Origin of the sequence: Paraburkholderia sp. C35 (assembly GCF_003121405.1) — a bacterium.
GTDB lineage: Bacteria > Pseudomonadota > Gammaproteobacteria > Burkholderiales > Burkholderiaceae > Paraburkholderia.
Map to the genome: position 1 here is coordinate 1 of NZ_QBUY01000028.1, position 83,431 is coordinate 83,431.

An 83,431-nucleotide genomic window follows, 5' to 3' on the forward strand; every position below is an offset into this window, starting at 1 on the left:
CGGACGGCAGCGGGTCGGGCTCCGGCACGGGCACGGGTACGGGCAGCGGATCGGGAGGCGGCAACAGCAGCGCAGGCAACGGCTCCGGCGGCGGTACGGGCGATGGCGGCGGCAATAACGGCGGCGGCGGCTCGACGCCCATCACCAAGACGGCGAATCAGGTCGGCACGGTCGCGGCAGGCGCCGGCGGTCTGGTGACGGATGTCGGCTCGACGGTATCGGGCGTCGGCAGCGTGATCGGCTCGCAGACGCTGCCCGGCGTCAGCAGCAGCACCACGCAGGCAGCGGGCGGCGTCGTGTCGAATCTCGGCGCGGCCGTATCGACGCTCGGCAACGGCGTGTCGCAAGGGCTTGGGCAACTGGGCGCGACCGACAACCCGGTCGGCACCACGGTGGCTAGCACAGGCGGCGTGGTGAGCAACGTCGGCAACGCCGTGACCAGCGCGGGTGCGCTGGTGCAGAGCGTCGGCAGCGGGCCGCTTGCACCGCTCGCAGCCGTCACGACGCCGCTTGGCGGTGTCGTCCAGACGGTCGGCGGCGCGGTGACGAACGGCGGCAATGCGCTGACTTCGGCGCTGTCGCCGGGCCCTGTCCAGCAGGTCACGCAGCAGCTGAGCACGGCCATCACGCCGATCACGTCGATGGTCGCCGCGACCACGCAGACGGTCGGTAACACCACAGGCCTCGGCGCTCCCGTCAACGGACTGCTGACGACGCTCGGCAGCCAGCTCGTGAAGGCAGGCGGCCTGGTCGGCTCGACGGGCGGCAGCAATCCCGTTTCGGCAGGTCTGGGCAACGTGGTCGCCGATGCCGGCAAGACCACGATCGCGGCAGGCGGACTGCTGACAGGCGGCTCGGGCGCCAACCCGCTCGCGCCGCTGACGGGCGTGCTCGGCGGCCTGACAGGCGGCGCCGGCGGCACGGGCGGCAGCAACCCGCTGAGCGCCATCACGGGCACGCTGGGCAGCGTGACGGCAACCGTCACGGGCGGCGTCTCGGTCGGCGTGACGGGCACGTCGGGCAGCGGCAGCGCCGCGGGCAGCAACCCGCTGGGCGGCCTTACCAGCACCGTCACGGGCGTGGTCTCGACGGTGACGGGCGCACTGTCGACGGCATCGTCGGCTGCCTCGCACGCCACGTCGACGACCTCGTCGACGCCCGGCCTCTCGCTCACGTCGAATAGCGGCGGCACCACCAGCAGCCCGTCGAATCCCCTTTCCGCGATCACGTCGCTCGTGGGCGGCGTGCTCGGCGGCGGCACGAAGAAGTAACACCGGTTGAGCAGGCACGCGCCCAACCCAGCGCGCGCCCGCTCGTTTCCCGACTTGAACAGAGACGGCGAGCGCGCGGCACATCCCGCGTGCGAGCGTCCCACGACGTCCCCCGACTCCGAGGAGCACCCCATGCACACGCAACGTTTTTCCGTTTCCGACGCCGCACGCGCCACCCTTCCCGCGCTGCGCGCCCCGCTCTCCGTCCTCGCGCTCGCCTGCCTGCTGGCGGCGTGCGGCGGCCACAGCGTCACGGCAGCGTCGCCATCGACGCCTTCGAACAGCACGGGCGGCGGCACGCCCAACAACGGCACCACGGCCAGCACGGGCACGACGGGCACGGTGTCGACCGTGGCCAAGACTGTCGATGATCTCGGCAGCACGATCGGCTCGGTCTCGCTGCCGGGCGTTTCGCCGCAGGTCACACAAGGTCTCGGCAGCACGGTGACGGGCGCAGGCGGCACCGTCAACGCACTCGCCGATGCCGTCAGCAACGGACTCGGCCAGATCGGCACGACCTCCGATCCCGTCGGCACGACGGTGTCGGGACTGGGCAATGTGGTCAGTTCTTCGAGCGGCGTCGTGCAAGGGCTCGCGACCACCGTCAACGGACTGGGCACGGGCAACCTCTCGGCGCTGTCGCCTGTCACGACACCCGTCGCCAGCACGCTCAGCGGCGTCGCCAGCGCGCTCAACTCGGGCGGCGCGACGCTTGGCAGCACGCTGGCATCCGGACCGGTGCAGCAGGTCACGCAACCGCTCAGCACGGCCATCACGCCGCTCGTGATCACGCTCGGCCAGGTGACGCAAACGGTCGGCACCACCACGGGCCTCGGCGTCCCCGTCTCCGGCGTGCTCGCGAAGGTCGGTGGCGCGCTGCAGAGCGCGGGCGGCACGGTGGGCGGTGCAACCACCAACCCGCTCGGCGGCGATGTCGGCACGCTGGTCGGCTCGCTCGGCAACACCGTCACGAATGCGGGCGGCCTCGTCAATCCGAATGGCCCGAACGGCTATGCGCCGATTCCTGGGCTGATTGTGAGTCTGGTGGGCGGCTCGACGGCGCTGGTGCGTCCTGGCCCGCCGGCAGCAGGTGGCCTGCTCAGCCCGTTGACGGGTCTGCTGTCGGGCACGGGTCTCGGCAGCAGCGGGCTGGGCTCGGTGACTTCGCTGCTCGGCAGCACGCCGCTCTCGACGGGTGGTTCGGGCAATCCGCTGTCCGCCGTCACGGGCGCGCTCGGCGGCGCGACGGGCGGCAGCGGCGCGAGCAATCCGCTCGCGCCCGTGACGGGTCTCGTCACCACGCTGACCAGCACGCTCGGTTCGGCGACGGGCGGCTCGACGCCGCTGGCGGGCGGGCTGCTGCCAGTCACGAAGAAATAACGCGCCTACGCGAGCCGCGGCACGCGTGCTTCACAACGGATGAAGCACGCGGCGCGGCCCGCGTATCGCAGCGATCGAAGCACCCCTGCATCACCCGCTTGAACAAACACGACATACGCTGACGCGACGCCCGGCCAGGCGCACGTCCGCAAAAGAACAACAGGCCTTCCGAGGACACACCGATGAAATTCGGGACCAGGCAATGGACACTCCTGCTCGCGGCATTCGCTGCGGGCGCGGTTCAGGCGCAGACGCGCCCGGCTGCTGTCAGCGGCAATCCGCTCGACGCCCTTCCGCAAATCAAGGCGCCCGAAAAAGGCCCGAACGCGACGGCGCAGATCCAGCCGCAGGCACCGCAACTGCAGGAATTGCTCGCGCGGCATCTCACGCCGACGAAGATTCAGGTCGAAGGCGTCAAGTCGATTCCCTTCAACGACGTCGCGCAGCGCTTCACGCCGCTGGTCGGCAAGGACATCACGATCGGGCAACTGATCGAAGAAGCGAACGGCGTCACGCGGCTCTATCAGGAGCGCGGCTTTGCGCTGTCGTTCGCGTTCGTGCCGGCACAGACTTTCGAGAACGGCGTGGTGCGCGTGACGATCGTCGAAGGCTATGTCTCCGACGTGAAGGTGACGGGCAAGCCCGGCAAGACAGAAGACAAGATCCGCGCGATCGCCGCGCACATCACGGCAGACCGGCCGCTGCGCCGCGCGACCTTCGAGCGCTACATCAACGCGATGGGATTGCTGCCTGGCGTGAAAGTCGCGGCGAACGTGCCGCCGCCGCAGAACACCGACGGCGCGACCACGCTCGAACTGAACGTCGATCGCAAACCGTTCGACGTCAGCACGGGTATCGACTTCAATCACCCCGGTGTGCAAGGACTCCTGACGGCTACGGAGAACGGGCTGACGTCGCTGGGCGAGCAGTTGAGCGTGTCGGCGCTGCTGCCGAAGGGCCGCGACAACGTCACCTATCTCGCGGCGCATGGCGCCCTGCCCATCGGCACGGAAGGCATGACGGCGAAGATCGATGCGTCGCACTATCGCGGCAATCCGAAGGACAACCCAGGGTTGCCCTCGTATGTCGAACGGACGGTGATCAACGACAAGGTGGGCGGCTCGCTGTCGTATCCGTTCATCCTGAGCAACGCGCGCACGCTGACGGGCACGGCGTCGGCCTATGCCTCGCACGATGAAGACCGCTTCAACAACACCATTACGGGCGCCGCAATCGGCTTGCGCTCGCAGGTGCGCGTGCTGCAACTGCAGGCCGATTACGCGGAAGCGTCGACGGGCCAGGTGCGCAAGGCCAGCATCAACGTCGCGAAGGCTTTCGACATTCTCGGCGCAGGCAAGGCCGGCGACTCGAACGTCCCAGGCACGACGACGATTAACCCCGCTTCCATCACCTTCGTGCGCACGGGCGCGAGCGTGTCGCAAAGCAACGAATGGCCGCTCGGCATCGGTACGGCCTTCGCGGCGACGGGACAATACAGCCCCGATACGCTGCCCACGTCCGAGCAGATCTCGTTCGGCGCGCAACGCTTCGCGCAGGGTTATCAGCCGGGCGAGACGTCGGGCGATTCGGGCTGGGGCGCGTCGTTCGAAGTCCATCGCGCCGTCGCGCTCGGCTTCACGTATCTGCGCACGATCACGCCGTATGTCTCGTTCGATATGGCGCGCGTCTATCTGCATGCAGGTACGCCGCAGCCGAAGAAACTGTCGTCCGTGGCGCTCGGCTTTCGGATTTCTGACGCGAAGTACTACAGCCTGGATCTGTCGGTTGCGAAGGCAGTCGGCGATGCGCCTGTCGAAAGCGCGTCGCGCAGTCCGCGTATCAACGCGACGTTTTCGTATCAGTTGAACTAGGCTGGAAACGCAATGAAGCGAAGCCTCCGATTAGAGGCTTCACTATCAAACGACACCGGCACTTTCACGTATTCTGCCCATTCCAGGCTGTCATGAAACAGGTCTGCAGCAGGCATGGCGCCGCCTTGCATCGACATCTACACGGCGCCGCGCGAGATCCATCGCGACGATTTTCAACAAGGAGGACGACAATGATTCAATTCACCCAGCGTGCGCGCTTTGCGTTCGGCACAACGTTGAAACATGCGGCTGTTGCGGGCGTGCTGCTCGCCAGCGCCGTCACGGCGTTCGCGCAAGCCGATACGCCCGTCGGCACATGGCAGACCATCGACGACCACACCGGCCAGCCCAAGGCGCTCGTGCAGATCTCGCAGGACGCGGGCGGCACGCTGAGCGGCAAGGTGATCAAGGGACTCGGCCCGAACGATCAACCCGATCGCCGCTGCACCGCGTGCACGGACGCGCGCAAGGATCAGCCGATTCTCGGCATGACGATCATCAGCGATATGAAAAAGGAAGGTGAAGGCTGGGACGGCGGACAGATTCTCGACCCGGAAAACGGCAAGCTCTACAAGTGCAAGATGCACGTCGAGGACGGCGGTCAGAAGCTGGTGGTGCGTGGCTATATTGGCGTGGCGCTGCTCGGACGTTCGCAGACGTGGGTGCGCCAGAACTGATGTCGATGCGCCGCGCCCGATGCGTGGCGAGCGACTCGACGAGATGAAAAAAAGCCGGCCTGGCGTTCAGATTCGCCAGGCCGGCTTTTTATTGTCGCTTGCGCTCAATTCGTTCGATCCGTCATGCCGCGTTCTTGAATGGGCTGGTGTAGTTGAAGACCAGCGGCGTGACAGGCGTCGTTGACGGCTGCGGAAACAGTGGCGTGGCGGGCACGGACGGCTGGATCTGCGGGACATCGTTGGCGGCTGCATTCGGCGCGTGGATACGCATGCGGGCTTCCATCGTGCTGCACAGTTCGTCGCCGGCTTCGCCGAACAACTGGTCCATCACGCGCTGCAGCACACCAGCCTGATGCCACGCCTTGAAGCGGCGATGACAGGTTTGATACGACGGGTATTTACGCGGCATTGCGGACCAGGTAGCGCCGCTACGTCGGGCGCGGGTTACAGCGCCCCGCGCCCTCCTCTATCACCCAGAGCATTCGCCGACGAAAGGTCATGCAATCGGTCTCTGTACCAAATCTGTACCAATTGGAGATCGCATGGCAACCATTACGAAACGCGAAGACAAGCGGCCTGACCGCCGCTGGCAGGCAAGAGTGCGGCGCACCGGCTTCCCGACTCAGACCCGCTCATTCCCGACGAAGACTGAAGCGGAAGCATGGGCACGCGAGGTGGAGGCCGAGTACGACAAGGGCCACGCCATCGACCAGCGAGACGCCCGCGAGATGTCACTAGGTGATGCACTGCGCCGCTACGTCGAGGAAGTCACGCCGCTGCACAAAGGCGCTGAGGCGGAAGTCTTCCGCATACGGCAGATGCTAGGGCACTCCATCTGCGACTACTCGCTGGCGAATCTCACCCGCGTAGCTGTCACCGGCTATCGAGACGAGAGACTGCGTTCCGTAAGTGGATCGACAGCCAGAAAGGAGATGCAGCTACTGGCGCTCGTGATCGACCATGCCTGCCGCGACTGGGGCGTGTATCTTGCGGAAAACCCTGTGCGCAAGGTGCGCTTGCCGAAGGAGAACGCGGCCCGCGAGCGCCGCCTGCTACCCGGCGAGGAAGCACTGCTGCTAGCCGAGTGTCGGGCTGCTCGTGCGCCCTATCTGGAACATGCCGTCATCATCGCTATTGAGACTGGCATGCGGCAGTCTGAGATGCTCGCACTAACCTGGGATCGCATTGACTTGCAAAAGCGCGTGGCCCGACTCACAGACACGAAGAACGGTGAAGGTCGCGGCGTACCACTTTCTCGCCGCGCTGCCGCCGCGCTGGAAGCCATGAGGCAGGTTCGACTGTACGAGTGGACGAAGCACAATACAAACGGCCCGTTCAGTTGGGTTCGCCCAACCGTGATACGGCATGCATTCATGCGGGCCAGAGACAAGGCAGGCATGCACAATTTACGGTTCCATGATCTGCGCCATGAGGCAACATCGCGGCTATTCGAAAAAGGATTGAATACGATGGAAGTGGCGTCCATCACAGGCCACAAGACGCTCACTATGCTTCGCCGGTACTCCCATCTCTCGATGGACCACCTGCTCGCGAAGCTCGAATGACGATCACAGGTTGGCGGAACTTCGCATATACGGGCCGCCGACCTGACCGCTGTCAACTCCTCTCGCAAATAGGTTAAGCTGCCCGTAGCTGATCGGGTCGCCCTTGCTGTTTGGGCGGGTCGTGCACATACCTACACTCAAGACCAATAATTGCGCTGATTCGACATGGGTATCTTCATTCAAGATTGTCCTCACTGCCCTGCTGCTCACGCCGCGTTCAACGTGGTATTCGCACAACAACAACCGAACAAACCTCAGTATTGGAACGCGCTCTGCGTGTGCCCTGCGTGCGGAGAGTCGCTGGCCCTCTTGGTATTTGCTGCCCAATCCGGGGTCAATCCGCAGGCGGCCGTTGGCGACATAAGCAAGCATACACACCTTCGAGTCTTGAGCATGTATCCAGCACCCGATACTTCGCCAACGCCAGAGCACGTGCCGTCTGCTGCCGGAAGAGCATACGAGCAAGGTGTAAGGTGTTTAAGCAGGAGCGACTACACACCCGCCGCCGCAATGTTCCGCCGCTGCCTTGAAATTGCACTGAAGGCGCACAGCCCGGAGATAGAAGCGTGGAAGCTCGAACAGAGAATCGACAAGTTGGCGGCAGAACGCAAGATCACACCGGACATGCAGACATGGGCGCACCGAGTTCGACTTGACGGGAACGATGCCCTACATGAGGAGGAAGATTTCACGAAGGAATCCGCGACTGAGCTGATGGAGTTCACTCGCCTCCTGCTGACGTACATGTACACGTTGCCAGAGAAAGTAAAGCAACGCATCGAACCCTCCGAACCCAAGCCGTGACATACTGCCTTCGCTGAGAGACGGCGGCATGACCGCCCAAACCTGCACCCACTAATTAATGGAGTCAGGTATGGGCACTATTCAGAAGCGTCCGAACGGTTCGTACACAGCCCGCATCCGCCGTCATGGGCAGCCCACGCAATCGCGCACATTCCCTACCAAAAAAGACGCCCGGCGCTGGGTGGCGGATACCGAGTCCGCGATTTCTCGCGAGTGCTTCATGGATACGAAAGCCGCACGCCAGACATTGTTGAGCGACGTACTGGCGCGGTATGCGGAAGAGGTTTCCCCTATGCATCGGGGATCGGCTGAGGAGGTGATCCGTTTGAACGCGATGCGGCGCGACCCGCTCGCTGGTTATTCACTCGCAACCGTCAAAACGCCAATAGTCGCGGAGTACTGCCGAAGACGCCTGCTGAAGGTCAGCGGCTCAACGGTCAACCGCGAGTTGAATCTGCTGCATACCGTGTTTGAGGTCGCGAGGAAGGACTGGGGCATAGCGATGCCAAGCAATCCGGTTGCCGACGTTCGCCGGCCACGATCTAACCCGCCTCGCGAACGGAGGCTAACTATTGCCGAGCAGTCGCTTCTGCTTCACGCGTGCAAGCAGGCTCGATCTTGGTGGCTCGCGCCCATCGTAGAACTCGCTATCCACACAGGCATGCGTCAATCGGAGGTGCGGGCGCTACAGTGGCAGAACGTCAACACAGAAGAATGTGTTGTAACCCTACCGGCTGCTGCGACGAAGACGCTCACCACGCGCACCGTACCGTTGAATAAGCGCTGTATGACCGTTATCCAGTCGATACGCGGGACTCGCGTCGGCCCGTTACAGGGTCCGGTGTTCCCTGATGTTACGCGCAACGCGCTTAAGCTTGCCTTCAAAAGAGCGCGGATACGCTCAGGGCTTGAAGACTTGCACTTTCACGACACACGCCACGAGGCTACGTCGCGATTGTTTGAGCTAGGACTCAGTGATTCCGAAGTGGCGCTCGTAACAGGACACAAAACGCGTGCGATGCTTGCCCGGTACACGCATCTGCGTGCGAAGGATTTGGTGCATCGTCTGGATGCGCAGCCGCCGAAGTCCAACGATCCTGCTGTACAGAAGATTCTGGACGAACTACGCCGTCTGATGAGCGGGCAACCCGCACCATCAGCAGATGACTAAGTGCTGGTGAGGAAGCGGCTTCACACGAGGCCGCTTCCGCACTGCGCTTAGTAGCCCCAGCCGAATGCGTTCTTGTCAGGCATCCCCTGAGGAGCCTTCGAACCACTCGCGCCGTAGCTGTGCGACTGCACCGCCGAGACGATGCGCTTGCCGAACTCATCCGAGTTCATGGTGACGTTGAGGTACGCGCCGTCTCCCTTGGACAGGTACAGGTTCATCAGGCCGTTACCGAGGTACTGGCCGTACTGCACCTTGTAGTCATCGGGCTTGAAGTTTGACATGTCCGCATTCGTGCCCTTGAGACGGTCGGTCGCGAGGTCGTTGATGTACGAGCGCATCGTGTCCTGATACAGCGCCGAGTTCTGGCTCGCCACTGCACCGGGCACCTTGCTGACGTAATCCATCCAGCCTTGGCCCTTGCCCCACTTGCCCTTGTCTTCCGGTACGATTGCACCGGGCACTAGGTCAGCGTTGCCCATCACCTGCGTGTACGCCGCACGTGCTGCGTCATCCTGTGACAGACCGAAGGCGTGCATCTTCTGCGCCATCAGTGGTGCCACCTGCTGCGCGAGGTTCGACTTGGCACCGTCGCTGATGTCCCATCCAGACAGGTCGCCCCTGCGGAACGGGTTCCACCACGCAACGTCCTGCCGCGAGACGTAATCCAGCGCGTCCTTCTTGTCCTGTGCATTCGCCGTGGCGAGCTTGCCTCGTGCCCATTGCGTGCGGATCATGTCGAACTGCTGCGGGTCTGATAGCGTCGCGCCGCTGTCGAGGATCGCGAGCATCGCCTCTGCGTGATCTCCGAAGTACGACTTAACAGCATCGACTCCACCGGGACCACTGCGCAGCTTCTGCGCCATATCCACCACTGACATCTGCTGCGGCGTGGCAGGACCAGCGCCGTCGAAGAAGTTGCCGAGCGTGGACTTGATGTAACCGTCAAGCATCGGCGGGTGCATCTGCGGATCACGGGAGTTGGCTGATGCGTGCTGCCAGAAGGTCTGTGCCTGCGGACTATCCGGGCCTGCCTGCACAGCGTCCGTGTAGATCGCGTTAAGCTGCGTCACCTGTGCGCCTTCGGGAATGGGGATGCCCTTTAGGTCTTCAGGACGATCGGCCGCCCACTTCGTCGCCACCATCGTAGCGGCTTCGTTGTAGTTCAACTGCTTCTGTTGCGCTTTGAGGGCCGCAAGGTACTGTCGCTGGTTGTTCGCGTCCATCTGCTCCAACACCTGCTTCTGCTTCGCGGGAGGGAACGGCACCGTGGCGTCGCCCCATTGCTGACGGTACGCCGCGTTGATGTCCTCCATCTTCTGCATAGCAGCCGCGTGGCCTGCCGGTGTCGTCGGGAACGTGCCGCCACCCTTCGTCATCGCAAACTCCAGCGTGGCTGCATTGTCGAGCGACTGTGCGTTCGCCGGGTTCTTCGCCGCTGCCTGCGCTTCGAGTAGCGGAATCTTGTCGTCTAGGTCGGCGCGAATAGCCGGGTCCATCTGAGCGTACGCATCGGATTGCTTGATCGCACGCACAGCCTGCCAGTTACCCATCGACGCATTCGAGATGGTGATGTCCTTGATCGCCCGATGGTACGCATCGGTCGTCATGTTGTCGGGCTTGAGCAGGTTCGCGTTGTAATTCGCGTACGCCTTAGACACGTCGTCATCCGAGTTCGTGGGGTTGGCGGACAGCGTGGCCTGCATCGACCGCGCCGCGCTCGTGCCCATGTTCGTGAAGCCGAGGTAGTTCTGCTCTTGCGTGTACTGCACGTACTGCTGCATGTGATGGTCGAGCATCTGCGGGAGTTGCTCCGCGAGCTTCTGCTGCACCATCGCGTCCGTGTACTGGTCGCCCGTGCCCTGTACCTGTGACATCTTGTCCACTAGGTATGCCCGAACCTGATCCGGCGACTTCTCACGAAGCTGCGGCATCGCCTGCATGAAGCTGGTCTGCGCATCGTTCATCGCCGCATTGACGTTGAACATCTGCGCGCCCTGCACCGTGGCGTCCGGGCCGTAAATCTTCGTGTACCACGGCTGGTCGTTCTCGATCTCGATAAGCGACTTGCCCTGCGCGGCCTGTGCCATGCCGTTCGCGTACTGCTCCTTCTTCGCCTTGTCGATGTACGGCTGGATCATGCCCTGCGTCAGCTTGTTAAAGCTGTTGATGTCGATGCCCGACCCGAAGACGCCCTGCGCCCGCTCTGCGTTCGCGAAGGCGTTGATGTCGGTGCCGCCCTGCGCGGGACTGCCGCTCGCCTGCGAGCCTCCGCTCACACCGCCGTTGAAGGTGGTGGAGCTTCCGCCCGCGCTCGTGCCTTGCTGGACGACTACACCGCCATCCGAGTTGAGACTGAAACTGATACTCATGGTGCTATTCCTGTTGTCTGTTGGTTAAGCGGACCATCCCGCCTGCCGTAGGAGGTTCACAAGGTCCGGGTGCTGGTTGCCGAGTTCAAAGATGCGCTGCCACGGTAGGGAGCCTAAGTCCGGGTTGTCGATGTGGTGCGCAAGGCATCGCACGCTGAGGCGTCCGGTAGGGTATTGCCGCGCTACCCAGTCGCCGCTGCGGTATTCGATGTAGTCCCCGGTCGCCTCACGCTTACGTTCATCGTTGCGTGCCAGATAACCGTCACGGGATAGCTTTGTGGGTGGAAGAGCGACACACCGACCCTTTGCATCTGTCTGGAAGCCACGCCCTAGCTGTTGGCAGTCGTAGCAGCCCACGTTGTACACGCGCCGCCGCGTGCTGCCACACTTCGCGCATTCACGACCGTCGAACCATGTTCGACCGGCAACCAACGCATCCACACGCTGCGGGTAGATGGTCTGCTCGCGAAGCGCCTGTGCGAACGCGGTGTCAGCGCGTGCCGCATCGCGATGTGCCCGCGTCAACTTCGACGTGTAGGGCGCGACTTGCCACAGCCCGCGTGACCGCGTGTTCTTACTGCCGTGCGGCTTCATGTGCATACCTCTCGCGCCGCCGCTGAATCATGACGATTGCGCGCTCAAGAAACATGCCGCACCTGCTACCGTCGCTTCAACGCGAGCGTGAATCAGCGCGCCACCTGCCATTTATCGTACTCCTTATTGAATAGAATGTGATTGCCGCTGAATGCGACGTTGCTATGCTCGAAGGCGCATAGCGGGCCTGAGATTCGTACGCACTTGTCGTGTGCGCTTTTCCGTCGGTCAGTTAGCCGATTCCGCAGCCCGCCTTACAGACTCTTTCTCGCGTGCTCGCTGCTTACGTGCTGCCCATGTCGGCAAACTGCCGTGACATTGTTCGACTACTTCGCGCCAGATGCATACCCCGCCGCGTGAAGCTCGCTTCGTGAGCGATTCATAATAGGCCCGCGCTTCGGCGTGGTTCTCCAATGGATGTGCAATGTTCTTCATGTTGTACTCCGTAGGACACCGCTGGGGCGTCAGTGGATTAGATGGTCCAGATCAAGTGAAGCTTCGGCTTCGCGTGTCTCTCGGATACGTCTCATGTACTGCGGATAGCGATGCATTGCGGTTGCGCATCCGCGCCGCTGCTTCGCGTCGTTCCACACGCGGTCAAGCTCCGCTTGCTGGCGGGCAAGCATCACCGCGTTAGGCTCCCGTTTCTGTCGGTGGTCGCGACTCATGCGGGCCGCCGATGCGTGAGTCTCTGGATTGTTTCGTCCGACAGACGCTGAGGCGCTACGATGCCGCGCCGTTGGAAAAGCTTCGTCGTACGTTCTCTATTCGAGAGAGTGACGTGCTTAGGTTGTGTGCTCATGTTGTGTCCTTCGCCGTGTAGCGGCAGTTCTGCGTAAGTGATTAGAGTTCGCGCCAGCCTGTTGCGCGTTCGTTCTCGTCGCGCTGCTGCGATAGCGCGGATTGTTCTGATGCTGTGTTTTGCGCTTCGGCGTTCGCAATCCAACGGAGCACGGTGGCCTCGCTCACATTGAATGGTTTTGCGGCGAGTGCTTTCACTACGTTGATGTTCTCGCGCCCCTTCGCTGTTGACACCATGCATCGAATGGTGTCGCGGTCCTTGCGCCACTTCACGATGCTGCCGAACCAGTTGATGCGATTACCGGGCATGAACTCGACGCGGCCCGCACCGCTGAACGTCTTACCGCAAGATGCGGCCCGGTTGGTGGGCTGCTGCTTACCGATGCCGTGCTCAACGATGCGACGGTATAGCTTGGCTAACGTGTCCAGCTTCTCCGTAGGCTTGCCGTGCGCATCCGTCTTTACCATTGCGTTCTGCGTCAGCATCCGGTCTGCCACCGCTTGTGTGTTAGCGCCAAACTTCGAGTACCAGATCGAATCAGGCAGAGTTCCGACGTAGCCTGAATTGCGTTCAGCCTCCCGCATGTACGCGGTGCGCAGCTTGGCGTAGTCCAGCTTCGCGGTGCGTTCGTCTTCGAACAGAGCCAGCAGCACGTTCCTACGTGCTTGCCAATAAGCCTTGCCCGGATTCGGACGGACTTCGAGCTTCGACAGGATCAGAGGTGCTCCGAAGTCTGGATACCTCGCGCCGATACGCGCAAGCCTCTCTTCCAGCGCCCGGTAGTCAGTCATGACCTCGCGAATCTCGGCGGCGTAGCGTTCCTGCTCGATGTTGTACGTCCATCGGCGGGCTTCGCTAGCGGCATCGGCATTCGAGATCAAGCCCGAATCCAGCCGTGCGAGCGTATCGTCCAGTTCTGCCCGAGCGTCCACGCGAGCGGGTGTTTCTTTGTCTTCCATTGCTTCAGTCCCTATTAGTTGGTGGGCGCGATGCCCGGTGGGTAGCTCTGCGGTCGCAGTGACCACGGCTAGGGTGCGTGCAGACTGCACGCGCTTGAGCACGCAGTCTGAATGTCTGCATTCTGGTTAATTCATTGATGTATAAAGGAAAACATCACCGGACGCGTGCGCTAGCGCGTGTAATTTCCGCTAATACTTAAGGTGTGTGCAGTTAATAGCGAAAGCGTGCAGCGGTCCGCACGCAAAGGCTCAGGAGCAGACGCCGCAGGTAAGCCCGCAACAAGGCCATGCAGCAGCTTGCCGAGCGCTTAATGACCTGCGGGTGTGGGTCGCCTGGGCACGCTCCTGCGTCGGCGTTCGAATCGCCTAGCAACGCGTGCCAGTGGAAGGTGCGGCTCTGTTCCTTTCAAGTCATCCATAATCGGACTCCCACTTATAGGCCGCGTTCCGTCCTACGTCAGGGTGGCTGTGTAGTGGCTGTAGAGTCGTCCAAAATGGGACTCACTGCGTCTGCTCCGGTTCCAACGTGACCGGAAGCACGCGCAGTGGCGGGCCTCGTTCGGTGTGCAGCACCCATGTCGGCGGTCAGTGTGAGTATGTCGTGGCCCCGCCCCGGTCGTCTGAGAGCCGCTGCCCCGCCACATCAGCACGGATCAGTGCCGCCTCAGCTTGATAACGGTCGCCTGCTGACCCGCTGACGGCCGCCAGTGCCTGCCACCGTGTCGCGCCTGCCCACGCAGCCCGAACCGAGCGGACAACCTTCTCTGCGTCGCTGGCGCGTGCCTTCCACGGCCCCGACTGGAGAAGCCAGCCATCGGTAGCAGCCACGGTTCCGGCCTCGGCAAGCGCCTCGTATCCTGCCTCGCCGTCGTCGGCAAGCTCTGTCGCCATATCCTCGTAGCCGAGGTAGAACGAGATGCGTGCGTGTTCGTTGTTCCATTCCGGGCATACGGTCCCGGAGATGAAAGCCCACGCCATAGACAGATGCTCTGCCATGCTCGCAGGGCGGTCCGCCGCATCTTCCTTCAATGCCCACTGCCAATCTGTGCTGGCGAAGAACACGCCCTCCGCGTACGCCTCATCGTCAATCTCGAAGTCGTCGCCAGTCGCGATAGCCACGCCGCTGCTGTCTTCGGCGTTCAGTGCGATGTTGGTCTGGTTCATAGTCTGCTTTTGCGGTAATGTGCAGGCGCGCTGGCCCGCGTGGTGATTAGATGCCCGGTCGATCCGCCAAGACTGTCCGGGTTGCTACGGTATGCGGTGCCAGCGCCTAATCTGCTGCGTCCTCCTTCGCCACCTTCAGGATGGTGTTCGGCGCTACGCCGTACTGCTTCGCAAGCGCTCTAGCGCTCGTGTCGCCACCCGCGAGCGCGGCCCGAATCTCTGCCTTCTGATCGCCCGTCAAGGCATCTGGCCTGCCGCCTACCCGTCCCTCGGCACGTGCCCGTGCCAGTCCCGCATGCGTCCGCTCAATCAACAGATCGCGTTCGAACTGCGCGACAGCAGCGAGCACAGTCATGTGCAACTTTCCCGCCGCGCTGGTCAGGTCCACACCCTCCAGCGCGAGACAATGCAGGCGCACACCCATTGCCGCCAGTCTCTCGACCGTCGCGAGCACGTCGCTCGTATTGCGCCCCAGTCGGTCGAGCTTCGTCACAATCAGCGTGTCGCCTTCATCCAGCTTGTGCTCTACCAGTGCCTTGAACTTCGGGCGCTCCATCGCCGCGACGCTGCCGCTGATGGTTTCCTCAACCGTGCGCTTGGCGTCCACCGTGAAGCCCTTGGCCTTCGCCTCGTGAAGCTGGTTGGTCGTGGTCTGCTCGCCCGTCGATACGCGGGCGTATAGGAAGGTGCGGCTCATGTTCGCGTCCTGTTCAACAAAGGTGTTCATATATTGCGCGTGTGCAACAACCCTGTCAACATAGTTTTTGCACACCATGATCGCAGGTGTTGCGCGTGTGCATCATTCGGTCGTTTATTGAACGGATCGGCTGGCGCTTACCTGTTACTCGTGCGGTGCCAGCGCCAGACGCGGAGCCGCTTGCTACACAGGCGCACCATGCGACCGGGCACCATGTAGCCCTCGGACGGCAGCGAGATGCGCAGGCGCACGCATACGGGGGGTGTGCGAGATGCGTGGGCGGCGTAAGTGCCTGCGAATAGGTGCAGCGAAATTGGGTTCGATGCAATCTCTCTACAACACAAGTGCGGGTTGCAGAGCGTGATGCGGACGCGCAACGGAAGGTATGTTCGCGAATCGTTTGCGTATTGAAAGTAGTCTGGCACATGCATTATTCTTTCGTGCCGCATGCACAAAGCATTGTGGCACCTATCAAAGCAAATAATGGAAGACCTTCAATGAAACGGGGAACGTTGCTGGTGGGGACCGCTATCGCTTTAGTGCTGGCAGGTTGTGCGCATCCAATGGTTTGGAATAAGTACGGTGCTACTCAGACGGACTATCAACAAGACTCGTATGTCTGCGAGAAGGATGCGCGACAAAGCGGATACTTCGGAACAGGGATCGCAGGCGCGATCAACATGCGGGACTTTTTCAAGCACTGCATGGTCGCGCATGGCTGGACGCTTCAGAGTTGAGGTCAGTCGGCATGGTCCCTGATCGGGGTAGCCATGCCGACCGCGCTGAGTTAGCACCGCTGCGAGTTTATAGTCGTTGAATACAACAGGTCGGGAGCGCAGGATGGATTGGGTTAGACCACTTTACAGTCGTGAACAGGTTAATGCGGCAGGCAGGGAGTTGGTGCGATGGGACGCGCTCGGGGAAGTGTCGCTGGACGACGTGGAGCAGTGGACAGACGCGATGGGCATAGTCAATAACTGGCGGGCTTCGCATCACTTCCCACTAAACACCTTCCAAGTTACTCTCCGCGATAGGGCGCGACGTATTGATCCACGTGCCGTAGTGACTCAGCGCCTCAAGCGCGTCCCATCGGTCACCAAAAAGTTGCAGCGATTTAAGTCAATGAGCCTTGCACGAATGCAAGACATCGGCGGTTGTCGGGCCATCGTTGGGACGCCGGCACAAGTTCTTGCGCTTCGGGACGTCTATCTAAACAGCAGCGCACGACACATCCAGACGAACATTAAGGATTACATCGACAGTCCGCAGGACACAGGCTATCGTGGGATTCATCTCGTCTACCGTTACACAAGTGATCGGGCAACGACATACAACAACCATCTGATCGAGGTACAACTGCGATCAAAGCTTCAGCACGCTTGGGCTACTGGCGTGGAGACGGTTGGGATGATGCTTGGTCAGGCGTTGAAGTCGAATGAGGGTGAGCAGGACGTGCTGGCGTTTTTCAAACTTGCAAGCTGGGCTTTCGCTTATCGCGAAGGAACGCCCGTGCCGGAAGGAACAGCGCCTCAAGAGGAGTTGCTTGAACAGCTATGCGATATGGAAGACCGCCTTCACGTGTTACGCCGGCTTGATCACTATCGGCACGCCATAGCGTACGTTGATGAAGGTGCGCTCGCAGAGGCCCGTTACTACTACTATTTGATGGTGTTTTCGCCAGACAAGAATCAAATCCAGATCACGGGGTATGCGAAAGACGCGTTCGATAGGGCGACCTCCGATTATGCGGAGCAAGAGAAACGGCTGAAATCAGAAAAGCTTGACGCTGTCCTAGTGGCCGCTGAGTCGATGGCGACGCTCCGCACCGCGTATCCCAACTACTTTGGCGATACGGAACACTTCATCAAGCAGATGCGGAAAGTGCTCGCCCGGCAATAACATGCTCGGTGGAGCTTCCCTACCGCAAACAGGTCCAGCAAGATAAGTCAGAGTATCATTCCGCATCTTAGTGCCGCGATAACACAAATGAGACGCGTCGAAAAGGTCCAACAACACGAGCTACGCTTTTGCCGGGTTTATAAAGAAGAGCTTCAAGAGGTTATCGACCTGATGACCGTCAATGGCGAGAAGCCTACGCTCGAAAGCGGTGATTACGAATTTGACTCCGTCGAAGAGCTATTTAGCTACCTAGGTGAGGACGGCAACGACAAGATCGACATCAGTAGACGGCAACCTGCGATAGATCTGACGAGCAGTGGCTACAAATCGGCCACGATCCGTTGCCTCGGTTCAGATGATGTCAGCCTTGCGCTGTTTCAACGCGTCGTCAACGCCCTGCGCCACTGCGAACGTCGAACTCCGCTGCGTGCGCAACCTTGGTCAGTTGGGGTGACAACGGCGCTTACATTTGTAGGGATATACAACGCGCAGCACCATCTGGGAAGCTGGATTGCTGCCCCTTATGTTGGCCTAGCCGTTATCTCGGCTGGCTTGACAGTGTGGTTGTTCAAGGTGCAAGGGCGCCGGGACACGCTTTTCTTTGGCGTGAGTCGAAGCGCTCAAAAGTCCTTCTGGCAGCGTAAACGCGACGACATCCTTGTCGCGGTCATTTCTGCGTTTCTTGGTGGCATTTTGGGCGTGATCGGCACTCTTTTGACGCAAGCTCTCAGCAAGTAACGAGTCTACTGTCGTACGATGGCCGAGGCAGACCCGTCGAACCGTCTCTGAGCGAAGAAGCACTGGTACGCGGCGAAGCCGTGCTTCACTGAATCGCACATTAGCTTAGGTATACGTGAAAGATCGGAAGGACGCTCAGAGCTTCGTTGATGCGCTGATGGCTACGAAGGCTGTTTCGCCATTAGGCTAGCAGACCGCTTCCGAATGGTTTCAGTTCCCTAGCTTACGCCATCGGTCTTAAGCAAATTCGACTTAAACGTTGTTTGCTATGATTCCGCACACACCTTTTCGCGTTTGGAATTTACTCGGATGAGCGACACTCCACAATCACCAAGTACGCCGATTTCCGCGAGTTCGTCAGCGCCACTCGCGGCCATACCGCCAATGCCGGTTCGCCTCCGCACCTCTGGCAAGGACATCATAGCCTCCGGAACCGCTATTACCTTCCACAACGACAACCTAGAAGTACACATCGCTCAATTCGTCTTCATCTTCAACTTCATCAATGAGGGTACGGAGCAAAAGATCAACTTCCGGAGTGAAGGCCCAACAAGGCTCGTGATCGAATTGTTCAACTTTAATAGCTCACTAGGTACAGGCTCATCGTCACCCGTTAAACTAGGTACGCTGGTCAACCGCGAACTCTTTCTTACCTTCGTGGTTACGTCCTTTTCCCCAAGTGCCAGCAAAGTTGTTCATTACACGTTCATGCTCGGAGAGCCTGCATGATCGAAGGAAACATTGCGCCGCCTGTGGCAGACGAAACGGCAAATCGCCACGTCAAGGCAGATAAACTTGAACCGGTCGCCGGAGAACTAACAAAGCTGATCGGGTCAGGCGAGAATGCCCAGAACTCCATCGTTTATCGCACGGTCGGATGGAGCTTTTCGGCTGCAACATTCTTCAGCGTTTTAGCGTTCGGCTACGCCGCCTACAAGGGGACCGGCGACGCAGTGGAAACGGTGAAAACTGTATGGGCTGTTTTTATCCCGATCATTACTCTATCGCTCGGCTACGTATTTGGTCGAGCTTCGGGCTGACGGCTAGGCGAGCTGAAGACATTGTTAGCGGAACCGCGCAGCGTACCAATTCTGTACCAACGCGGGTCGATAATGCACCTTTCATCACCCGCAAGGCCCTGCTGTACAATGGCCAAACCGATTGCAGTCGCCTTGAAGCGGCGATGACAGGTTTGATACGACGGATATTTGCGCGGCATCGCGGACCAGGTGGCGCCGCTATAAATCACCCAGAGCACGCCGTTGAGCACGGAGCGGGTATTGGCAAGCGGACGGCCACGCAATTCGGAACGTGGACGCAGTTCCGGCAACAGCGGCGCGACGCGCTGCCATTCTTCGTCGGTAATATCGCGATAGGGGGTCATGGGATCTCCATTCATCAAAGGTAACTTCGACGATATAGAGTCCCTCCACTACCGAATATCAGACCAGTCCGAATCTTGAAAATGCACTGCTGGCCGCTGCCGTAAGGGTCGGAGCGCAATGCCCTATCCCAAACCAGCACGCGCACAAGCAGAAAGTTGTTCAGGTCAGCGATGTATCGACGATACGTCGCGGTGTATCCAGATATTCCTGCGACTGCATTTCGACGATACGCGACACCGTACGCGTGAACTCGTTGGCCATCGGCCCTTCCGTGTAGAGTTCCTCGGGCGGCACGGCGGCCGACATCAGCAGCTTGACCTTGTGATCGTAGAACACGTCGATCAACCACGTGAAACGCCGCGCTTCGGACTGCATACGAGGCGTCATCTGCGGGATGCCGGAAAGAATCACCGCGTGGAAGCGGCTCGCCAGTTCGAGATAATCGTTCTGCGAGCGCGGGCCGCCGCATAGCGTCGCGAAGTCGAACCAGACTACACCGTCGGCGCGGCGCAGCGCCTTCAGTTCGCGCTTCTCGATACGCAGCAGCGGGCTTTCGTCGGGCACGGCGGCGAGCCTGCCGAATGCGTCGCGCAACGCCTTGTCCGAAGCCGCGCCGAGCGGTGTGTGATACACCTCGACCTGCGACAGCGTACGGCGACGATAATCGATACCCGCATCGACGTTGATCACGTCGAGCTTGCTCTTGATCAGTTCGATGGCGGGCAGCAGACGGTCGCGATGCAAACCATCGGGATACAGCAGATCGGGATCGTAGTTGGACGTCATCACGAACTGCACGCCGTTTGAAAACAGCCGGTCGAGCAAGCGATACAGAATCATCGCGTCCGCGATATCGGACACGTGAAATTCGTCGAAACAGATCAGCCGGTAACGTTTCGCGATGCGCCGCGCGAGTTCGTCGAGCGGATCGGCCTGCCCTTTCAGTTCTTCGAGTTCGCGATGCACTTCCCGCATGAACTCGTGGAAATGCAGACGCGTCTTACGCACCAGCGGCACGACTGCGTAAAAGCTGTCCATCAGGAAGCTCTTTCCGCGCCCCACGCCGCCCCACATATAGACGCCCTTAGGCAGATCCGGATGCATGATCAGCTTCATAAAGGCGTTCGGACGACGCGCCTTGTACGCAGCCCATTCTTCATAGCACCGCTGCAGACGATCGACGGCCGCGCGTTGCGCCGGATCGGATTGATATCCCCGTGTCTGCAGTTCCTGTTCGTAGTATTCGGTGACGTTAATTTCGTGAGGCAGCAATGAAGAAGGCGGGAGGGATTCAACCCACCCGCCTTCGTCGTGTTTCGCGTTCAGCCCGAATCAGATTCGGGCAGATGCGTCTTACATGTTCAGCGCGCGCTTGTCGACGGCGAGCGCCGCTTCACGCATCACTTCAGACAGCGACGGGTGCGGATGGCAGATACGGCCGAGGTCTTCCGACGCAGCCTTGAACTCCATCGCGACAACCGCTTCGGCGATCAGATCCGACGCATTCGCCGAGATGATGTGCACGCCGAGCAGTTCGTCCGTCTTCGCGTCGGCGATCATCTTGACGAAACCGTCCGCCTTGTTGATGCCGAGCGCGCGACCGTTGGCCATGAACGGGAACTGGCCCGTCTTGACTTCGCGGCCTTCCGCCTTGAGTTGCTGTTCCGTCTTGCCGACCCACGCGATTTCCGGTTCCGTGTAGATCACCCACGGCACGCAGTTGTAATCGATGTGCGGCTTCTGGCCGTCGATCACTTCCGCGACCAGCACGCCTTCGTCTTCCGCCTTGTGCGCGAGCATCGGGCCACGCACCACGTCGCCGATTGCGTACACGTTCGGCACCGACGTCGCGCAGTGGTCGTCGACGTCGATGAAACCGCGCTCGTTCGCCTTCAGGCCGATGGCTTCGAGGCCGAGGTTATCCGTGTTCGGCACGCGGCCGATCGACACGATCAGGCGGTCGGCGTCGAGCGTCTGCGCGTTGCCGTCCTTGTCCGTGTACGAGATCGACACGCTGTTGTCGGTCGTCTTGACTTCGCCGACCTTCACGCCGACGTGAATGTCGAGGCCCTGCTTCTTGAACTGCTTGGCGGCTTCCTTCGCGAGCGCCTGGTCAGCGGCACCGAGGAATTCGGGCAGCGCTTCCAGCACCGTCACTTCGGCACCCAGACGGCGCCACACCGAGCCGAGTTCCAGGCCGATCACGCCGGCGCCGATCACGGCGAGCTTCTTCGGCACTTCGGTGAACGACAGCGCGCCTTCGTTGTCCGCAACGATCTTGTTGTCGACAGGAACGTTCGGCAGGTGACGTGCCTTCGAGCCCGTCGCGATGATCACGTTCTTCGCCGGGACCACTTCCGTTTCGCCTTCGCCCGAGACTTCGATCTGCACGCCGGCGTCCGTCTTGCCCGTGAACTTGCCGTGGCCCTTGAGCCACGTGATCTTGTTCTTGCGGAACAGGAACACGATGCCCTTCGTCATTTTCTCGACGATGCCTTCCTTGCGGGCCAGCATCTTCGCGATATCGACCTGCACGTTTTCCACGCTGATGCCGTGGTCTGCGAGGTGATGTTGCGCGTTCTCGAACTCTTCCGACGATGCGAGCAGCGCCTTCGAAGGAATGCAACCGACGTTCAGGCAGGTGCCGCCGAGCTTCAGCGCGCCGGCCGGGTTCTTCCACTTTTCGATACAGGCAACCGTCTTGCCGAGCTGCGCAGCGCGAATGGCCGCGATATAGCCGCCGGGACCGGCACCGATCACGACGACGTCAAATTCTTTGGACATGACTATCCTTTTTGGCTAGCCGACGCGGCCGCGCTTCGCGGCGCACGTGGCTTCAGATACTGCGGAAATGCGAGAAACACCCGATGCATATATCGCGACCGCGGCTTGAACTTTCAAGCCGCCGTGCGGGATGCATTACAGGTCGAGCAGCAGACGGGCCGGATCTTCCAGCGCGTCCTTCATCGCGACCAGCGACAGCACCGCTTCGCGGCCGTCGATGATACGGTGGTCGTACGACAGCGCCAGATAGTTCATCGGGCGGATCACGATCTGGCCGTTTTCGACCACAGCGCGTTCCTTCGTGGCGTGCACGCCGAGAATGGCCGACTGCGGCGGGTTGATGATCGGCGTCGACAGCATCGAGCCGAACACACCACCGTTCGAGATCGAGAACGTACCGCCCGTCATGTCTTCGATCGACAGCTTGCCGTCCTTCGCCTTCTGGCCGAATTCAGCAATCTTCTTTTCGATGTCCGCAAGGCTCATCTGGTCGGCGTTGCGCAGGATCGGCACCACCAGACCGCGCGGCGAGCCGACAGCGATACCGATGTCGAAGTAGCCGTGATAGACGATGTCGTTACCGTCGATCGACGCGTTCACCAGCGGGAACTTCTTCAGCGCGTGCACAGCCGCCTTGACGAAGAACGACATGAAGCCGAGCTTCACGCCATGTTCCTTCTCGAACCGGTCCTTGTACTTGTTGCGCAGATCCATGACCGGCGCCATGTTCACTTCGTTGAACGTCGTGAGGATGGCGTTGGTTTGCTGCGACTCGAGCAGACGCTCGGCGATACGCGCACGCAGACGCGACATCGGCACGCGTTGTTCCGGACGGTCCTTCAGCCATTGATCAGCCGATGCCGGTGCGCTCACTTGCGGCAGCGACGGCTTGGCAGCCTTCGGTGCAGCCGCAGGCGCGGCAGCCGGAGCCTTGGCAGCCGGTGCGCCAGCAGCAACTGCGTCCTGCTTCGTCACGCGGCCATCGCGGCCCGTGCCGGCGACGTCGCCAGCAGCGACGCCCTTTTCTGCCAGAATCTTCGTTGCAGCGGGCGAAGCAACGGTGCTTGCACCTGCCACAGCGGCGGCTTGCGCCGGCGCGGCTGCGGCTGCCGGCTCAGCTTGCGGAGCGGGCTTGACTTCGGCTTCGACAGCCGCTGCACCCGGCTTGCCTTCCGTGTCGATCTTGGCGATCACTTCGTCGGCGACGACGATGTCACCGTCGTTCTTGATGACTTGCGCGAGCACGCCAGCCGACGGTGCCGGCACTTCGAGCACGACCTTGTCGGTTTCGATTTCGATCAGGATTTCGTCTTGAGCGACAGCCTCACCGGGCTTCTTCTTCCACTGCAGCATGGTCGCTTCCGAAACCGACTCGGACAGCTGGGGGACCTTGACTTCTACAATAGCCATTTGATTTCTCTGAATACGTATCGGATGACAACGAACCTTGTGCGAGCCGCGTCCGATATTTGCGCGTTGAAACGCGCTTACATGGGATGGTTCAGACGCGGGGCGGGAAAGCGCTCAGCGCTTTCCCGGTTCGCTCTCTGTGGTTATTTAACGATGGACGCGCCTTTCAGACGGCCAAACGCGCCTTCGATCAGCGCCTTCTGCTGCTCGTAGTGCTTCGCGTAGTAGCCGACAGCGGGCGATGCCGAAGCCGGACGGCCGCTGTATGCCAGCTTCTGTCCTTCCTTCATGCCTTCGCGCAGGTGATGTTCGATGTAGAACCACGGGCCCTGATTCTGCGGCTCGTCCTGCACCCACACCCCTTCGGTTGCGTTGTCGTACTTCTTCAGTTCGGCTTCGAACTGCTTGTGCGCGAACGGATAGAGCTGTTCGATACGCACGATCGCGACGTCCTGCGCCTTCGCTTCGCGGCGATGCGCGACGATGTCGTAATACACGCGGCCCGAGCAGACGATCACGCGCTTGACCTTCTTCGCGTCGATCGCATCGTCCACTTCGCCGATGACCGGCTGGAACGAGCCCTTCGCGAGTTCCGACAGATCCGACACGGCTTCCTTGTGACGCAGCAGCGACTTCGGCGTGAAGACGACGAGCGGCTTGCGGAACAGGCGGATCATCTGGCGGCGCAGCAGGTGGAAAATCTGCGCCGGCGTGGTCGGCTGAACGACCTGCATGTTGTGGTCAGCACACAGCTGCAGGAAGCGCTCGATACGTGCCGACGAGTGCTCCGGACCTTGACCTTCGTAGCCGTGCGGCAGCAGCATCGTCAGGCCCGACACGCGGCCCCACTTCACTTCGCCCGACGAGATGAACTGGTCGATCACGACCTGCGCGCCGTTCACGAAGTCGCCGAACTGCGCTTCCCACGCGACGAACGTGTTCGGCTCTGCCGTCGAGTAACCGTATTCGAAACCGAGCACGGCTTCTTCCGACAGCACCGAGTCGATCACCGTGAACTTCGCCTGACCTTCAGCGATGTTCTGCAGCGGCACGTACGTGCCGTCGTTCCAGCGTTCGCGGTTCTGATCGTGCAGCACAGCGTGACGGTGCGTGAACGTGCCACGGCCCGAGTCCTGACCCGTCAGACGCACGGCGTAGCCCGAAGCCACCAGCGATGCGAATGCCAGGTGCTCGCCCATGCCCCAGTCGAGCGGCGCTTCGCCACGGCCCATTGCACGGCGGTCGTTGATCACGCGCTCGACGAGCGGGTGAACCTTGAAGCCTTCGGGAACCGTCGTGACGCGCTCGGCCAGACGCTTGAGTTCGGCGAGCGGCACTGCCGTGTCAGCCGAATCCGTCCACTTGCGGTTCAGGAACGGAACCCAGTCGACTGCGTACTTGCTCTTGTAGTTCGACAGAACCGGGTCGACCGTGTGGTGACCTTCGTCCATCGCCTTGCGGAACGCCTTGATGAATTCGTCGCCTTCTTCGGCCGTGATGACGCCTTGCTGCACCAGCTTTTCAGCGTACAGCGCGCGCGTGCCCGGGTGCTTGGCGATCGTCTTGTACATCAGCGGCTGCGTGACAGCCGGCGTGTCCTGCTCGTTGTGACCCAGCTTGCGGAAGCAGATGATGTCGATCACGACATCCTTGTGGAACTGCATGCGGAAGTCGATGGCCATTTGCGTAGCCAGCACGACCGCTTCCGGATCGTCACCATTCACGTGCAGCACAGGCGCTTCGATCATCTTCACCACGTCCGAGCAGTACAGCGTCGAGCGCGCATCGCGCGGGTCCGACGTCGTGAAGCCGATCTGGTTGTTGATGACGATGTGCAGCGTGCCGTGCGTGCCGTAACCACGCGTTTGCGCGAGGTTCAGCGTTTCCATCACGACGCCCTGGCCTGCGAAGGCGGCATCGCCGTGGATCTGCACCGGCAGCACTTGCAAGCCGTTCTCGTCGCCGCGACGGTCCATACGGGCCTTCGCCGAACCTTCGACCACCGGGTTGACGATTTCGAGGTGCGACGGGTTGAACGCGAGCGACAGGTGAACCGGGCCGCCTTCCGTCGCGACATCCGACGAGAAGCCCTTGTGATACTTGACGTCGCCTGCGGGCAGATCGTCGACGTGCTTGCCTTCGAATTCGGCGAACAGGTCAGCGGGCATCTTGCCCAGCGTGTTGACCAGCACGTTCAGACGGCCGCGGTGCGCCATGCCGATGACGATTTCCTGCACGCCGCTCTTGCCTGCGTGGTGCACGACTTCGTCCATCGACGCGATAAAGCTTTCGCCGCCTTCCAGCGAGAAACGCTTCTGACCGACGTACTTGGTGTGCAGGAAGCGCTCGAGGCCTTCTGCTGCCGTCAGACGGTTCAGGATGTGCTTCTTCTTGTCGTTCGAGAAGTTCGGCGTCGAACGGATCGATTCGAGTTTCTCTTTCCACCAGCGCTTCTGTTCCGGATCGCTGAGGTACATGTACTCGGCGCCGATGGTGCCGCAGTACGTGTCGCGCAACGCCTTGACGATATCCCGCAGCGAAGCCTGTTCGAAACCGAAGTACAGGTTGTTCGTGTTGAACGTCTGGTCCATGTCGGCTTCGGTGAAGTCGTAGAACGCAGGTTCAAGTTCGGGGATAGCGGGACGTTCGCGGCGCTTCAGGGGATCGAGGTTGGCCCATTGCGAGCCGAGGAAGCGATATGCGCCGATGAGGGACTGCACATAAACCTGCTTGCGCGCGGTGGTGAGATCTTCACCGCCTGCGCCCGAACGCGGCAGGAAGGCATTGGCCTTTGCGCGTTGAGCAAACGATTCGACGATCGGGCCGTGAGCCACGTCGTTGGCAGCGGTGCCATCCGATGCAGGGACGTTCTGCAGTGCGTCGAAATAGTTGCGCCAGGTCTCGGGCACTGACGCCGGATTGTCGAGATATGCTTCGTACAACTCTTCTACGTACGGAGCATTGCCGCCGAACAGATACGAGTTCGACTGGAATTGCTTCATCATTTTACGCTCACCTTTCTTCGAGCTTCTCGAGAAATAGCGGGTTACTGAACCTTCCGCGACACGGCCTGACCGTTTAGCGGATTGCGATAATCAAGTCTTGCTTGGAAGGACCTAAAACTTGCACTCGCGGGAGCATATCACATAACCCATAGTTGACATAGGACAGTTCCCTATTGCAAACCCCGTGGTACGGGGCTTTGCGGCAAGTTTTATGCTTGCCGCAACAGTGTTTGCGGCACCGTGGACGATTACTTTAGGCGCTTATCGGGCGCCTTGCAGCGAAGCGCGCAAAAACGTCGTGAAACGGCAATGACGCAATGCAAAAAGCCGCCCGAGGGCGGCTTTTTGTTGAGACTCTCGCAAGACATCGCGCGATCAGTCGACAGCGGCTTCGCGGCTTGCGCGGCGACGCTCGTGTTCCTTCAGATAGCGCTTGCGCAGACGGATGCTTTGCGGCGTGACTTCGACCAGTTCGTCGTCGTCGATGAATTCGACTGCGTATTCGAGCGACATCTGGACGGGCGGAACCAGACGCACGGCTTCATCCGTACCCGATGCACGCACGTTGGTCAGCTGCTTGCCCTTGATCGGGTTCACGACGAGGTCGTTGTCACGGCTGTGAATGCCGATGATCATGCCTTCATACAGCGCGTCGCCCGGCTTCACGAACATGCGACCGCGATCCTGCAGCTTCCACAGTGCGTAGGCAACGGCCGCGCCGTCGTCCTGCGAGATCAGCACGCCATTGCGGCGCTCACCGAGCGAACCTTCCTTGAGCGGCAAGTATTCGTCGAACACGTGGCTCATCAGACCCGTGCCGCGCGTGAGCGTCATGAACTCGCCCTGGAAGCCGATCAGGCCACGCGCGGGAATGCGGTACTCAAGACGCGTACGGCCACGGCCGTCCGACGCCATGTCGAGCATTTCGCCCTTGCGGCGACCGAGTTCTTCCATCACGCCGCCCTGGTGACCGTCTTCGACGTCGACCGTCAGCAGTTCGTACGGCTCGTGCTTCACGCCGTCGACTTCGTGCAGCACCACGCGCGGACGCGACACGGCCAGCTCGTAGCCTTCACGACGCATGTTCTCAACAAGAATGGTCAGGTGCAGTTCGCCGCGGCCCGACACTTCGAACACGGTTTCGTCGCCGGTGTCTTTCACGCGCAGCGCGACGTTGTGGTTCAGCTCCTTCATCAGACGGTCGCGGATCTGGCGGCTCGTCACGAACTTGCCTTCCTTGCCAGCCAGCGGCGACGAGTTGACGAGGAAGTTCATCGTCAGCGTCGGTTCGTCGACGGTGATCATCGGCAGCGCTTCGGGCGCTTCCGGCGCGCAGATCGTCGCGCCGATACCGACTTCTTCGATACCGTTGATCAGCACGATGTCGCCGGCTTCAGCTTCGGCAACCTGCACGCGCTCCCGACCTTCGAACGACAGCACCTGGTTGATCTTGCGGTTCAGGGTTTCACCATCCGGACCGAACCGCAGCACAACCGGCTGACCCGGCTTGATACGGCCACGCGTGATACGGCCTACGCCGATACGACCAACGTACGTCGAATAGTCGAGCGACGTGATCTGCAGCTGCAGCGGACCGTCCGGATCAGCCGGACGAACCGGCACGTGTTCCAGAATCGCTTCGAACAGCGGACGCATGTCGCCTTCGCGCACGCTCGGATCGAGACCGGCGTAGCCGTTCAGGCCCGATGCGTAGACGATCGGGAAATCGAGCTGGTCTTCCGTTGCGCCGAGCTTGTCGAACAGGTCGAACGTCTGGTTGATCACCCAGTCGATACGCGCGCCCGGACGGTCGATCTTGTTGACCACGACGATCGGCTTCAGACCCAGCGCGAGCGCCTTCTTCGTCACGAAGCGGGTTTGCGGCATCGGGCCTTCGACGGCGTCGACCAGCAGCAGCACGGAGTCGACCATCGACAGCACGCGCTCTACTTCACCGCCGAAGTCGGCGTGGCCCGGGGTGTCGACGATGTTGATGTGCGTGCCTTCATACTGCACGGCGCAGTTCTTGGCGAGAATGGTAATGCCACGCTCTTTTTCGATGTCGTTCGAGTCCATCACGCGTTCAGCGACCTGCTGGTTTTCGCGGAAGGTGCCGGACTGGCGGAGCAGCTGGTCGACGAGCGTGGTCTTGCCGTGGTCGACGTGAGCGATGATGGCGATGTTGCGGAGAGCGCGGGACATAGGAACCTGGAGACGCTGGGATACATGTGGAGTGCGCCACCTGCCCAGCTACCTTCGCCAAGCCCAAAGCGCACTTTTGGGAACCAATAAGTATAGCACGGACGGGTGACGCTTTTCTGGTATTCCCTGATACCGTGCTTCACCGTCTCGATAAAACGACGCTCGCACCTCGTCCACCCCCCTTCCAGCCGCCCCTACCGGCACTTTCTTACCGTGCAAGATAGATCGTTGCCTAAGCTGTAATAACGCTTGCCGAGTCAATTAATCGACTCTACAATCGTGCATAGTCAATCATTGCATTCGCATGAGAATCATGTCCGAACCCACCCAAACGCCATCGCCCGAGGTTAGCGAATACCAGTTGGGCGAGAGCGTCGGCTATCTGATTTCGCGCGTGAAGTCGACCATGTCGCACCTCGTGACGCAGCGCACCATGGCCGAGCTCGGCATCACCAGCCAGCAGGCCAGCGTCCTGTTCATGGTCGCCAGCGGCAAATGCCTGCTGGCCGCCGAACTGGCCCGCGAATACGGCAGCGACGCCAGCGCCGTCACGCGCCTGATCGCCCGGCTCGAGAAGCGCGGCCTGCTCACGCGGGTGCGCAGCGCCGAAGACCGGCGCGCCGTACGGCTCGCGCTCACGGCCGAAGGCCACGCCATTGCCGCGCGCATGCCGGCTGTTTTCACCAGCGTGACCGACAGATTGCTATCCGGTTTTTCGCCTGAGGAAACGGGGTTCCTCAAGAGTCTTCTGAGACGCGTGCTCGCCAATAGCTGCGAAGCGATGGGCGAAACCCGTGACTCGGCAAGCAATACCGATAGTAAATCGTAAGAAATTAGTTGCAGTGTCCATTAAAGAACAATGTCATTACACGCAAAGAGTCGAGCGATGAAATTCCTTTCCAGGCCCGCGCCAGCCTCATCGCGCCGGGCGGCCGTGGCCGCGGCCGTGGCGGCGTTCGCCCTCGCCGGCTGCGCGAACTACTTCGATCTCAAGGACGACAAGCAGATTGCGCAAGTCTCGCAGTTCGACGCGTCGCAAAGCCTGCCCGCCCAGGGCGGCCAGTGGCCGACGCTCGACTGGTCCAGCCAGTTCGGCGACCCGCAGTTGCCCAAGCTGATCGCCGAGGCGCTCGAAGGCAGCCCGTCGATCGCGCAGGCGCAGGCGCGTATCGCCAAGGCGTCGTCCTATATCGAATCGTCGAAATCGGCGCTGTATCCGAAGGTCGAAGGCAGCTATTCCTGGACGCGTGAACTGTATTCCGCCAACGCCCTGTTCCCGCCGCCGTACGGTGGCACGTGGTACAGCGAGAACAATGTGCTCGCCAGTGCATCGTGGGATCTCGATCTGTGGGGTAAGAACCGTCAACGGCTCGGCCAGGCTGTGTCGCAGGAAAAAGCGGCCGAAGCGGACATGCAGCAGGCGCGCGTGACGCTGGCTACATCCGTGGCGCGCACCTACAACACGCTCGCGCAGCTTTACGCGCTGCGTGACATTGCCGATCGCGAAATCAAGAACCGCCAGACCGTCGGCGTGATCACGAACGACCGCGTGCGAGCCGGCCTCGACACCAACGTCGAGCGTCAGACCTCCAACGGCAACATCGCGACGAGCCAGTCGAACCTCACGGAACTCGACGGCCAGATCATGACCACGCGCTACGAACTCGCCGCGCTGCTCGGCAAGGGGCCGGACCGCGGCGTGCAGATTGCCAAGCCGGTGTTCAATCCGGGCGGCGCCGTGTCGCTGCCCGACAACGTGCCCGCCGATCTCGTCTCGCGCCGCCCCGACATCGTCGCCGCGCGCTGGCAGGTCGAAGCCGCGATGCACGACGTGAAGGAAGCCAAGGCCGAGTTCTTCCCCGACGTGAACCTCGCCGCCGGCTTCGGCTTCGCTGCGTTCGGCTGGGGCAAATTCCTGACCTCGTCGAGCCGCCAGATCCAGTTCGGTCCGGCCATCCACCTGCCCATCTTCGACGCCGGCGCGCTGCGCTCGCAGTTGAAGGGCCGCTACGCGGACTTCGATCTTTACGTCGCGAACTACAACCAGACGCTGATCAACGCGCTGTCGGACGTCGCCACGCAGATCACGTCGATCCGCTCGCTCGACAACCAGTCGGGCGATGCGCAACGCGCGCTCGACGCGTCGACGAAAGCGTACGAGCTTGCTGTGATCCGCTACAAGGCGGGCCTGTCGCCGCAGTTGCAGGTGCTGACAGCCGACCAGAACCGCCTTGCCGCCGAACAGACCGTGACCAATCTGAAGATGCGCCGGCGCGATCTGCAATTCGCGCTGATCAAGGCGCTCGGCGGCGGTTTCGACGCGACGCAAACGGGCCTCATCGTGCCGACGGATGCACCTGCATCGTCGGCAGCGGCAGCGCACGCGGCGAACTGAACGCGCAAAAACACACGCACACCCGATTGCGATCCGAATAAACGATACAGACTGACAGAATCCGGAGCATATCCATGAGCACGCCCCAACAACCCGCGAACGCGCAGCCGGCCAGCAACGGCAAACGCAAGCGCATGATGACGCTGCTGGTCATCGTGATCCTGATTGCCGCGATTGCTTACGGCCTCTACTACTTCCTGGTGGCGCGCTTCCACGAAGAAACCGACGACGCCTATGTGAACGGCAACGTCGTGCAGATCACGCCGCAGGTCACGGGCACCGTGGTCGCCGTGAACGCGGACGACACGCAGACCGTCAAGATGGGCGATCCGCTCGTCCTGCTCGATCCTGCCGATTCGCGCATCGCGCTGCAATCGGCGGAAGCGAATCTCGGCCAGGTCGTGCGCCAGGTGCGCGGCCTTTACGCCGACGACAGCCAGTATCAGGCACAAGTCGCCGTGCGTCAGGCCGATCTGTCGCGCGCGCAGGACGATCTGAAGCGCCGCATGCTGGTCGCGCAGACGGGTGCCGTGTCGCAGGAAGAAATCTCGCACGCACGCGACGCAGTGAAGAGCGCGCAAGCCGCCGTCGATGCGGCCCAGCAGCAACTCGCATCGAACCGTGCGCTGACGGCCAACACCACGATTGCCAGTCATCCGAACGTGCAGGCAGCCGCCGCCAAGGTTCGCGACGCCTACCTGAACAACGCGCGCAACACGCTGCCCGCGCCTGTCACGGGTTATGTCGCGAAGCGCTCGGTGCAGGTCGGCCAGCGGGTCGCGCCGGGCAATCCGCTGATGGCGATCGTGCCGCTGAATGGCGTGTGGGTCGACGCGAACTTCAAGGAAGTGCAGCTGAAGCATATGCGCATCGGCCAGCCGGTCGAACTGACGGCCGACGTGTACGGTTCGTCGGTGAAGTATCAGGGCAAGGTGGTCGGCTTCTCAGCGGGCACGGGTTCGGCGTTCTCGCTGCTGCCCGCGCAGAACGCGACGGGTAACTGGATCAAGGTCGTGCAGCGTCTGCCCGTGCGTATCGCGCTCGATCCGCAGGAACTGGAAAAGCATCCGCTGCGTATCGGCCTGTCGATGCAGGTCAACGTGACGATCAAGGACGATACGGGCGGCGAGCTCGGCAGTGCTGTCAACACCGTCTATCAGACCAACGTGTTCGACAAGTACGGCGACGAGGCCGACGCGGAAATCGCCCGCATCATCGCTGAAAATGCTGGCCCGAACGCAGGTCAGCCGCAGAAGGCGGCGTCCGGCTCGAAGGCTGCAGCCAGCTGATGTAAGCGGCTTCTTTCTGCTACGCATCGGCATCAGACAAGGTTCGAACAATAGATGGCTCAGTCTCAGGTGCAAGCCCCTCACCCGCCGCTCGAGGGCGCGCAACTGGTGATCGGCACCATCGCGGTGTCGCTCGCCGTTTTTATGAACGTGCTCGACACGTCGATTGCGAACGTGTCGATCCCGTCGATCTCCGGCGACCTCGGCGTATCGTCCGATCAGGGCACGTGGGTGATCACCTCGTTCGCGGTCGCGAACGCAATTTCGGTTCCTCTCACCGGCTGGCTCACGGATCGCATCGGTCAGGTGCGGCTGTTCATGGCGTCGATCGTGCTGTTCGTGATCTCGTCGTGGATGTGCGGCTTGTCGCCGAATCTGCCGTTCCTGCTCGCGTCGCGCGTGTTGCAGGGCGCGGTGGCCGGTCCGATGATTCCGCTGTCTCAGCCGCTGCTGCTCGCGAGTTATCCACGCGCGAAGGCGCCGATGGCGCTATCGATGTGGGCGATGACCACGCTGATTGCGCCCGTCGCCGGTCCGATTCTGGGCGGCTGGATCTCGGACAACATTTCGTGGCCGTGGATCTTCTACGTGAATATCCCGGTCGGGATTGTCGCGGCGCTTGCGACGTGGGCGATTTTCCGCAATCGCGATTCCGTCATCAAGAAGGCGCCGATCGATATGGTCGGTCTCGTGCTGCTGATCACGTGGGTCGGTTCGCTGCAGGTGATGCTCGACAAGGGCAAGGATCTCGACTGGTTTTCATCGACGACGATCATCGTATTGGCGCTCGTCGCCGTCATTGCGCTTGCGTTCTTTATCGTGTGGGAGCTGACGGACAAGCATCCCGTCGTGGATCTGTCGCTGTTCAAGCTGCGTAACTTCACGGGCGGCACGGTGGCGCTCGCGATCGGCTATGGGCTGTACTTCGGCAATCTGGTGTTGCTGCCGCTGTGGCTGCAAACCGACATCGGCTACACGGCAACGGATGCTGGTCTCGTCCTGGCGCCCGTGGGTGTGTTCGCGGTTATCTTGTCCCCGTTGACGGGCAAGATCCTGCCGCGCACGGATCCGCGCTACATCTCGACGGCGTCGTTTCTCGTGTTCGCGCTGGTGGTCTGGATGCGCTCGCGTTACACGACGGGCGTCGATACCTACTCGCTGATGCTGCCGACGTTGATTCAGGGCATCGGCATGGCCGGGTTCTTTATTCCGCTCGTGTCGATTACGTTGTCAGGATTGCCGAGCAATCGCATTCCGGCTGCGTCCGGTTTGTCGAACTTCGTGCGGATCATGTGCGGCGGCATCGGCACGTCGATCTTCGAAACTGCATGGGATCATCGATCGATTCTTCATCACGCGCAGCTGGTCGAGCATGCCAACGCGTACAACCCTGTGTTCGATCAATCGGTTACGCAGTTGGGGCAGCTTGGCTTGAATCAGTCGCAGGCGTATGGGCTCTTCAATTCGATGTCGACACAGCAGGCGGCGCAGCTTGGCGTGAACGATCTGTTCTATGTGTCGGCGGGGATTTTTGTCGCGCTGATCGCGTTGATCTGGATTACGCGGCCCGAGCGCGCCGGGAGTGGCGATTCGGCGGCGGCTGCGTCGGCGGCGCATTGAGGTTGTGGTGTGTGCCGCTGGCGGCTTCTCTGGCTAGCCAGCGTTAGCGTTTTTGCGCTGGCATTTGCGGCGAATCTTTGAAGCAGACTTTCGTTTCACGCGTTGCCCCTTTTGCTGGAGGCGACGCGTGAAGCACGAAAGCAAAGCGCGGCGGCCGCGCAAGATTGAAACACCGAGCAAACAGCGTTGCTCGCGCCAACCTCAACTCACGATCAAGCGCTCAGGCGCCAGCACACCCTCACCGACTCGGGCCACGCCAAGCAACTTGCCTTCGGCCGCATAAACCCGCGTGCGCTCAGCGCTCAGAACACTTTCATCGACGGAAAGATCAGCCAGCTTCAAGCGCTGTCCGTGCAAAAACCGCCGCGTAGCCTCGGCATCTAGCCGAACCAACGGAAACGTCGACAGCAACGCGTCTACAGGCTGAAGCCACGCGTCCCGCTCGCTTTCCGCCGCGTCCGACAACGCATCGAGCGTCACGGAATTGTCGAGCGTCAGCGCACCGACGCCAGTACGCCGCAGCATCACGAGATGCGCCCCGCAGCCGAGCGACTCGCCGATATCCTCGGCAAGCGTGCGCACATAGGTGCCCTTACTGCACGTGACGCGGAACGTCACATCCGGCAATTCACACGCAATCATCTCGAGCGCATGAATCGTGACGCGGCGCCCTTCGCGCTCGACTGTCTGACCGGCGCGCGCGTATTCGTACAACGGCTTGCCGTCACGCTTGAGCGCCGAATACATGGGCGGCACCTGCACGATCTCGCCGCGAAACCCGGCCAGCGCGCGTTCGACGGCGCCCTGATCGCAGGTCACATCGCGAGTTTCCAGCGCTTCGCCTTCGGCATCGCCCGTTGTCGTGCGAATACCCAAACGCATCGTCGCTTCGTAGGTCTTATCCGCTTCGAGCAGATCCTGCGAAAACTTCGTCGCTTCGCCAAAGCAGAGCGGCAAAAGTCCAGAAGCAAGCGGATCGAGCGTGCCTGTATGACCCGCTTTCTTCGCGAGATACAGCCGCTTGGCGCGAATCAGCGCGTCGTTACTGGACAGGCCAACCGGCTTATCCAGCAGCAACACACCATCCAGCGCGCGGCGCGGCACCTTGGGACGTTGATTCTGATTCATATGTGCGCGAGCCTCGACTGGCAATCAGTCGTCTTTCGCGCGCGAGGCGTTCGCCTCATCGATCAGGCGCGACATTTCTACCGCGCGCTCGATCGTCTTGTCGTAATGGAAATGCAGCGTCGGCACGGTATGGATGTGCAAACGCTTGAACAGCAGATTGTGCAGATGGCCCGCCGCGTGATTGAGGGCATCCTGCGTCTGCAGTGGATCGCCCGTCAGCGTCGTGAAATAGATCTTCGCGTGCGCGTAGTCAGGCGTCAGTTCGACGCTCTGAAACGTCACGATACCGATACGCGGGTCTTTGACCTCGCGGATCAATTCGGACAGATCGCGCTGAATCTGATCGGCGATCTGCACATTGCGATTGGGAGAAGTACGTTTCTTAGGCATGGTGAATCCGTGATCCAAACTACCGAATAGGCAAAGTGTTCGCGCATTCGGCGGCAGCGAGCCACGGACTCCAACGCAAACACCACAAACAATCGATGCAAAAAACAAAGGGGCGGGACCGGGCTTCAGCGCCCTGCCCCGCCCCTCATGCGCACAACGCCTGAATTACAGCGTACGCGCGACTTCCGTCACTTCGAAGACTTCGAACTGATCGCCTTCGACGATATCGTTGAAGTTCTTGACCGACATACCGCACTCGAAGCCCTGACGGACTTCCTTGACGTCATCCTTGAAGCGCTTGAGCGAATCGAGCTCGCCCGTGTGGATGACGACGTTGTTGCGCAGCACGCGCACCGACGACGACCGCTTGACCACACCGTCCGTGACCATACAGCCCGCCACCGAGCCGACCTTCGGCACCTTGAAGACCTGGCGCACTTCGACCATACCCGTGACGACTTCGCGCTTCTCCGGCGCCAGCATGCCCGACATCGCCGCCTTCACCTCATCCACTGCGTCATAGATGATGTTGTAGTAACGGATGTCGATGCCGTTCGTTTCTGCCAGCTTGCGCGCCTGTGCGTCAGCACGCGTGTTGAAGCCGATGATGACCGCCTTCGATGCCGTTGCCAGATTGACGTCCGACTCGCTGATGCCACCGACCGCGCTGTGCACGATCTGCACGCGCACTTCGTCGTTCGACAGCTTGAGCAGCGACTGCACCAGCGCTTCCTGCGAACCTTGCACGTCGGCCTTGACGATAAGCGGCAGGTACTGCACTTCGCCTTCGCCCATCTGCTCGAGCATGTTTTCCAGCTTCGCGGCTTGCTGCTTGGCCAGCTTGACGTCGCGGAACTTGCCCTGACGGAACAGTGCGACTTCACGCGCCTTGCGGTCGTCCGGCATGACGATGACTTCTTCGCCCGCCGCCGGCACTTCCGACAGACCCTGGATTTCGACCGGGATCGACGGTCCTGCCGACTTGGTCGGCTTGCCCGTTTCGTCGAGCATTGCACGCACGCGACCGTAGGCGCTGCCTGCCAGCACGACGTCGCCGCGATTCAGCGTACCCGACTGGACGAGGATCGTTGCAACCGGACCCTTACCCTTGTCGAGCTTCGCTTCGATCACGAGACCCTTGGCCGGCGCTTCGACAGGTGCCTTCAGTTCCAGCACTTCCGCCTGCAGCAGCACGTTTTCGAGCAGATCGTCGATACCCGCGCCCGTTTTGGCCGACACCGACACGAACGGCGAATCGCCACCGTATTCTTCCGGCACGACGCCTTCCGCGACGAGTTCCTGCTTCACGCGATCGGGATTGGCGTCCGGCTTGTCGATCTTGTTGATCGCGACGACGAGCGGCACGCCGCCAGCCTTGGCGTGCGAGATCGCTTCCTTCGTCTGCGGCATCACACCGTCATCCGCTGCGACGACCAGAATCACGATGTCGGTTGCCTTCGCACCGCGTGCACGCATCGCCGTGAACGCTTCGTGACCCGGCGTATCGAGGAACGTGATGACGCCGCGCGGCGTTTCGACGTGATACGCGCCGATGTGCTGCGTAATGCCGCCTGCTTCGCCCGCCGCAACCTTCGCGCGACGGATGTAGTCCAGCAGCGAGGTCTTGCCGTGGTCGACGTGACCCATGACCGTGACAACCGGCGGACGCGGCAGCAGCGGCGCGTCGGAGACTTCGCCTTCGACCAGCATCGCTTCCGGATCGTCCAGCTTCGCTGCAACGGCGTGATGGCCCAGCTCTTCGACGACGATCATCGCCGTTTCCTGGTCCAGCATCTGGTTAATCGTGACCATCTGGCCGAGCTTCATCATCACCTTGATGACTTCCGAAGCCTTCACCGCCATCTTGTGCGCGAGATCAGCCACCGTGATGGTTTCCGGCACGTGCACTTCACGCACGATCGGTTCGGTCGGTGCCTGGAAGGTCGTGGCGTCCTGATGCTTGCCACGGCCCTTCGGACCGCCGCGCCAGCCGCGATCGACGCCGCCGCTCGAGTCGCCGCGCGTCTTGATGCCGCGGCGCTTCGCTGCGTCGTCTTGCCAGCCGCCCTTGCCGCCAGCCTTCTTCTTGTCGGCACCCGGGCCCGACGGCTGTGCCGTCGCTGCCGGTTGCGCGGACGTTGCGGGTGCAGGCTTCTTCGCTGCCGGACGTGCCGATGTTTCGCCAGCCGGACGCGCCGGCTTGTGCAGCGTGCCCTTCGCTTCCGCGGGCTTCGGCGCTTCGACAGGCTTCGGTGCCGGTTCCGGCGCCTTGACCTGCGCCTTGCGCGGCGTATTCATCATTTCGCGGATCGCGCGTGCTTCGGCTTCTGCCTTAGCGCGGCGCTTCGCGATTTCTTCCTGTTCGAGGCGAGCCTTTTCGGCCTGCTCGCGAGCAGCGTCTTCAGCCTTCTTCGCTGCTTCACGTTGTGCAGCACGTTCCGCTGCCGCCTTCTCTTCGTCCTGCGATGCGCGCTCCTGCTGAGCCTGCTCGCGAGCCGCTGCTTCAGCCACCGCTGCTTCGCGCTTCTTCGCGGCTTCCTCTTCGGCGCGGCGACGCTCTGCTTCGGCGGCCTGCTCGCGTGCCTGACGCTCGGCTTCCTCAGCTGCGAGGCGCTCCTGGCGCTCCTTCAGCTCCAGAGCCTGCTTTTCAAGCAGTTCGGCTTCGTGACGCGCTTCTTCCTCGCGACGCTGAAGTTCGAGATCTTCCGCTGCGACCACATTGTTCGATGCTTCCGCGCCTTGCTCGACGGCTTCGTCACGGCGGACGAAGGTGCGCTTCTTGCGCACCTCGACCTGAATGGTGCGAGCCTTACCCGTCGCGTCGGACTGCTTGATTTCCGACGTATGCCGCTTGGTCAGCGTGATCTTGCGCTTGTCGGCATCGTTCGAGCCGTGTGACTTGCGCAAGTGGTCAAGCAGACGCGCCTTGTCCGTCTCGGACAGGGCATCGTCCTCACTCGCTTTCTGGACACCCGCTGCGTGCAGCTGCTCAAGCAGCACGCCGGCAGGCATCTTAAGTTCCGCGGCAAATTGGGCTACGTTGTTACTCGCCATTCATTCCTCTTAATGCAAGGACCAGTTCCTTGCGGTTAGCATCGGGTCATGCAGCCTCACGGCCGCGATCAGGTCAGTGGTTCATGGTCTTGGATCTCATTGAAACCAGTGTTCACGGGCCTTCATAATCAACGCCTTGGCGGCGTCTTCGTTCATGCCGGTCATTTCGACCAGCTCGTCGACAGCCAGCTCCGCCAGCTCGTCGCGCGTATGGATCTGATGTTCAGCCAGCTTCGCGAACAGCTCGTCGTCCATACCGTCGAGGCTCTTCAGGTCGAGTGCAACACCTTCGACCTTCTCCTCGTTTGCAATCGCCATCGTCAGCAGTGCGTCACGCGCGCGGTTACGCAGCTCGTGAACCGTGTCTTCGTCGAATGCTTCGATTTCGAGCATCTCGTTGAGCGGCACGTAAGCGATCTCTTCGAGACTCGTGAAACCTTCGTCGATCAGGATGTCGGCGACTTCTTCGTCGACATCGAGACGCGCCATGAACAGGTCGCGCAGGACACTACGTTCCTGGTTCTGCTTTTGCGCAGACTCGTCCGGCGTCATGATGTTGATCTGCCAGCCGGTCAGTTCGCTGGCAAGACGCACATTCTGGCCGCTGCGGCCGATAGCGACGGCCAGTTCGTTTTCGTCGACGACGACGTCCATCGAATGCTTTTCTTCATCGACGACGATCGACTGGACGGCTGCCGGCGCGAGCGCGCCGATCACAAACTGGGCGGGATCTTCCGACCATAGCACGATGTCGACGTTTTCGCCACCGAGCTCGTTGCGCACAGCCTGCACGCGCGAACCGCGAATGCCGACGCAGGTGCCGATCGGGTCGATGCGCTTGTCGTATGCGACCACGCCGATCTTCGCGCGCACGCCGGGGTCGCGTGCGGCTGCCTTGATTTCCAGCAGGCCCTGTTCGATTTCGGGCACTTCCATCTCGAACAGCTTCATCAGGAACTCGGGCGCAGTGCGCGACAGTTCGATCTGCGGACCGCGCGCGGTGCGATCGACCTTGCCGATATAGGCGCGCACACGGTCGCCGACGCGCAGGTTTTCCTTCGGAATCAGCTGGTCGCGGCGCAGCAGCGCTTCGACACGGCCTGATTCGACGATGAAGTTGCCCTTGTCGAGACGCTTGACGGTACCCGTCATGATGCTTTCGCCGCGTTCGAGGAAGTCGTTCAGGATCTGCTCGCGTTCCGCGTCGCGCACCTTCTGCAGGATCACCTGCTTGGCAGCCTGCGCGCCGATACGGCCGAATTCGATGGACGGAACGGGTTCTTCCAGGAAGTCGTCGATCTGCGCGTCAGCCTTCTGCTCACGCGCTTCGAACAGCAGGATCTCCTGATCCGGCTCCTGCAGCCCTGCTTCGTCCGGCACGACCTTCCAGCGGCGGAAGGTTTCGTGCTCGCCGCTTTCACGGTCGATATGGACGCGGATGTCCGCGTCTTCGTCGAAGAGTTTCTTGGATGCAGACGCGAGCGCTGCCTCGAGCGCGGCAAAAACCACGTCCTTGTCGACATTTTTCTCGCGTGCCAGCGCATCCACCAGCATCAACACTTCGCGACTCATTGTTTGCGGCTCCTAAAGTCAACTTTCGGAACGAGGCGTGCCTTGTCGATATCCGCGAGCGTGAAATCCAGCATCGCGGCGCCTTCCTTCCCTTCAAATTCCAGACCGATCGTTTCGCCCTCGGGAGCATGCAGGATGCCCCGGTACGATTTCCGTCCGTCCAATGGCTTTTTCAATGTGATGACCGCCTCGCTGCCCGCGAAGCGTTCGAAGTCCGCCAGTTTCTTCAGCGGGCGGTCGAGACCGGGCGACGATACTTCGAGCCGCTCGTAATCGATATTTTCGACCGTCAGTACGTGCTGGAGCTGACGGGTAACTTTTTCGCAGTCTTCGATGCCGATGCCGGCGGGCTGGTCGATATACACGCACAGCATGCCGCGCCCGGTGCGCTCGAGATCGACGAGCTCGTAGCCGAGGCCCACGACCGTGGTTTCAATCAGTTCCGTCAGTTGCACAGTGCTGCCCTCTAAGATGTTCGCGCTGCAAGCCTTTGCGAAACACCCGCGGGCTGCGCGCCAAGCCGGCGCACGTTCGTGCTACCCGAGATGCCGACCCACCAAAAACTAAGCGGCAAAAAAAAATGGGCGAAACGCCCATCATCTTATTGCCGGTGGTCGCACCTGAGCCGCACATGAAACCGCACGCCCAGTGACTTCGTGATTGTAGCCATTTTTCGCGATGAACGCAAACAGCCGACCGGCCGTCCACGCCCATTTGCGGGTGATTTCGCCACAATCAAGGCATGAAAACAGAGGTTTCCGGGCATTTCCGTCGACTGCCCGACGAGGGCTAAATCACGCGAGAGCTCCCTCAACGCAAACCGGAAAACAAACCGGGGCGCGAACGCCCCGGTCATTTCGATCACGCAATCGCTATGGGCGCATCAGCATCCCACGGCGATGTAGCGATCAGCGTCCGCGTGAACGGTTGCGCTGCGCGCCACCGCTGCGATTGCCGCCACCAGCGTTCGGATTGCCGCTCGCGCGATTGCCGTTACCCGCACGGTGGCCATTCGGCGCGCCGCCCGGCGAACGACCGCCGCTGCCGCTGCGCTTCGCATTGCTGCCGCCCGCTGCCGCACGGTTACCCGTGGGTGCGCGATTGCCGTCGGCATCGCGACCGCCGCGGCCGCCACGCGCTTCACCGCGATTGCCGTTGGTATTGCCGAAACCGCCACCAAGGCCCGAGTTCAGCGCGCCGAACGCGCCCGCACCCTTGCCGCCGCTGCGCCGGCCCTGACCGTTGTTGCCACGCGGTTGCTGCTGATCGAAACGGCCATGCGACATCAGCACCGGTTCGCGATTAATGAAGCCCATCGACGTCTGCATCGGATCCGGCTGACGACGCTCCGGCTCATTGCGCCGGCTACCCTTCTCTTCCGTCGGCGCCTTCAGGCCCACGGACGCCATCAGGCTGCGCACCTGATTGTCTTCGAGTTCTTCCCAACGGCCCCGCTTGAGGCCGCGCGGCAGCGTAATCGGGCCGTGGCGCGTGCGAATCAGGCGGCTCACCATCAGGCCAGCCGCTTCGAACATGCGGCGCACTTCGCGATTACGCCCTTCGGCGAGCGCGACGTGATACCAGTGATTCGTGCCTTCGCCGCCGCCATCGCGGATACGCAGGAAATTCGCCGGACCGTCATCCAGCTCGACGCCGTGCAGCAGCTTTTGCCGGTTGCCTTCCGTCAGCTCACCGACCACGCGCACCGCGTATTCACGCTCGACGCTGTAACGCGGATGCATGAAGCGGTTCGCCAGATCGCCGGACGTGGTCAGCATCAGCAGACCTTCCGTATTGAAGTCGAGACGGCCGACGGCGAGCCACTTGGCCGTCTTCATCGGCGGCAGCTTGTCGAATACGGACGGACGGCCTTCCGGATCGGCGTGACTGACGATTTCGCCTGTCGGCTTGTGATAGAGCAGCACGCGCGGCGGCTTGTTCTGCAGCTTGCGCTTGACGGGCTTGCCGTTGATGCGCACCAGATCGGTCGGCATGATGCGCTGGCCGATGTGAGCCGGCTCGCCGTTGACCGACACACGGCCCGCGATGATCAGTTCTTCCATGTCGCGGCGCGAGCCCATGCCCGCGTCGGCGAGTACCTTATGCAGCTTGGGCGCGTCATCGTCAGGCGACAGCACGCGCTTCGGTGCGGCGGGACGGCCGCCACGGCGCAGCATCGGGGCACGCACGCCGCCCGTTGCGGAGTTGTCGGCATCGAATGCGGGCGATGTCACCCACGCGAACAACTCATCCTGCTTGTCGCCTTCGACGGCGGCTGCAGGCGCTGCTGCTGCATCGGCGGCTGCGTTGCCGCGACCCTTGCGCTGATTACCCTGATTGCTCTGACGCGGAGCCTGCTGGCCCTGCTGGCCGCCCTGCTTCCCATTGGCGCGACGGCCGCCTTGGCCGTTTTGTCCTTTAACTGCCGCGTCCTTGCGCGGCATACGCACCTGCGCGACGACTTCGCCGTCGGGCGGTGCTTCCGTCACGACGGGCGCCGGCTGCGTGGCAGCGGCATCGGCCGCCTTCGCCTTCGTCCCTGCGCGGCGTCGCGCGATCAGGCTGCGCGGGCCACGGCGCAGGCCGCGGCGCGGACGCTCGTCGCCCTCGCCTTCGGGCGCTTGCGCATTGCGCTCGCTGTCGCCCGCCGACGCTTGCGCGTTGCGCGTATCGTCGGGGCGCGCAGCAGCGACGGCGCGCTCGGATTCGGACGAATCGGTGTCGTGGATGTCTGTCAAAACAACCTCAAAATGTCAGGTCGCGCGCCCATTGCGGGCGCGTCAAAAAATACGGTTACGTCAGGCGCTGCGCGACTCGGCTTCGTCGTCGGAGAATTCGCCCGCGTCCTGGGCGGCGTCGCGGCGATCGGGATGATCGCCATGCACCGCTTGACTCTGGTCTGGTTCGGCCGGGTTGGTGCGATCCGCGTCCCCGGTCTCGTTATCTGTATCGCGCCCGCCTTCGACTGCGTCTTCCGGCTGCGCGGTGGAATCGGCTTCATCAGCCGCTTCCGGTTCGTGCGTCGCCTCGTCGGCGATGCGGTGTTCGGTGTGTGCCGACGTATCGGCGTGTTCGCCGTTGGCTTCGGCAGCTTCGTCTGCCGACGTCGCTGCTGCACTTGCCTCAGCATGCACCTGCGATTCGTCACCCGCGCTCACGGATTCAGCCACCGCATCCAGCGCTTCGGCGCTTTCCTGCCCAGCATCCGCCATGCCATCGGCGAAGGACACGGTCGCTTCGCCTTCGGTGAACTCGATTGCGTGCTGCGCGAGCAGATCAATATTCGACTGCGCCGACGGATCGTCGAGCGGCGGCAATTCTTCGAGCGACTTCAAACCGAGGTCGTCGAGGAAAGAACGTGTGGTCGCGTAAAGCGCCGGGCGGCCCGGCACGTCGCGATGCCCAATCACTTCGATCCAGCCGCGGTCTTCGAGCTGCTTCACCACCTGCGTATTCACCGTCACGCCGCGAATCTCTTCGATATCCCCACGCGTCACCGGCTGTCGGTACGCAATGATCGCGAGCGTCTCGAGCACCGCGCGCGAATATTTCGGGGGCTTCTCGGGATGCAGACGATCGAGATACGTGCGCATCGCGGGCGTGCTCTGAAACCGCCAGCCGGACGCAAGTCCGACGAGTTCTACACCACGTCCGGACCAATCCTGCTTCAGATCTTCAAGCAACGTGCGGACTGTATCTGCCGACACGCCGTCAGCAAACAGCTTACGCAAATCACCGAGCTTCAACGGCTCCTGCGCGCAGATCAAGGCAGTCTCGAGGACGATCTTCGCCTCTTGGGTATTCATGCAGCTAGGTCAGACCCTGTGGTCAAAGAACCGGATCAAACAGACGATGTGGAACTGAAGACGCGCTCGCCCGATTCTGATCGGTCATATTGATGGGAGCACGCACCGGGGGGAGGCGAAAAAGGCATCGAGCCAAACCCAGCCGGACGACGGAGCAGCGAAATTCCGCGAGGGAACCGCGTGACTGGCTGCCATATTACGCAAAAACAATCGGTGCGTAAAGACGAAATCCAAACTGCACCTTAATCGACATGTCCGGCGATGCATAACGGATCGGCGCGCCGCGTATTGCGGGCGCGCCGCCGTTCAAGGGCGTTATCAGCGCGCGGCGCCGTTCTGTTCGAGATAAGCCTTCAGACGCTCGACGCCCGCATCGAGCCGCGCCGTATCGCATGCGTAGCACCAGCGCACGAAGCCTTCGCCTTCCGGTCCGAACGCGCTACCCGGCGCCAGCCCGAGCCGCGCGTCGCGCACCAGCGCCTTGCACAGATCGAGACTGCGATCGGCACCCGGCAACGAGAAGAACACATACATCGCGCCCGGCGGCGCCTTCACATCGACGCCCGGCACCGTCGACAGCGCCCGCACCAGATGATCACGCGAAGCCTGCAGATCGGCGACCAGATCGCGCGTGAACTGCGCGCCCTGCTCAATCGCCGCGATGCCCGCCTGCTGCACGAAGGCCGGCGAACACGACGTGTTGTATTCGACCAGTTTGCCGAGATCATCCATCAGCGAGGCGGGCGCGACGATCCAGCCGAGCCGCCAGCCCGTCATCAGCCACGCCTTCGAGAACGAATTCACGCAGATCACCCGTTCGTCGCGCGCGGCGAGATCGAGGAACGACGGCGCGCTTTCGCCCGCTTCGCCGGCGTAATAGAGACGCTCGTAGACTTCGTCGGCGACGATCCAGATGCCGTGGCGCCGGCAATGCGCGAGCACGGCACGCTGCTCGTCGCGGCTCATCACCCAGCCGGTCGGATTGTTCGGCGAGTTCAGCATCAGCAGCTTCGTGTCGGGCGTCAGCGCGGCGAGCAACCGTTCCAGATCGAGCTGCCAGCCGTTTGCACCATAAACGAGCGAGACGGTCTCAACGTGTGCGCCGAGGATCTTCGGAATCTCGACGAGGTTCGGCCACAGCGGTGTCACGGCCACCACGCGATCGCCCGCGCCGACCACCAGCTGCGCCGCCAGCATCAGCGCGTTGACGCCCGCGCTCGTCACGGCGACATGGTCGGCCGACGTCGGGCCGTGCAGCGCGCTCACGTAACGGGCGAGCGTCTCGCGCAACGGTGCGATGCCGAGGTTATGCGTATAGAAGGTCGCCCCGGAAGCCAGTGCCGCGCTTGCCGCATCGCGGATAAACGGCGGCGTCACGCGGTCGGATTCGCCGAACCAGAACGGCAACACGTCCGGCAGGCCGAAGCCCGCGTTCGCCACCTCGCGGATCTGCGACGGGCGCAGTGCACGCACGGCCGCCCGGGCGTCGGGTTTCGCAGGGAGCGCCGCTTCCGGGATCCGGGAGGTCTGTGACTGGGGCAAGTCCGATTCGCGCATCGAGAATTCCAGCGGGTCTGTCGAAAACCGCGAGTGTAACGTGTCCCGAAATACGGACGGCGCGAATCCGGCAAGACAACTGGATGTTCAAGACGGAGTCAGCGCAGATCTTCCGTCCGGCGCGGCACCTGATGAATCAGATGCCAGACGGCATCGGCGGCGGGCGATAGCGAGCGGTCGCGCCGCCGCACCAGTTCGACCGTCCGCTCCGCGCGCGGCACCAGCGGCCGCGCTTCCAGCGACGAGCCCGCCGGCAACGGCAACGCCAGCCACGGCAGCACGCTCACGCCGACGCCCGCCTGCACAAGCCCGAACACCGTCGATGGATGGCCGAGTTCCTGCACGATATTGGCGCTTACGCTGTGCGCTTCTAGTGCAGCGTCGATGATCGGCCGGCTGCCCGACGCGTGATCGAGCATCACGAGGCGTTCGCCGTCCAGGTCATGCCACGCGATCTCGGCGTGCGACGCGAGCGGATGGTCGTCCCGGGAAACGAGACAGAACGAGTCTGTCATCAGCGGCTCGGTGAACAGATCGTCGGCGGTGAGCGGGCCGATCACCACGCCGAAATCCACCTCACCCGACTTCACCTTGCGCACCACGTCGCTTTGCACGTCGTCGCGCAGGCCGAGCGTGATGTACGGAAACTGCGTGCCGCACGCGGCGACGATCGTCGGCATCAACCGGCACGCGATGGTCGGACTGGCCGCGACCATCACGCGGCCGCGCCGCTGCTCGCCGATTTCGCGGATCTCGCGCAGCGCGTCGTCGAGATCGGTCAGCAGGCGCGACACGCTCGCGACCAGATTGCCGCCGACATCCGTCAGCTGCACTTCACGCGTGGTTCGGTCGATCAGTTTCAGCCCGATCTCCGCCTCCAGTTCGCGCACGCAGCGGCTGACAGCGGACTGCGTCAGCCCGATTTCGCTCCCCGCGCGACTGAAACTCTGAAGTCGCGCAACTTCGATGAAGACGCGCAGTTGGCGCAGCGTCACATTCATCCTTTCCCCTCATGAATGATGTCGTTTGATGCAGATTTTATGTCGTGTGACGCGCCCGCGCATCATTTCACCTGCTTCGCTGCAATGCAGCAAAAAGGCGCGAACGCACGCGGGACGGGCCTGATTGCACAAGATTGGTGATTGTCCCGATTTGCGCGATGACTTTTTTGGATTCTCATACGGGCCAGGCTAACGCCCGTAACGGCTTGATGTGGCGGGGCTTCGAGGCGATTAGGTGAAAGGTGGCACGCTTCGTGCATTTACCCTTGCACAAGAGTCGGCGCCGATTCGGACTGGTGAAAAAACGGTTCGCTAGGCATAGGCCGGCTCTCCGCCGGCGCCCGATATGGAATCGGGCGCATGAAGAGTGCGCAGCGCGGGGCAGCGCACCGGAGTTAGCTTCGCTGAGGTGAAACATGATGGTGTTCGACGATTTGAGAGACAACGAGTGGGCGCTGGTAGAGGCGTTGTTCTGTGCGGAGCCGGCACGGAGCGAACGCCGTGGTCGACCACGCGTCGAAGCTCGCGCGGTAGTCAACGCCGTGTTGTGGGTGCTGTCCACGGGCGAAGGCTGGTCCACGTTGCCGGGCCGTTATCCGTCGCCGCCGCCGTGCCGTCGCCGTTTCGACGAATGGCAGGCCGATGGCACGCTGGCGGAAATCGGGAAGCGGCTGGGCACGAGCGGCCGTGAGATTTCGCTGCGCGGACGCATTGGTGCAACGGCTGCGAAGCCGCCCGCACCGCCGAGCCGCGACCGCCTGCGCGGCGCGTTCTGGACCAATCCGGAATCGTGGCGCGCGCCCGTCAAGATGGCCTGATCCAGCTTTTCACGCTTCCGGGCGCCGATGGGCGCCCGGCGCGTTTCTGCGCTGGCGCTGTCCGGCACGCTCCCTTTTCGAACTGAAGTTGCGTCGACGCGGCGTCGATTCCACTCGCGGGATCGAATGCGTTCGGGTGTTCGACAACGGAGTGTTACGCCGCGTATCGACGGTGACGTTACCCGTCTGTACCCGGCTGAGGATTTTTCCGCCGGTTACAGCGCTGGTGCGCCCTGCTTCGTCAGGTACGAATTCCTTTGCTAGAGGCGCGCCGTCTCGTACGACGCACATCGCCTGCCGGCTGCCGCGCCGGCTCCGCCGACGCCTCTTCCGCACGCACACGCTCTCGCTCACCCGATACGCATATCGCAGGTGATGAGACGAAACATCCATTTACTTTTATTTACAGCACGCTTTCGCGGTGCGGCATACCGTACGAGTATGCAAACAAGTGCGTCCCGGCCGGATTGCCGGGAATCGATCATGAGGCCAATGTCACTGCGCGTCTGCGGCCTGGTCATCGCCATGCTGGCCGCGACGGCATCTGCGCAGCAGCGCTCGCAAGGCTGGAACTGGCGGCCGGAGCAACCGGCTACGTTGCAGGCCTGGCAGCAGGCTGACGCGCGCAATCAGAACTTCACGCCGCCGACGCCGCGCGGCGATTTGCGCGGCGATATCGCCAGCAATGTGCGCGCGCGTCCCGATGGTCAGCGAGAGGAAGGACAGCCTCGACGCGGGCCGGCCGCGCATTGAGACGGAAAGGGAGACCTCCTCATCTGTGCGTGCATTGATCTGCGCACTGACGTGATCAGGCAACGCTTTGGGCTGGTAGTCCGTCTGCCGCAGGCAGAGTCGGCAACGCCGTCATACGAAGATGTGCGAAATCGGGAACCACCTGAGATGTCGCCAGTCTCACCAATGCCATTAAGCACAGCGTGGCAGAAGTAATTCCGGTATGCCCGTATCCTCGTGATACGGGCTTTTTTTTGGAAGTAGCTGAGTTGATCAGGTGATGGTCCGCAAAAGCGTAACCCAAAGACTGACGGAACAAAGCCAGGGAATCAGCGGCGACATGCCCTCGACGCGCCATGAGGCGCGCTTCCGACGCGCTGACGCTGTTCTCGCGTGCGCGTGTCCTGCATCCTGCAAAGCGCCGCCGCCTAGACGGCAGCCGCCCTCTCTCCGGCGACTGCGCCGGCAAAAACGTATTCACGCATACGGCGCGCGTCCCAATCGAGTGAACGCTCGTCGCGTGCAAGCCGCGCAAACTCAGCGCGGCCGCGTTCGGTCAGCACCGCAATGTCCACAGGAGCATGGAAACCCGGCGCGGGAGCCACCGTCCGTTGCCGAACGGTGTCCATCATGCCAAGCGAACGCAGATATTGGAAAACGCCAGGGCGCTTTGCCCACGGCACCTGACGGTATTGCGCCCGTCGCAGCGCCTCGAGTACTGCTTCGTTGGAATAAGCGGTCATCTCACTTCTTTCTTAAAGTGCAGCCATGACTTATTTGTTCGCGACACAATGGCGCGTCAGCTGACGCGCGCACGACGAAAAGCGGCGCTATTACGCCCGATCCGCCAATGCGGCCATTGGCCGCCGTTTATTTCGGCCCCCGTGCGAACGCTGTGCTAGCGTTCTGCTTCCTGCTCGCGGCGATGCGACCAAGTCGGTGCGATGGTCCGCGCGCGGAAATGTCCGAATACCATACGTTACCCCAATAAAATTGATTCTCTTCACTTTATTGCTGCTTTTTTTTGCAGCTTTTATGCTGCTGCGCAGCGCCCGCACGCTGATCGGCGCAACGGCCATCGTGGTTTTCTGGGCGCTCGGCGCGGGCTGGCTCGCCCAACCTCTGCTCGATCTCGCCCAACGCGGTGCGCCGCCCGCGGGCCAGACGGTTGCTCCCGCAACGTACGCCCCGCACACGGCCATCGTGATGCTCGGCACGGGCACGATTCATCGCGACGGCAAGCTGGTGCCGCCCAAAGACGCGATCGCACGCATCGTCAAGAGCGCCGATCTGTATGCGCGCTGCAAGGCCGTCAGCCCGGTGTGCCACGTGATCGTCAGCGGCGGCAATCCACAAGACCACGAGGCGACGGAAGCCGACACCTACCTGCCCTATCTGCTGCGCGAAAGCGTGCCGCGCGACGACATCATCCTCGAGAACAGCAGCCTCACGACGTACCAGAATGCCCGCAACGTCGCGACCATTCTGCCCGACGGATATTACGGTTCGTTGATGCTCGTCACATCGGCCTATCAGATGCCGCGGGCGCTGCTCAACTTTCACCGCTTTGGCATGCAGCCCTTGCCCATCGTGTCGAATACGCGCGAGGCAAGGCGCGGACTGCTGCCCCGCCGCGAAAATTTCTTCGACGCCGAGATCTCGCTGCATGAACTGATCGGCATCATGCAATTTCATGTCTATCGCCAGATCGGCTGGTTCTGATCCATACGACGCACTTCGCAAGTTGCTTAGCTATCCGATGAATTGTGATGAATTGCGATTGGTTCAGAGCCGCTTGCTGACAGGTGCACGTCATATACGCGCGGGAAAATCTGACTTGTCGGGTCCGACGCCGCGAATTATCGCGGTATGAATCCGATGCGCGACGGCTTCTACGGTGCGGCTTCGCGCCCGCCATCCACGGATGTAACCAGACGTAACTGTCTGTGAAATGTGTTACAGAAGCGCCGCTGGACTGAACATTGCTGGCTAGAATGCACTGTCGTTCCACTGGACAGGCCATACTCGGGTCCATAACCACTCTCTACGGAGGCAACGATGAAGAAAGTGTCCCTGGCAATCCTGGTTTCCCTCTCGGCACTGACGGGCGCGGCTTACGCGCAGCAGGACCAAGGCATTCAGATGAGCACCGATCCCGCCAAGGCCGCCGATGTCGAACAGCGCGCGCAGGATTTGCAAAACCGCCAGCAGGCCATGGAAAGCGCGCCTGCCGCGCCGATGAAGCATCACGGCAAGGGCATGCATCACAAGAAAGCGGCGCCTGCGCAGTAAGCACGCCACGCGCCGGGCAGACTTGCATCACGCGCGCCGCTGCAGGCGTGACGTGCCGCGAAGCTGCAGATTGCAAAAAAGCCGAAGCCGTTTCACACGGCCTCGGCTTTTTTGTTGCGCGTGAACTGCGCAGAGCCACTCACACCACTACATTGGTGGCCTCACTCCGACGAATAGTCTGCGAATAGCCCGCGACCGCGCCGCCACGAAGCGCGTATCGACGTTATGCTAAAGTCGCGCACCGAAGAATCGACACGATTGACTAACCCGCGTGCGCCCCTGGTGCGGAGGACAGAATGAGCAACATCCAGCTGGACATCGAATGGACTGAAGCAGCATCCCGCAAGATCGAAAAACTCATGCCGCGCGGCGGTCAGGAGGCGTACCTCGCGTTGCCGCCCGTCGAATGTCTGCCGATGGAAGGCGATGTGCTGTTCCTCGGGCCAGCCGGCAAGCAACAGCCGTTCATCGTCGCCGAGCGCCAGTATCACCACGACGGCGACGCCGACTGGACCATCATCCTGATCCTCGACGTGCCGCAGTCGACGCACTGACCCACCGCCGCGTCGAACAGACGCCGGAGTCCGGCACAAGCGTCACGACACACAAGCCCGACAGCCTCGCTGCCGGGCTTTGTTTTTTCGCTCTCGCCCGCCGGTGGTGCACGGCTTTACACGATCTTCGACACGACGCGCAGCTCCGACGATTCGATCAGGTCGGCCGATGCCTTTTTCAAGGCTGCGATATGCGCGGACTTCGCATGAATGGCGAGCGCTTCCTCACTTTCCCAACGCTCGAAAAACACAAAGCGGCGCGGCTCGTGCAGATCACGATGCAGGTCGTACTGCAACGCGCCCTGCTCCTGACGGGTCGGCCCGACGACCGCTTCGAGCGCCGCGCGCAATGCTTCTTCGTGTCCCGGCTTCGCCACCGAGATCGCCACTACCGCGATTTCCGACATGCTTCACTCCACTTTTGACAAACCCGCAGCATAGCGCCGCTGCCATAAACACGCCGGCAATCTGCGCCAACTTAGAGACATCGGCGCGCAGACTCTTGTGCCCGTCTGTGATTACCCGAACATTCGAATAGCATATGAACTGCTAGACTGATTTCGACGAATTGAGCTGCACAACTGAGCGGAGTCGCGTGTGAACGGCATCGATCCGATCGCCCTCAGACATGACCTCCATTGCGCCGATGTTGCGCATGCCTGCCGCCGGCATGTCGCTGCACACCGGCGAGCGCCGCACGCTGCATAGGACAATCTGCCGTCATGACCAACGTCGACGATACGACGCTCACTGGCCTTCTGCAGCACATGGTGCAGGACGAGGCGGGATGGTCTGCGCCCTGGCGAACCATCACGTTGCGCAGCGTCTTCCAGCCGGTCGTCTCCGTGACGCATCAGCGCATCGTCGGCTACGAAGCGCTGCTGCGCGCGTTCGACCCCGTCGGTCACCCAATCTCGCCTGCCGTGCTGTTTTCGGGCACCCGCTCGACGGCCGACGCGCGCGCGCTCGACCGTCTCGCGCGCTGCCTGCACGTCGCGAATTTCATGTCGCAAGGTATCGACACCGGCTGGCTGTTCCTGAACACGCGTCCGCAGGTATTCGAAACGGGCTGGCCGCAACGTCCGTTCATCGATGAATTGTCGGATCACTTCGGACTGCCGCAGGAGCGCATCGTGTTCGAAGTGCTGGAGCAGCCGGCCGATGACGAATCGGCCGTCGCCAGCATGCTGGCCGCATCGCAGCCGCGCGAATTCCTGATCGCCATCGACGACTTCGGCACCGGCTTTTCGAACTTCGATCGCGTGTGGCGCTTCCGGCCCGACATCGTCAAGCTCGACCGGTCACTGGTGGCGCGCGCGGGCCGCCAGGACAACGACAATTCGCTGATCGGGCATCTGATCAACATGCTGCATCAGTCGGGCACGCTGGTGCTGGCCGAAGGCGTCGAAACGGAAGACGAACTGATGACGCTGATGCAGGCCGATGTCGATTTCATCCAGGGTTACTGGTTCGGTCAGCCGAAAGGCTCGATCCAGACCGCGAGCGCGCGTGTGCCGGAATTGATCGAACAGATGTGGCAGCGATTCGAGAGCTATGAGCGCACGCATTCGCGCTATCAGCGGCCTGGCTTCGAGGGCTTCACGGAAGCCGTGCTCGCGGGCGCCTCGCTTTACATGCAGACAGGCAACCTCGCCGAAGCGGCAAAACCCGTGTTCCTGTTGCCCGATGCACGCCGCGTGTTCGTGCTGAGCGATCGCGGTGAGCAACTGGAGCCTTCCATCACCGCCAGCGGCATGCCGTCGCCGCCCGCGCGGCTCGCGCCGCTGTTCCCCGACACCCGCAACAACTGGTCGCGGCGCGCGTACTTCAAGCATGCGCTGGCCGCGCCCGGACGCGTCGCGATGATGGGACCGCACTGTTCGCTGATGGATGGCCAGGATTGCTATACGGCTGCCGTCACCGTGCAGCGCGAGGGCGCGACGCATGTGTTCTGCGTCGATTTCCTGCCGGAAGTGCGCAATCCGAGTCCCGTCTGAGCGGCACGGTTTCGGCGTGCACGCGGCTCGCCTAATCGTGCGACACGGTCCGCCTTCCCGACTTCACATCGCTGCGCTTTGCCTTGCTTTCGAGCCGCCGTTCTTTCGACGCGCGCGTCGGCCGCGTCGCGACCCGCGCCTTGCGCGTCACGCTGACGCTGTCGATCAACGCGTCCAGCCGCGCTAGCGCCGCCGCGCGGTTCATGTCCTGAGTCCGGTATTCCTGTGCCTTGATGATCACGACGCCATCGCGCGTGACGCGGTGATCGCTCATGGCGAGCAGGCGCATCTTCAGCACCTCGGGCAGCGACGACGCACGCACGTCGAAGCGCAGATGAATCGCGCTCGACACCTTGTTAACGTTCTGCCCGCCCGCGCCCTGGGCGCGCACGGCCGTCAATTCGATTTCGTTGGGCGGGATCGGATAGCGTGAAGTCATGTCAAAGAATCGGGCGAGGAACGGCAAGTGTAACCGGCTATGCAACACAGCATGCGCGGTACGCGAATTGCGTGCACCGCATACGGACTTTGCCGCGAGACGGCATCCTGAACGGGCACTGTGCATTTGCCCGCATTTGCGGCCATTTGCCGTCAGGCGCCGATCTCGCCGATACTGACACTTTCAGACCGAGGGCCAATCATCGTGATGAAAATGCGCGCAGCGCAGGTGCTCGAACTGGTGGTCAATCTCGTCCTGCCGTGGGTGGCGTACCGCCTCACCCAGCCGTACTGGGGCGACACGGGCGGCCTGATCGCGTCCGCGGTGCCGCCTGTCGCGTGGAGCATCGTCGAACTCGTGCGCTTCCGGCGCGCCGATGCGCTCAGTCTGACGGTGGTGCTCGGCATCGTGCTGTCGATTGGCGCGATGGCCATCGGCGGCGACCCGCGCATGCTGCTATTCCGCGAATCGCTGGTGTCGGGCGCGATCGGCGTGGGCTTTCTGCTGTCGCTGCTGCTGCGCCGCCCCGCCGTGTTCTATCTGACGCGCGCGTTCGTGGCCCGCGAAATGTCCAACGGCGCCGCCCATATCGACATGCTGTGGCGCGAACGCCCCGCCTTCGCGCGTGGCATTCGCGTGCTCACGGCCACGTGGGGACTCGGCCTCACGGGGGAAACCGCGCTGCGCGGCTGGATGGCCTGGCACTGGCCGATCGAGCGCGTGCTGGTGGTGTCGCCCTTCGTCGGCTATGGCATTTTCGGCGCGCTGATGATCTGGACGCTCTGGTATCGCCGCACGCTGCGCGACCTTGCGCAACGTCAAACGGACTCCGAAACCGAACCGCCGCGCGGCACGGCGCCGAACTGATCGACGCTTTGCCAGACCGGCTGCCTTTGTGGCTGATCGATACAGTGCCCGACTATCTCCGCATCGAACTCATCCGCGCGTTCATCGCGCATGAACGCCTCCGCGACATCGAGATAGCTGCGCAAGCGCGACAGGATAGCGAACGTGTCAGGCGGTGCGAACCAGGCCATTCGGCCGATGGTCCGGGCATGGTCAAATCAGTTAGACTCGACGGCAGTTCGAGCCTGTCACCGGCCCGCTGGCCGAGGCCTTGCGGCTCGACCCGATGGCTCCAGCCCATCAGCTTCATCACCATGACGATAACGAGACATCAGGCGGTCGATGCGCTATTCAGTCGAAATCAAGAAGTTTCTGTATAGCCAATACTTTTATGGCGGCTTGCGCATTGCAGTGGGCGTGTCGCTTCCCGCCGTCCTTTGCCTGATCGTGTTTCACAACCGCGATCTCGGCTTCACGATCGCGACGGGCGCACTCGGCGCATGTGCCGTCGACATGCCCGGCCCGCTCAAGTACAAGCACAACGAAATGCTCGCGTGCAGCGTGATCGGCTTTCTGGCTGCGCTCGCCACCGGGCTTGCCACCGTCAACCCGATCGCGCTGTGGTGCACCGTCGTGCCGCTCACCTTCGTGCTGTCGCTGATCGTCGTGTACGGCAACCGCTGGCCGCAGATCAGCTTCGCGACGCTCTTCATGATGGTCGTCACGCTCGAAGAGCATTTCACGCCCATCCAGGCGCTGATCAACGCGTCGTGGATTCTGGTGGGCGGGTTGTGGTTCACGTACTGGTCGACCTTCGTGAGCCGCTGGATGATGTACCGCATCGAGCAGCAGGCGCTTGCCGAAAGCGTGTTCGCGCTCGCCGACTATCTGCTCGCGCGCTCCGACTTCTACGATCTCGACAACGACCTCGACGAGTGTTATCGCAATCTCGTCGCGAAGCAGATCGCGGCCGTCGCCATGCAGGACGCCGCGCGCGACATCGTGCTGCGCAATCTGCCGAAGATGAAAAGCGGCAGGCTGGAGCCGCGCCGCGCGATGCTCTTCAATCTGTTCATTCACATTGTCGATCTGCATGAGCAGTTCGTCGGCGCGCACACCGATTACCCGCTGGTGCGCAACACGTTCGGCGCGTCGGACATGCTGATCTTCTATCGCGACCTGATCCGCAAGGCGGCTGCCGATCTCGAAGACATCGGCCTCGCCGTACTGCAGAACGAGCCGCCCCGCGCGCGTATCAACGTGAAGGCGGAGTTGCGTGCCATCGAGTACGAAATCGAACTGATGCGCAAGCAGGACATGCCGAAGAAGAACCCCGAGGCGTACTCGGCTATCTCGGCTACCTTCCGGCGCATCTGGAGCGCGACGCGTCTGATCGACAAGATGCGCAAGAACCTCGCGAGCGAGGAGAACACCAAGGAAACGGAACTGCGCCTCGATCAGGCGCTCACGCGTTTCGTGTCGAGCCGGCGCGTGCCGTTCGGCTCGATCTTCTCGAATCTGACGATGGCGTCGCCGAGCTTCCGGCACGCGCTGCGCGTGACAATCGCGGTTGCGATCGGTTTCTGGCTCGGGCGTCTGCTGCCGCTCACCAACGCCTACTGGATCGTGATGACGACCGTCATCATTCTGAAACCCGGCTACTCGCTGACCAAGCAGCGCAACGGGCAGCGTATCGTCGGCACGCTGATCGGCTGCGCGGCGAGCATCGCGCTGATCATGAGCGTGAAAGAGCCGCATATCCTGATCATCGTGATGTTCGCGTGCATGGTGATGAGCTACAGCCTGCTGCTCTTCAACTACACGGCGAGTGTGGTGTTCACGTCCGCGTATGTGCTGCTGATGTTTCATCTGCTGGCACCGGGCAGCCTGCATATCATCGGCGAGCGCGCCATCGATACCGTCGTCGGCTGCGCGATCGCCATTGCCGCGAGCCATCTGTTCCCCTACTGGGAATACCGGCTGATGGGCAAGCTCGTCAACGACATGATCGCCGCGATGCGCAACTATCTGGAGGCGAGCTGGTGGTGGGGAGGCAAACCGGGTGCGCCAGCATCGGCGGTGGCGTCGCCTGCGGCGCTGACCGAGGCGGCGGCGCTTGCGCCTGCTGTCGCGAGGGCGGAAGTGGTAGCAAGCGGGGCGGGCGCTATGGGTGGCCGCGCGGTTGAGGCGGCTGCTGCTGCCGCTGTATCGGGTGCATCGGGTGTATCGCCTGCATCAACGGCGGCAGCGGCCAGGACATCCGCGCCGACGCCCGCCGCTGCGGCGGCCGCCAGCGCGCTCGATCGCGACTACCGCTACCGGCTTGCGCGCAAGAATGTGCATGTGGCGTTCGCCAACCTCGGACAGGCCTTCCAACGGATGAGGCTGGAACCGAAGTCCGCGCAGAAGTTCGTGCCGGAACTCAACGATCTGCTGGTGCGCTCTCATGTGCTCGCCTCGCAGATTTCGGCTGCAGCGCCCTTGCTGCGCACAGCGTCCCAGCAGATGAGCGGCCCGTCGCATCAGCCGCTGCAGCGCGCGCTGACGGCTATCCGCGACAATCTCACACAAGCGGAAGAAGGCAACCCGCCGCCTGCCGATCAGGTGGACATCTCGAAGCAGTTGACGCGCGAGCTCGACACGATGGTCGTCGAGGCGGAACGTTCGCCCGACTATTCGCCCGATGCCGTGCACGAACTGAAACTGCTCGCGCATCAGTGCAAGCAGATGCTCGCGGCGTCGTTCCAGATCCGGAAAGATGCGGGCGTGATCCGTTTGCCGGAGAACTGAACACAAGCGTGCGACACGCCGGTTGCGTACCGCCTATTGCGACGCGCCCTTCGCGGCGTTCACAGCCGCTGCAGCAGCCGATGCCGCAGGCGCCGTCGTATCGACGCCATTGTCGCGTTCGTACTCGCGTTTTTCGGTGATCGCGTTATAGAGAATCGTCGCGATCACCAGCAACACGACCACGACGATAAGCACGGCGACACCAAGCGTTGGATTTTTCTTCTTGCGCGGATCGTTCATGAGTCAGGCTCGGCTGGCGGGTGGATGCGGCAAAGCGGGCATTCTACGCTGCGACACCTTGCGTGCGGCTTGCAACGGCAAAGCGATGCGAACGCGATAGCACACGCAGCCGCTCAGCGGCTCTCGGCCACTACGGAAGCCCGCACCGGCAGGGCCGTCGAATACTTGATCTGCTCCATCGCGAAACTGGAACTGACGTCGTAGAGCGGCACGGCGCGGATCAGTTGCTTGTAGACGCGATCGTAGTCGTCGATGTCCGATACGACGACGCGCAGCAGATAGTCGGTCTCACCGCTCATCCGGTAGACCTCGACCACCTCGGGAATGTCCTGCACGGCGCGCGTAAAGTCCTGCGCCCACGCCTCCGTATGCTGGTTCGTGCGCACGGCGACGAACACCGTCGTGCCGACACCGAGCTTGCGCGGATCGCACAGTGCGACCTGCGCGCGGATCACGCCCGCTTCCTTGAGCCGCTGCACCCGCTTCCAGCATGGCGTCTGCGACAGGTTTACGCGGGCCGCGAGTTCCGCAATCGGCATGGTGGCGTCTTCCTGGAGAAGCTCCAGCAGCCGCCGGTCAATGATGTCCATTCCCATCTTCCCACCCAGATAGAAAATTATTCTATTTCTCGTCAAGACGAGGGAATTATATGAAAACTCTTTCTCCGCGCAAATCGGTATAAATGAGGGCAGTCTTTCTCTCAAAAAATACCGCCCGCGGAGCCTTTCATGAACCCGTCAACCGGCCTGATCACACGCGAAACTTCACTGGCCGACGCCGCTGCCATGGCCTGCGCGCTGCCTGCCGCAAACGCCGTCGAGCGGCTGTGTGCAGCGCTCGACGCAGCCTTCGACGCCTGCGCCGGCACCGATGATCCGTCACGGCACGCCGCCTTCGCGCGCGGAGTGCGCGCAGCACTCGCCGAAGCCGCCGCCGATGCCTCGCTGCTCACCGATGCCCAGCGCGAAGGCGCGGCAAGCTGCTATCGCCGCCATCTGCTCGCGGCCGATCCTCAAGGGCGCTACGCGATCGCCGCCCTCGTCTGGATGCCCGGCCAGGCCAGCCCCGTTCACGCGCATCACACGTGGTGCGGCTATGCCGTCATCGACGGCGTATTGACGGAAACGGTCTACGACTGGAATGCGGATAGCGACTGCGCGACAGCCGTGCGCGATCAGCCGCGTGAAGCAGGCGCCGTGTCGTTCACGCGCTCTGGCCGAACAGGCATTCATCCGCTCGGCAACGGCAGCGACGGCGCGGCAGTCTCGCTTCACGTCTACGGCGTGTCGGGCGAACAGATCACCACGCATGTGAACGACATCGTGCAGGTCGCCGAGAACACGCAAGCCGTTTCCGCCTGAAAACATCTCACGAAGCACCAAACGAAAGGCGTCATGCATTGCTGCATGACGCCTTTTCTTCATCCACGCTCAACGCGCTTTACGTCTTGCCGCCGTCGCCCGCTGTCGGAATCTGCGGCGGCACGGATGCCGTTTGCCCCGTCGATGGCGGCGCCGGACGCGGCTCGTGCGACACGTCGCGCGCGGGCGGCATTGCGCTGCCGGTCTTCGGCCGGAAAGGCGTCGTCGTCCCCGTTGCCGATTCCCGCGCGTGACTTTCATGCTGCGCGAGTTCTTCGTCCAGTACCTCGCCTACTTCATCGCCACGCGACGTGTGCACGCGCATCTGCGGCACGGGAATCTCGATACCCGCTTCATCCATCTTGCGCTTCAGGCGCAGATTGAACGCACGCGCCACGCTCCACTGCTGCAACGGACGCGTCTTGATCTGTCCTTTGACGACCATCCAGTTCGGATCGAAGCGGTCTAGTCCCCACACTTCGACAGGGCCGAGCATCTCGCGCCGGTAACGAAAATCGGCCATCAGGTCGGCGCCGACGGCGCGGATCAGTTGCGTCACTTCGTCGACATCGGCGGAAAACGGCACGCGCACTTCGAACACCGCATACGCGAAATCGCGCGACAGGTTCTTGACGATCTTGATCTGCGAAAACGGAATGGCGTGGATCGCGCCCTGCCCGTCGCGCAGGCGCACGGTGCGGATCGACAGATATTCGACCGTGCCCGCGTGGCCACCATCGATATCTATCCAGTCGCCCACCGAGATCGTGTCCTCGATGATGATGAAGAGGCCCGTGATCAGATCGCTCACCAGCGACTGCGCGCCGAAACCGATCGCCAGACCGATCACGCCCGCGCCCGCCAGCAGCGGCGTCACGTTAATGCCGAGATTGGCCGCCGTGACGATGCCCGCGATGGTCAGAATGGTCACCATCAGCACGTTGCGCACGAGCGGCAGCATCGTGCGCGCGCGCATGCTCGGGTTCTTCGACTTGTTGCGCGGACTGCTCGGATTGACGGCTTCCTGGATCGCCGTGTCGATCAGAATCCAGATCAGCCATGAGACGAACACGGTGATCAGGATCGCCGTCAGCGCGTGCGCAATACCGCGCGCCGTCACGCTTTCTTCGACGATCTCCGCAAGCGACACATCCCACAGTCGCGACGCGAATTCGAAGTACGCGAGCCAGATGAACAGCGTCGTCAACGTGCCGACGCAGCGCAACAGCCGCGTCAGATACGGCGAACGGCGCCGGCGGCGTACGTTGCGCGGACGCGTCACGCGCAGCACGATGGCGGACAGGAAAAACGCCAGCACCAGCAGCAGCGCCGTCACGACGGAAATCTGCAAGACGTTCTCACCGCTGCCGATCCCGCCGATCGTCGCGATCACGGAAGCCGTCGCGAGCACCAGCATCGGCACGTGCCAGAGCGACGCGAGCACTTCGAAGCCGTCGGTGGCGGCCTTGTGGTCGTGGCGCTGCTCGTACGCGCGGTTGCGGAGCAGATGCGCGACGGGACGGCGGAACGCGAGCGCGAAATACGCCGTCAGCACGGCAGCCGTCATGTTCGATACCGTCGATACCAGCGCGGCGAGGTTCGTACCGAGTTCGTGCGCGACATCGTAGTTGGTGGCGGCGTCGCCGAGCGCACTCGCAATGCCGATCGCGAACAGCGGCCTGCGCGCCTGCTCGATCAGCGCCCGCACCGCCGCGCGCCGATGGCCCGAGCCGAACAGCGAGAACATGATCAGGCAGATCGCCGAAAACACGGCACCCGCGACGATCGCGTACGCAATCACCATCGCGATGGTGCGGCCGAGCGAATCGGGCATCGAGCGCACGAACATCAGCGCCGCGACGAAGGCGACGATCCACGGTCCGACGCGGCGCAGCGCGAAGATCAGCAACTCGCGCGTGGTCGGATTCGGATCGAGCCGCACGACGATGCCAAAGCGTGCGTGAATCCTGCGCTGCAGATAGATCAGCGCGCCCGCGCACGCGCCCCAGCCGGCGAGCACGGCGATCATGTTGAGCAGCACGCGGCCGAAGTGCTCGCGTCCCTGGCTCGTGACGATCGTATAGATTTCGTTGCCCGCCGCATTGAAGCGGCCCGACCAGTAATTGAGCGGCGAGCGGCCCTGCTGCACGTCGTTTTCGAACGAAGCGATGCCCGCTGCAATGGCGCCGAGCAGGCCCGCGCTGGGCGCAGCCGCCGACGACGCCGACACCGGCGGCCCAACGGTCTTGGTGGCATCGCGCAGCTTCTTCAGCTGCGAGACGAGCGCGGAGCGCTGGCGGTCGTTGTCGAGCGTGGTGATCACGCTATCGAGCGATTTCTCCAGCTCGGCCTGACTGGCAGGCGACGGCGCGGACGCGGCATCGGCCGCCGACGCACCCGACGCCGCAGACGCAGGCGCCGCCGTCGACACCGTGGCGCTGTTGATCAGGCTCTGCAGCGCAGGGATCATCGGCGCACCCGGCGTCGCGCCCGCGGCGTGAGCGCTGCCCGGCAAGCCCAAAGCGGCCGCCAGCGCGATGCACAGGCAAAGCGCGTAAGCGGGCGCGCCCGCGCGGCGCAATCGTCCGGCGTGCGAAAAAAAGTGAAAAACAACACGAAAAACGGCGTCAATCGCCCGAAGCCCGCCGGTTGACGGCGCGGCCCGCGATTCACGCCGCGCAAGGCATGACTTCATGGCAATCCGTGACTAGATGCGCGTGACTAGATGCAAGCAACTTGCATGGGAACGGGAGACGCCAAGTTTAGCGGGTGTCGTCGAGGTAAAACGCCCCGATGCGTAACCGAATGTTAGTGCACTTGCGCGGCTGCGGGTCAGTCGCTCAGGCGCGCCGCGCGGTGGATGCGCGGCGCATAACGCGATTTCGTCCCGCTCAGTAGGCGCCCGTCGCCAGCTGATGATCGAAACGGCCCTGCTCCAGTGCGTCGACGAAGGCGCTCGCGTAGTCTTCCGCCGAAATGCTGCTGTTGCCCTGCGCATCGACGATCAGCGCGTTCGCGCCCGTACGGAACGTGCCCTTGCGCTCGCCCGGCGCGATCAGCGCTGCCGGCGCGAAGAAGGTCCAGTCGAGATCGCCGGCGGCACGAAAACGCGGCAGCACGTCGCGATGTGCGAGCGCGATCGGCTTGTACGCATCGGGGAAGCCTTCCGTGTCGACCAGTTGCTTGCCCGGTGCAACTTCGAGCGAACCCGCGCCGCCCACCACCACCAGCCGCTTGACGCCCGCGGCGCGCGTGCCTTCGATCAGCGCGCGCGTGGCCTTGCCGATTACCGCGACATCGTCCATCGGCGGCGCATAGGCGCTCGCGACCACATCATGACCGCGCGCGCCTGCTGCGACGCTCGCCGCATCTGTCACATCGGCCTGGACCGCTGTGAGGTTCGCGATGTCGGTCGGGACGCGCTCGGGGTTGCGCGTCAGTGCCGTCACCTGATGCCCGCGGCGCGCCGCTTCCGCCGCGATGCGCGAACCGATCATGCCCGTTGCGCCAAACAGCGCGATCTTCAGTGCCTTGCTCATATCCGTGTTCCTTTCACTTAAATGTAACTACATCGATTACATATCTTGTTAATAAAAAACGGGGCAAGCCCCGCACGGCGTATCGCCACTACGTTCAACCATCCGCCACCTTGCGTTTGCGTTCTCGCGCACGCTCCGCACGTACGACGTCGGCCGTTGTGTCAGCCAGTGTACGCGACGCAAGCGACGCTTCGAGCGCCTGTTGCGCATCGCCGATGATGCACGTCAACACCGTCTGGATGTTGCGCCCGACCATGCAGGCAGGATTGGGCGTCTCACGATGCATGGCGAACAGTTGCGCGTCGTCGACAGCGCGGTAGACGTCGAGCAGCGTGATGTCCCCAGGCTCGCGCGCCAGCAGCGCGCCGCCGCCCGAGCCTAGCTGCGAAGTGGTGAGACCCGCTTGCGCGAGCATCGCCAGCAACCTGCGGATCAGCACGGGGTTCGTGTTCACGCTGCCGGCGATCATCTCCGACGACAGCGGCACACCTTCCTGCTGCGACAGCAAGGCGAGAACATGAACCGCGAAGGCAAACCGGCTACTCGTATTCACAACGCTGGATCATCCGATGCGCATGCAACGCGCGAGACGTCACGCCGCCGATACAGCGGCGATGTGTAATCATGATAGTTACAGATAACACGCCGGTCAAGCGCGGGATTATTTGTCCATCTGCTTCTGGGCGTCGCTGTTATCGGACGATGACGGCTGCGAATTCGCCGATGCATCGCTCGACCACTTCTGCAGCTTCTGCCCCGCCGATTCGAGACCCGCGCCCGTCGAACTCACCGCCTTGTTGACGGCCGCGTTGGTGGCGCTCGCGGCGTTGTCGAAGTTGGCGCGCGCCTGCGAGGCGAGCGCATTCGGATCGAGATTGATCGTGGGCATGGATGCAGCCGAATCCAGATTCTGCTGCGCGGTGGCCTTGGCGGCGTCCACCTGCTGGCCGACGTAGCTCGCCGCCTGGTCGAGTTTCTGGCCGGCCTGCTGCGAAAGATCGTCGAGCTTGGCCTGGCCCGCCGATGCATCGTTCTTCTGGCAGGCAGCGAGGCCTGCGAGCAGCATGGCGGCGAAGACCGTGGTACGGACGAGCGGATGGCGTGAGATGAATTTCATACTTGTGGTAGAGCCGCTGCGAGCGGCTTCGTCATGCGAAAACGCCTCAATGATACGCCGTTGCGCGTGACGGACTCCTCCATCTCAACCGCGAAGCCGGCGCGCTCGAATGCTCGCCTTGCGCTGATACTGACGTCTGCCGTCAACTCAAGCGCCCCCGCAGCGCGCGCCTGCGCTTCGAGACGCGCGAGCAGCACTGCCGCAAGCCCTTGCCCCATAAAGGCCGGCCCGACATAGAGCATCTCGATGTGATGGGTGGGATGCAGTTGCCCGAAACCGGCAGGCAGATCACCACGCATGGCGACGAGCGTCACGCCGCGTGCAAGGCGAGCGCCGAATGCGTCGGCATCGTCGGCGGCGGCCGCCCATGCCGTGCGCGCAGATGTGTCATAACCGGCTGCGGCCCGCACCGCATCGCGAAACAGCGTGGCGAGCGGCACGGCATCCGCGTCCTGAAACGGGCGGATCACGAAAGAAGCGGAATCGGTCATGCGTTCTCGATGTTGTCAACGACCCTGAGGTAGACTGGCCGACGTTCGACGTGTTCCCTCAACAACCGGAGGCATGCGATGGCAGCAAAGAAGATTCTGTTCCTGACGGGCGACTTCGCCGAGGATTACGAAACGATGGTGCCGTTCCAGGCACTCCAGGCAGTCGGCCATACCGTCGATGCCGTCTGTCCCGGCAAGCGTGCCGGCGAACGCATCAAGACGGCGATCCACGATTTCGAAGGCGATCAGACCTACACCGAAAAGCCTGGCCACCAGTTCACACTGAACGCGACCTTCGACGACATCGATCCGTCGCAATACGACGCGCTGGCAATCGCAGGCGGACGCGCGCCGGAGTATCTGCGTCTCAACGCAAAAGTGATTGACGTGGTGCGCTCGTTCGCCGAAAGCAAAAAACCGGTTGCCGCGATCTGCCACGCCGCACAGTTGCTCGCCGCCGCCGACGTGATTCGCGGCAAGCGCATTTCCGCGTATCCCGCGTGCGCGCCGGAAGTGAAACTGGCAGGCGGCGACTACGCCGACATTCCTGTCGATGCCGCCGTCACCGACGGCAATTTCGTCACGGCGCCCGCGTGGCCCGCGCATCCGGAATGGCTGCGGCAGTTCCTTGTCGTGCTCGGCACGCGCATCGAACTTTGATCTGTCTCAAGGCCGGCGCTGCAACCGGCCTGTCAATCCGACACCACTCACCCAGTTTAAGAGTTTTCTGATTTGTCGGACCGGTACTGCCTTCTACAGTCGCGGGTTGACTTCGGAAGGCTCTACTATGGATCTCACTAACTGGGTGATCATTCTTGCCGTCGCGCTGATTTCGCTGACCTTCTTCTGCTCGCGCGCACCCGCAAACTGGTCGATTGAAAACCGCGCCCGACGTTTCACGGGCACCCGCCTGCTCGTGCAAGCCGTGCTGTCGTTCTGGGCCGCCCTGCTCATCATCGCGCACGGTCTCTTCGAACTGGATTTCCGGGCCGCTCACCTGTCTCCCACGATGCTCCTCGCCGGCGCGCTGGTTCTGATCGTCGCCAGCGGCTACTGGGCGGTCCGCGGCCGCGAACTGCTCAAGCCGCGCCGCCGCTTCTCCGCCTCCTGAACGCCTTGCATGCGCTGAGGGCCGCTCACGCGCTAGCGCGCGTCCGCCCGCAGCGCCTGCGCATCGCCTGCCGTGGCCACGTCGCGTTCTTCCTCGCGTGAAGGCGCAGCGACATCGGGCAGCGACAGATAAAACGTCGTGCCCACATCTTCCGTCGATTCCGCCCACACCCGCCCGCCGTGCCGCTCGACCATGCGGCGCACCAGCGCAAGCCCGATACCCTCGCCCGCGGCCACGTTGCCGTGCAGCCGCTGGAACGCGCTGAACAGACGCGGCATCGCAATGGCGGGGATGCCCAATCCGTTGTCCTTCACGTAGAAGATCCGCAGCGTTTGCACGCCGGGCGGCGCCGGCGCCGTGCCGATCTCGACGATGCCCGCGCGCTCCGGACTCAGATAGTTGATCGCGTTGCCGATCAGGTTGGCGAAGATCTGTTCGAGTGCGGTCGGGTCGCCCCACACCGGCGGCAGCGCCTGCACGATCCCGCGCGCGCGGCGATCGCGGATCGTGGCCTGCATCGCGTCGATCACGCGTTGCACGATGTCGCGTACCTCCACCTGCTGACGCCGGTACTCGACGCGCCCCACCCGCGACAGCCGCAGCAACGCGTCGATGATGTGCGACGCGCGCAGCACGGCCGTCTGCAGAAAATGCAGCGCTTCGCCGATGTCCTCGCTGATCAGCCGTTCGACATGCTCGCGTTGCTGCGCGGTCAGCGAAGACTGACGCACGGCTTCGCGCAGATCGTCGCAGGCATGCGTGAGCTCCTTCGAGAAGCCCTGCAGGTTCACGAGTGGCGCACGCAGATCGTGCGACACGCTGTAGATAAAGGTCTCGTTTTCCTGAGTCTGCTGACGCAGCGTTTCGTTGGTCTGCGCCAACTCGGCCGCGTGCCGGCCGAGATCGGATTGGAAACGCGCCTGCTGCCGCTCCGCTTCGAGCAGCCGCCGGCTGGTCACATGCAAGGTGAGATCGAGGCGTGCGATTTCGTCGTTGCCGGGCGTGAGCGGCGCAAGCGGCTCATTGCTGGCAAGCCGGCTGGCATTGTCCGATAGCAGCGCAAGCCGGCCGCGCACGCCGCGCGCGAAGATCCAGAACGCAATCGCGACGAACACCAGCGAGCCGATCACCGCCGCGACGATCAACGATTGCTGCCGCTCGCGCGCCTCCGCGGCTTCGGCCGAGCGCACCGAGTCGAGCCGCCGCTCTTCCGCCTGAAACGCGGCGATCTGTGCGCGAAAGCTGTCGAGCACATCCGTCGCGGCGAGATCGTTGAAACGCTGCAGCACGTCTCGCCGGCGCCCGGAACGCATCAGATCCTGCACGCGGTCCGCCCATTGGCGGTACGCCTGCACTGACTGGCGAATCTGCGCGGCGCGCTCGACCTGAGTGGGATTGTCGGACACCAGCTCGGCGAGCCGGTCGATGCGGCGATCGACGTCCATCCAGAACATCACGGGCGTCGACGTATCACGCGTGCCGCTGACGACGGCGCCGCGCAGCCGCACCGATTCCAGCAGCACGGGCGCGCGAATGCTGGCCGTCTGGCGCAGCACGTCCTCGCTATGCATGCTCCAGTGCTCGGCCTGCTCGGCATCCGACTGCGCCTTCATCAACCCCGACAGCAACGCCAGTTCGAACACGGCGGGTATCGCAATCAGCAGCAGGCCTTTGGTCGTCAGTCTCATGCGGGCGCCGGGAGAGTCGGAAACCGGCGGGTCGCGCCGGGGACGGCACATTATGTCGGCGATTGGCGCCAATGACAAAGACGGGCGCGAACGGACGGGCGTCAATCTGGTGCAGCGCGCAGTGACGCGGATCGCGCACGATAACATCAGCTGGCGGAGCGATTGCTGCGGGCTTTCTTCAGGCGTCGCTCGTTATTATTTCGTAGGACAACATTAAGGAAATCATAGGAATATGCCCGTTTTTGGGATACCCGCGTGCCCCATTTCCGTTCTATTGCACGTTAATAGTGCGATACGGGTCACGATGCAGATCGCAAACGGGCTTCCCAAGCGCTATTAGACACATCACCAGCCCATTCCAGTGCAGGATCGCACCGACTGCACGCGTTTTCGCCTCCATTTGGCCCACTTCTTGCGTTCGATGCCCGCTTTTTGCGCATCGCAGGATTCCAACGGATGGACAGTCTGAAAACCGGCACCGATACCCTCTTCCTTCTGCTCGGCGCGGCCATGGTGCTCGCGATGCACGCAGGCTTCGCGTTCCTCGAACTCGGTACGGTCCGCAAAAAGAACCAGGTCAACGCGCTAGTGAAAATCCTCGTCGACTTTTCGGTATCGACGATCGCCTATTTCTTCATCGGCTACACGATCGCTTATGGCGTGCAGTTCTACGGCAGCGCCGAGACACTGGCCCAGCACAACGGCTACGCACTCGTGCGCTTTTTCTTCCTGCTGACTTTCGCCGCCGCGATTCCCGCGATCGTCTCGGGCGGTATCGCCGAGCGCTCGAAGTTCAACCCGCAGCTGTTCGCGACCTTCGTGCTGGTCGGCTTCATCTATCCGTTTTTCGAAGGCATCGTGTGGAATGGTCACTACGGCATCCAGACGTGGCTGACCAACGCGCTCGGCGCGCCGTTCCATGATTTCGCCGGTTCCGTGGTGGTGCACGCGTTCGGCGGCTGGGTCGCGCTGCCCGCCGTGATGCTGCTCGGCGCGCGCCATGGCCGCTATACGCGCGACGGACGCATCGCCGCGCATCCGCCGTCGAACATTCCGTTTCTCGCGCTCGGCGCGTGGGTGCTGGCCGTCGGCTGGTTCGGCTTCAACGTGATGAGCGCCCAGACCATCGACAAGATCAGCGGCCTCGTCGCCGTCAACTCGCTGATGGCGATGGTCGGCGGCACGCTGACAGCGTGGCTCGCGGGCCGCAACGACCCAGGCTTCACCTACAACGGGCCGCTTGCCGGACTGGTCGCCGTGTGCGCCGGCTCGGATGTGATGCATCCGCTCGGCGCGCTGATGACGGGCGCCGTCGCGGGCGTGCTGTTCGTCTATATGTTCACCATCGTGCAAAACCGCTGGCGCATCGACGACGTGCTCGGCGTATGGCCGCTGCACGGCCTGTGCGGCGCCTGGGGCGGCATCGCCGCGGGCATTTTCGGCCTGCACGCGCTCGGCGGACTGGGCGGCGTGTCGTTCGCGGCGCAGGTGATCGGCACGCTCGGCGGCGTGGTGTTCGCAACGCTCGGCGGCACCGTCGTTTACGGCGCGATCCGCCTGACCGTCGGCTTGCGCATCGACCAGGAAAACGAATACAACGGCGCGGATCTGTCGATCCACAAGATCACCTCGACGCCGGAGCGCGAAACGGTCGGCTGAACGACGCGGGGGGTACGGTCGCGGTGCGGGCATCATCGTTCCGGCATGCACGCGCGCCAATGTTAGACTGGCGCGCGCCGGAGACGGCATTCTCTGAACCCGCGCTCGCGGCCGATGATGCCTGCTTCGCCCGGAACTGCGGATCTTGCAGCGTCACGCCTTGCCGCAGTCCGGTTCGTCGATGTTCGGCTTTCCAGACTCGCTCATGTATCTGTCCATTCTTGCCGTCGGTATTGGTGGCGCACTCGGTGCGCTGCTCCGCTGGGTGCGCGGTCTGCGTCTGAACGCCGTGTTTCCGGCGCTGCCGCTCGGCACACTCGCGTCGAACGTGATCGCGGGCTATGTGATCGGCGTGGCCGTCGCGTACTTCGGACGCAATCCGCAGATCGCACCCGAATGGCGCCTGTTCATCATCACGGGCCTGATGGGCGGGCTGTCGACCTTCTCCACCTTCTCGGCCGAAGTGGTCCAGCAGCTGCAGGAAGGCAGGCTCAACTGGGCAGCCGGCGAAATCGCGATTCATGTGACAGCATCCGTCATCGCGACGGTGCTCGGCATCGCCACGGTCGCCCTGGCCACGCGCTAGATGTGCGCTGGATACGCGCCGCCGGGCAGCGCAGACAGTGATGACTGACACCTGCCGTTCATCAAAAGATCATGACCGAACGCTGCCGCGCGGCTGGTGCGTGGCTGTATCATCGTCGTCATATGTGGCGGGCATCGTGATGGTCATCCGGTCATGCGTGCACCGCCGCCGACCGCGCGGCGAGCATCGCATCGCCGCAACACAGGCTTGTGCCGGGCGGCGCGCAGCGCCCGTTCCGTGCGCGGGCCTTGCAAGCCAGCCGGGGACCGCTTGAAGTACAGATATCTTTCGCGTCGTTCATTCCAGCCGCTGCGGCGCAGCGCTGAGGAACTGTCGTTTGCGTTTTCGGAATTGCTCGCCCAGCCGCTCAGCCGGCCGGAGGCCGCCATGCGCTTCGAAACGCTGTGGAACGAAGTCAATGATGCTGCGCAGTCGTGCGTCGACAGCGACGCCGCCTTTACCTACATCGCGTTGCTGCACAGCATGGATCAGCGCTGGCGGTTTCTGCGATCGATGAACTAGCGGGCCGGGCGAACGTGTCTTCCGATCCGTCCCGCGAACCGCCAGCCGATGCGCCAGCACGGCCGCCCCGCTCCGCCGACGAGATCGAAAAGGACTTTCTGGATCTGATGATGTCGGGCATTCCGCCCGAGATCGCGCACGACAAGTTCGAACGCCTCTGGGACGAGACGAACGCGCTGGCGGCCGCGGCGATGATGACGTCGCAGGCGCTTCCCTATATCGCGCTGCTCAAGCGCATGCACGTGGCCTTCGCCGGGCGTTATCCGCGCCGCAGCGTGTGAGCGGCGGCGAGCGACACAATGCGGCGACATCGCGCCGCCGCATTGCGCTTACGACTTCGCGGGACGTCCCGTCTTCACTGCTTCGAGTTCCTGCACGGCGGCGAGCAAGCGCTTGGCGGGCGAAACCGCGAGCAGATTCAGGCCGGCGCGCAGCAATTCGCTCTTCTTCACGGAGAGGCCCGCGTCGAGACAACGCTGCTTCAACTCGGCGATCTTCGCGTAGTCGGACTTCGGCATCGTGAAGCTGTCGCGGACGACCTTCTCCTTCTCTTTTTCCTTCTTCACGCGCGGCTTCTTTTCCGCAACAACAGCGGGTGCAGCGGCTGTGCTCGCAGCCTTTGCCGTCCTGGCGGGCTTCGCTTCCTTGACGTCCTTTACTTCCTTTACATCCTTCACCACCTTCGGTGCCTTCACTGCTTTCGCAGGCTTCGCATCCGCCGGGGCGGCCGCCTTGCTCGCAGGCTTGGCTGCCTTCACCTGCTTGACGGCCTTTGCCGTTTTTGCCGGTTTTGCGGTCTTCGCTGCTTTTGCACTGCGAGCCGTCCGCGGCGCCTTCGGCGCTGCCGCTGCTGCTTCTGGCGTGCTTGCGGGTGCTTCAGCCGTCACTTCTTTCTTGTCAGCCGATGCTGCACGTGCCGTTTTCGCCGACGGCTTCTTCACCTCGGCAGCCGGCTCTTTCGCGCTCTTCGGAAAATGGAAGGCTTTTTTTGTGGGTTCCTTGATTCGTGGCGTGCTCATCTCGATTCCTCGGTAACGGTATTAAAACGGTATAAACAGTATATACGGTTTTAGGCGTATTACTTCTCACCGCGAAACCAGCACTCGCCCTATGCTTCGTGCAATAGCTGCACGGCTTCGCGCCGCCGCTGCTTGCGCTGTTCTTTCAGATAGACGAGCGCCGTATGCGCATCGGATTGATCGGCAAACAGACCGACGTTGTCGCGCAACAGCGCGACACTCGCGCTCGCGTCGTTGAGTTCGCCGAAGCACTGCTGCATCTTCTTGAGTCGCTTCAACAGATGTTCGTGGCTGGCGTCGTCGAGCACGGGGCCGAAGAACTCGATCAGATAGCGGACCTTCTTCCCCGCCTTGCGCACGTCGTGCAGCATGTCGTAATCGGCGCGCTTCGCACGCGATGCCTTGCGCATGCGTTTTCGCAGCGACTTCTCGGCAGCGCGCACGCGCTTGCCTGCAAACTTCTGCAATGCGTGCCGCTCGGGTGCGGTGTTCAATTCCTTCGCCGTGCTTGCAAGCGCGCTGTGCAGCACATCACGGATGTCCGCGTTGACGAGCGTTTCGCGGCTCGTCGCGAGCGCCCGCTCGCGTGCTTCGCGCAGGCTCGCGGACGCGGCATCGGACACGTCGTGAGTCGCATCGGCGGGATTGTCGGCATGACGGGCGGCGAGCAGTTCGAGCAGGATGTCCCAGTCGCGTGTGCGGCCGGCGGCATCGGCGAGAAAGCGATACAGCGCGCGTTGGCGGGTGTTTTCCGGTTTGTCGAGCAGAGGCCGGTACGCCCACCACAACGAACGCAGACGCCGCAGCGCGACGCGCAACTGATGCAGTGATTCGGGTGAAGCGTCGCTGTGAATCGACGCGTTGTGCGAGAGCGCCGCTTCGACCAGCGGCGCAGCGAGCGCGGCAAACGTCGATTCTGCCTGCGGCTCGTCGCCAGATGCGGCGACGGCGGGCGTGCGATCGTCGTGTTTCATGGGGCCTCGTATCGGGAGCGACGGCGAGTTGCCTTTGCCGGAGATGTCTGAGATGCCTTGCGATGCATCGATCGATGCAATCGACATCATACGCTTTCGGCACCACGCCAGAACCGCAGAACCGGCGCTGCGCCTATTTGCCCTGCGGCAGATTGTGCGCAGCGAAGGTCGGCAGATCCATCGCGAGACAGAAGCCATCGCCCGCCGCGAGCACGCAGTCGCCGGGCAGCATGACGCCCTCGTCGCGCGGCGGCTTGCGGCGCAACGCGGCGACGCCCTGAATCCAGCGCCGGAACGCCGGCAACGGCCAGCCGCGCAGCGCGACATCGGCGGCGTCGACTTCGATGTCGTCTTCCTGCAGCCAGCCGCCGATATAGTTACGCGCGCGCAACTGAAAAGGCTCCATCTGCGAAACGTTCGCAAGATCGTCGCGCTCGCTGCCGTTCGCGACGCTCTCGCCCGCGACCAGGTAAATGAAATAGTGCGGCGCGAGGATCGGCATGGTCGCGCCGATGTCGATCACGCCGCCTTCGATGCGCCGCTCGGGCAACGCCAGCTCGTGCGCGTCGGGCGCCGTGTGCGCACACAGATCTGTCAGCTTGACGCGTAGTGCTTGAAGTTTTTGCCTGCATGCATTCGTCCAGCGCTGCTCGGCGTCGTCGAGATCGAGTTCGAGCGTGGCCGCTTCGTTCAGATGCACGGCCTTCGCATCGGCGAGCGCGCGCCGCGCCTCGATGATCGCCTTCGGCGCGCTCAGCGAGATATAGCGCGACAACTCGCGGCTGACGTCGTTGTCGTCGATACGGTATTCGAGCAGGCACCAGCGCAACGACGGATCGTGCATGGCCGCGTCGGTGCGTGCGACACGCAGGCCGAGCGCCGTCGTCGCGTACAGATATTCGACCGTCTTGCGCGTGACGGGCGCGAGCGGTTGCAGTGCTGCCGGATCAGGCTGGCGGAGATTCAGGGTGTCCATGTTCGCTCCCGTGTCGGGTGTTCACGTTGCCGCGTGGCGCTCGTCAGCGCCGTTGCCATAGCTGGCAAAACAGCTGGCAAATCTGGCGAGCGACACGCAGCGATACCCCTGCACAGCTAAAACTACGCCATCTGCATAACAGTCTTCATTTCACCTCCGGAAATGCACCACGTAAATCGACGGGCACGCGGGATGCGCGATGCATCCCGTGGACTTCCAAAGGAGGAAATCATGACCACACTTGACCCGAAAATGAACCCCGCACGAGGCGGCGCAGGCATCGTCGGCGGTGGCGTGGGCGAGGGTCCGGGGCCGGAAGTGATGGCCGCGGCAACCCTGGATGGCAACAAGGTCATCTCGGCGGACGGCGAACACGTCGGCAAGATCTCGGACATCATGCTCGACGTGCGCAGCGGACGCATCGCGTATGCGGTGCTATCGGAAGGCGGTTTCCTCGGCATGGGCAGCAACCTGCACGCGATTCCATGGAGCGCGCTGACACTCGATACCGACGAAAAAGTGTTTCTCGTCGACATCAGCGCACAGCGGATCAAGGATGAGCCAGGGTTCGACAAGGATCACTGGCCGTCGATGGCCGACGAAACCTGGGGCACGCAAATGCACCAGTACTACAACCGCGATCCGTACTGGACGGCGACCTCGATCGATCCGGCCGTGGATCCCGCTGTGGATCCCGTCACGTTGCGCGATCGCGGGCTGTGATCGTCGCGCTCGAACGCCACGGCGGTTCGTGCCGCTGATGGATTCCTGAAACGACGTTTCGGCGGCTGTCCTCGCGGACAGCCGCCGCTTGATCTGGTCGACTCAGGCATGGCGTTGGATCGAACACGGCAGATCAACGCGAAGTTATGCCAGATGGTTTGTGCGAACCCAACATTAGCGTAATCAGTATTACGCGCAAAACGATTCGCGCTGCCCGCTGACGCCCGTCCTGTCAAGCTGTGCAGGTCACGGGAGCGCTGTCGGCATGGTCATTGCAATGGATGGCTACGCCAGACAGGAGACTGACATGCTGCACCACTTTCCGGATGCAACCGCGCCGAAATCGTTCCGCACGACCACTATCGCTTCTATTGCCGCGCTCGCACTGGCCATTGTGTGCGGCATCGGCATTGCCGCGTTCACCGGACTTCTGCCCCAATCGGAGGAAGTCGCCGTGAAGATGACCACGACGCCACTGATCGACATCTGGCGCAGCGACGACACGCTTTCCGGCGCCCGCTCTGAACGCGAGACTTCCGTCCTGCCTGACTAGCGCGTCGTATCGACTGACACGCCTCGACACTCCGACACTCTGCCGTCGCGGGCGCGCTTTTTCAGCGCGCCCCGCCCATCTTTCAGTGGAATTCACACAACGCACCCGTCGACCGTACAAAATACGGGCATAAAAAAAAGGCGCCATGTTTCCATGGCGCCTTCAAAAAGTTCTAGCCATTCCGAGGGCCGTGCTAGAACCTGAGAGACGGTACTGCGATACGCTCCGAAAGCGGCATACTTGCTGCGGGTTTACACGCGCGATTAATGCGGGCTTTCGAAATATAGTTCCATTTTTTATGGTAATGCTGACTAAGTCAAGCAAAATTTAATCTGCGTGGAAGGTCTAAAAATTACCGCCGTATACAATGAATCATCGTAGGAAAAACGGAACTTGGGCCCTGCTGAGAGGGGGTCCGAGGCGCGTCCGGCAGGTATACCTGCCGGGGCGTGTTCCACAAATCTGAAATAACGTTTCATAAAAACCACATGAACCAGTCAACGACGCGTCCGGCCACCCCAGATTCCATGAAGGAAAAAGAGGGTTCCGGCGACGAGGTCACCGCACTCGCACGCGGCCTGACAGTGCTCCGGCGAATCGCGGCCGCCGACGCCCCGCTGTCCAATCGCGAGCTGACCGAACTGACGGGGATTCCAAAACCGACCGTGTCGCGCATTACCGCGACCCTCGTGAGCGCCGGCTTCCTGTTCCGTCTGCCCGACAGCGAGCGCTTCGTGCTCACATCGTCGGTGCTGGAACTGAGCAACGGCTTCCTGCGCAACTTCGACATCCGCGCCCGCTCGCGGCCGTTCCTGATCGAACTGGCCGAGCGCACTTCCCTCTCCGTGCATCTCGCCGTGCGCGACCGGCTCGACATGGTCGTCATCGACGCGATCAAGCCGCGCTCCGCCGTGCTGGTGTCGCGCCTCGACGTCGGCTCGCGCATGGACCTGAGCCGCACCGCCGTGGGTCGCGCCTACCTGTCGGCCCTGGCCGAGAGCGACCGGCAAAACCTGCTGATCGGCCTGCAGGCGGCGGCCGGCGACGACTGGGGCAACATCAGCGCCCGGCTCGACGCGGCACTGCGCGAAACCGACGCGCAGGGCTTCGCGATCGCGACGGGCGAATGGCACGAGGGCCTCAACGCCGTCGCGGCGGGCTTCATCGGGCCGTCGGGCGAGCGTTACGCCGTCACCTGCGGCGGCTCCGCGCATCAATGTCCGCGCGACTGGCGGGGGGCGCGCGCGGCGCCCGCCCTGCTCGAGACCATCGACCGGATCGTGCGCGAGATCGGCGGCACGCCGGGACGCCGGCTCGAAGACTGAGCATCGCGCGAAAAAAACACCACTGCGCGCCGCGCGGTGAACCCTCCCGCCGATCCGACATCTGACTGACACACGGCTTTCGAATTGACGAAATCCGTGTAACAGTCGTAATCCGCCGAAAAATACGCCGCTGGACTGTAACTCGGCGCGGGACGTAGCATCATGCTTTCCCGCGCGCCCGGGGACGCTGCGACCTTGCAGTCTGTGCCTCTCAGGCGCAAGCGCGCCGACAGCGACATGGAAGGCGGGACGGGAGCGACGAGCGTCAGCACGGCCAACAGGGAGGAGCCGTCAATCACGCCGACCACGCACCTGCCGCTTCGCGCGGCCGCCGTCACGTCACGGTCATCGCGGTGAATCACGCATCAATTAGTATCGCGCGGCATGCGCGACCGACAGGAATCAACAGGATCCGGCGCGCTGCGGAACACTGCCGCGCACGCATCGCACGTTTGCATCATTAAGCCAGCCACCTGATCGAACCGATGGACGAACAAAAAAAACAGCCTGAACATTCACGCAACGCCGCGCCCGCCACCCCGCCTTCTGGTGGCGAACCCGGTCCCGGCGCCGTCAAACGGCATCGCGGCCGCACGATCGCGGTGATCGTCGCCGTCGTGCTGGTCGCGGGCATCGTGCTGGTGCGCTGGCACCCGTGGAACAAGAATGCGGCAGGCGCCAGCGCAGCAGCGGGCGCCAGCGGCGCGCAGGCAGGACGCGCAGGCGGCGGCCGCCGCGGCGGTGGCGCCGGCGGCATGAACCAGCCGCAACCCGTCCACGTCGCCACCGTCAAGCAGGGCGAAATGCCCGTGGTGCTGAACGCGCTCGGCACGGTCACGCCGCTCGCGAACGTCACCGTGCGCACGCAGCTGACTGGCACGCTGCAGACGGTCGCGTTCCAGGAAGGCCAGATGGTCAAGAAAGGCGACCTGCTCGCGCAGGTCGATCCGCGTCCGTACGAGATCAACCTGGCCAATGCCCAGGGCACGCTCGCCAAAGACACGGCGCTGCTGCAAACGGCGCGTCTCGATCTGAAGCGCTATCAGACGCTGCTCGCGCAAGACTCGATCGCGAGCCAGCAGGTCGATACGCAGGCGTCGCTGGTCAAGCAGTACGAAGGCCAGGTGAAGTCCGATCAGGCCAACATCGACACCTACAAGCTCGACCTCACCTACGCGCGCATCACGGCGCCCGTCTCCGGCCGCGTCGGCCTGCGTCAGGTCGATGCCGGCAACTACGTGACGCCCGGCGACACCAACGGCGTGGTCGTGATCACGCAACTGCAGCCGATCAGCGTGATCTTCACCACGTCCGAAGACAACCTGCCCGCCATTCTCAAAGGCATGCGCTCGAACCAGAAGATGTCGGTGACGGCGTACGACCGCAGCAACACCACGTCGCTCGAAGCGGGCTATCTGGAAACCATCGACAACCAGATCGACACCACCACGGGCACGGTGAAGCTGCGCGCGACCTTCCAGAACAACGGCGGCATGCTGTTCCCGAACCAGTTCGTCAACACGCGCCTGCTGGTGGATGTCGTGAAGGACGCCGTGATCGTGCCGACCTCGGCCGTGCTGAACGGCTCGATGGGCGCGTTCGTCTACGTCGCGAAGCCGGACAACACGGTCACCGTGCGCGCGGTCAAGGTCGGCCCGGTCGACGGCGAGCGCACCAGCATCGCGTCGGGTCTCGAGGTTGGCGAGCGTGTCGTGATCGACGGCTCGGCCCGCCTGAAGGAAGGCGCGAAGATCACCATTCCGGCTGACCGTCCGCGTGGCGCGTCGGGTGCATCGGGCGCGCGCGCCGCGGCGGGCGCTTCGGGTGCATGGGCGGCGTCGGGAACGCATCGGCATAAGCACGCGTCGCAGACGGCGGCAGAATAAGGCACGGCTGATACCGCATGAATCCATCCCGCGCCTTTATCCTGCGCCCGGTCGGCACCGCCCTTCTGATGGCGGCGATCATGCTGGTCGGGCTCGTCGCACTGCGTTTCCTGCCGCTTTCGGCACTGCCTGAAGTCGATTACCCGACCATCCAGGTACAGACCTTCTATCCGGGCGCGAGCCCCGATGTGATGACGTCCTCCGTGACGGCACCGCTCGAACGCCAGTTCGGGCAGATGCCGTCGCTGAACCAGATGTCGTCGCAAAGCTCGGCCGGTTCGTCGATCATCACGCTGCAGTTCAGCCTCGATCTGCCGCTCGATGTCGCCGAACAGGAAGTCCAGGCGGCCATCAACGCGGCGGGCAACCTGCTGCCGTCCGATCTGCCTGCACCGCCGATCTACGCCAAGGTCAATCCCGCCGACGCGCCGATTCTCACGCTCGCGATCACGTCGAAGACACTGCCGCTCACGCAGATTCAGGACATCGCAGATACGCGCCTCGCGCAGAAGATTTCGCAGGTGGCGGGCGTCGGTCTCGTGAGTCTGTCGGGCGGCCAGCGCCCTGCCGTGCGCATTCAGGCCAATCCGCGCGCGCTCGCGTCGTACGGGCTGAATCTCGACGATCTGCGCACCACCATTTCGAACCTGAACGTCAATACGCCGAAGGGCAATTTCGACGGCCCGTCGCGCGCGTACACCATCAACGCGAACGACCAGCTGACGGACGCCGACGCGTACAAGACGGCTGTCGTCGCGTACAAGAACGGCCGCCCGGTGATGCTGACCGACGTCGCGACCATCGTGTCGGGCGCGGAGAACACGAAGCTCGGCGCGTGGGTGAACAACACGCCCGCCATCATCCTGAACGTGCAGCGCCAGCCGGGCGCGAACGTGATCCAGGTGGTCGACAGCATCAAGAAGCTGCTGCCTTCGCTGCAGCAGTCGCTGCCTGCCGCGCTCGACGTGGAGGTCGTCACCGACCGCACCACCACGATCCGCGCATCCGTGCGCGACGTGCAGTTCGAACTGCTGATGTCGGTCGTGCTGGTCGTGCTGGTGATGTATCTGTTCCTCGCGAACATCTACGCGACCATCATTCCGAGTCTGTCCGTGCCGCTCTCGCTGATCGGCACGCTGGCCGTGATGTATCTGTGCGGCTTCTCGCTCGACAATCTCTCGCTGATGGCCTTGACCATCGCGACCGGCTTCGTGGTCGACGATGCCATCGTGATGATCGAGAACATCGCGCGCTATGTCGAGGAAGGCGAATCGCCTTTGGAGGCCGCGCTGAAAGGCTCGAAGCAGATCGGCTTCACGATCATCTCGCTGACGGTGTCGCTGATCGCCGTGCTGATCCCGCTGCTCTTCATGGGCGACGTGGTCGGCCGGCTGTTCCACGAGTTCGCGATCACGCTCGCGGTGACCATCGTGATTTCGGCCGTGGTGTCGCTCACGCTGGTGCCGATGATGTGCGCGAAGCTGCTGCGCCACACGCCGCCGAAGGAAAGCCACCGTTTCGAGGCGCGCGCGCACGCGGCGATCGACTGGGTGATCGCGCGCTATGCCGTCGCGCTCGAATGGGTGCTCGACCGGCAACGTTCGACGCTGGTGGTCGCCCTGCTGACGCTGGTGCTGACGGGCGTGCTGTACGTGTACATTCCGAAGGGCTTTTTCCCGACTCAGGACACGGGCGTGATCCAGGCGATCACGCAGGCGCCGCAGTCGGTGTCGTATGCGTCGATGGCCGAACGCCAGCAACTGCTTGCCACCGAGATCCTGAAGAATCCGAACGTCGAAAGCCTGACCTCGTTCATTGGTGTAGACGGCAGCAACATCACGCTGAACAGCGGCCGCATGCTGATCAACCTGAAGCCGCGCGACGACCGCGACGCGACGGCGAGCGACGTGATCCGCCAGTTGCAGCGCGACACGTCGCACATTCCGGGCGCGACGCTCTACATGCAGCCGGTGCAGGATCTGACCATCGATTCCACGGTCAGTCCGACGCAGTACCAGTTCATGCTGACCGATCCGAATATCGACGAGTTTTCGACGTGGGTGCCGAAGCTGATGGACCGGCTCGCACAGTCGCCGGAAATCGTCGACGTCGCGACCGATCTGCAGAACAACGGGCAATCCGTGTATGTGGAAATCGACCGGGCTTCGGCGGCGCGCTACGGCATCACGCCCGCCACGGTCGATAACGCGCTCTATGACGCGTTCGGCCAGCGCATCATCTCGACGATCTTCACGCAGTCGAACCAGTACCGCGTGATTCTCGAAGCGCAGCCGACCATGCAGCATTACACCGAGTCGCTGAATTCGATCTATCTGCCGTCGTCGACATCGTCGGGCGGACAGGTACCGCTCAATTCGATTGCGAGCTTCCATGAACAGCCGGCGCCGCTGCTGGTCACGCACCTGAGCCAGTTCCCGGCCACGACGGTGTCGTTCAACCTCGCGCCGGGCGCGTCGCTCGGCGAGGCCGTGAAGGCAATCGAACAGGCGGAAAAGGACATCGGCCTGCCCGCTTCGTTCCAGACGCGCTTCCAGGGCGCGGCGCTCGCGTTCCAGGCGTCGCTATCGAACGAACTGTTCCTGATCCTCGCCGCCATCGTCACGATGTATATCGTGCTCGGCGTGCTGTATGAGAGCTTCGTGCATCCCATCACGATTCTTTCGACACTGCCGTCGGCGGGCGTCGGCGCCCTGCTCGCGTTGCTCATCACGGGCCACGATCTCGACATCATCGGCATTATCGGTATCGTGCTGCTGATCGGTATCGTGAAGAAGAACGCGATCATGATGATCGACTTTGCGCTCGAAGCGGAGCGTGAGCACGGCAAGCCGCCGCGCGAAGCGATCTATCAGGCGTGTCTGCTGCGCTTCCGCCCGATCCTGATGACGACCATGGCGGCACTGCTCGGCGCGCTGCCGCTGATGCTCGGCACGGGCGCGGGTTCGGAACTGCGCCGGCCGCTCGGTATCGCGATTGCGGGCGGTCTGATCGTCAGCCAGTTGCTGACGCTCTTCACGACGCCCGTGATCTATCTCGGCTTCGATTCGATTGCGCGGCGTTTGCGTGCGCGTTTTCATCGTGACAGCGGCGACGGACAAACCCGCCCGCCCGTCACCGATGCCGACGTCTGAATGAAGAGGCCGAACCGATGAATCTGTCGCGCCCCTTCATCCAGCGCCCGGTTGCCACCACGCTGCTTGCCATCGGCATTGCGCTGGCGGGCCTGTTTGCGTTTTCGAAGCTGCCGGTGGCGCCATTGCCGCAGGTGGACTTCCCGACGATCTCGATTCAGGCGAGCCTGCCGGGCGCGAGTCCGGAAACGGTCGCGACCAGTGTGGCGAGTCCGCTCGAACGGCATCTCGGCACCATCGCCGACGTTACCGAGATGACCTCGTCGAGTTCGGTCGGCTCGGCGCGCATCACGATGCAGTTCGGCCTGAACCGCAATATCGACGGCGCAGCCCGCGATGTGCAGGCGGCCATCAACGCGGCGCGCGCCGACCTGCCCGCGAGCCTGCGCTCGAACCCGACGTATCACAAGGTCAACCCCGCCGACGCGCCGATCCTGATTCTCGCGCTCACGTCGAAGACGATGACGGCGGGCCAGCTGTACGACTCGGCGGCCACCGTGCTGCAGCAGTCGCTGTCGCAGGTGGACGGCATCGGCGAAGTGGACGTGAGCGGTTCGGCGAATCCGGCCGTGCGCGTCGAACTGGAGCCGCAGGCGCTCTTCCACTACGGCATCGGTCTCGAAGACGTGCGCGCGGCGCTGGCTTCGGCGAATGCGAACAGCCCCAAAGGTTCGATCGAATTCGGGCCGAACCGCGTGCAGCTTTACACCAACGACCAGGCGAAGAAAGCATCGCAATACAAGGATCTCGTCATCGCGTATCGCAACGGTGCCGCCGTGCATCTGTCCGATGTGTCCGAAGTGGTCGATTCCGTCGAAGACTTGCGCAACCTCGGCCTGATCAACAACCAGCGCTCGGTGCTCGTGATCCTGTACCGGCAGCCGGGCGCGAACATCATCGAAACCGTCGACCGCGTGAAGGCGATGATTCCGCAGCTGAAGGCGTCGCTGCCCGCCGCCGTCGAAGTCATCCCGACCGCCGACCGCTCCACCACGATTCGCGCGTCGCTGCAGGACACGCAGTACACGCTGATGATCGCCGTCGCGCTGGTCGTGATGGTAGTGTTCCTGTTCCTGCGCAACTGGCGCGCGACGCTGATACCGAGCGTGGCCGTGCCGATCTCGATCATCGGCACGTTCGCGGCGATGTACCTGCTCGGCTTTTCGATCGACAACCTGTCGCTGATGGCGCTGACCATTGCGACGGGCTTCGTGGTGGACGACGCCATTGTCGTGCTGGAGAACATCGAGCGGCACATCGAGAACGGCATGCCGCGCATGAAGGCGGCCTTTGTCGGCGCGCGCGAAGTCGGCTTCACGGTGATGTCGATCAGCATTTCGCTGGTCGCGGTGTTTCTGCCCATTCTGCTGATGGGCGGCATCGTCGGGCGGCTGTTCCGCGAGTTCGCGCTGACATTGTCGCTGGCCATTGGCGTGTCGCTGATCGTGTCGCTGACGCTCACGCCGATGATGTGTTCGCGCCTGCTGTTCGAGCCACACGAAAAGAAGGAAGAAGGCCGCTTTGCGCAGTGGCTCGAACGCGGCTTCGACTGGATGCAGCGCGGCTATGCGCGCACGCTCAGCTGGTCGCTGTTGCATCCGCGGTTGATCCTGCTCGTGCTGATCGCGACGATCGGGCTGAACGTGTACCTGTACATCATCGTGCCGAAGGGCTTTTTCCCGCAGCAGGACACCGGGCGCCTCGTGGGCGGCATACAGGCCGATCAGTCCACCTCCTTCCAGGCGATGAAGTTCAAGTTCTCCGAGATGATGAAGATCGTCCAGGCGAACCCTGCCGTCGATAGCGTGGTCGGCTTCACGGGCGGACGGCAGACCAACTCGGGCTTCATGTTCGTGTCGCTCAAGCCGAAGAGCGAGCGCAGGATCTCGGCCGATCAGGTGATCCAGCAGTTGCGCGGGCCGCTATCGGAAGTCGCGGGCGCGCGCACGTTCCTGCAGGCGGTGCAGGACATTCGCGTCGGCGGGCGGCAATCGAATGCGCAGTATCAGTTCACGCTGCTCTCCGACACCACGGCCGATCTGTACAAATGGGCGCCGCTCCTGACGGAAGCGCTGCAGAAACGTCCCGAACTCGCAGACGTCAATTCCGACCAGCAGCAAGGCGGTCTCGAAGCGATGGTGACGATCGACCGCGCGACGGCGGCGCGTCTGAATATCAAGCCCGCGCAGATCGACAACACGCTCTACGACGCATTTGGCCAGCGGCAGGTATCGACCATTTACAACCCGCTGAACCAGTATCACGTCGTGATGGAAGTGGCGCCGAAATACTGGCAAAGCCCGGACATGCTCAAGCAGGTGTGGGTGAGCACATCGGGCGGCAGCGCAAGCGGTTCGCAGTCGACCAACGCGACGGCGGGCACGGTGACTTCGGCGGCGACGTCGAGCGCTTCGACGGGCGGCACGGGCGCCACCAGCGCGACGAGTGCGGCGGCCGTTGCGGGCGATGCTGCGCGCAATCTGGCGAACAACTCGATCGCGGCGAGCGGCAAGTCGAGCGCATCGACGGGAGCGGCTGTATCGACGTCGAAGGAAACGATGATTCCGCTGTCGGCGATCGCGAGCTTCGGGCCTGGCAATACGCCGCTCGCGGTGAATCACCAGAGCCAGTTCGTGGCATCGACGATCTCGTTCAACCTGCCGCCGGGCGTGTCGCTATCGCAGGCGACGGACATCATCTACCAGACCATGGGCGAGATCGGCATGCCGGGGACCATTCACGGCAGTTTCCAGGGCACGGCGCAGGCGTTCCAGCAGTCGATGTCGGATCAGCCGATCCTGATTCTCGCGGCGTTGGCGGCGGTGTATATCGTGCTGGGGATTCTCTACGAGAGTTATATCCATCCGTTGACGATTCTGTCGACGTTGCCTTCTGCTGGTGTCGGTGCGCTGCTTGCTTTGCTGCTGTTCAATACCGAGTTCAGCATCATTGCGTTGATTGCCGTGATCCTGCTGATCGGTATCGTGAAGAAGAACGCGATCATGATGGTGGATTTTGCGATCGATGCTTCACGGCAGGGGCGGTCTTCGCGTGATGCGATCGAGCAGGCGTGTTTGCTGCGGTTTCGGCCGATCATGATGACGACTTGTGCAGCGCTACTTGGGGCGTTGCCGCTGGCGTTTGGGCGCGGTGAAGGGGCGGAGCTGCGGGCGCCACTTGGGCTTGCTATCGTCGGCGGGTTGATCGTTAGTCAGATGCTTACGCTCTATACCACGCCGGTTGTCTATCTTTATATGGATCGGTTTCGGGTGCGGTGGGAAGGTCGGCGGAGCAAGGGTGCTCAGGGGGTTGTTGGGTAAGTGGGGTTTTTTTGTTGTCTGCGACGCTGGTATTCGGTTTTTTGTTTTTTGCTGGCGTCCGCGGTTTGTTAGTGGTGCTTCAGGCGTTGCCCCTGTGCGGGGCGGCACCTACTTTTCTTTGCCGCCGCAAAGAAAAGTAGGCAAAAGAAAGCGGGCTAACAC

72 protein-coding genes and 1 pseudogene are annotated in these 83,431 nt (G+C 62.6%); 37 read left to right on the top strand and 36 right to left on the bottom strand.

The window, feature by feature from the left end; all coding sequences use genetic code 11:
• From DK391_RS18570 to DK391_RS18585, 4 genes are all read left to right on the top strand, one after another.
• On the top strand, positions 1 to 1,271 hold a 1,271-nt coding region (locus DK391_RS18570), incomplete at its 5' end, for a collagen-like triple helix repeat-containing protein (protein WP_239482877.1).
• A gap of 132 nt (positions 1,272 to 1,403) precedes the next feature.
• Positions 1,404 to 2,651, top strand: coding sequence for a collagen-like triple helix repeat-containing protein (locus tag DK391_RS18575; RefSeq protein ID WP_109479437.1), 1,248 nt, complete (start codon positions 1,404 to 1,406; stop codon positions 2,649 to 2,651).
• A 182-nt stretch (positions 2,652 to 2,833) separates the two neighbouring features.
• Positions 2,834 to 4,522 (top strand): POTRA domain-containing protein, encoded by a 1,689-nt coding sequence (locus DK391_RS18580; protein ID WP_109479438.1) that lies wholly within the window; start codon positions 2,834 to 2,836, stop codon positions 4,520 to 4,522.
• A 191-nt stretch (positions 4,523 to 4,713) separates the two neighbouring features.
• Positions 4,714 to 5,199 carry a DUF2147 domain-containing protein gene (locus tag DK391_RS18585; protein WP_109479439.1) on the top strand — a complete coding sequence of 162 codons (486 nt, stop codon included), beginning with the start codon at positions 4,714 to 4,716 and terminating at the stop codon, positions 5,197 to 5,199.
• Between the two features lie 121 nt (positions 5,200 to 5,320).
• On the opposite strand, the pseudogene DK391_RS18590 reads toward DK391_RS18585, so the two are convergent.
• Positions 5,321 to 5,638, bottom strand: a pseudogene (locus DK391_RS18590) (transposase); the annotation flags it as partial.
• A gap of 103 nt (positions 5,639 to 5,741) precedes the next feature.
• Here DK391_RS18590 and DK391_RS18595 point away from each other — a divergent pair.
• The 3 genes from DK391_RS18595 (at position 5,742) to DK391_RS18610 (ending at position 8,739) form a co-directional block, all read left to right on the top strand.
• Positions 5,742 to 6,764: a site-specific integrase gene (locus tag DK391_RS18595; protein WP_109479441.1), complete on the top strand. Its 1,023-nt coding sequence runs from the start codon at positions 5,742 to 5,744 to the stop codon at positions 6,762 to 6,764.
• 165 nt (positions 6,765 to 6,929) lie between these two features.
• Positions 6,930 to 7,568 (top strand): DUF4145 domain-containing protein, encoded by a 639-nt coding sequence (locus DK391_RS45325; protein WP_239482878.1) that lies wholly within the window; start codon positions 6,930 to 6,932, stop codon positions 7,566 to 7,568.
• A gap of 70 nt (positions 7,569 to 7,638) precedes the next feature.
• Positions 7,639 to 8,739: a site-specific integrase gene (locus tag DK391_RS18610; protein WP_109479444.1), complete on the top strand. Its 1,101-nt coding sequence runs from the start codon at positions 7,639 to 7,641 to the stop codon at positions 8,737 to 8,739.
• Positions 8,740 to 8,786: 47 nt separating this feature from the next.
• Here DK391_RS18610 and DK391_RS18615 read toward each other — a convergent pair whose 3' ends face one another.
• From DK391_RS18615 to DK391_RS18635, 5 genes are all read right to left on the bottom strand, one after another.
• Entirely contained in the window at positions 8,787 to 11,108 is a 2,322-nt protein-coding gene (locus DK391_RS18615; RefSeq protein ID WP_109479445.1) for a hypothetical protein, read from the bottom strand.
• A gap of 24 nt (positions 11,109 to 11,132) precedes the next feature.
• Positions 11,133 to 11,702 (bottom strand): hypothetical protein, encoded by a 570-nt coding sequence (locus tag DK391_RS18620; RefSeq protein ID WP_162600851.1) that lies wholly within the window; start codon positions 11,700 to 11,702, stop codon positions 11,133 to 11,135.
• A gap of 843 nt (positions 11,703 to 12,545) precedes the next feature.
• The gene (locus tag DK391_RS18625) at positions 12,546 to 13,463 is read right to left on the bottom strand and encodes a hypothetical protein (RefSeq protein WP_109479447.1); all 918 of its coding nucleotides are present in this window, start codon (positions 13,461 to 13,463) and stop codon (positions 12,546 to 12,548) included.
• Between the two features lie 585 nt (positions 13,464 to 14,048).
• Positions 14,049 to 14,627 (bottom strand): hypothetical protein, encoded by a 579-nt coding sequence (locus tag DK391_RS18630; RefSeq protein ID WP_109479448.1) that lies wholly within the window; start codon positions 14,625 to 14,627, stop codon positions 14,049 to 14,051.
• A 106-nt stretch (positions 14,628 to 14,733) separates the two neighbouring features.
• The gene (locus DK391_RS18635) at positions 14,734 to 15,324 is read right to left on the bottom strand and encodes a recombinase family protein (RefSeq protein ID WP_109479502.1); all 591 of its coding nucleotides are present in this window, start codon (positions 15,322 to 15,324) and stop codon (positions 14,734 to 14,736) included.
• 425 nt (positions 15,325 to 15,749) lie between these two features.
• On the opposite strand from DK391_RS18635, the gene DK391_RS18640 reads away from it, so the two are divergent.
• The 5 genes from DK391_RS18640 (at position 15,750) to DK391_RS18660 (ending at position 19,001) form a co-directional block, all read left to right on the top strand.
• Positions 15,750 to 16,061: a hypothetical protein gene (locus DK391_RS18640; protein ID WP_162600852.1), complete on the top strand. Its 312-nt coding sequence runs from the start codon at positions 15,750 to 15,752 to the stop codon at positions 16,059 to 16,061.
• A gap of 103 nt (positions 16,062 to 16,164) precedes the next feature.
• Entirely contained in the window at positions 16,165 to 17,223 is a 1,059-nt protein-coding gene (locus DK391_RS18645) for a RelA/SpoT domain-containing protein (RefSeq protein ID WP_109479450.1), read from the top strand.
• Positions 17,224 to 17,310: 87 nt separating this feature from the next.
• Entirely contained in the window at positions 17,311 to 17,961 is a 651-nt protein-coding gene (locus tag DK391_RS18650) for a hypothetical protein (RefSeq protein WP_109479451.1), read from the top strand.
• Positions 17,962 to 18,270: 309 nt separating this feature from the next.
• Positions 18,271 to 18,690, top strand: a complete 420-nt coding sequence (locus tag DK391_RS18655; RefSeq protein ID WP_162600853.1) for a DUF6864 domain-containing function — start codon at positions 18,271 to 18,273, stop codon at positions 18,688 to 18,690.
• Entirely contained in the window at positions 18,687 to 19,001 is a 315-nt protein-coding gene (locus DK391_RS18660; protein ID WP_109479453.1) for a hypothetical protein, read from the top strand. The genes DK391_RS18655 and DK391_RS18660 overlap by 4 nt, the downstream gene beginning before the upstream one ends.
• Here the strand turns inward: DK391_RS18660 and DK391_RS18665 are convergent.
• From DK391_RS18665 to typA, 6 genes are all read right to left on the bottom strand, one after another.
• A complete protein-coding gene (locus DK391_RS18665) occupies positions 18,974 to 19,345 on the bottom strand; it encodes a transposase (RefSeq protein WP_162600854.1) in 372 nt (123 codons plus the stop codon). The two genes, DK391_RS18660 and DK391_RS18665, sit on opposite strands and share 28 nt — an antisense overlap.
• A gap of 160 nt (positions 19,346 to 19,505) precedes the next feature.
• Positions 19,506 to 20,603: a cell division protein ZapE gene (gene zapE, locus DK391_RS18670; protein ID WP_109479503.1), complete on the bottom strand. Its 1,098-nt coding sequence runs from the start codon at positions 20,601 to 20,603 to the stop codon at positions 19,506 to 19,508.
• A gap of 96 nt (positions 20,604 to 20,699) precedes the next feature.
• Positions 20,700 to 22,130, bottom strand: coding sequence for a dihydrolipoyl dehydrogenase (gene lpdA / locus DK391_RS18675; RefSeq protein ID WP_109479455.1), 1,431 nt, complete (start codon positions 22,128 to 22,130; stop codon positions 20,700 to 20,702).
• A 135-nt stretch (positions 22,131 to 22,265) separates the two neighbouring features.
• Positions 22,266 to 23,540, bottom strand: a complete 1,275-nt coding sequence (gene odhB, locus DK391_RS18680) for a 2-oxoglutarate dehydrogenase complex dihydrolipoyllysine-residue succinyltransferase (RefSeq protein ID WP_109479456.1) — start codon at positions 23,538 to 23,540, stop codon at positions 22,266 to 22,268.
• Between the two features lie 143 nt (positions 23,541 to 23,683).
• On the bottom strand, positions 23,684 to 26,545 hold the full coding sequence (locus DK391_RS18685; protein WP_109479457.1) for a 2-oxoglutarate dehydrogenase E1 component: 2,862 nt from the start codon (positions 26,543 to 26,545) through the stop codon (positions 23,684 to 23,686).
• 375 nt (positions 26,546 to 26,920) lie between these two features.
• Positions 26,921 to 28,747: a translational GTPase TypA gene (gene typA / locus DK391_RS18690; protein WP_109479458.1), complete on the bottom strand. Its 1,827-nt coding sequence runs from the start codon at positions 28,745 to 28,747 to the stop codon at positions 26,921 to 26,923.
• A gap of 313 nt (positions 28,748 to 29,060) precedes the next feature.
• Here typA and DK391_RS18695 point away from each other — a divergent pair, with 313 nt between their 5' ends.
• The 4 genes from DK391_RS18695 (at position 29,061) to DK391_RS18710 (ending at position 34,051) form a co-directional block, all read left to right on the top strand.
• Positions 29,061 to 29,576 carry a MarR family transcriptional regulator gene (locus DK391_RS18695; protein ID WP_109479459.1) on the top strand — a complete coding sequence of 172 codons (516 nt, stop codon included), beginning with the start codon at positions 29,061 to 29,063 and terminating at the stop codon, positions 29,574 to 29,576.
• A 57-nt stretch (positions 29,577 to 29,633) separates the two neighbouring features.
• Positions 29,634 to 31,142 carry an efflux transporter outer membrane subunit gene (locus DK391_RS18700; RefSeq protein WP_109479460.1) on the top strand — a complete coding sequence of 503 codons (1,509 nt, stop codon included), beginning with the start codon at positions 29,634 to 29,636 and terminating at the stop codon, positions 31,140 to 31,142.
• 74 nt (positions 31,143 to 31,216) lie between these two features.
• Positions 31,217 to 32,431, top strand: a complete 1,215-nt coding sequence (locus tag DK391_RS18705) for an EmrA/EmrK family multidrug efflux transporter periplasmic adaptor subunit (RefSeq protein WP_109479461.1) — start codon at positions 31,217 to 31,219, stop codon at positions 32,429 to 32,431.
• Positions 32,432 to 32,485: 54 nt separating this feature from the next.
• On the top strand, positions 32,486 to 34,051 hold the full coding sequence (locus tag DK391_RS18710; RefSeq protein ID WP_109479462.1) for a DHA2 family efflux MFS transporter permease subunit: 1,566 nt from the start codon (positions 32,486 to 32,488) through the stop codon (positions 34,049 to 34,051).
• A 201-nt stretch (positions 34,052 to 34,252) separates the two neighbouring features.
• Here DK391_RS18710 and truB read toward each other — a convergent pair whose 3' ends face one another.
• The 9 genes from truB to DK391_RS18755 form a co-directional block, all read right to left on the bottom strand.
• Positions 34,253 to 35,179: a tRNA pseudouridine(55) synthase TruB gene (truB, locus tag DK391_RS18715; RefSeq protein ID WP_109479463.1), complete on the bottom strand. Its 927-nt coding sequence runs from the start codon at positions 35,177 to 35,179 to the stop codon at positions 34,253 to 34,255.
• A 24-nt stretch (positions 35,180 to 35,203) separates the two neighbouring features.
• Entirely contained in the window at positions 35,204 to 35,569 is a 366-nt protein-coding gene (rbfA, locus tag DK391_RS18720) for a 30S ribosome-binding factor RbfA (RefSeq protein WP_109479464.1), read from the bottom strand.
• Between the two features lie 165 nt (positions 35,570 to 35,734).
• Positions 35,735 to 38,623 (bottom strand): translation initiation factor IF-2, encoded by a 2,889-nt coding sequence (infB, locus tag DK391_RS18725; protein WP_109479465.1) that lies wholly within the window; start codon positions 38,621 to 38,623, stop codon positions 35,735 to 35,737.
• Between the two features lie 96 nt (positions 38,624 to 38,719).
• Positions 38,720 to 40,195 carry a transcription termination factor NusA gene (nusA, locus tag DK391_RS18730; protein WP_036004657.1) on the bottom strand — a complete coding sequence of 492 codons (1,476 nt, stop codon included), beginning with the start codon at positions 40,193 to 40,195 and terminating at the stop codon, positions 38,720 to 38,722.
• Entirely contained in the window at positions 40,192 to 40,650 is a 459-nt protein-coding gene (gene rimP / locus DK391_RS18735; RefSeq protein WP_036004653.1) for a ribosome maturation factor RimP, read from the bottom strand. Before rimP ends, nusA begins: the two co-directional genes overlap by 4 nt.
• A 453-nt stretch (positions 40,651 to 41,103) precedes the next feature.
• On the bottom strand, positions 41,104 to 42,933 hold the full coding sequence (gene rluB, locus DK391_RS18740) for a 23S rRNA pseudouridine(2605) synthase RluB (protein WP_109479466.1): 1,830 nt from the start codon (positions 42,931 to 42,933) through the stop codon (positions 41,104 to 41,106).
• A gap of 60 nt (positions 42,934 to 42,993) precedes the next feature.
• Positions 42,994 to 44,001: an SMC-Scp complex subunit ScpB gene (gene scpB / locus DK391_RS18745; protein ID WP_109479467.1), complete on the bottom strand. Its 1,008-nt coding sequence runs from the start codon at positions 43,999 to 44,001 to the stop codon at positions 42,994 to 42,996.
• Positions 44,002 to 44,319: 318 nt separating this feature from the next.
• Positions 44,320 to 45,558 (bottom strand): pyridoxal phosphate-dependent aminotransferase, encoded by a 1,239-nt coding sequence (locus DK391_RS18750; RefSeq protein ID WP_109479468.1) that lies wholly within the window; start codon positions 45,556 to 45,558, stop codon positions 44,320 to 44,322.
• 98 nt (positions 45,559 to 45,656) lie between these two features.
• Positions 45,657 to 46,559: a LysR family transcriptional regulator gene (locus tag DK391_RS18755; protein ID WP_109479469.1), complete on the bottom strand. Its 903-nt coding sequence runs from the start codon at positions 46,557 to 46,559 to the stop codon at positions 45,657 to 45,659.
• A 416-nt stretch (positions 46,560 to 46,975) separates the two neighbouring features.
• On the opposite strand from DK391_RS18755, the gene DK391_RS18760 reads away from it, so the two are divergent.
• Together DK391_RS18760 and DK391_RS18765 are read left to right on the top strand one after the other, a co-directional pair.
• Positions 46,976 to 47,377: a transposase gene (locus DK391_RS18760; protein WP_109479470.1), complete on the top strand. Its 402-nt coding sequence runs from the start codon at positions 46,976 to 46,978 to the stop codon at positions 47,375 to 47,377.
• A gap of 483 nt (positions 47,378 to 47,860) precedes the next feature.
• Complete coding sequence (locus DK391_RS18765; protein ID WP_109479471.1) at positions 47,861 to 48,130, top strand: hypothetical protein; 270 nt, start codon at positions 47,861 to 47,863, stop codon at positions 48,128 to 48,130.
• Positions 48,131 to 48,537: 407 nt separating this feature from the next.
• Here DK391_RS18765 and DK391_RS18770 read toward each other — a convergent pair whose 3' ends face one another.
• Positions 48,538 to 48,852, bottom strand: coding sequence for a hypothetical protein (locus DK391_RS18770; RefSeq protein WP_109479472.1), 315 nt, complete (start codon positions 48,850 to 48,852; stop codon positions 48,538 to 48,540).
• A 292-nt stretch (positions 48,853 to 49,144) separates the two neighbouring features.
• Between DK391_RS18770 and DK391_RS18775 the strand changes: the two genes are divergently transcribed.
• The 3 genes from DK391_RS18775 (at position 49,145) to DK391_RS18785 (ending at position 50,955) form a co-directional block, all read left to right on the top strand.
• Complete coding sequence (locus DK391_RS18775; RefSeq protein ID WP_109479473.1) at positions 49,145 to 49,831, top strand: YdcF family protein; 687 nt, start codon at positions 49,145 to 49,147, stop codon at positions 49,829 to 49,831.
• Between the two features lie 336 nt (positions 49,832 to 50,167).
• Entirely contained in the window at positions 50,168 to 50,401 is a 234-nt protein-coding gene (locus DK391_RS18780; RefSeq protein ID WP_109479474.1) for a hypothetical protein, read from the top strand.
• 296 nt (positions 50,402 to 50,697) lie between these two features.
• Positions 50,698 to 50,955 carry a DNA-binding protein gene (locus DK391_RS18785; protein ID WP_109479475.1) on the top strand — a complete coding sequence of 86 codons (258 nt, stop codon included), beginning with the start codon at positions 50,698 to 50,700 and terminating at the stop codon, positions 50,953 to 50,955.
• Positions 50,956 to 51,071: 116 nt separating this feature from the next.
• Here the strand turns inward: DK391_RS18785 and DK391_RS18790 are convergent, their stop codons facing one another.
• Positions 51,072 to 51,362, bottom strand: coding sequence for a putative quinol monooxygenase (locus DK391_RS18790; protein WP_109479476.1), 291 nt, complete (start codon positions 51,360 to 51,362; stop codon positions 51,072 to 51,074).
• A 315-nt stretch (positions 51,363 to 51,677) separates the two neighbouring features.
• Here DK391_RS18790 and DK391_RS18795 point away from each other — a divergent pair, with 315 nt between their 5' ends.
• Entirely contained in the window at positions 51,678 to 52,952 is a 1,275-nt protein-coding gene (locus DK391_RS18795; protein ID WP_109479477.1) for an EAL domain-containing protein, read from the top strand.
• A gap of 31 nt (positions 52,953 to 52,983) precedes the next feature.
• On the opposite strand, the gene arfB is transcribed toward DK391_RS18795, so the two are convergent.
• Positions 52,984 to 53,391: an alternative ribosome rescue aminoacyl-tRNA hydrolase ArfB gene (gene arfB / locus DK391_RS18800; protein ID WP_109479478.1), complete on the bottom strand. Its 408-nt coding sequence runs from the start codon at positions 53,389 to 53,391 to the stop codon at positions 52,984 to 52,986.
• A gap of 207 nt (positions 53,392 to 53,598) precedes the next feature.
• On the opposite strand from arfB, the gene DK391_RS18805 reads away from it, so the two are divergent.
• Complete coding sequence (locus DK391_RS18805; RefSeq protein WP_109479479.1) at positions 53,599 to 54,258, top strand: VC0807 family protein; 660 nt, start codon at positions 53,599 to 53,601, stop codon at positions 54,256 to 54,258.
• Here the strand turns inward: DK391_RS18805 and DK391_RS18810 are convergent.
• The gene (locus DK391_RS18810; protein WP_109479480.1) at positions 54,210 to 54,428 is read right to left on the bottom strand and encodes a hypothetical protein; all 219 of its coding nucleotides are present in this window, start codon (positions 54,426 to 54,428) and stop codon (positions 54,210 to 54,212) included. The genes DK391_RS18805 and DK391_RS18810 overlap by 49 nt on opposite strands.
• Positions 54,429 to 54,579: 151 nt before the next feature.
• Here DK391_RS18810 and DK391_RS18815 point away from each other — a divergent pair, with 151 nt between their 5' ends.
• Positions 54,580 to 57,027 carry an FUSC family membrane protein gene (locus DK391_RS18815; protein WP_109479481.1) on the top strand — a complete coding sequence of 816 codons (2,448 nt, stop codon included), beginning with the start codon at positions 54,580 to 54,582 and terminating at the stop codon, positions 57,025 to 57,027.
• Positions 57,028 to 57,060: 33 nt separating this feature from the next.
• Here DK391_RS18815 and DK391_RS18820 read toward each other — a convergent pair whose 3' ends face one another.
• Both DK391_RS18820 and DK391_RS18825 read right to left on the bottom strand, forming a co-directional pair.
• Positions 57,061 to 57,267 carry a hypothetical protein gene (locus DK391_RS18820; protein ID WP_109479482.1) on the bottom strand — a complete coding sequence of 69 codons (207 nt, stop codon included), beginning with the start codon at positions 57,265 to 57,267 and terminating at the stop codon, positions 57,061 to 57,063.
• Between the two features lie 113 nt (positions 57,268 to 57,380).
• Positions 57,381 to 57,863, bottom strand: a complete 483-nt coding sequence (locus tag DK391_RS18825; RefSeq protein WP_036004599.1) for an Lrp/AsnC family transcriptional regulator — start codon at positions 57,861 to 57,863, stop codon at positions 57,381 to 57,383.
• A 132-nt stretch (positions 57,864 to 57,995) separates the two neighbouring features.
• On the opposite strand from DK391_RS18825, the gene DK391_RS18830 reads away from it, so the two are divergent.
• On the top strand, positions 57,996 to 58,628 hold the full coding sequence (locus tag DK391_RS18830) for a cysteine dioxygenase family protein (RefSeq protein ID WP_109479483.1): 633 nt from the start codon (positions 57,996 to 57,998) through the stop codon (positions 58,626 to 58,628).
• A gap of 79 nt (positions 58,629 to 58,707) precedes the next feature.
• Here the strand turns inward: DK391_RS18830 and DK391_RS18835 are convergent, their stop codons facing one another.
• The 5 genes from DK391_RS18835 to DK391_RS18855 form a co-directional block, all read right to left on the bottom strand.
• Positions 58,708 to 61,323, bottom strand: coding sequence for a mechanosensitive ion channel family protein (locus DK391_RS18835; protein WP_109479484.1), 2,616 nt, complete (start codon positions 61,321 to 61,323; stop codon positions 58,708 to 58,710).
• Between the two features lie 196 nt (positions 61,324 to 61,519).
• Entirely contained in the window at positions 61,520 to 62,167 is a 648-nt protein-coding gene (locus DK391_RS18840) for an NAD(P)H-binding protein (protein WP_109479485.1), read from the bottom strand.
• Between the two features lie 94 nt (positions 62,168 to 62,261).
• On the bottom strand, positions 62,262 to 62,720 hold the full coding sequence (locus DK391_RS18845; protein ID WP_109479486.1) for an Rrf2 family transcriptional regulator: 459 nt from the start codon (positions 62,718 to 62,720) through the stop codon (positions 62,262 to 62,264).
• A 108-nt stretch (positions 62,721 to 62,828) separates the two neighbouring features.
• The gene (locus DK391_RS18850; protein ID WP_109479504.1) at positions 62,829 to 63,233 is read right to left on the bottom strand and encodes a hypothetical protein; all 405 of its coding nucleotides are present in this window, start codon (positions 63,231 to 63,233) and stop codon (positions 62,829 to 62,831) included.
• A 47-nt stretch (positions 63,234 to 63,280) separates the two neighbouring features.
• Entirely contained in the window at positions 63,281 to 63,775 is a 495-nt protein-coding gene (locus DK391_RS18855; protein WP_109479487.1) for a GNAT family N-acetyltransferase, read from the bottom strand.
• A gap of 78 nt (positions 63,776 to 63,853) precedes the next feature.
• Here DK391_RS18855 and DK391_RS18860 point away from each other — a divergent pair, with 78 nt between their 5' ends.
• Entirely contained in the window at positions 63,854 to 64,435 is a 582-nt protein-coding gene (locus DK391_RS18860) for a DJ-1/PfpI family protein (RefSeq protein WP_109479488.1), read from the top strand.
• Positions 64,436 to 64,562: 127 nt separating this feature from the next.
• Positions 64,563 to 64,886 carry a hypothetical protein gene (locus DK391_RS18865; protein ID WP_109479489.1) on the top strand — a complete coding sequence of 108 codons (324 nt, stop codon included), beginning with the start codon at positions 64,563 to 64,565 and terminating at the stop codon, positions 64,884 to 64,886.
• Between the two features lie 32 nt (positions 64,887 to 64,918).
• Here the strand turns inward: DK391_RS18865 and DK391_RS18870 are convergent, their stop codons facing one another.
• Positions 64,919 to 66,574: a sensor histidine kinase gene (locus DK391_RS18870; RefSeq protein ID WP_109479490.1), complete on the bottom strand. Its 1,656-nt coding sequence runs from the start codon at positions 66,572 to 66,574 to the stop codon at positions 64,919 to 64,921.
• Positions 66,575 to 67,030: 456 nt separating this feature from the next.
• Here DK391_RS18870 and DK391_RS18875 point away from each other — a divergent pair, with 456 nt between their 5' ends.
• The 4 genes from DK391_RS18875 to DK391_RS18890 all read left to right on the top strand — a co-directional run bounded on the left by DK391_RS18875 (position 67,031) and on the right by DK391_RS18890 (position 69,622).
• The gene (locus DK391_RS18875; RefSeq protein WP_109479491.1) at positions 67,031 to 68,233 is read left to right on the top strand and encodes an ammonium transporter; all 1,203 of its coding nucleotides are present in this window, start codon (positions 67,031 to 67,033) and stop codon (positions 68,231 to 68,233) included.
• 205 nt (positions 68,234 to 68,438) lie between these two features.
• Positions 68,439 to 68,819 carry a fluoride efflux transporter CrcB gene (gene crcB, locus DK391_RS18880; RefSeq protein WP_109479505.1) on the top strand — a complete coding sequence of 127 codons (381 nt, stop codon included), beginning with the start codon at positions 68,439 to 68,441 and terminating at the stop codon, positions 68,817 to 68,819.
• A gap of 270 nt (positions 68,820 to 69,089) precedes the next feature.
• A complete protein-coding gene (locus tag DK391_RS18885; RefSeq protein WP_109479506.1) occupies positions 69,090 to 69,341 on the top strand; it encodes a hypothetical protein in 252 nt (83 codons plus the stop codon).
• Positions 69,342 to 69,355: 14 nt separating this feature from the next.
• A complete protein-coding gene (locus tag DK391_RS18890) occupies positions 69,356 to 69,622 on the top strand; it encodes a hypothetical protein (protein WP_109479492.1) in 267 nt (88 codons plus the stop codon).
• Positions 69,623 to 69,670: 48 nt separating this feature from the next.
• Here the strand turns inward: DK391_RS18890 and DK391_RS18895 are convergent, their stop codons facing one another.
• The 3 genes from DK391_RS18895 to DK391_RS18905 all read right to left on the bottom strand — a co-directional run bounded on the left by DK391_RS18895 (position 69,671) and on the right by DK391_RS18905 (position 72,310).
• Positions 69,671 to 70,360 (bottom strand): hypothetical protein, encoded by a 690-nt coding sequence (locus tag DK391_RS18895; protein WP_109479493.1) that lies wholly within the window; start codon positions 70,358 to 70,360, stop codon positions 69,671 to 69,673.
• A gap of 89 nt (positions 70,361 to 70,449) precedes the next feature.
• Positions 70,450 to 71,334, bottom strand: a complete 885-nt coding sequence (locus DK391_RS18900; protein ID WP_109479507.1) for a CHAD domain-containing protein — start codon at positions 71,332 to 71,334, stop codon at positions 70,450 to 70,452.
• A gap of 133 nt (positions 71,335 to 71,467) precedes the next feature.
• On the bottom strand, positions 71,468 to 72,310 hold the full coding sequence (locus DK391_RS18905) for a hypothetical protein (protein ID WP_109479494.1): 843 nt from the start codon (positions 72,308 to 72,310) through the stop codon (positions 71,468 to 71,470).
• Between the two features lie 231 nt (positions 72,311 to 72,541).
• Here DK391_RS18905 and DK391_RS18910 point away from each other — a divergent pair, with 231 nt between their 5' ends.
• The 6 genes from DK391_RS18910 (at position 72,542) to DK391_RS18935 (ending at position 83,269) form a co-directional block, all read left to right on the top strand.
• Entirely contained in the window at positions 72,542 to 73,033 is a 492-nt protein-coding gene (locus tag DK391_RS18910; protein ID WP_109479495.1) for a PRC-barrel domain-containing protein, read from the top strand.
• A gap of 265 nt (positions 73,034 to 73,298) precedes the next feature.
• A complete protein-coding gene (locus tag DK391_RS18915; RefSeq protein WP_239482879.1) occupies positions 73,299 to 73,586 on the top strand; it encodes a hypothetical protein in 288 nt (95 codons plus the stop codon).
• Positions 73,587 to 74,074: 488 nt separating this feature from the next.
• A complete protein-coding gene (locus tag DK391_RS18920) occupies positions 74,075 to 74,911 on the top strand; it encodes an IclR family transcriptional regulator (RefSeq protein WP_109479497.1) in 837 nt (278 codons plus the stop codon).
• A gap of 485 nt (positions 74,912 to 75,396) precedes the next feature.
• The gene (locus tag DK391_RS18925; protein ID WP_109479498.1) at positions 75,397 to 76,797 is read left to right on the top strand and encodes an MdtA/MuxA family multidrug efflux RND transporter periplasmic adaptor subunit; all 1,401 of its coding nucleotides are present in this window, start codon (positions 75,397 to 75,399) and stop codon (positions 76,795 to 76,797) included.
• Between the two features lie 17 nt (positions 76,798 to 76,814).
• The gene (locus tag DK391_RS18930) at positions 76,815 to 79,949 is read left to right on the top strand and encodes an MdtB/MuxB family multidrug efflux RND transporter permease subunit (RefSeq protein ID WP_109479499.1); all 3,135 of its coding nucleotides are present in this window, start codon (positions 76,815 to 76,817) and stop codon (positions 79,947 to 79,949) included.
• 17 nt (positions 79,950 to 79,966) lie between these two features.
• Positions 79,967 to 83,269, top strand: a complete 3,303-nt coding sequence (locus DK391_RS18935; protein ID WP_109479500.1) for an efflux RND transporter permease subunit — start codon at positions 79,967 to 79,969, stop codon at positions 83,267 to 83,269.
• The last annotated feature ends 162 nt before the right edge of the window (positions 83,270 to 83,431 follow it).

Bases quoted from the DNA above. Each gene is read 5' to 3' on its own strand.
- DK391_RS18575 (WP_109479437.1), top strand. From the start codon at position 1,404: ATGCACACGCAACGTTTTTCCGTTTCCGACGCCGCACGCGCCACCCTT.
- DK391_RS18580 (WP_109479438.1), top strand. From the start codon at position 2,834: ATGAAATTCGGGACCAGGCAATGGACACTCCTGCTCGCGGCATTCGCT.
- DK391_RS18585 (WP_109479439.1), top strand. From the start codon at position 4,714: ATGATTCAATTCACCCAGCGTGCGCGCTTTGCGTTCGGCACAACGTTG.
- DK391_RS18595 (WP_109479441.1), top strand. From the start codon at position 5,742: ATGGCAACCATTACGAAACGCGAAGACAAGCGGCCTGACCGCCGCTGG.
- DK391_RS45325 (WP_239482878.1), top strand. From the start codon at position 6,930: ATGGGTATCTTCATTCAAGATTGTCCTCACTGCCCTGCTGCTCACGCC.
- DK391_RS18610 (WP_109479444.1), top strand. From the start codon at position 7,639: ATGGGCACTATTCAGAAGCGTCCGAACGGTTCGTACACAGCCCGCATC.
- DK391_RS18615 (WP_109479445.1), bottom strand. From the start codon at position 11,108: ATGAGTATCAGTTTCAGTCTCAACTCGGATGGCGGTGTAGTCGTCCAG.
- DK391_RS18620 (WP_162600851.1), bottom strand. From the start codon at position 11,702: ATGAAGCCGCACGGCAGTAAGAACACGCGGTCACGCGGGCTGTGGCAA.
- DK391_RS18625 (WP_109479447.1), bottom strand. From the start codon at position 13,463: ATGGAAGACAAAGAAACACCCGCTCGCGTGGACGCTCGGGCAGAACTG.
- DK391_RS18630 (WP_109479448.1), bottom strand. From the start codon at position 14,627: ATGAACCAGACCAACATCGCACTGAACGCCGAAGACAGCAGCGGCGTG.
- DK391_RS18635 (WP_109479502.1), bottom strand. From the start codon at position 15,324: ATGAGCCGCACCTTCCTATACGCCCGCGTATCGACGGGCGAGCAGACC.
- DK391_RS18640 (WP_162600852.1), top strand. From the start codon at position 15,750: ATGCATTATTCTTTCGTGCCGCATGCACAAAGCATTGTGGCACCTATC.
- DK391_RS18645 (WP_109479450.1), top strand. From the start codon at position 16,165: ATGGATTGGGTTAGACCACTTTACAGTCGTGAACAGGTTAATGCGGCA.
- DK391_RS18650 (WP_109479451.1), top strand. From the start codon at position 17,311: ATGAGACGCGTCGAAAAGGTCCAACAACACGAGCTACGCTTTTGCCGG.
- DK391_RS18655 (WP_162600853.1), top strand. From the start codon at position 18,271: ATGAGCGACACTCCACAATCACCAAGTACGCCGATTTCCGCGAGTTCG.
- DK391_RS18660 (WP_109479453.1), top strand. From the start codon at position 18,687: ATGATCGAAGGAAACATTGCGCCGCCTGTGGCAGACGAAACGGCAAAT.
- DK391_RS18665 (WP_162600854.1), bottom strand. From the start codon at position 19,345: ATGACCCCCTATCGCGATATTACCGACGAAGAATGGCAGCGCGTCGCG.
- lpdA (WP_109479455.1), bottom strand. From the start codon at position 22,130: ATGTCCAAAGAATTTGACGTCGTCGTGATCGGTGCCGGTCCCGGCGGC.
- odhB (WP_109479456.1), bottom strand. From the start codon at position 23,540: ATGGCTATTGTAGAAGTCAAGGTCCCCCAGCTGTCCGAGTCGGTTTCG.
- DK391_RS18685 (WP_109479457.1), bottom strand. From the start codon at position 26,545: ATGATGAAGCAATTCCAGTCGAACTCGTATCTGTTCGGCGGCAATGCT.
- typA (WP_109479458.1), bottom strand. From the start codon at position 28,747: ATGTCCCGCGCTCTCCGCAACATCGCCATCATCGCTCACGTCGACCAC.
- DK391_RS18695 (WP_109479459.1), top strand. From the start codon at position 29,061: ATGTCCGAACCCACCCAAACGCCATCGCCCGAGGTTAGCGAATACCAG.
- DK391_RS18700 (WP_109479460.1), top strand. From the start codon at position 29,634: ATGAAATTCCTTTCCAGGCCCGCGCCAGCCTCATCGCGCCGGGCGGCC.
- DK391_RS18705 (WP_109479461.1), top strand. From the start codon at position 31,217: ATGAGCACGCCCCAACAACCCGCGAACGCGCAGCCGGCCAGCAACGGC.
- DK391_RS18710 (WP_109479462.1), top strand. From the start codon at position 32,486: ATGGCTCAGTCTCAGGTGCAAGCCCCTCACCCGCCGCTCGAGGGCGCG.
- truB (WP_109479463.1), bottom strand. From the start codon at position 35,179: ATGAATCAGAATCAACGTCCCAAGGTGCCGCGCCGCGCGCTGGATGGT.
- rbfA (WP_109479464.1), bottom strand. From the start codon at position 35,569: ATGCCTAAGAAACGTACTTCTCCCAATCGCAATGTGCAGATCGCCGAT.
- infB (WP_109479465.1), bottom strand. From the start codon at position 38,623: ATGGCGAGTAACAACGTAGCCCAATTTGCCGCGGAACTTAAGATGCCT.
- nusA (WP_036004657.1), bottom strand. From the start codon at position 40,195: ATGAGTCGCGAAGTGTTGATGCTGGTGGATGCGCTGGCACGCGAGAAA.
- scpB (WP_109479467.1), bottom strand. From the start codon at position 44,001: ATGAATACCCAAGAGGCGAAGATCGTCCTCGAGACTGCCTTGATCTGC.
- DK391_RS18750 (WP_109479468.1), bottom strand. From the start codon at position 45,558: ATGCGCGAATCGGACTTGCCCCAGTCACAGACCTCCCGGATCCCGGAA.
- DK391_RS18755 (WP_109479469.1), bottom strand. From the start codon at position 46,559: ATGAATGTGACGCTGCGCCAACTGCGCGTCTTCATCGAAGTTGCGCGA.
- DK391_RS18760 (WP_109479470.1), top strand. From the start codon at position 46,976: ATGATGGTGTTCGACGATTTGAGAGACAACGAGTGGGCGCTGGTAGAG.
- DK391_RS18765 (WP_109479471.1), top strand. From the start codon at position 47,861: ATGAGGCCAATGTCACTGCGCGTCTGCGGCCTGGTCATCGCCATGCTG.
- DK391_RS18770 (WP_109479472.1), bottom strand. From the start codon at position 48,852: ATGACCGCTTATTCCAACGAAGCAGTACTCGAGGCGCTGCGACGGGCG.
- DK391_RS18775 (WP_109479473.1), top strand. From the start codon at position 49,145: ATGCTGCTGCGCAGCGCCCGCACGCTGATCGGCGCAACGGCCATCGTG.
- DK391_RS18780 (WP_109479474.1), top strand. From the start codon at position 50,168: ATGAAGAAAGTGTCCCTGGCAATCCTGGTTTCCCTCTCGGCACTGACG.
- DK391_RS18785 (WP_109479475.1), top strand. From the start codon at position 50,698: ATGAGCAACATCCAGCTGGACATCGAATGGACTGAAGCAGCATCCCGC.
- DK391_RS18790 (WP_109479476.1), bottom strand. From the start codon at position 51,362: ATGTCGGAAATCGCGGTAGTGGCGATCTCGGTGGCGAAGCCGGGACAC.
- DK391_RS18795 (WP_109479477.1), top strand. From the start codon at position 51,678: ATGACCAACGTCGACGATACGACGCTCACTGGCCTTCTGCAGCACATG.
- arfB (WP_109479478.1), bottom strand. From the start codon at position 53,391: ATGACTTCACGCTATCCGATCCCGCCCAACGAAATCGAATTGACGGCC.
- DK391_RS18805 (WP_109479479.1), top strand. From the start codon at position 53,599: ATGAAAATGCGCGCAGCGCAGGTGCTCGAACTGGTGGTCAATCTCGTC.
- DK391_RS18810 (WP_109479480.1), bottom strand. From the start codon at position 54,428: ATGGCCTGGTTCGCACCGCCTGACACGTTCGCTATCCTGTCGCGCTTG.
- DK391_RS18815 (WP_109479481.1), top strand. From the start codon at position 54,580: ATGCGCTATTCAGTCGAAATCAAGAAGTTTCTGTATAGCCAATACTTT.
- DK391_RS18820 (WP_109479482.1), bottom strand. From the start codon at position 57,267: ATGAACGATCCGCGCAAGAAGAAAAATCCAACGCTTGGTGTCGCCGTG.
- DK391_RS18825 (WP_036004599.1), bottom strand. From the start codon at position 57,863: ATGGGAATGGACATCATTGACCGGCGGCTGCTGGAGCTTCTCCAGGAA.
- DK391_RS18830 (WP_109479483.1), top strand. From the start codon at position 57,996: ATGAACCCGTCAACCGGCCTGATCACACGCGAAACTTCACTGGCCGAC.
- DK391_RS18835 (WP_109479484.1), bottom strand. From the start codon at position 61,323: ATGAAGTCATGCCTTGCGCGGCGTGAATCGCGGGCCGCGCCGTCAACC.
- DK391_RS18840 (WP_109479485.1), bottom strand. From the start codon at position 62,167: ATGAGCAAGGCACTGAAGATCGCGCTGTTTGGCGCAACGGGCATGATC.
- DK391_RS18850 (WP_109479504.1), bottom strand. From the start codon at position 63,233: ATGCTGCTCGCAGGCCTCGCTGCCTGCCAGAAGAACGATGCATCGGCG.
- DK391_RS18855 (WP_109479487.1), bottom strand. From the start codon at position 63,775: ATGACCGATTCCGCTTCTTTCGTGATCCGCCCGTTTCAGGACGCGGAT.
- DK391_RS18860 (WP_109479488.1), top strand. From the start codon at position 63,854: ATGGCAGCAAAGAAGATTCTGTTCCTGACGGGCGACTTCGCCGAGGAT.
- DK391_RS18865 (WP_109479489.1), top strand. From the start codon at position 64,563: ATGGATCTCACTAACTGGGTGATCATTCTTGCCGTCGCGCTGATTTCG.
- DK391_RS18870 (WP_109479490.1), bottom strand. From the start codon at position 66,574: ATGAGACTGACGACCAAAGGCCTGCTGCTGATTGCGATACCCGCCGTG.
- DK391_RS18875 (WP_109479491.1), top strand. From the start codon at position 67,031: ATGGACAGTCTGAAAACCGGCACCGATACCCTCTTCCTTCTGCTCGGC.
- crcB (WP_109479505.1), top strand. From the start codon at position 68,439: ATGTATCTGTCCATTCTTGCCGTCGGTATTGGTGGCGCACTCGGTGCG.
- DK391_RS18895 (WP_109479493.1), bottom strand. From the start codon at position 70,360: ATGAGCACGCCACGAATCAAGGAACCCACAAAAAAAGCCTTCCATTTT.
- DK391_RS18900 (WP_109479507.1), bottom strand. From the start codon at position 71,334: ATGAAACACGACGATCGCACGCCCGCCGTCGCCGCATCTGGCGACGAG.
- DK391_RS18905 (WP_109479494.1), bottom strand. From the start codon at position 72,310: ATGGACACCCTGAATCTCCGCCAGCCTGATCCGGCAGCACTGCAACCG.
- DK391_RS18910 (WP_109479495.1), top strand. From the start codon at position 72,542: ATGACCACACTTGACCCGAAAATGAACCCCGCACGAGGCGGCGCAGGC.
- DK391_RS18915 (WP_239482879.1), top strand. From the start codon at position 73,299: ATGGTCATTGCAATGGATGGCTACGCCAGACAGGAGACTGACATGCTG.
- DK391_RS18920 (WP_109479497.1), top strand. From the start codon at position 74,075: ATGAACCAGTCAACGACGCGTCCGGCCACCCCAGATTCCATGAAGGAA.
- DK391_RS18925 (WP_109479498.1), top strand. From the start codon at position 75,397: ATGGACGAACAAAAAAAACAGCCTGAACATTCACGCAACGCCGCGCCC.
- DK391_RS18930 (WP_109479499.1), top strand. From the start codon at position 76,815: ATGAATCCATCCCGCGCCTTTATCCTGCGCCCGGTCGGCACCGCCCTT.
- DK391_RS18935 (WP_109479500.1), top strand. From the start codon at position 79,967: ATGAATCTGTCGCGCCCCTTCATCCAGCGCCCGGTTGCCACCACGCTG.